The sequence below is a fragment of the Acidaminobacter hydrogenoformans DSM 2784 genome, assembly GCF_900103005.1.
GTDB classification, from domain to species: Bacteria; Bacillota; Clostridia; order Peptostreptococcales; family Acidaminobacteraceae; genus Acidaminobacter; species Acidaminobacter hydrogenoformans.
In genome coordinates this window covers 230,687-346,029 of record NZ_FMWL01000002.1, presented here as the reverse complement: position 1 = coordinate 346,029, position 115,343 = coordinate 230,687, and the positions used below count along the sequence as shown (strand labels likewise).

The following is a 115,343-nucleotide window of genomic DNA, read 5'->3' as shown; positions in this document are numbered from 1 at the left end:
TGTTAATATTGGTGATGCAGAGCGGTGCGCTATATCCAGCGTGAAGGCATCCAGCTGCTTGATGAAGTGAAAGTCTATCATTGAGAACAGCTCCTATCATTGAACTTATTGAGTCCGGCTCTTATCGAGCAGAAAGTTGACGCTGAACATGGCAGCTATGCCTATAGTCAGAGAAATGACCAGCAGCAGGTTGGCCGCTGTGTGGTCGCCATTCTCTGCGGCGAAGTAAAGGGCGGTTGGAATCGTTTGGGTCTTGCCCGGAATGTTTCCCGCTACCATGAGTGTCGCCCCAAATTCACCAATAGCCCTGGCAAATGACAACGCAAGCCCTGTCAGAAGCTTGGGTCTTGCAAGGGGGAGCGTCACTTCGATGAAAATGCGCCATTCATGTGCGCCCAGGGTTCTTGCCGCATTTTCAAGTCGGTGGTCCACCCCCTGGAAGCCGGCCCGGGCGCTTTGATACATCAAGGGCAGGGAAACGATCACTGCTGCGATCACCGCGGCGGTCCAGCTGAAGAGGAGGGTTTCGCCGGTGGCGAGATAAATGAGGCTGCCAAGCCAGCTGTTCTTGCCAAGGGAAATCAGCAGCAAATACCCCACAATGGAGGGCGGCAAGACCATCGGCAAAACCACCAGGGTCTCTATGACCCTAAAAGAAGTTTTCTTCGAGCGGGACAATGATCTGGCCAGCAGGGTGCCAAGAAGGCCCGTCAGCAGCGTTGAGACTGCAGCAATTCTAAGGGAGAGAAGGACCGCACTGATAATTTGAGCTTGGGACATGGTCATCACTCCTGTTCGGCAAGGTTATAGGCGACACGGAATATCACTGTGGCAGGGAAAAGCCGTAGGACTCGAAAATGGCAGAAGCCTCTGGGCTGCCCAGGAAGTCAAGGAAATCTGCCGCGGCTTCTGCCTGAGGGCTGCTGGCGCTGACTGCCGCAGGGTAAAGAATTGGCCGATGGCTTTCCGCCGGCAACATGACAACAAAAAAGTCGCCTTCCAATAAACCGGCATCTGTGGAAAAGACAAAGCCAGCGTCAACGGCGCCTGAATTCAAATACTGAACGACTTGACGCGCGTCCTTGGCAAAGAGCTGCTTGCCCTCGATCAGGCCATTCAAGCCTAAAGCCACCAGAGACTCCATGGCATACTGACCAACGGGAACACTTGAGGGATCCCCAAGGGTTATGCGCTCAGCCTGAGTCATGTTCACAGGGAGGGTTTCCAGGGTCACGGCTGATTTAGAGACATAGCAGATTTGATTGCTCAGAAGATCTCGAATGGTGTGGTCCAGGAGCTGGCCGGATTCAGAAAGGGTGTTCATATCCTTGGAGGAAGCCAAAAAAACCAGATCGAAAGGTGCGCCTTCTTCCAGCTGCTTTCGGAGGGTGCCCGAGGAGGCGTAGGAAATTTTTAGAACAACACCTTTTTGTGCATTATACAGGGCTGAAATTTCATCCAGGGGCTTTGTCAGGGAAGAAGCTGCACCAACGACCAGTTCCTGCCCAGAAGTTTGGGCAGAGCCTCCACAGCCAGATAAGCCAAAAAGCAGGACAGACAGGAGTACAAATAGTGAAGCTGTGCGTCTTGAATCAGGTCCTTCTATTGGTTTTGGGCTGAATAAACAACTGTTAAGGGCAGATCTTATATCCCTGATACCGTGTAACAAATTGAGAAAGCTCATATAGTTGTCCCCTTCGTTATGTATTTTAAAGTATAACGCTGTTCTAAAGAAATCGACACAGAATTAATGTGTCGAATTCTATGGCCATTATAGCACAAATTAATAGACCCTGACAGAGAAAAAAGTCTTGCAATGAAGTGAACTGAAAGTTATTATAAAAAAGACGAATTGAATACAAAAGGTGTATATATTATTAAAAACAACTAAAAAATAGTTCGCGCACACCACAAACGCGCTAAAATTGATTGCGCAATAAAACGAAGTTTCTTGTGCGTGCAAATAATGGACGAAGGGAAGTGAAGGTGTAAGCTGTGTTTCGTAATTGTGCCATAGCTGCAGCCGCTAAAATGCATGACTATTTGAATCAATTAGTTGAAGCTTACGCACCGGCTGCGAGGCAGGGGAGAGTTGCAACATATATTCCCGAGCTCGCAAAAGTTGATCCTGACGGAATTGGCATTTGTGTCAGAACGGCAGAAGGCCTCTATTGCGCTGGAGATGCGGAAACGAAATTCACCATTCAGAGTGTGTCAAAGCCAATGGCACTTATTCTGGCGCTAATGGACTGGGGTCCTGACAAAATTTTCGAAAAGGTGGGCAAAGAGCCTACAGGTGATCCCTTTAATTCAATGATCCGGCTTGAAACTCACGAAAAGCACAAGCCTTTCAATCCCATGATCAATGCGGGAGCTATTTCTATAGCTGCAATGATCAAAGGGGATTCCACAGCGCATAAAATTGAAAGACTTCTGGGATTTGTCCGGAAGATTGCCCACAATCCCAATATTGAAATTGACCAGCGCGTTTATCTCAGTGAAAAGGAAACTGGACACAGGAATCGTTCAATTGCCCATTTTTTGAGGGCTATGAAAAACTTTGATCAGGATCCGGATGAGGTGCTTGAAGTTTATTTCAGCCAATGCTCCATCAGCCTGAACTGCTCGGATTTGTCCAACATGGCTATGGTTCTGGCGCTGGATGGAAAGTGCTACGTTACAGGCGAGCAGCTGTTTCCGGTGGAATACGCGAAGATTGCCAAAGCTTATATGGTGACGTGTGGTATGTATGATGGCTCAGGCGAATTTGCGATTCACGTTGGTCTGCCTGCGAAATCAGGCGTCGGCGGCGGCATCATGGCGGTTTCGCCGGGACAAATGGGGATTGGGGTTTATGGACCTGCACTGGACCCTAAAGGGAATTCTGTTGTTGGCATCAAGATGCTCAAGGCTTTGTCTGATACATATAACTTGAATATTTTTTAAAATGTTTTGTTTCGCAGAAATTCTTCACCATGATTAAAAAATAACGCAAATCCATGGAAAAAATTTTAATATAGGTTTATAATGATAATAAGTCTTAAACATGGAGCGTGCGTATGCCAAACAATATCGGTGATAAAATCAAAGATTTGCGTTTGTCAAAAAAAATGACCTTAAAAGAGCTCAGTGAAATGACAGAATTGTCCATTGGCTTTCTTTCACAGGTCGAACGCGGTCTGACTGCGCTGGCGATCACGTCTCTTGAAAAAATTGCCAGAGCGCTGGATGTGGACCTTTCTTACTTCTTTCCTCTCAAAAAGAGAAGCAATGACGTGATTATGCGGTCCTATGAGCGAGAGGTCGCGAGGGTGGACAGCGCGCATTTTATTCATTATCACTTGAGCAATGATTTGGACAACCGTGATATATTGCCGCGTATGATTGAAATATTGCCTAAGTCAGAGGATGAGATGCTGTCACCTTATCAGCACGAAGGCGAAGAGTTCATCTATGTATTGGAAGGCATCTTCACTTTGTATCTGAACAATGAGCGTTTTGAGCTTTACCCTGGTGACTGCGCCCATTTTGAATCGAGTACGGTACACAATTGGGCCAACTACACGAGCAGAATGGTGAAGATCCTGCTTATCAACGTACCGAATGGGTTTAAGCATTCGGATGTCGTCGAACCAATGCTGTAAACTTGCCTCCATATTCCTTGGAGTGCAGAGGCCTTAAGTCTCTATTTGACTAAAGGCCTTTCTTGCATTATAATGGCTGTAATTCAGCAGATCAGCTGTGATGGGAAGAGTAACGCGACTGGCAAACTGCAGCGAAGCGGGGAGGGTGTAAGCCCGCTGTTATGTAGACGTGTGAAAAACGCCCCGGAGCTCCTGACCGAACGCTAAGTCCCTTGAATGAGCATTATTCGGGAATAGCTGGTAGATTCAGGCGAGTGACCTTCGTTAAAAGGTCTTTGAGAGGCCATAGCTGTTTTATGGCAATCAGGGTGGTACCGCGAATTACCTTTCGTCCCTTGTCTTTGAGAAGGAATGGAAGGTTTTTTGTATGTTTGAAGTCACCAAAAGACTACTCATAAATCAAAGAATAATTGGAGGAATCTGCATGCAATTGATGAAGGATTTAATACTCAGCTACAATGAGCTGGCAGGAAAGTCAGTTACTGTAGGGGGCTGGATCAGGACGGTCCGTGACAGCAAGAACTTTGGTTTTATTGAATTGAATGATGGCACGACTTTTAAGAATGTACAGATCGTCTTTGATGAGTCCCTCAGCAATTTTAAAGAAGTAGCCAAATATCCTATTTCGACCTCCCTGATCATCACTGGAGAACTGGTTTTAACGCCTCAAGCCAAGCAGCCGTTTGAAATCAAGGCGACAGAAATTGTCATTGAGGGGACTTCGGATGCGGATTATCCGCTTCAGAAAAAGCGTCATACCCTCGAATATCTGAGAACGATCGCTCACCTCAGACCGCGGAGCAATACTTTTTCAGCGGCTTTCAGAGTCAGATCCGTGGCGGCATTCGCCATTCACCGCTTTTTCCAGGAAAAGGGATTTGTTTATGCGCACACGCCAATTATTACAGGCAGTGACGCGGAAGGTGCCGGTGAAATGTTCCGGGTGACGACTTTAGAGCTGGGGAACCCGCCCAGAACAGAGTCAGGCGCTATTGACTTTTCTGAAGACTTCTTTGGCAAAGAAACCAACCTCACAGTCAGCGGTCAGCTGGAAGCGGAAATTTTTGCGCAAGCCTTCAGAAACACCTATACCTTTGGTCCTACCTTCCGTGCTGAAAACTCAAACACGGCACGCCATGCCGCTGAATTCTGGATGATTGAGCCTGAAATGGCATTCACGGATATTAACGGCAATATGGAAATTGCGGAAGAGATGATCAAGTACATCATCCAGTACGTCATGGAGCAATGCCCTGAGGAAATAGCATTCTTTAACGAGCGTATTGATACTGGTCTTCTGGAGCGGCTGACCAATGTCGTCAACTCTGATTTCGCGAGGGTCACTTATACTGAGGCTGTCGAGCTGCTCGAGAAAGCTGACGTTAAATTTGAGTTTCCAGTCAGCTGGGGACTGGACCTTCAAACGGAGCACGAACGTTATCTTACTGAGAAAATCTTCAAGAAGCCTGTCTTTGTCGTCAATTATCCTAAGGAAATCAAAGCGTTTTATATGAGACTGAATGAAGACGGAAAAACTGTCGCAGCTATGGATCTTCTGGTTCCGGGCGTTGGCGAAATCATAGGCGGTTCTCAGCGTGAAGAACGCTTTGACAACCTGGTTCAGCGCATTAAAGATATGAATCTTAACGTTGAGGATTATTGGTGGTACCTTGAGCTCAGAAAGTATGGCACCACACGCCATGCGGGCTATGGCCTTGGCTTTGAGAGAATCCTCATGTATTTGACGGGGATCACGAATATTCGTGACGTTATACCGTTCCCGAGAACCGTAAAGACAGCGGAATTTTAACATCCCAATCCCAATAAAAAAGAGACCGAAAGGCCTCTTTTTTTTACAAATTATTAGAAATCCACTGTTCTCTGGTATAGCGGCGTCACCTGTTCTACAGAATGTAAACCGCTGAGGGAGGACAGGTCATCCATCAGTCCGGCGAGATCAAAGCCCTTTTGAAATTTCAAGGCTATGGTTATGACTGCCGTACGATCACTTTGATGATCCAAGTCAATGTCTTGAATAAGACACTTATGAAACCCGGTGACATCCCCAATTTTTCCAATTTGTCCAGGGGTATTTTCTGAAACAATGCGCAGGATCAGCTGCCTGCGTTTTCTAAGAATGCTTTTTTCCATTCGGGCGAATACCTCAAGAATGATAAAAACGGTCAGTGTGGTTATGGCGCTTATGGCATAATAACCGGCGCCAATGGCAAGACCTATGCAAGCGACGGTCCAGAGACTGGCGGCAGTGGTCAATCCTTTGACAGAATTGCCTTCTTTAATGATTGTTCCTGCGCCTAAAAAGCCAATGCCGCTTATGACCGCAGCGCCAAATCTGCCTGGATCCAAGTTGACAGTGTCCCCGTAGCCACTGATCATCACGCTGTTGATCATCATGACCAGTGTGGCGCCAACGCTGACGAGCATGTGCGTTCGAAAACCGGCAGGCCGGTTGACCCTTTCACGCTCAAGTCCAATCAGGCCACCGAGCACACAGGACAGCAGAAGCTTGATCAGCATATCCGAACTAACCATAATTTGCGGCATTTTAATCCCTCCAGACTTAATGGCTGCATTTCCTTATTCATAAGTTTATCATTCGTTGCGCTCGAGAGCGATGATTTTTTAGAATTTCGGGTACAATCAGAGTGAAAGAAGACTTTTTGAATGAAAGTTGTGTTGTTGTTTGACGCTTTTTTGACAGTCGGGGCCTACTATAATCATAGCCTCGCGATCCAGGGAGAGTGTATGAATTGAAAAAAATTCTGATCACGGGCGCGGCAGGACAAATTGGCACTGAGCTCACGACCTATCTTCAATCCATTTATGGAGATGATCAGGTCATTGCCTCAGGCAGGCACGAAGAGCTTCATTTTAACGCAATTTATGAAAAACTGGATGTGCTGAACGCGGGTCAGCTTGTTGAAGTCATAAGAAGGCACCGGGTGGACAGTGTGATTCATTTGGCGGCTATTCTGTCTGCCAAAGGAGAATCTGATCCGGAAGCCCTCTGGCAGATCAACATGAACGGACTTTACAATGTGCTTGAGGCGGCTAAAGCCACTTCAGTCTCAGTATTTACGCCCAGCTCTATAGCGGCGTTTGGTCCGGAAACACCCCTTGACCGTACACCCCAGGTGACCATTCAGCGGCCAAGAACGATCTATGGCATTTCCAAAGTCGCAGGTGAACTCTTGTGCGATTATTACTACCATCATTTCGACGTTGACACCAGAGGTGTACGATTTCCAGGTTTGATTTCACACGAAGCACTTCCTGGAGGCGGCACGACAGATTACGCCGTGCACATCTTTTATAAAGCCATTGAAACAGGCGGGTTTATCTGTGATTTGGAACCAAAAACTTTTCTGGACATGATGTACATGCCTGACGCCCTCAGGGCCATTGTTGAACTGATGGAGGCATCACCAACGAAACTGGCGCATCGCAATGCTTACAACATTACGGCTATGAGTTTTTCACCCGAGATTTTGGCTAAGGAAATTCAGAAACACCTTCCAAACTTCAAAATGGCGTATGATATCAATCCGGTAAAGCAAGCCATAGCGGACGCGTGGCCCAATTCTCTGGATGACGGCTGCGCAAGGACGGATTGGGGCTGGAAACCCGAATACGATCTTCCTGCCATGACAACCCACATGCTTAAAGTGCTCGGCGCCAAGCTGAGGCCGGCGTCGACACCGTAAACATAAACCAAAATATGCGAATGGAGGAAATTTAAATGGCGTTCAACAAAATTGTTCAATGTGTTCCAAACTTCAGTGAAGGTAGAGATCTCGCAAAAATTGATAAAATTGTCGAGGCGTTCAGAGGCAAGGAAGGCGTCAAACTTCTCGATTACAGCAACGACGAGGATCACAACCGCGTGGTCGTCACCGTTGTCGGTGAGCCTGAGCCGCTGAAGCAAGCTGTTGTCGAGGCAATGGGCACTGCTTCACAGCTGATCGATATGACAACCCACCGGGGCCAGCATCCAAGAATGGGCGCTACAGACGTCGTTCCTTTCATTCCGATTCAAAACATCACTATGGAAGAGTGTGTCGCACTGGCTAAGGAAACGGCAGCCCTTGCATTTGAAAAGCATGGCGTGCCTTCTTTCCTATATGAAAAAGCCGCATCAGCCTCTCACCGTGAAAACCTTGCAGAGGTCAGAAAAGGCCAATTTGAAGGCATGGCTGAGAAGGTCAAAGAAGAAAAGTGGCAGCCGGACTTTGGCACAGACATTCATCCGACAGCTGGCATTACGGCCATTGGCGCAAGAATGCCGCTTGTGGCTTTCAACATCAACCTTGACACCAACAATCTTGAAATCGCGAACAAGATCGCGAAGAACGTTCGTTTCCTTTCTGGCGGTCTGAGATATTGCAAAGCGATAGGGATAGACCTTGCTGATCGCGGTCAGGTACAAGTTTCCATGAACATGACGGATTTCACAAAAACGCCGCTTTACCGTGTATTCGAGCTCGTCAAAATTGAAGCGAAACGCTATGGCGTCAACGTCGTTGGAAGCGAAGTCATAGGACTTGTGCCTATGGAGGCATTGATCAGCACAGCGGAATATTACCTTGGCATAGAGGTTTTCTCAATGGATCAGATTCTCGAAAAAAGAATTATGGAGTAAGCTTATGACTAAAAAAAAGGCAGAGGATAACCGCATCCTACTACTCGAAAACGCGTCTCAAATCGTCACCGTCAGTGGTTTTGAGGCAAAAAAAGGTGAACAGATGCAAGATATTGGGGTCATTGAAGGTGGCTCAATTCTTGTAAAAGGGGATCGCATTGAGAAGATTCTGATGCCCGGGGAGTCTACAAGGGATCTGGTTCCTGACGAGGTGATCGATTGCAGGGGGAAGACCATTTTGCCTGGTTTCGTAGATTCTCACACGCACCTGGTCTTTGGCGGATATAGGGAGAATGAATACAATTGGCGTCTTCGCGGAGACTCCTATGTGGACATTATGAATCGTGGCGGTGGAATTATCAATTCCGTCCGCGGCACACGAGAAGCTTCTTTTGAGATCCTTTTTGAAACGGGTATGAAACGACTTGACAGCATGACCCGCTTTGGCGTCACAACAGTGGAGGCCAAAAGCGGTTATGGACTTGATAAGGAAACTGAGCTCAAACAGTTGGAGGTCATGAAGGCGCTTCAGGATAACCATTCACTTGATCTCATAACCACTTTTATGGGTGCCCACAGCATCCCTACGGAGTACAAAGGCAGAGGCGCTGAATTTATAGAGTACCTCATAGAAGAGGTTATGCCCGTTGTCAAGGAACGAAGCCTTGCTGAATTCTGTGATATTTTCTGCGAAAAGAATGTGTTTTCTGTCGAAGAATCCAGGCGGCTGCTCAACGCCGCAAAGGCTATGGGCTTCAAGCTTAAGCTCCACGCAGATGAGATCGTCCAGCTGGGCGGTTCTGAGCTGGCGGCGGAGGTGGGCGCGGTTTCCGCGGATCACTTGCTTCAAGCATCAGATGAGGGCATTAATGCCATGGCAGAAGCAGGCGTTGTGGCAACGGTGCTGCCGTGTACGGCGTTTAGTCTGAAGGAGCATTACGCTCGGGCACGATACATGATTGAGCGGGGCTGTGCCGTCGCGGTCGCAACAGATTTCAATCCGGGCAGCTGCTTCACAGAGTCTATACCGCTTGCGATTGCCCTGACAACTCTGCAGATGGACATGCGGATTGAAGAAGTTATCACGGGCCTGACTTTGAATGGGGCCGCAGCAGTTGGCCGGGCTCATGAAATTGGCAGCATTGATCCTGGCAAGAAGGCAGATCTCGTCATTCACGAGTTCCCATCTTATCAGTACATTCCTTATCATATAGGCGTCTCCACAGTTGAAAAAGTCATCAAGAATGGTCGGATGATTTTTGATGCTTCTAAAATTGAGATTTTGTGATATCTTTATATAGTCAATTTGATGAAGTTGAAGTATACTGATATCATAATTGTTTAAGGAGGAGTAAATTCATGTTATCCAATATGAAAATTACCGAATTTTTGGCGGCCACCTCTTCAGATGCTCCAGTTCCTGGTGGCGGCAGTGTCGCTGCGCTTTCTGCAGCAATCGCGTCTTCCCTTACGGAAATGGTCGCTAACTTAACTATCGGCAAAAAAGGTTACGAAGAAGTTCAAGATGAAATGAAGGCAATTTCTGAAAAAATGAGCGCCTACACGCCAAAATTCGTCGATTTCATTGATAAGGATGCCAGCTCCTTCGACGACGTCATGAAAGCGTTCAAGCTCCCTAAAGAGACGGATGAAGAGAAGGCGGCAAGAACGGCTGCGATTCAGAATGGCATGAAGCTTGCTGCCAACGTGCCTCTTGAAACGGCTCAGGCTGCTATGGAGATTCTTGGAATGATAGAAGCGGTTGTCGTGAAGGGCAACAGCAACGCAGTTACTGATGGCGCTGTCGCTGCCATGATGACGCGTACGGCTGTCCTCTCCGCGCTTTACAATGTCAAGATCAACCTCGGCTCCATCAAGGATGCGGAGTACGTTGAGAAGGCTGCGGCTGAAGTCGCCCGCATAGAGAAGGAAGTCGTTGAGATCGAAGCAAGAATTCTTTCACAAGTTAAGCTTTAATTTATAAAACATTCGAAAAGCCCTGTGGCCACTTCACACTGAAGTGGCCACAGGGCTTTCGTTGTCTTGTCAATTGTCACCAAATACCATATAATAAAGTAAAGTCATTGAATGAGGTGATTGGTATGGGTTTCAAGATTATTGCGGACAGTTCCAATGATATGACACCTGAATTGCAATCGAAATATCCAGTTGAGATAATTCCGTTTAAGCTGACGCTGGACGGCAGGGAATATGTGGATGATGCACAGCTTGATCCCATTCAGTTTATCACCGACATGAGTGCGGCGAAGGATGTACCGCGCTCGGCCTGCCCTTCTCCAAATGATTTTTTGGAAGCGTTTGAAGGGGATGAGGACTGCTTTGTCGTCACAATCTCTTCAAAGCTGAGCGGCACTTACAACAGCGCTCAAATTGCCAAGGAAATGTATCTGGAAAGCCATCCAGATAAAAAAATTCACCTGGTGGATTCCAAAGCGGCGTCGATCGCTGAAACCCTGATCTCCATGAAGCTCCACGAGCTGATTGAAAAAGGGCTCGACTTTAATGAGATCATTGAGGTCATCACGGGCTATGTCAATGAAATGAAGACTTTCTTCGTTTCGGAGTCGCTGGATAACTTAATTAAGAATGGTCGGATTTCAAAACTGAAAGGTGTGCTCGCCACTGCCCTGAGCATTAAGCCAATCATGGGCGCTGAGGACGGAGAGATCCGGATGTTTGACAAAGCCCGGGGCTCAAACAAAGCTTTTGACCGCTTGGTGGAAATGATCATGGATAACGCCAAATCTGTGGAAGATAAGATCTTAGCGATTTCTCATGTCAACAATCCAACCCGGGCGGCACATCTCAAGGCAGAACTTCAAAAGCGCTGTGGCTTCAAGGATATCATTGTTGTTCAAACCCGCGGTCTCAGCAGTTTGTATTGCGATCGTCAGGGCATTATTGTGTCGTTTTAAAATTCAAAAAAAAGAAGAGAAGGCGCTGGGCGCCTTCTCTTTGTGTTTGTCAACGACTTTGAATTTGTAGTATCATGTCTGGTTAAGTTTGGTGACGCGATTACTCTTCGAAAGAAATCAGGTTGTGGCGATATTCAGTGTAAATTGATTTCAAAGTAGCCATCTTAACCATCATTTCGACCTGCAGCTCGCTTGCGAGATCAAAATCTTCTTTATGGATGGCTTGCTTTATTTTTGCAAATAAGGACTGTTTGTCGAGGCTGTTTTTCATGAGTTCATTGCGAAGAGAACGTATTTTTTCCCAATTGACGACATCCAGATCTGTTATGTCATCAAGGCCGTGCAACTTGACATAGTGCCTGATCAAGTCTTCGTTAATTGGTATGACGCGGTTCGTGAGCTCTGTGATCCACTGACTCAAAATAGTCGCTTGATAGGATTCAATAATCTTTTCAGGGAAGACATCTCCTCTCGTCAAAATAGAAACCTTCTCTTTATAGGATTCGAAGCCTTTTAGATTTTCCCAAACGGTACGGGGCGGTACGCCGAAGAGTTGGTTGCGCTCTTCGCTGGTATAGTGTTCAAAGACATCTTCTTCACTACGATATTCTCTGAATTTTTCAAGGTATGCAGCTTCCTCGCCATATTTTTTCGACAATTCATTTTCCAGTTCCGCTTCAGTAGACTTGTGCTCCAGGACAAAGGAGATTCCGTCAAGCATGGCCTGATAGACAGCAGCTGTCGTCAGATATGAATTGGACGTAGGGTTCGGAGAACGCAGTTCGAAACGTGTCGCAAAAGGATTGTCCATATCCCTGATCAAACCGATTAGGACAGTTCTGTTCCGCGCTGGAACCTCAACGGTATGTCCCAAACAGGAAACGATACAAACCGGCGCCTCAAAGCCGGGTTTCAATCTGTTGAAAGCGTCGTTGGAAGAAGTGACGAAAGGATTGATCACCTCATAGTTTTTAAGAATGCCCATAAGGGCGCCCCAACCCAAAGGGTTTAGATAAGAGTCTTTCATATTTTTTGGAGAGAACAGGTTCAGCTTTCGTCCGCTGCTCAGCTTGACTGCGACGCCAACATGATGGTGCTCGCCGTTTCCGGCAACACCTTCTATAGGTTTCGCGCGGAAGGTAACCTTCAATCCCTGACGGGCAAAAGTCTCACTGATAATTTCCCGTGCGAAGAGCTCGTGGTCAGCAGATTGAAGTGCTTCGTCATATTTCCAATCAATTTCCAGTTGCTCCATGATGTGCGTAAACTGACTCATACCAGACAGTTTGGAAGGGACGCCACCGACTTCCTTATGTCCCATTTCAGCATGGTAACCGTAGTTGTCAAGGTTGATTAAAGCTTGCTCCATGGCAGTTCTCACTGGTCCTACCGTGCGTTTCCAGTATTGCTCTTTCAGGACTTGGGAAGCGCTCAGTTTTTCGGTATCTGTTCTGTAGTCAGGAGTTTTGACCCAAAACTCCACTTCAGTAGCCATAGTCATGTAGACTTCTTCCACGGTTTCATCTGAAGCAAAACCCAAGAATTCTCTGGCGTAATCGTTTTCTGCCAACCACGCTTTTAGAGTTGAAGTAAAATATTCTGTGGAGCGTTTTAGCACGGACCTTGAGCAAACCGCTTTACCATTATGATAAAGGAAGGCAGGAATGATTAATGTGCCGACAGGGCGTCCTGTAGCGTTATCCCTGTTAGCCAGATTGTAGTCGACCATCCATTTCACATTGCGGTCTGGTATGAGGTCGACCTTAGCGTTATTGATCTGGGCAATTTTAGGCAAGTAAACGCTTGAACCATCCGTCTGGACGCCATGATGTAGAAAATTTTCAATATCCTCGAGAAAAATTTTAACTGGAATTTTTTCATCCGTGCTGTTGTTGCCGAGATCTACAGCAGTAAGGGATACAAATTTAATTTGCGGATGATCTGCCAGCAGTTGTTTTATCGATGCTTCGTCGTGATGCGAGACGGGAATAAAATATAGAAGATCGTTCACAATACACCTCCGGACTTTTATTTGCGCTATCAAAATTATTATAGTGAGATAAATTGTAGATGTAAAGTAAAAAACATCAAATTTGCTAATGAAAACAAAAAAAAATCATTAAACAGACGAAATAGTGCGCATGATAAATAAAATTATTTGTTTAATGTTCGTCAATTTGGTTTTTTGAGAACTTTTTGTAATAGGCGATCACAGTGATGGCGGTGAGTGGGCCCAGGATCAAACCTGAGAATCCCAAAAAGCGAATGCCAAGGTAGAGCGACAGCAGTGTAATCAACGGGTGGATGCCAATGTGATGACCAACGATTTTGGGCTCAAGCATTTGACGCGTCACCGTGACGACGGCATATAAAATCAACAGTTGGACTGCGGCGGAAACGTCAGAAAGAATCAGTTTGGAAACAGCCCACGGGACATAGACAGCTGCGGGTCCAAGCGCCGGCACCACGTCCACCAGACCAATTCCCACCGCAATTGGCAATGCGTTTGGAACTCTGAGAATTAAAAGTCCCACGAGAGAAACAGAAAAAGTTATGGTCATCAGGGTGAGCTGTGCTTTGAAATAGCCAGTTGCAACTCTCCAAACATCCTGTTTGAAGGTCTGAATATAAGGGTTATCGTGGACCCAGCGCTGAATCCAGGGTTTAAACTGCCTTTGGATCCGTATTCTGTCCGCGGTGAAAAAGAACGTCGAAATTAAAATGACAAAGATCGAAACGACAATGCGCGGCAGGGATTTCAGCATGCCAAAAGAAGATTGCGCCGCTTCGGAAAGAAGCGTCGCCAAGGCTTCTGCCATTCTGGACCATGCCGTAGCCAAAAAACCCTCATATTCCTGCGGCAGGTTCAGGTAGACCTTTTCTATTACATTCAAGACACGGGTGTTATAACTGCTCAGGCTATCAATCCATCCCGGAATCTCCGGCAGCATATCCTGGAAAGCCACGACGCCCATAACCCCCAATTTAAACAGCAGGAAACCTCCCAAACTTATGGTTAAAGCCATAAGCACCAGGACAATCAACGCATCTGGCAGCTTGATCCAGATTTTGATACGATCCACGAGCTTGCTTAGCGGACGAGACAGCAGATATCCCAGCCAGAAGGGCAGGAAAATGAGCAGCAGTGGAATAAGCTTTGTATAGAAAAGAAAAAGAAAGAAAAGTCCCAGCGCAATCAGACTAAGTTTGGACAATACGATTGAATTCACCAGGATCACCTCCAAGTCATTACAACTGATACCCATTTCGCGCTTATAGTCCACTCTTGATTTTCTGCGGTCAATCCATTATAATGATAAATGATTATGATCTGATACTAATAACTAATTATAAACGGAGGTTATCATGAGCTTGTTGAATCAAAAAAAGATTCTGGTGATGGGAGTTGCCAATAAATGGAGCATTGCATGGGGCATCAGCAGAAAGCTGATTGAGTCAGGTGCACAGCTCATCTTTACTTATTATGGGGAAAAAAGCCTCAGGGGCCTTGAAAAGCTCGTTGAAGAAGAAGGGATCACGGGTGTTCGCATGATCGAGTGTGATGTGACTCAGGATGCCAGTATAGAACAAGCTTTTGGAGAGATCGCTGCCAAAGAAGGCAAGATTTTTGGCGTCGTCCACAGCATAGCGCACGCGGATAAAAATGAGCTGGATGGAGATTATTTCAACACTTCCAGAGAAGGTTACAGCATGGCTCAGGACATCAGCGCGTTTTCACTGGTGGCCGTCACCAAGCACGCGCTCCCAATACTGGAAGAGGGCGGCTCTATTGTAACCCTTACTTATCTTGGAGGAGAGCGTGTCGTCAAGAACTACAACGTCATGGGCGTCGCGAAAGCGGCGCTTGAGATGAGCGTGCGATATCTGGCCCATGACCTTGGTCCTATGGGCTTCAGGATCAATGCGATCTCTGCGGGGCCGGTCAAAACTTTGGCGGCGAAAGGGATCAGCGGATTCAGTACGCTATCTTCCAACTTCGTCGATAGAGCCCCAATGCGCAGAATGGTAACGACCGAGGAGATAGGCGGCGCAGCCGTATTCCTGCTCAGCAATCTTGGCAGTGGCGTTACGGGCGAAGTGCTGCACGTAGACTGTGGCTACTCTATTCTTGGGTATTAGCGTTTGGCTGTTGAAAAAAATGAAATAATTGTATAGGATCGCGATTGACTCGACAAAATTTGAAGGAAGATGACTGGGCTTGGGTTTGCCCGGCTCATCTTCCTTTTCCTTATACTTCCTAAAGTCCGTTGCAGGTAAGCGCATTTTTGATATAATGGTAAAGTTAATAGCCTATGGAGGTGACCTCATATGCACCTGAAAACCAATCAACTTAATAACATGCTCGTCGACCTCGACAGGGCGCTGACTCGGGGTGAAACTGAAAATGTTGTGGAAGCGATTCAAAGAATCCGCTTGATTTGCGATGATATAGAGCTTTCCATTCAGGATGAGATCGACTATGCCAAACGCCGGGAGGAAGCGCTGCGTTTAAAATACAAGCACGAGCTGATCAACGAGGTTGCGTTTCTGATGAAGCCCGTTACCATAGAAAACGTTTATGACGGTGATTATCTCGACCACTTTGTGGAAACCCGCGCCCGGCAGTTGTCTGAAGGTGGGGCGGAGGAAGCACACAATACCTTTTGGACAGAGTATTTGACGCTGCATGGCAATGTATTTGGCTCAGTACCTGTTGATCTCTTAAAGCCGGCGTCAGTGGCTTATCTGGAAAAGTCCGGCTGGAAACCTGTGCAAGTCAATGTCTATGATTTTGGAGAGAACCTGGAGGTCACTATGGCCTTTTATGAATATTGTGACGAAAAATTTGGCCGCTATATTGTCGTTCAGGAATCCAGAACAAATGCCTATCTGGTGCTCTCATTTGGGGCGTAGTGCGCTGCAGTGCGTTAGTGAAACAAAAACTGGGACTATCACTGGGAGAGCGTTGTGTATTGCTCCGGGAAAGGCGGAAAGCAGATCATGTTTGAACATCTTGGGCACGACCGGTTGGACTTCAGGGTTGAACCGGCACAAGCAGGCTTAAAGGTCATTGACGTCATGGTTCAGTGGATGGACTTGTCTGTACGGCAGGTGAAAAACGGAAAGAATCGAAAGGCTGTGCTTCTGAACGGAAGGCCGGTATCCGTGAATGGCTTTGTGAGAGCCGGAGACCTTTTGACCTATTCTATGGAGATTGAAGAGAATTATTTTGAGCCAGAAGAGATTCCCATTTCGGTGGTGTTTGAAAATGAAGACTTGGTCCTCATCAATAAGCAGCCTTTCGTTGTGGTGCACCCTACTAAAAGTTATCCGGCAGGGACTATAGGCAATGGTCTTGCCATGCGCTTCAAAAAGAAAGGGATCAACCCCAAAATCCGGTTCATCAACAGACTGGACCGCGACACGTCCGGGCTGCTGTTGATCGCGAAAAATCCGTATGCCCAGCATGTGGTCACGGAACAAATGAAACGGGACGAGGTGGAGAAAAGGTATCTTGCGCTCGTGCATGGTGACCTAAAAGCGGACGAAGGCACCATTGACGCGCCAATTGGCAGGCCGGATGAAGAACGGGTAGAGCGCATGGTGATGGCTGCTGGCCAGCCGTCCACCACCCATTACTGGGTCAGGGAGCGCTTTGGCAGCGCGACGCTGGTGGAGGTACGCCTGGAAACCGGCAGAACCCATCAGATCCGGGTCCATTTCAACCATTTGGGCCATCCGCTGGTGGGAGATACACTTTATCACGAGGCGTCAGAGGGGATCGATCGTCAGGCGCTTCACGCTTTCAAGCTGTGCTTCCGGCTGCCAAGAACTAAGGAATACCGGTGTTTCGAAGCGCCTTTGCCTGAGGATTTTGAGCGTCTCCTCAGCGGGCTGAGATCCAAAAGTTCAATCAGGATTTGATATTATTGCGATCCTGTATTATAATGTAATCAGTACTCTGGGGTGTGCGTTATACGGATTAAATTCAACCACTGGCATATTATCGGGAGCACGCGTTTTTCGAGCGATGGCAAGCCGGCCCGACCGGAAGTCAGGACTCGGGAACAGTACACCCACTTAGGTGGAGTGTGGTGCTGAATTTCATCCTCGACGGCACTCTGGAGACATCTTCATTTTTTGAAATGGAGATTTTTTTTGCGGACAGGGAGGTGGCGCATGCAGCCTTACTATGGAATAAGTATTGATAAACAGGACGCTGAACATTTGTACATTCAGGTGTACAAGCATCTGCGGACCCTGATCTTCAACAATTCCATCAAGCCCCATGAGAAGCTGCCGCCAATTCGAAAGCTGGCAGTGATCCTGGGTGTCAACAACGTGACGGTTGTCAATGCCTATAAGCTCCTTGAGGAAGACGCATTAGTTTATAAAAAAATAGGCAGCGGCACTTATGTCGCGCCAGTAGAAGAGGAAACAGACAGCGAACGGGACTTCGAAGCACGGCATCATGCGGTCCCTTATGATTTTTCCATTTCATCCCCTACGGCAGACCTCTTTCCGGTCAAGGACTTTAAGACCGTTATAGATGAGGTGCTGGAGCGGGATAAGGGCTATGCCTTTGGCTACCACGAGAGCCAGGGCTTTTTTCCGTTTCGGCAGTCTTTGTCAGCAATGTTTGGGGGATCCAGCGTCGCTTTGGACCCTGATCAGATTCAGATCATTTCAGGGGCGCAGCAGGGCATTGATCTCGTGGCCAAATCCGTTCTGGATTATGGCGACTATGTCTTCGTCGAGGCCCCTACTTATACCGGCGCGCTGGCAAGCTTCAAGCTCAAAGGTGCGCTCATAGTCGAAATCCCCATCCAGGAGGATGGGATCGATCTTGAGCTCCTCAGCCTTCAAGCAAAGAAGCTGCGCCCAAAGCTCATTTACGTTATGCCAAACTTTCAGAATCCCACTGGCTATTGTTATAGCGACGAGAAAAAGCGGGGACTGATTGAGATCGCGAAGTCCTGTGGGGCATGGATCCTCGAGGATGACTACGCTGCAGACCTCAACGTGGGAAACGAGCCTGCAGTGCCTCTCAGTGCCTATGACCCCTATGACAGGATCATTTACATCAAAAGCTTTTCAAAGGTTTTGATGCCGGGACTCAGACTTGGCTACATGGTCGTGCCGGAAGCGCTTCAGGACGAAATTGCCATGGCAAAACACGCCACGGATATTTCTACTTCTGGTCTGTTGCAGCGTGCGTTTGACCTTTATATAAGAAAAGGACTCTGGGACAGGCAGATCATTCAAATGAAAAGAATCTACGACAAGAGGCACGCAGTCATGGCCCGTTTTCTAAAGACTCACGAAGTGCCCTGGGTACATTATCATTTGCCTCAGGGTGGCTACAATTACTGGATTACCATGGATCCGGGGCTTAATGCGGATGAACTGATGTGGCGGCTGAATAAGAAGGGCGTGGCAATTTTATCTGGAAGCACCTTTTATCATCTCCAGCTGAAAAGCGCTTCGTTTCGCATCAGTATTGCAGCTGTAGGCGAAAATGAAATTGAAGCCGGGATGAAACTTGTTTTTGAAGAAATTGAAGAAATGTACCGCGAAATGTCCGGCAATAAGCCGGGGCTGATGAAGTCACAGATGCTGTAATCCTCGTTTTGAAAATCCTGACGTTATAAGAGCAGGATTCACCTTAATCGGTAAGAAAGATAGGAGTTTTTTATGTCAAATCAGGGATTTATGCCCGTCAATCAAGAAGATTTAAAGGCGCTCGGCTGGGAGCGTCCAGACTTTGTGCTGGTGACAGGGGATGCTTATATTGACCATCCAACCTTTGGGGCGGCGGTCATAGGCCGTGTTCTCATGGATGCGGGATTTAAGGTCGGCATTCTGTCACAGCCGGACTGGAAAACTACAGATGCTTTTAAGACCTTTGGCCGCCCGCGTCTTGGATTTCTGGTGACCGCCGGAAACATTGACTCCATGGTCAACCATTATTCTGTCAGCAAGCGGCGAAGAGATAAAGACGCGTATTCGCCGGGTGGGAAAATGGGTATGCGTCCTGACCGGGCGACGCTTGTTTATACCCAAAAAATTCGGGAAGCTTATTCTAAAATGCCCATCATCCTTGGGGGGATAGAGGCAAGCCTCAGGCGCTTTGCCCATTACGATTATTGGGATGACAAGGTCAGAAGATCCATGCTGGTAGATTCAGAGGCGGATCTATTGGTTTACGGCATGGGTGAGCATCAGATCGTTGAAATTGCCAATCTGATGAATGAAGGCTTCGAGCCTAAATATATCCGTCATATTCCAGGGACGTGTTATGTAGCGGCTTCAAGGGATGAAATTTTTGAAGGGATCGAGATTCCTTCTTTTGAAGCGGTCTCGGCTGACAAAGTGGCCTATGCCAAGGCATTTATGACCCAGTATGACGAGCAGGATCCCATCCGTGGAAAAACGCTGATCCAGGCTCATGGCACGCGCTGGCTGGTCCAGAACCCGCCGGCAATGCCCCTTGACCGCAGTGAGCTCGACCGCGTTTACGCGCTGGACTACAGGCGCGAAATTCATCCGGCCTATCAGAGCTTGGGTGGCGTCCCAGGTATAGAGGAAGTCAAATTTTCCATCATTTCTGAACGGGGCTGTTTTGGCTCCTGCTCTTTCTGCGCCCTGACCTACCATCAAGGCAGGATAGTACAGAGCCGCTCGCATGAGTCCATTGTGGAAGAAGCGAAGCGCATTGTTCAGGACCGTGAGTTTAAAGGCTATATTCATGATGTGGGTGGCCCTACTGCCAATTTCAGGGCCCCATCCTGCAAAAAGCAGCTGAGGCTGGGCACCTGCAAGCACAAGCAATGCCTTTATCCAGAGCCGTGCAAAGATCTCGAGATCGATCATGAGGATCTCAGGCTGCTTCTCGGTAAGCTGCGGGAGGTGGAAGGCGTCAAAAAGGTATTCCTGCGCTCGGGTCTCAGATATGATTATCTGATGGCAGATCCAAACCCGGCGTTTTTCAAAGATTTGGTGAAGCATCATGTCAGCGGACAGCTTAAAGTTGCCCCTGAGCATGTTGCCACAGAGGTGCTGGACAAGATGCAAAAGCCAGCCGGTAAAATTTACGGAAAGTTCGTGGACCGCTTTTTTGAACTCAGCAAGCAGTGCGGGCTTGAGCAGTATCTGGTGCCTTATCTGATGAGCTCTCATCCGGGAAGTACACTGCACAGCGCCATTGAGCTGGCCCTTTATCTGAAGAAGATTGGCTATCAGCCAGAGCAAGTCCAGGACTTTTATCCAACGCCGGGAACCCTCTCAACGACCATGTTTTATACTGGCCTTGATCCAAGAGACATGACGCCGGTTTATGTGCCAAAGAGCAAGGAAGAGAAGCAAATGCAGCGTGCGCTGCTTCAATTTGGAAGACCTCAGAATTATGAGCTGGTTCACAAAGCCCTGGTTCAGTCTGGCAGAACGGATTTGATAGGGTTTGGACCCAATTGTCTCATCCGTCCAAGGGATCAGTCAAAAAATGAACCTTTAAAAAGAGGCAAAGCAAAAGGCACTTCTTCAAAAGCTTCGCAGCCAAAGCCAGCTTCTGAAGGAAAAAGAAAAACGGGATCTCAAAGTTCCCGTGCCAATAAACGGTCTGACAGACCAGTCCACAAGAAGAAATAAAAACGCAGCGCGTTATAGACGCTGCAGAATGATAGAATTTTGGAGCTGATTTTATGTTATCTAAAGAAAAACTGGAACGCATCAATATTTTAGCGAATAAAGCAAAAAACGAATCTTTGACGGAATCTGAGAAAATTGAGCAAAAACTTTTGAGAGAAGAGTATCTGGAAGCGTTTAGGGAGAACTTCAAGCGCCAGCTGGACAATATTGAGGTCCGGTATGTGGATGAAGACGGAAATCCTGTAGAGGATCAGAAAGCGGGTCACTCGGTGAAGTCAGACGGGCTGAGTGGAAAGCTTAGTTAGGCGTGGGCGGCTGTCACTATCGGCAGGCTTCCAGGCCTTTTAACTGGAAATGATATTTAATTTTAATTAAATGAGGTGACGGCATGACAATATCAAATGAGAACACTGGGAACAGCATAGACGCAAAGGACCGGCTGAGCCACAGCTTCCCGCTGGTGTGGGAGCAGCTGGATGAAAAAGAAACGGCTGCGGTGTTCGAAGTAGCGGAGCGCTACAAAGCTTTTATCACAGCGAGCAAGACGGAGCGCCTTTGTGCGGCTGAAATCCTTCGAGCGGCTGAGAAAAACGGCTACCGGGACATGGATCAGCTTCCGGAGGGCTATGTGCCGAAGGCAGGGGACAAGCTCTACAGGGTTAACCGTGGAAAAGCGCTTGTTATGATGGTTCTGGGGCGCTCGCCCCTTGAAACGGGCATGCATATTGTGGGCAGCCATATTGACGCGCCGCGTCTTGACCTGAAGCCCGTCCCACTTTACGAAGATACTGACATGGCCTTCTTCAAGACGCATTACTATGGTGGTGTCAAGAAATACCAGTGGACATCCATACCGCTGGCGCTCTATGGCACGGCCAGGAAGGAAAATGGTGAGCTCGTCGATATCCGCATAGGGGATGATGCCGGGGATCCGGTACTGTTCATTACGGACCTTTTGCCCCATCTTGCCAAGGATCAGGTGACGAAGCCCCTGGGCGAAGCTATTACCGGGGAGGGCCTCAATGTCCTCGCAGGCAGCATTCCGCGGCGACAGAAGCCACAGGAGACTCCTGAGGGTGCGAAGGGCACTGAACCGGATGCTGGCTCAAACGGCAAAGATAAGGTGAAAAGCCATCTTCTTGAGCTTCTCGAAGCCCGCTATGGCATCACTGAGCGGGAACTGATCACGGCAGAGCTTGAAATTGTACCGGCAGGTGGGGCCAGGGATGTTGGGCTCGACCGGGGCATGATTTCTTCCTATGGCCATGACGACCGTGTCTGCGCGTTTGCCAGCCTTGAAGCCATTCTGGGGATAGAGGCACCTGATAAGACTGCTGTGGCCTATTTCACAGACAAGGAAGAGGTCGGCAGCATGGGCAACACTGGCGCGGAATCCGCATTTTTCGAGACCACCATAGCGGAGCTGCTGCTGCTTGAGCAGGGAAGTTATCACGACCTGATGCTGCGTCGCGCGCTGGCGAGGACGGAGGTTCTGTCTGCAGACGTCAGTGCCGGCTTTGACCCGAACTATGCGGAAGCTTATGACAAGCGCAATTCCGGCATGATGGGCCGGGGCCTTGAAATCATGAAATACACGGGCGTCAGGGGAAAATCCGGGAGCAGTGATGCCAACGGGGAGTTCTTCGATAAAGTGGCACGGCTCTTTGAAGCCAACGCAGTCTGCTGGCAGGTTGGAGAGCTGGGCAAAGTCGACCAGGGCGGCGGCGGTACCATTGCATACATCCTTGCCAATAAAGGCGCTGAGGTCATAGACTGCGGTGTGCCCGTCCTGAGCATGCATGCGCCGTTTGAAGTCATCAGCAAAGCGGATCTCTATATGGCCGCCAAAGGCTACAGGGCGTTTCTCAACAGATAAAAAAACAGGCGGACCACCTGGAAGTTAAGACTATGTCTCTTCCGGTGGACGCCTGTTTCTTTCTCTTAAGATTCAATGCTTTTGCCGATGGTCTCGGCACACCAGCTTTGCACTACTTCCCCTCACCCTTTTTGTACTTCATTTCGTCTTGAATAAAATTCTTAAAGGTATCTGACAACGGGGACAGCACTCTTTTTTTATGGAACACGAAATAAAATGAGCGCAGGATGCAGAGTGCCTCATGGGCGATCAGCTTAAGTCTGCCATCCTCCAGTTCCTTCTTGATGGACTGAAGCGAGAAAAAGCTATAGCCCATGCCAAGCTCGACCATCCTTTTTATAGTCTCATTGCTTTCGACTTCAGCGATAATTTTAAGTGTTTCCGGGTCGAGGCCGGCAGATCCCTTTAGAAATTTCATGGCAGCCGTTCGGGTGCCAGACCCTTGCTCCCTTAAAATCAGGGGCAAATCCTGAATCTGTTCAGTTTTTATAGAGTTCAGTCCGTTGGCAGGTCCGGCCAAAACGATTTCATCCGCCATGATATCAATACAGTCCAGCTGGGCCGATTCTGGCTTCGCGCCCACGATCCCAAAGTCAATTTCACCGGACAGGATTTTCTCAAGTACCTGGGAAGTGTCATGCTTCATCAAATTGTACCTGACATCCGGATAAATCAGGCTGAAACGTTTAAGGGCGTCCGCTAAATAATATTGTTCAGGGATGGAGCTCGAGGCAATTTCGAGAACGCCTTCAATCTTCCCCTTATATTCTTCAAGTGAAAAGAATGCGTGCTCCTTTTTGTTGAGAATACTGATGGCGTGCTCATAAAAGATTTCACCGGCTTGGGTCATGGAGATTTGTTTGTTGGTCCTGTTGAATAAAATGGTTCCCAGTTCTTTTTCCAGTGTATGTATGTGGTTGCTTATGGTAGGCTGTGTCAGATAGAGCTTCTCTGCTGCCCTTGAGAAGCTTTTGAGCTTCGCGATCATGACGAAGCTTTCCAGTTGTTTAAAATCCATGGATTCACTCCTAACGATATTTATCTTTCTTATTCTATCATACACAAGGGATTATGACAGTGAAAAAGAGGTATGTATGTAACGAAATCCTCTGCAGTTTGCAGACGAATTGCGAAAGACAGGCGGGGATACTGCATGAAGAAAAAAATTATGGTGGTAGATGATGATCCTTATATCCTGAATTTAATGAAGATCTATCTGGAACATGAAAGCTATGTGGTACTGCCTGTCAGTGACAGTACCAAAGCCATGGAAACATTCAAGTCAGAAATGCCTGAAGCTGTGCTTCTGGATATCATGATGCCCGTTGTGAATGGGTTCGATCTGTTGCGGGCACTGAGACGGATCAGCAATGTTCCCGTCATAATGCTTTCTGCAAAAGGTGAGACATTTGATAAGGTGACGGGTCTTGAGCTTGGCGCTGATGATTATCTTGTCAAGCCTGTGGATCCCACGGAGCTCATGGCAAGAATCAGGGCCGTTTTCCGGCGATATAATGCCCGGACTGAGGACAGCAGAGTCCTGGAACAGCCTGGCCTTCAAATCGATCTGGACCGTTTTACGGTCACCTGTCAGGGTGAGGCAGTTGTTATGCCGCCCAAAGAACTCGAGCTTTTATATCTTCTAGCGTCCCATCCCAATCAGGTTTTTACCCGGGAACAGCTCCTGGATAAAGTTTGGGGGTTTGATTACGCAGGCGAGAGCCGGACGGTGGATGTCCATATCAAACGCCTCAGGGAAAAACTGCCCGGGAATGATATCTGGGAAATTAAAACTGTTTGGGGTGTAGGGTATAAGTTTTCAGTATAATCTTCAGGTTGATCAGGCGGTGATGATTTGCGGACCATTTATTTAAGACTTTCTATGCTCTATGTCGTCATACTCTTGATTTCCTATGCCTTCATTGTCATAGGCGTCAATATTGCCATAAACAGCTTAATGGTCAGCCAGAAACAAACTATTTTGCTGGAAAAAGCCATGGTCTTTCAGCAGATCTATTCGGATTCTGCGGCTAATGGCATTCTGGATGTGAATCGGCTCGAAATTGAGGTGCAGTCACTCGAAAATTATTTGGGTGCCCAAGTGTTGCTGGTTGACCGTCAAGGCCGGGTGTTCATGTCGGATGCCAATGTCACAGACCTTATTGAAGAGGCGGAAATCAGCAGTCAAGACCTAAACCAGCTTTACTCAGGAGAAATCATACAAAAGCGGACGTCGCTGAATCAGTTTGGTCAAGACCAATATCTGCTGATAGGGTATCCAATCATTATTAAGGCTGAGGTAGAGTATGTGCTGTTTCTCATAGCCTCCATCCCGGAAATCAGTATGACAGCCAGAGATGTCAATATTGCGGTTGCCATTGGACTGGCCCTAAGCGCAATTGTAGCGCTGTTTATGCTCTTTTCATTTTCAAGGGCAATGAGCCGTGAGATCAAGGACCTCAATGAGATCGCAAAGCATGTGACCAGCGGAAATTTTGACATGCGGATTCAAACCAGGCGCCAGGATGAAATAGGTGAATTGGCGGTAAGTTTGAATACCATGGCTGAAGCGCTTATGAAACTGGAGGAAACAAAGCAGAACTTTATTGCGAACCTCAGCCATGATCTCAGGTCGCCGCTTCAGTCCATCATAGGGTACACAAAAGCCCTTTTGGATGGCACCTCGGAGCCAGATAAACAAGAGAAGTATCTGTTGATTGTTTTAAACGAAAGTGAACGGCTGACGAAGCTGGTCAATGATATCTTGGATCTTTCAAAGATTCAGAGCGGCCATCTGGTGCTGAAGAAGATGAACTTTGACCTTCACGCTTTGATTCTCAATGAACTGGATAAGTTTGAGGGCAGAATTGAACAAAAAGCGCTTAAAGTCGTTGTAGACTTTATGGATGAAGGCTGTCAAACCTATGCGGATTACGCGAGCATTCAGAGAGTGTTTCAAAATTTGATCGATAATGCGGTCAAATTTGTGGATCAAGGCGGTAAGATTGAAATCAAAACTGAGCTTCATGACCAGAAGGTGCTCATAAGTCTCAGGAATACAGGTACAGTGCTTTTGCCTGAGGAGCTTCAGGAAATATGGCAGCGCTTTTCAAAGCTCGACAAATCCAGAAGTCAGCATAGAGCGTCGCCTGGTCTTGGTCTTGCAATTGTCCGTGAAATCATTAAGGCGCATGATGAGCGCATTGAGGTGCTCAGCACGCCTGAAGTTGGCGTTCTGTTCCAGTTGACGCTGCCTTTTGTGAGCTGGCAGGGATAGGTCTGTGGCCTCTTTATTAACCATTTTGAAAAAGTTTTTTTAGAAACTGTTCACAAAATCTTCACATTTTTTTTATAAACTGAATATGAACTTCGAAGTAAGCTTCAAACACGCAGCATATTAATCTTATAGTTGAAGGATGGTGAAATCATGGATCAGCAAAATTTCAATCAAAGTTCTGAGTCTGATGGAAATATTGGGGTTGAGAGACTACAGGCGAAGAAGCGTTCAAGTTTTGCCAAATTGCTGGTCATTGTATTGATTCTGGCAGTTGTGGGTGGTTTTTCCGCTGGCGCAGGCGCCATGTTTGTCAAGAATTACCTCAATTCGGATGAACCGGCTGAAGCGCCGGTCCTGACGACGCAGCCGGCGGTTCAGACGAATACCGTCATTACTGGAGAGGGCAGCGCGGATATTGCCAATATTGTAGAATCAGTCGGGCCAAGCGTCATCAGTATCACGAGTACGGTGTCCTACAGGGATTTCTTCAATATGGAACGCACGGCGCAGTCATCCGGATCAGGTGTTATTTATGCAGTTAACGCCGAAGCAGTGGACATTTTAACTAACGAACACGTGGTTGCTGACGCGAAAGAAGTTATGGTTCAGCTAAAACCAGATCAGTACTTCAAAGCTGAAATCGTAGGCAAGGACAAATCCACAGACTTAGCGATTATAAGAATTCCGGCATCGGAAATTCCGACAGAGGTCCTGAGTACAGTGAAAGCAGCGCCTTTTGGTGACTCTGACCAGTTAAGGGTAGGGGAGCCGGCAATTGCTATAGGCAACCCGTTGGGATACAACAGCACAGTAACGGTTGGCGTGATCAGTGCTGTGGACCGGGAAATAAGGGACAAGAACTCCCTCAAGCTCATTCAGACGGATGCCGCCATCAATCCGGGCAACAGCGGCGGCGCACTCGTCAATGCACGTGGTGAAGTTATTGGCATAAACACTATCAAAATCGCGAGTGCGGAGGTAGAAGGCATAGGCTTCGCTATTCCGAGCAATTCAGCAGTACCTATAGTCAACGAGCTCGCGTCCAAGGGCTTTGTTTCCAGACCATACCTGGGGATTTATGGCATGGAAATCAACGCGGAAACCGCGGAAGCCTATGACATGCCTGTGGGGATTTACGTTCGCGGGGTCATAGAGGGCTCCGGCGCGGAAGCAGGCGGCATTGAGGCGGAAGATGTCATCATTTCAGTGGATGATACGAGAGTTGAGACTATGACGCAATTGTCAGATTTTCTGAATCAGAAGCAGATTGGGGACACCGTCAATGTCAGATTGGTCCGGGGAGGCCGCACTTTAGAGCTGGAAGTGGTTTTGACGGATGCCAATTCGTGATTTGAGTCAAGATCAAAGGTATTAGTGATGTCGTGGCGCGCTACTGAAGGGTGGCGCGTCATTATTTGTTTTTGTGATTTCATGAGTTCAATTGGGTATGATAATCCAAAGATAAAGTTACAAAGATTTGTTTATGGATGGGAGTGAGTTCCATTTGAAGCTGACTTTACTTGTGGACAATCAGACGCTGGTTGATCGCTATTTTTTAGCGGAGCCTGCTTTTTCTGCGTGGATCGAGTCGGGAGAGGTGAAGCTTTTGTTCGACACGGGTTACTCAGAGGTCTTTCTTGAAAACGCCAGGCGTTTAAAGCTGGAAATCTCTGAAATGGATGTGCTGGTGCTCTCCCACGGGCACAGCGACCATACCTGGGGTCTCCCCGCTCTCGCGGCGCATCTGAGGCAGAACAGGCGGCGGGAAGATCGTGTAAAACTGGTTGCCCATCCGGATGTCTTTGAAGAAAAAGGCATGGATGGTGAGATTTACGGAGTCGACTTTAACATCAGTGATTTTGAGGATATTTTTGAATGTCAATTAAGTAAGACGCCGGTGGACTTGGGGGGTGGTTTGACCTATTTGGGCGAAATACCAAGGGTCAATGATTTTGAAGCCAAGAAGTCCATAGGTCTGAGACGGGTAGATGGAAATTGGCTGGAGGACTTTATTCTGGACGACAGTGCGATTTCCTATCTGGGAACAGCAGGTCTCGTCGTCATATCCGGATGCTCACACAGTGGTATAGTCAACATTGTCAGACATGCCATGACACTCAGTGGAACAGATCAAGTCGTTGATATTTTAGGAGGCTTTCACTTACAAAAGCCAACTTTTGAGCAGTTGGAAGGGACAGCGGTTTTTCTTGAGGGCCTTGGACTCAAGCAACTGCATGCCAGTCATTGTACGGATCTGCCCTCGAAATGCAGATTGATGCGTACGCTGCCTTTGAAGGAAATTGGTTCCGGAAGTGTCTTGGAGTACAGGTAGTTATTCGGGGAAAAGGGGGAAAATTTGTTATGAAAGGGTATCGATACCGTTTTAATGGGCATGGTTTTAATCTGATAAAGGTGATCTCCAGAATCATTGGTTCAAATTTTGAACCTGTGTTTTTTGAAGACCGCGTTGAATTTGTTAATAAAGATGGCGCTGTTTTCATGACCCTGTTTAATGACCCTGACAACATAAAGCTGGTATTCCGGGTTTCTGTCCCTAAGCTGGAAGGCGTCACGGAAGCGCACATAGAAACGCCTGACGGGCATGTCAACCTCTGGACTTATCTGGGGGATAAAGTGGAAGACGCTGTATTCCTTTCTGAGATTGCCCTTGCAAACTACAACAGCCATCATGAGACAGAGGCTTGAGGCTGCATTTGTGATTTAAACGTGAAAAAAATCCCCTGAAGCCAAAGCTTCAGGGGATTTTTTCCTTTTGGTGCCCGAAGGCGGATTCGAACCGCCACGCCTCTCGGCGGCTGATTTTGAGTCAGCTATGTCTGCCGTTCCATCACTCGGGCGTACGCTGCAGGCTATTGTGACCTGCAAGAAGTATAATAGCACAAACCGAGGTCAGAGTTCAAGCGTTAATTTTGCTTTTCATAAATATCAGGCGGCATCATCAGCTGAAATTATAAAAATATCCTTAAAATTCTGTAGCCTATGGCACTGTCCGGCAAGTTTGTAATATAATCAACGGGTAGAAAGGAACAGGTGAAGGTCTTTGAAGAAAATTTTTCTGATGCTGGTCGCCCTTGTGGCGCTAATGAGTATGAAGTGGCATTTTTATTACGAAATGGTTCAGCTTTCGGAAGGCAGCCTGATGGCGGTCATTCTGACTGTGATCATCAGTTTGTGGGTGTTTTTTGCCCTTGAGAAGGCAGGAAAACATAAGGGTGCCTGGCTGTTTGTCATTTTTTACGGACTGGTTTCTTTAATATTTTTGGTGGATGTAGTTTATTTCAAACAGTTCAATGCAAGAGCAACGGTTCGCATTCTACAAAATGCAGGTGTCATAGGGGATATTGGAGACAGTATTCTCGCCATTTTATCACCCAAGCATTTTATTGCTTTGATTGACATGCCATTTTGGATAGGCTTAACAGCGCTGCTCCACAAGCAAGGTGAACGTTTCTCCATTCGCTGGAGAATTTTAGTGCTTTTGCCTGCGCTTATGGGAATTTTGTTTTCTGTACCTCAACTTAGAATTGCCTATACTGAAAAAATTGGCGCACGTGAGTTTTTCGGCTTCCATGTTGAAGATTTGGTGTCCAGTGTCAACGGTCGTTTTTCGGAGCTGATGGTAGATCAGTTTGAAATTTTGGGGAATGTCAGCATAAAAAATAAAATCTATCAGGATCCTGAGGCGCTGAAAGCTCAGAAGTACTGGGGCATTGCAGAAGGCAGAAATTTGATTGTCATCCAGATTGAGTCGTTTCAAGACTTTGTAGTGAACCGCAGTTATGAGGGGCAGGTGTTAACGCCATTTTTGAATGAATTGATTGCTGGGGAATCGCTTTATTTTGACAGTTATTATCAGCAGCTTGGGATGGGAAATACCTCGGACGCTGAATTTGCGACAAACAATGCGATCTATCCTACGGTCTATGGCCAGTCCTATGCTTTGTATCAGGAAAATGACTTTAGAGGACTCCCGTGGCAGCTTAGAGATCAAGGCTATACGGCTTTAGCTTTTCATGGTTATAAAGGAGATTTCTGGAGCCGTGACATCGCTTATCCAGGGCAAGGCTTTGAACGGTTCTATAGTGAAAAGGACTTTGTCATTAATGAGCCCATTGGTTTTGGCTTGAATGATTTCGAATTCTTTGAGCAGTCCGTTGAAATACTGAAGACTTACAAACAGCCGTTTTATGGTTTCCTGATCACTTTGAGCAATCACCATCCCTATCAGCTGCCGTCTGAACTGCAGGAAATTGAGCTGAATCCGGAACATCAGGGGACACTTTTTGGCGACTATTTACAATCCGTCCGTTATACGGACAATGCACTCAGATTCTTTTTTGAAAAGTTGAAGGATGCTGGCTATTATGAAAACTCTGTGATAGCACTTTATGGCGACCATCACGGCTTAGTAATAACGGATCTTGAATCCAAGTCAATTTTGGAGGATTATTTGGATAAACCCTACGAGTTTGACGAAATGCTTCACATTCCTCTCATTGTGCACACACCAGGCTCTGGTGTCGGCGAGACCATAAGCACTATTGGGACTCAGGTAGATTTTATGCCAACAATCATGAATCTCATGGGCATTCCAAATGATAATTTTTTGATCTTTGGGCAGGATCTGGTCAACGCGACAGAGGGCCTTGCAGCCTTTCAAGCTTACACCGCCTTTGGGTCCTTCATAAGTGAAGACTTTGTCTTCGAAATGTCACGGGAATACATTTTCAATAAATCAAGGGCCTGGAATCGCAAGACAGGAGAGCCAGTGGATGTCAATCTTTGCTATAGCCAGTATAATGAGGTCAAAGAAGAATTCGCCGCATCCAAATATATTTTGGATCACAATCTGTTGGCGGATGCAAAGACCTACTATGGAGAATTCGCGAGTGAGGATGGCACGGGAATTCTTGGCCAGCGGGAAAATATCACGCAAGACGTTGTCTTTGTTGGGGGTCATCCAGTCAATGGCATGACGGGAACAAATTCCAAGGAGGCCATGGACTTGGCCTTCAAAGCAGGGGACAGGCTATTGGCGCTAAATTTTTCCTGGACAGAGGATGGGGAGATTGTGGCTATGGAGAATCCCGCCAAGTTTTCTTCACTGTTGGAAGCGCCGTTTCAAGTGGAGGATGCGGAGGCCTTTCGAGCAGCACAGCTGATTGGGGACTTGACGCAGCTCGACCTTAGAGGCTCGCTGACATGGCTCAGCCGTCATAAGGATGTTTTGGTTATGGCTTTTACAAATGGCGGCAGTATAGAATTTTCAAAATATCTTTATGATAACTTCCGCGACGCTTTGTCGCGCTTTGTCATAGTCGTGGACTCCTTTGAAAAGTACAATCGCTTAGGGTTTCTAAACGTTGATAGGATAGCGATTGATGCGGATGCCCTGAAGAATTCAAATGAGGATTTAAAGCAGTTTGTAGAAAACAACTCAGTTTACATGGTGATCACAAGTCAATCCCGAATGGATGAAGACCTGATGCAGACGATTGCGGCGTCAACCAATCTTTATGTAAAAGAGGGCGGTGAGCTCTTACGCTTTGAGCCCTAAGGCCGGGTGAAGTGATGAAAATATTTCTGTAATTTGGCGGGTCAGGCGCAAAGCGCCACTGTTTAAAAATTCCATTCTCCTTGCGGTAGGTGGAGATCTGTGTTATTATGTAAACATAATGTTATGAGGAGCGGTGAAATGGATCCAATAACCCATGGTGTCATAGGTCTCGCGATTTCTACCTTTTCGGGGACTACACCCAGTTTGGACAATCCTGTTGCAATTGGCGCTGCCATTGGTGCCATGATTCCTGACTCAGACGTCGTCATTCGTTTGTTTTCGAATGAAATGACTTATTTGAAACATCACAGAGGCTGGTCACATTCCTTGCCCGCGCTGACGTTGTTTTCAGCGGCAATTACTTTAGGGCTCTCGGTATTGATGCCGGGCTCACTGTCTTTCGAAGTATTCTTTTGGACGTTGATGGGCGCTTTGTCACATACCGTCTTTGATATCCTGAATTCCTACGGCGCTATGCTCTTTAAGAAAAAGCGGAAATTAAATCTGTTGACTCTATATGATCCCTTTATAACCTTGATGGCGGTTTATTTGATTTTCTCCGGTGAGAAGTCCATTCTCGAGTATGGCTCTGTGGTGCTCTTATTCGCAGCCTATCTGGCGCTCCGCTGGAAGATGAAGCAAACTGCGCAGACCCATGTTTCAACAGCCATTGCTCAGCAATATGAGTTTAAGCGCGTCACAATTTTGCCGTCGCTTAAGGCATTCTACAAATGGGACTTCGTGGCGGACACGAGAAGCCATCACATTGTTGGAAAGTATAATCTTTTTACGAGAAAGCTTCAGATTATTGCGAGGTATTACAAAAAAGATTCCCAGCACTTAGGGGCCTTTGACAATTCGAATTTGGGCCGGTATTTCAGACGGTTCAGTCCGAACATCCACCTTGAGGTTCTGGAGCATGACAACCACATTGAGCTAAGGGCTATTGACCTACGGTATTATATGAAGGATACTTTTCTTCATCATGGGACGTTGTTCCTGGACCGAAATGGCGAGATCATGGAGTCATATTTCCATCCTTACAAACAAAATAAATGGATTCCGGTACTTGAGGGATAAATGACTATTAAGACCGTGGCTGTGGCTGCGGTCTTATTTTTAATTCTAAATTAGCCGCTGGTTGTGAATTTTTTGCTGACATGGGTATGTATGCTTGGAACCAATTGAGGAACAGTGGCGTCTAAAGCACTGAAAGCCTCGATCGAGGGAGGGATTCAAATTGACATCCAATAATGATACGCTTTTGATCCAGAAGAGTAAGCAGGGCGACGTGCACAGCTTTGAGCTGCTCATATCCAAATATCAGGTCTATGCCTACAACATTGCCTGGAGAATGCTTGGCAATGAAGAAGACGCCAAAGATGCGACACAGGAAACGTTGATTAAGGTCTTTAAAGGACTGGATAAATTCAAGGAGAATTCTGAGTTCTCCACATGGCTATATACCATTACAGTAAATACCTGCCGTGATTTGTTGAGAAAACGAAAAAAATCTATGGCCATATCAGTAGATGATACAGAGGACAAGATCCCAATCCAGCTGGTGGCTGATGATGCTGCTGGTCCCGAAGCGCAGCTTGAACAGAAAGAAGTGGCAGGTCAGCTGTTGACGGCACTTGGCAAAATACCGGAATTTCAAAAGACGGCTGTTTTGTTGAGGGATGTTTACGGATTTTCTTATGAAGAGATTGGTGCCATTGAAAATTGCTCTGTTGGCACCGTCAAATCGAGGATCAGCCGTGGACGGCACGGATTAAGGACTTTGATCCTCAATGAACGAAGCAAAAACCTTCAGGAAGGGGGGACGATCTGATGCGTGACACTTGTTTGACAGACCGACTTCACGACTACATGGAAAAAGAAAATTATGAGATGGATCCCCGGGAGCTTGCTGCCACAGAAGCGCATTTGGAACAGTGTCCTGATTGTCGCGCCTATCTTGAAGATATGACGCTTCTGAAGGGGGAGCTGGCGGCTATGCCACTCAAAGCACTGCCTGAGACATTTGAAGAAGAACTGCATGCCAGACTGGTGGAAGCAGCTGAAGAGAAAAAAGCCTCTGGGCGTTCAAAAATTTTGGAGTTCGCGCATTCCAAGCATTTTAAAGTATTGAGCGGCATAGCTGCGGTATTGGTTATTGGAATTGTTGCAGTTGCAGCGGCGGGTGGACCGCTTATGAATTTGATTGGGATGGGCAAGAGCGCAGAGTCCGTGTCGGATATGGCAATGGGAGAGGCGCCACAAGCCCCAGCTCCAAGCCGCGCTAATGTTGAGATGGAATGGGCGGAAGCGGGTGCTGTGGCGAAAGATGGTTATGGCGAAGCCGGCACTGTCCCTATGGAGCCTATGGCGCCAGCCGGTTCAGCGGACAGCTTTGATCCGGCAATCTACGGCAAAATGATCATTCGCAATGGTGCCATTGACCTTGAGGTCGAGGACTTCGACGTCACCTACAGCCGTATTGAGGAAATTGTGAGTGCGCTGGAAGGGTATATTGAAAGCGCGGATACCTATTCGACGCCTGTCTATGACAGCAATGGCCGAAGAGGGGATCTCCAGGGCGGAAATGTAAGCTTAAGGATTCCAAGTACGCGGTTTGACGCTGCTATGCAACAGATTAAAACGCTGGGAACAGTGACGCGTTCGAATATTTCTTCCTACGATGTTACGGAAAGCTATGTGGACACACAAAGCAGAATCAAGAATCTTGAAGCGAGAGAGCTCAGGCTCAGGGAGCTCCTGCAGCGTGCTGAAGATATCAAGGACATCATGGAGATTGACCTTCAACTGGCGAATGTCCGAACAGAGATTGACAGTTTGAATGCCATTCTGAAGAGCTACGACAAATCGCTTCAAATGTCTTCAATCCAGATTAGTCTTCGTGAAAAAGATTTGAGCGAAAGTACAATTACAACCTTGGATGACAACCTGTTTGAAAGAATGCGAGCAAATTTCATCCGCAGTATCAATGCAGTCCTGCAGTCCTTGCAGGCAATTCTGATAGGGTTGGTCGCTATACTGCCATTCCTGGTCGTCTTTGGATTCGTCTTCTATGTGATTTTAAGAATTGTAAGAAGGCTTATTAGAAATCGCAAACAAAATCTATAATCTGAAATGCTAAAACTGCCCTGCCGATGGATGCTCGCGAAGAGTGTTTTGTCAGCAGGGCTTTTTCTGTTACAATGTTTAGGTAGACATTGAAAATCTATCTAAAGCATAGAATAAACTGCCTATAGAGGAGTGGGAACAATTTGGAAAAAATTATGATTATAGACGGCAACAGCTTGATGAACCGCGCTTTCTTCGCGCTGCCGCCGCTCACGAACAAGGATGGGGTCCCGACCAACGCCATCCATGGCTTCCTGTCAATGATTTATAAGATGATTGAGACTTACGAACCGGAGTATATGAGCGTTGCCTTTGATCTGAAGGGGCCAACCTTCAGACATGTGGCCTATGATCAGTATAAAGGCACCCGCAAGGGGATGCCGGAGGAGCTCAGGGTTCAAGTCCCAATCCTCAAGGAGATCCTTGACGCGCTGAATATACACCGGATGGAGCTTGAGGGCTTTGAAGCGGACGACCTGATTGGAACTATATCCAAGCGGTGCGGTGAACGGGGACTTAAGGTGTTCATCGTTACTGGGGATAAGGACGCCCTTCAGCTTGTGGATGATCAGATTGAAGTGCTTTTTACAAAAAAAGGGATCAGTCTGATTGAAAAATATGATGCGGCGGCGATTTTTGAAGAATATCATTTGACGCCGCTTCAGTTGATTGATTATAAAGGACTTAGCGGTGATGCTTCAGACAACATCCCTGGTATTCCGGGCGTTGGGCCAAAAACGGCGATCAAGCTGCTTGAGACATTTAAAAGCGTAGAAGCGGTGATCGAAAATCTCGAAGAAATTGACAACAAGCGCCTGCGCGGATTGGTGGAGACCCACGCAAACCAGGCGCTTATGAGTAAATCTCTCGCGCGAATTGAGACAGGGGTCCCGGTAGAATTTGAGCTCAGTGAGTTTGCTGTGGAGGAACCCAAACTTGAGGAAGCCAGAGCGCTGTTCTCGCTTTATGAACTGAAGTCACTGATGGGGCGGTTGAAGTCAGAGGTTACCATAGCAGAGTCAGAAATGCCTGTCACAGCTGAAGAGGCCATCACGTGGATCGTGGATGAAAAGGGATTGAACGCGCTCCTTAAGACAGTGCGGGCATCCAAGCAATTGGCGGTTTACAGCTTGATCGAAAAGATTCATGTCAGGGATATTCGACTGGCGGGTGTGGGTGTTGCGCTGAAAGACAGGGCCTGCTTCATTCCTGAATCAGCAGATTTGTCGCTGGCTTCTGAGTTTTTAAAGGCCATTGGACCTGAAACCGAGATTGAAAAATGGAGCTACGACTTAAAAAGGGAGTACCTCTTGTCTTATCAGCTCGGCTACAAGCTCGAAAATGGGTGCTTTGACATTGCTATAGCCCGTTATTTGATTGATCCTTCGAGATCCAGTGAGAAGCTCTCAGCCATGGCCTTTGAAAGGCTGAATATGAACCTTGCGGAAGAGGAAGCTGTCTTTGGAAAAGGCGCCAAAGCCGTTTCTGTGTTTGAAGCAGACCAGCAGTCAGCAGCGATGTACGCACAAAACTGTGCCAGGGCAATTTTTGATCTCACAATCCAGATGAAGGGCGAAATTGAAAGTGAGAACATGGCACAGCTCTTCAATGAAGTTGAAATGCCATTGGTAGAAGTTTTAGCCAATATGGAGTTCGAGGGGTTCAACGTGGACCTGAAGGAACTGGATGACATGGATGTCATATTGACGGAAAAACTGGGCACCCTTGAAACTGAGATTTACGAGCTGGCGGGAGGGACTTTCAACATTCAATCCCCCAAGCAGTTGGGCGAAATTTTGTTTGATAAATTAGGTCTGCCTGCCCAAAAAAAGACAAAAACCGGTTATTCCACCAGTCATGATGTTCTTGAGAAGCTTGAAAAGCATCATCCAATCATTGCTTTGATCATGGAATACAGGATCTACAGCAAACTGAAAAGCACCTATATTGATGGCCTCCGCCAGGTTGTCAATCCCGTCACCGGGAAGATTCATTCCAGCTTGAATCAGACGGTGGCAGTAACGGGAAGGCTCAGCTCCACAGAGCCTAATTTGCAGAATATTCCAGTCCGCCTGCCTCTTGGCAGACGCCTCAGAAAGGTCTTTATCCCGAGTCCTGAGCACACTTTGCTGGATGCGGACTATTCGCAGATTGAGCTTAGAATATTGGCGCATTTTGCCAAGGATGAACGTTTGATTCATGCCTTCAGAAACAAACTTGATATTCATACACAGACAGCGGCGCAAGTCTTTGACCTTGACCCCAAGGATGTTACCAGCCTTGAAAGAAGCCGTGCCAAAGAGGTTAATTTTGGAATCGTTTACGGCATGAGCGACTATGGCTTGTCTGAAAACCTTGGGATCTCCAGAAAGGAAGCCAGACTTTATATTGACCAATACTTCGCTAAGTATCCCAGTGTTAAAAAGTATTTGGATGATACCATTGAAGAGTGCAGAACCCATGGATACGTGACGACAATCCTCAATCGAAAGCGTTATGTGCCGGATATTCACTCAAAAAACTTTAACCTCCGTTCTTTCGCTGAAAGGACCGCCATGAATACGCCTATCCAGGGAAGTGCAGCAGATATCATCAAGATTGCCATGGTAAAGGTGTATCAAGATTTGAAGAAGGGCGGCCACAAGTCAAAGCTGATCCTTCAAGTGCATGACGAGCTGCTGATTGACTGCGTGCCAGAGGAGCTTGAGGCTGTAGAACGACTGCTGAAAGGCGACATGGAAAGTGCTGTTAGTCTCGAAGTGCCCATTGAAGTCGATATGAAGTCTGGCTCAAACTGGTATGAAACCAAGTAGTCTATATAAAATAGTTGAGACATGACTTGGATCTGGAGGTGGCCAAAGTGAAAGTATTCGCGATAACGGGGGGAATCGCCAGCGGCAAATCAACAGTGACTCTTTGGCTGCGGTCAAGAGGCTACATGGTGATTGATGCTGATGAAATAGTAAAAGACTTGTATGGTAAAGGGGATCCCATCTACAACGCTATAGTGAAGGTCTTTGGTACTGAGGTCCTTAAACCGGATGGAGAAATTGACCGGCAGAAGCTTGGCGGAATTGTTTTCGGTGATGAAGCCTCAAGGCTACGGCTCAATAATGCGACCCATCCCATTGTAGAGGCTCAGATCGCAGATAAGATTGAGGCTGCAAAAGCAAAGGGCATTTCCGTGATTTTTGTGGATTCTCCGCTTCTTCTTGAAAAGGGGCCGGATCCAAGATATGATGCTGTTATTTTGGTCTACGTGGATCCTGAGGTTCAATTAAGCCGGCTGATGGAAAGAAACCATTTGAGCGTTGAGGATGCTGGAAGGCGTATTAAAAGCCAAATGCCCCTTGGTGAGAAAAGGTCACATTCAGACTTTATCATTGACAACAACGGTACGCTGGAGGCGCTGGAGCTTCAACTGGAAACATTGATAGAGAAGCTGGAGGTGCTGGGACAGCGTTAAGCAGGGCCATACAAGCCGGTGCTTTACTGAATGAAAAACCTGTCCAAAGTAATATTTCAGGTATATTTTAGACAATAATGTTGTCAATTTTGTTGACTTAATAGCTTGGGAGAGGTATAATGAATTTCGTCGGGTTAACCGGCGAATACATGCGAGAGTGGCGAAACTGGCAGACGCACTATCTTGAGGGGGTAGCGGGCTAATGCTCGTGCGGGTTCAAATCCCGCCTCTCGCACCAGAAAGGACGATTTTATATCGTCCTTTTTTTTACCTTTTTTTACTTCTCTTGTTACTCAAGCAACAGTAAATGGAGGGCTGCAGATGACAAAATACGCCAGGCTGCTGGGAATAACCGTGTTTATAAGTGTGGTGCTGTTAGCGACGGGCTGTTTTAACCAAACCAGTGAAGTCCCTGCTGAGCAAGAGCTGAGTTCAGTTGATGAAAAGCAATCTGAGACGGATGCTGCCGCGGAGGCAGAGCCTGCCGCGGAGGCGGAGCCTGAAGCAGCTGAAGAGGTTCATGACGATCTCGAGGACTTCAATGCTTTCAGCACGCTTTATGCCAAGTCCTCAGGGATACAGAACCTTTATTATGAATTTGAACTGCGCGTTGAAGGGGTGTCCAGGGAGTATTATTCCGCCTGGGTCAGTGAAGATCACATACGGTTGGATCCCTTTGATCAAAAGCACAGCATTTTCGCAGACAAAAAAGAGAAAACAGTTCAGGTATTGGATCGAACGACCGGGGTTCTGTCACCAGCAGACTATGATGAGGCCTTTTTCAATGGGATGATGTCACCGGCCGCTTTTGATGAGTCTCTTGACCAAGATATGTTTGAACATGTACATTTCGAAGGGTCTGCACTTGTAGACGGGTTGCCTTGTGATGTTTTTGAAGTGCATTCTTCGGACTTGAACGTGACCTATTACTTGTGGAAGGACACTGGCTTGTCGGCCAAAGTGATTGCGCAAATAACAGGTTTCCCTGAATATGAATACTATTTCAGGAGCTTAAAGCCAGATGGTGCGACCGTAGAGGCTCTGAATCCACCGGCAGATACTGATGTCTCTCAGGAAATGGTTATACTGCCTTCTATAAAAGTCGGACAATAAAAGTTTACGTCACAGTAGGGGAAAATGGCTTGAGTGCTATTTTCCCTCTTTCTGTTTTTGTGCCAATAAGGTGGGCATGCGATAAAAGTTGCTGACCTTTGACGCACGATATAGTTATTTTTATCTGTCGTAACCGTTATTATTTTGTCAATAAGCACTTTGTTTTTGAAAAATATTTCAGAAAAAAACCTTGGAATCCCCATTTTTATTGGAACGCTTCTGTTAATCAAATAACGCTCGAAGCCTTATAAATATTTAATTGACGGCACTTTCAGTTGACAGTGGGCCAAGATGTAGTAAAATTGTTAAGAGCACTAATTTTATTGATTGTATACTGTATAATTTACTCAAGGGGTGAAACCATGGGCATTTTTTCTTTCAAAGGTGGGATCCATCCGCCGCATGCAAAGAAATTCACAGAACACAAGGCTGTAGAATTGGCTGTTGAACCATCAACAGTAGCAATTCCTTTGAGGCAGCATATTGGCGCGCCTTGTGACGCGCTTGTGCAGAAGGGGGATTATGTTAAGGTTGGCCAAAAAATTGGCGAACCGGCGTCCTTTGTATCTGCTGCTGTGCACTCGAGCGTTTCAGGGACTGTCAAAGAGCTGAAAGTCATGGACACGCTCGGAGGGAAAGATCTATGCGTCGTCATAGAATCAGACGGTCAAAATGTCGTTGACGAAAGTATCAAACCGCATCCGCCGCTTGAGACGCTTGAACCAAAGCAGATTCTTGACATCATTAAAAGCGCGGGTATTGTGGGTATGGGCGGCGCTGGATTTCCAACGCATGTTAAGCTTTCGCCGCCAAAAGAAAAGACCATTGACTTTGTCATTCTAAATGGCGCGGAATGTGAACCGTTTCTTACAGCGGATCACCGGCTGATGCTGGAAGCGCCGGAAAAAGTCGTACTGGGTTTGAAAGCGCTGATGAAGGTTCTTGGCGTACCAAAGGGTTACATAGGCATTGAGGACAACAAGCCGGATGCCATCGAGTCTGTAAAAAAAGCAGCATCAGCATCTCCTGAGATCGAGATCGCGTCTCTTAAAACGAAATACCCACAGGGGGCTGAAAAACAGCTGATCTTAGCTGTTACTGGTCGAGAAGTGCCTTCTGGCGGACTTCCTATGGACGCGGGCGCTGTTGTGAACAACGTGGCGACTGCGGCAGCGATCGCTGAGGTTCTGACGACAGGCATGCCTCTCATTGACAGAATTTGTACAGTAACAGGCTCCTGCATCAAAGAACCAAAGAACCTTCGTATAAAAGTTGGGACTATGCTGACAGAGATTGTCGAACAGTGCGGCGGTTTTAATGAAACACCTGGAAAAATCGTTTTGGGCGGCCCTATGATGGGAATCGCGACGTCCACTTTATCCATTCCGTCGACAAAGACAACTTCGGGGATATTGACATTTAATGAAGCGGACTCCAAGACGCCTGAGGCGCTGGCCTGCATGAAGTGCGGCAAATGTGTCACCACTTGCCCGGCTTATCTTGAGCCGGTCTATATCAGCGCCTATGCGCTTATTGACCAATTTGACATGGCGGAGAAGTATTCTGCGCTCGATTGCATTGAGTGTGGGTCCTGCTCGTTCATTTGTCCGTCCAAAAGACCACTTCTCCAGTCCATCCGTTTGGCAAAACGTGAGATACTGGCTCGAAGAAGAAAAGCATAGGGGGATCGGCAGATGGAACAACAACAATATAGAGTATCATCGTCGCCGCATTTCAGAAGCACTGAGTCTGTCAGTGGCATAATGCGGGACGTCGTTATTGCACTATTGCCTGCAACAGCAGCAGGGATCTATTTCTTTGGATTCAGCGCTCTGATTACAGTGCTCCTTTCTGTGGGCGCGGCGGTAGCTACAGAGTACTTTATTCAGCGCTATATGAGAAAAATACCTTCGACCATTGGGGATTTCAGCGCTGTCGTCACTGGCCTTTTACTTGCCTTGAATTTGCCGGCATCTGTGCCTTGGTTCATTCCGGTGATTGGCTCTGTATTCGCCATTGCCATTGTAAAACAGGCTTTTGGAGGACTTGGCTTCAACTTCATGAACCCTGCCCTTGCAGCCCGCGCGTTTTTGATGGCCAGCTGGCCTACGGATATGACGACTTGGGCAGTTCCAAGAGCGGTTGATGGCATTACCGGACCAACGGCTCTCGGTATTTTGAAAGAAGGGTTGCCGGACAAGCTGCCATCGGCAATGGACGCTTTGATTGGCAATGTTGGAGGCTGTATTGGCGAGACTTCGGCACTGCTCTTGATTTTAGGCGGACTCTACCTGGTATGGCGCGGCGTCATTGATATCAGGATTCCAGCGGTCTACATAGCAACGACTTTTGTTATTTTATTCGTCTTTAACGGCTTCGACATTCAAGTTGCCTTCCTCCATGTTTTGATAGGCGGCCTTATGCTCGGCGCGTTTTTCATGGCGACAGACTATTCCTCAACGCCAGTCAATTTCCGCGGTCAGATTATTTTCGCCTTTGGCGCAGGATTGCTGACGGCGATCATACGGCAGTTCGGAGGCTATCCTGAGGGCGTTTCCTATTCAATCCTTCTGATGAACGTCGCGACGCCGCTGATCGAGAAGTATTCGAAATCACGTGTGTTCGGAGGTGGCAAGAAATGAAGGAGATCATTAAATTAGGCTCAACGCTTCTGTTGATTTGTCTGGTGGCTGCGGCGGCCCTTGGGGTGACGAACGAAGTAACCATCGGCAAAATCCTTGAACAGCGGGAGACGGCAAACCAGCTCGCCCGTCAGGCGGTCTTGCCTGACGCTGCAGAGTTTGAACCAGTTGATGAAGCAAAGCTTGCGGATATTCAAGGCAAAGAGCCACTGGTGAAAGAAGTTTATGCAGGCGTCAAGGACGGCGCGGTGATTGGCTACGTCATCAAGACGGGCCCAAATGGCTTCAGCGGCGCGGTAGAGGTTACGACTGGCATCACGGTGGACGGCGTCCTTTCGGGGGTAAGAATTGGCAACCATGCTGAAACACCGGGTCTGGGCGCGAACGCGACTTTGCCGCTGTTCTATGAGCAGTACAACGGCATGTCCGCGGCTCAGGAGCTCGGCGTTTCCAAGACTGCAAAAAGTGACACGGAAATTCTTGCAATCACCGGTGCAACCATCACTTCTCGTGCTGTGACAGATGGCGTCAATACTTCCATCCGAGTTGCGCAGACGCTGGATCGGTAGAGGGGGGCGCAAACTATGAATATAAAGCATTTAACAAATGGCTTAGTCAAGGAAAATCCAATTTTCTTCCAGCTGCTTGGCATGTGTCCGACTTTGGCGGTCACGACCAGCGCTCAGAACGGTTTGGGTATGGGACTCGCGACCACGGCGGTTTTGGTTGGTTCCAACGCCATGATTTCGCTGCTTAAATCCATTATTCCGAATAAGATCCGTATACCGGCATTTATTGTAGTTATCGCTTCCTTTGTAACTATAGTCGGGATGGTCATGGAAGGCTACGTGCCGGCGCTTTTCAAGTCTCTGGGCTTGTTTATCCCGCTGATCGTTGTTAACTGTATCATCCTGGCACGCGCGGAGTCCTTTGCCTTCAAGAATGGCGTTGGCGCTTCGGCACTTGATGGCATAGGCATGGGCCTTGGCTTCACTTGGGCGCTGGTGCTGCTTGGCGCGATCCGGGAGCTGATTGGTTCCGGGCAAATCTTTGGAATCACGGTGCTTGGCGCGGCATATAAACCTGCTATTGTCATGATCCTGCCTCCGGGCGGCTTCCTGACACTGGGGCTGGTCCTTGCGGTTTACAACGTCATTAAAAACAAGAAAGCGGCCGCTGGCCAATAGGAGGTGAAACGACATGGAAAACGCTAGTTTGTTTGTCATTCTCGTCAGTTCAATTCTCGTCAACAACTTCGTCCTGTCTCGCTTCCTGGGCATCTGCCCATTCCTTGGCGTTTCAAAGCAGGTCGACACGGCAATTGGTATGGGTCTTGCCGTCACCTTCGTCATGACGTTGGCGGGCATTTTGACCTACTTCATCCAGTATTTCGTACTGGTACCGCTGCATCTGGAATATCTTCAGACGATTTCCTTCATCCTCGTCATAGCTTCCCTGGTACAGTTTGTTGAGATTGTGCTTCAGAAGACGAGCCCAACGCTTTACCAAGCACTTGGCGTGTTCCTTCCTTTGATCACGACGAACTGCGCGGTACTCGGTCTTGCTTTGCTCAACATCCAATACAAATTTAACCTGATTCAGACTATAGTCCACTCCGTGGGCGCAGCGCTTGGTTTTTCTCTGGCGATTGTGCTCTTTGCCGGTATTCGTGAAAAACAGGTTATTGCAGATGTCCCACTGCCTTTTAAGGGATTCCCGATCGCTTTGATCACTGCAAGCTTGATGTCAATCGCTTTCCTCGGCTTCACGGGTCTGGTATAGAAAGGGGTGTAGACTTTGAACGTAACCAATATCATTACTTCCGGCGCGACGCTGGGTGCTATGGGCTTAGCCTTTGGCGCGGCGCTTGCGTTCGCTTCACAAAAATTCGCGGTTGAAGTTGACCCTAAGGCTGTCCTCGTCCGCGAGGCACTGCCTGGCGCAAACTGCGGCGGCTGTGGCTTTCCAGGCTGTGATCAGTTTGCTAACGCCGTCGCTTCAGGCAATGCACCGGTCAATGGCTGTCCTGTGGGTGGCGCGGATTGCGCTTCGGCACTGGCTGAGATTATGGGCGTCAACGCAGAAGTCGGTGTCAAGAAGGTTGCGCATGTCATATGCAAAGGCGGCGACGAGAAGTGTCGCACAACCTTTAAATACGAAGGTATTACGGACTGCCGTGCTGCGGCTATGGTCGCTGGGGGCGGGAAAGCCTGCACTTTTGGTTGCCTTGGCTACGGAACTTGTGAAAGGGTTTGTCCATTTGACGCGATTCACGTTATGGAAGACGGTTTAGCAGTCGTTGATCCGGAAAAGTGCACTGCATGCGGAAAATGCATAGAGGCGTGTCCCAAAACAGTCATTACTTATGTCCCTTACGGTCAGCAGGTTATTGTCAACTGCAACAACAAAGAAAAAGGTCCACAGGTCAAGAAGAATTGTGATGTTTCTTGTATTGCCTGTGGAATCTGTGAAAAGAATTGCCCGTTTGATGCGATCCATGTCAACAATAATCTCGCATCCATTGATTACGATAAGTGCACAAGCTGCATGATTTGCGTGGAAAAGTGTCCGACCAAATGTATTGCGGGAGACCTTAGCACACGCAAGAAAGCACTCATCGATCCGGAGAAGTGCATTGGCTGTACGCTCTGTAAACGCGTATGCCCAACAGAAGCCATTACGGGTGAACTGAAGGAGACACACGTCGTCGATCCAGAAAAATGTATTGGCTGCGGTGAATGTGTAAAAAAATGTCCGAAGGATGCCATTACTATGGTATAATCCATCGACGGGTCAAGCGGTAGCGCATGGGGCGAGCTCCATGCGCTTTGCTTATTTTGAAGAATCATTTGTCCCGGTTGTTGCGGCGTTTTCTCAGTGATAACATAATGGTTTTTGTCATCTTCAGCGCCTTGAATGGCAGTGGATTAAATGCTAAACTGTAAAAAGTACCTACGCTTTAAAGCTGTGGGTTTGTGATGGTAAAATATGTAAATCTGTGTTATGCTATTTATGAGAGAATGTCGGAGGGCGTTACCTTGAAAAAAAATACACCCCTGCTCCTGATTTTTATTTTAGTTGGCATCATTGCAGGTGGACTTATTGGTGATGTTTTTGGAAAAAGCTTGCCAATTCTGTCTTATGGCAGGTCCATAGGCTTTGATTCTTTTACGGTTGACCTCGCGATACTGCAGTGGACTATGGGTCTTAAGCTTCAGTTAAATGTCGCTGGAATAATTGGGCTGCTGATTTCAATGTTCCTATTTAAGAGGTTTTGAGTATGAGAAAATTATTGTTGGCTTCAGAATCACCGAGAAGGCGAGAGCTGATTGGACTATTGGGGCGTGATGTGACCTGTACCAGTGTTTCTCTCGTTGAGCCTATGGACGATTTGGAAACGCCAGAGGAAATTGTCATGGCACTGTCTTTTGAAAAGGCCTGGAAAGCAGCTCAGGATCCAAAATGGGAAGATTACGTCATCATAGGCTCAGACACTATTGTCTGCCTGGAGGGTAAAAAGCTCGGGAAGCCTGAAAACGAAACCGAAGCCCATAAGATGCTGATGCTCCTCAGCGGCAGAAAGCATCAGGTCTATACCGGCCTCTGCATCTTATGTCCAGCGCTTAATTTGAAGCTCGTGGACTATTCTGTCACGAATGTGGAAATGGGTCCTTACAGCGCTCAAAGAGCGTTGAGTTATGTTCAGACCGGCGAGGTTTTTGGAAAAGCTGGCGCCTATGCTATACAGGGTCTTGGCGCAACCCTTGTCAAAGCTATTGATGGTGATTTTTTTACAGTGGTCGGATTGCCAGTTTATCTTTTGGGGCAGCTTCTCGAACAGCATTCTCTCTAAATACTTGGGAGAGGAGCCGGTCTATATGGCTATCAAAATGACCATGAAGTCCATGCCAGAAGGAGAGCGTCCAAGGGAAAAAATGATCAAAACTGGTGCAAGCGCGCTATCAAACGCGGAGCTGATTGCGACAGTTATTGGCAGCGGCAGCAGTCAGGAATCTGCGCTGACCCTTGCTCACAGAGTTTTGTCTCTGGATCCCAAAGGCCTTAGCCACCTGGCGGGGGCTAACATTGAAGAACTCAGTTCAATACGGGGTATTGGTGTTTCTAAAGCATGCCAGATTATGGCTGTGGCTGAACTTGGAAGGAGAATTTGTTCGGAGCAAACGTCTGTGAAGGTAAAGGTTGCAGGTCCTGCAGAAATCGCTGAAATCATGATAGTTGAAATGCGTCATCTGGTTAAAGAGGTTTTCAAGGTCGTCTTGCTTGATACAAAAAATCAAATTATTTCAATTGAGGACATCTCAGTGGGAAGTCTCAATGCGTCCATTGTTCACCCCAGGGAGGTTTTTCAGCCCGCTATTCGAAGGAGCGCCAATGCTGTGGTATTGATCCACAATCATCCAAGCGGACATCCGGAACCGAGCACGGAAGACAAGCGTGTCACTGAGCGTCTGGTGGAAGCCGGTCAGCTGATGGGTATCCAGGTTTTGGATCACATTGTCATTGGAGATCTCAAGTATTACAGCTTCAAAGAGCATGATATGATGTAGCTGCTGGAAACAGCTGCATAGCTATAGGAAAAGATCATAAGGATGCTTTGTGAAGTTCGCACAGCGCCACATTACTGACAGAACAGGAGGAAGATCTGGGAGGACTTGTACCGTAATCCAGACGGAGGCACCCGGATTCAAAGATTATGAAGTGGTTTGGATTTATGACTAAAGATATTGGGATCGATTTGGGTACCGCGAATACACTTGTTTATGTGAAAGGGAAGGGGATTGTTCTCAGAGAGCCTTCTGTCGTCGCTATTCATTTGGATACTGGTGAAGTACTCAGTGTTGGCCTTGAAGCCAAACAGATGATTGGCCGTACACCCGGCAGGATTGTAGCGATCAGGCCCTTGAGAGACGGCGTCATTGCTGATTTTGAAGTGACTCAGAAAATGATACGGTACTTTATACAACAGGCCTATCCAAACAAATCCATGCTGGCAGCGCCAAGAATTATCATAGGGGTTCCAAGTGATGTCACCGAAGTTGAAAAGCGTGCGGTTATTGAAGCGGCTTTAGCTGCTGGGGCAAAGGATGCCTTGATTATTGAAGAACCAATGGCTGCGGCCATTGGGGCAGGTATGCCTGTTTCTGAAGCTACCGGCAGCATGGTGGTCGACATAGGCGGCGGCACGACGGAAATTGCTGTTATTTCGCTGGGTGGTATTGTTACAAGCCGCTCAATCCGAATGGCTGGCGATTCTATGGATGAAGCCATAGTACAGTATATCCGCAAACATTACTCTTTGATGATTGGCGAGAGAAGCGCCGAAGAGATCAAAATGGCTATTGGTTCCGTAGAGCCAGTGGATGAAGAAGCCGTTTTCGAAGTTACGGGAAGAAATCTGATGACGGGTCTGCCTCGCAGCATTTTTGTCAAAGGCGCTGAGATCAGAGAAGCCCTCAGAGAGCCTGCCAATGCAATTATGGACGCTGTAAAGTCTACGCTGGAAAAGACACCGCCAGAGTTGTCTTCAGACATCATGCTTCAAGGGATCATGGTCACCGGGGGCGGTGCGCTTCTTAAAGGGATGGCTCAGAGGATCAGACGGGAGACAGGCATGCCGGTTCATATTGCTGAGGAACCGCTGGATTGTGTCGCCATAGGCACGGGAATGGCGCTGGATAATTTTGATGAATTGAAATCTGTTATGGTACACGCCAAGAAATATCGCTGAATGGGTGACGCGGATGCATGCTTATCCAAAATGGAAGAAAATATTAATCGTAGGTGCCTCAATTTTGCTCCTGACCTTCATGGGGATCTCGGCAGGCGGACGCTCGAGCGTAACGGGTGTTGAGAATCTGGTTGCTGAAGTGGTCTATCCCATTCAAAAGTTTTTTTATGGGATCAACCAATCGATTGGCGCGCGCATTGAGCCTATAGCGGCGCTTTATGAAAACGCCCGCGAAAACGAGGCTCTGAAAATAGAGGTTGATGCGCTCAGGGCTCAGGTTGTGTCGCTTACTTTGGAGCAGAGAGAATTGATAGAACTGAGAGAATTGAAATCTGCCCTGAATTATGTGGAGGCAGCCTCTATTGATAATTATGTATCTGCTTCAGTATTGTCCAAGGATCCTGGAAACTGGTATGAGAATTTTGTCATAGACGCGGGATCCAGAGATGGCGTAACAAAAAATAGCGCAGTCATTAACGGAAGCGGCCTCGTGGGTATGGTCTATGATGTTGGAACAGACTGGGCCAAGGTTGTGACGCTTATTGACAAGCGCAGCACGATCAGCTTTTCGTCGCTTGGCATTTTGTCGCCTTATGATGGCCAGATTATTGGGAGTACGGATTATGTGCTTAGAGGTCAGATCTTTGATCCGACAGCACGGATCAGCGAGGGTGATCTCCTTGTTACCTCGGGTTTGGGGCTGTTCCCGAAAGGTATTGTCATTGGAGAAATAAAAGAGCGGATTGAAAACAGAGATGCGCTTCTTCCTGAAGTTGTCGTGCAACCCTTTGTGGATTTTCAGTCCATAAAGAAAGTTACTGTGATTCCGGCGGGTGCCGTTGGTGTTGACACAGAAGCTGAGCTTGAAACTGAAGGCGAGGCGGAGAGCGAATGAAGCTATTGTCATTGGTGCTTTCCTCGCTGCTCGTCTATCTGATTCAGACGACCTTTGTCCTGAATTTCAGGTTTTACGGCGTGGCTGCCAACTTGCCGCTGATTTATGTTGTCATGGTTGCACTGCTCTTTGGCAACCGGGTAGGTCTCGCTGCCGCGTTTCTCTCAGGACTTCTTTTGGATGTCCTTTATTCTCAAGCAGTGGGCATAAACATCTTCATTTTCTGTGCAATTGCGATCCTCATAGACCTGTTTGACGAAGCACTGTTTAAGGACAACTCCCTGACGCCGCTTATTCTGATCGTTGCTGGAACGGCAGTGTATCATGGTCTTTTTCTGGCTCATGCTTATTTTTTCAACCTGCCTATTATTTCGGGCAAGGTCGTCGCTGTCATTGCCATTGAATCAGTACTCAACGCGCTGATTGGACTTCTGCTTTACAAATATGTCGTTCGCCGGTGGTTTGGGTACGAACTGAGATAAGGAGCTTTACATCATGTTTAAACGCCTGGCTGACAGAAAAAATCACATAGGGTTATTCTTTTTGATCGTTTTCGGACTGATGCTGTTCAGGCTGGCCACAATTACGATTGTGGAAGGCGACAGCTACCTTGAGAAATCCGTTAACAATCGGCTGAAAAAAATTGCGGTCTATGCGAAGCGGGGCGAAATTTACGACAGAAATGGCGTACTTCTGGCCGGTAACATTCCTGCGTTTACGCTGGACATCATGGCGAGCAGCCTTGAAAAAACTGACCTTAACCGTGTGAGTGTCGACTTGATGACCATGCTGGACTCAAAGGGAGAGGGTCATCTTGAATTCCCTATTCGAATTGAAGACGGCAACTATACTTTCCGGTATGATGACGACAGAATCAAGTGGCTCCTCGACCGGGGCTATCCGGACTATTTCACCGCGAAAGCGGTGCTTGACGACTACAGGGCCAAAGAACAGCTTTCAGAAACACTGAACGACCAGGAAGCCTATTCTATTATGATTCAAAAGGGCATAATTTTACCAATTTCCATCAGCAAGTTAAAATTTTGGAATGAAATTGAGAAAGAGAACTTTCTGAAGATGTATGGTCTTGAACAGGATGTAACGGCTAAGGATGCTTTTGATTTAATCAGATCCAGGCGGGAGTTCGCCATAGATGATAAGTACAGTGATGAGGAAGCCTACAAGATTCTGATCGTCAGCCATGCGCTGAAGGAAAAGGGCTATCTAAAGTACGAACCTATCAAAATCGCTTCAAACATTTCCAAGGAATCCGCGATTCAAATCAGCGAGCGCGCAATGGATTTGCCAGGTGTCAATGTGGGTGTTGAGCCTATCCGGTCTTATCCATTTAAGAATGTCGCGTCGCATATCCTCGGCTATATTGGTAAAATTTCGAGTGAGGCTGAGATTTCAAAGTATGTCAATGACAATGGCTATGACAAAAACCAGCTCATTGGCAAGGTCGGAATTGAAGGCCATTTTGAGCTTGACCTCCATGGCGAGAACGGGTATCGATATATTGAGGTAGACGCCCTTGGCAAAATGGTTCGGGAGCTGGATGATGGTTACTATGGCCTCAATGCAGAGAATTCAAGCGCGGGGGAAGATATACGACTGACGACGGACATAGAGCTCCAGCAGACCCTTGAGGCCGCGCTGAAGCATGGGATTGAACAAATCAATATAGGCGGTACATTTACAAGCCAGTATGGCAACTACAACTACAGCGAAGCGTATCCCAACGCCAGGACGGGGGCCGCGATCGCCGTTGATGTAAAAACTGGGGAAGTGCTCGCAATGGCCAGTTACCCGGATTATGACCTCAATCTGTTTTCTACGGGAATCACCTATAAGGATTGGGATAAGCTTTCTCCTGAAAATCCAAATGACCCGCTGGCCCCGAGGCCGCTGTTCAACATTGCGACCATGACCGGCGTTCAGCCTGGTTCTGTATACAAGATGTCAACGGGCTTCGCGGCAATGGAACATGGGTTGAATCCTTATCAGAAGCTCTACAGTGACGGATATATCGAAATTGGCGGCACGAGCTTTGGCTGCTGGTATTGGAACGGGTATAGAGGAAAACACGGGTTGACTGATTTTTTCAGGGGGCTTGAAACCTCTTGCAACTACTATTTCTTCAATATCTCAAGCGGCTATGACCACAGAAACCAAAGGCCGCTGAACTACACCATGTCCACTTCGGATTTTCTTGAAAAATCAAAGCTGCTTGGTTTTGATGAAAAAACCGGTATGGAAATTGAGGAAGTCAGCTATGGCATTCCAAATCCTGAGCAAAAGCGCATTGGTCTCGAAAGATCTCTTAAATCAAGGCTGGGGATGCTTCTTCCGGATTATTTTCCTGCAGCTTTGATCAATACAGAGGAAAAAGAGGAAGCCGTGCTGACGACAATTATTGGCTGGTCAGAAGAAAATCCAAGCCGTGGCACAATCATCAACCGGTTGAAAGAGCTTGGCGTTGATGGGAGTCTGGGCACACCGGACAGGCTTGCTGATATTGTGAAATTTGACTATTTCAATCAGATGATGTGGCATCAGGGAGACACTTTTAACCTTTCCATAGGTCAGGGTGACCATAAGTATACCGTTGCACAGTTGGCCAGGTATATTATGATCATAGCTAATGACGGCTATCCCTACGAACTGACGCTTGTGCAAAGTGTAGGCAGCGAAGCTGTCAATAAAAACGCCGGTGTCGAAAGGATTGCCCTGAACAACACGAAGACCTTTGAACACCTCAGGACCGCTATGCTTCAGGTGACGCAAGGCGCTAACGGCACTGCGAAATCAGTGTTCCGAGGTTTTCCGGTAGGCGTGGGCGCCAAGACGGGGACTGCGCAAAATCAGGGAAAAATTCCACCAGCGGATGAGGTCGCTTATTTTAAAACTTATCTTAAGCGCATAGACTCGGCTTTGTCTCAATCTAAAGTAGATGAGGAAACTGCGGCAATTTTGATAGACCGGAATGAAGAAGTGGCACAGATCAGAAAACAAATGACGGGCGCTTCAAAAGAGGCTTTGCCAGCTCTTGAGAGCAAACTGAGCAGTCTGATCAGCCAAGGGTATCTTACGGAAGCCAGCGCTATGCGGGCTGCCATCAAATCTCTGAGTTCAAGAGGTTTAACGGATGCCAAGATCAATGAGTTCCGCAAGGACTATGACAACTTTGCCTGGTTTGTTTCTTTCGCGCCCTATGAAGATCCGCAAATTGCGGTGGTCGTCATGGTGCCTCAAGGCGGACACGGCGGTTATGCAGGGCCTATAGCCCGTGAAATTATAGGAAAGTATTTGGGTATCGGCGAGCTGAATGTTGGAACTTCCTCAGCAACAGGCGCGGAATTGAATTCAAACTAATTGGTCATGACGCAGGGACACAGTTTTTTGAAAGAGAGTGATTCAGTGAAAACTAAGGTAGAATTTAAAGGCACCAAAGACGGGATTATCCTACAAATGGATCCTGAGTGTGAATTTGAAGAGCTCTTGGAAGGCTTGCATGAGAAAATCATACAGGGGAAGAACTTTTTTTCCGGAGCGACGGTGCTCGGTGTTGAAGGTCGAACCTTAAACCGAAGGGAAAAAGAGGAAATTGAAAAGCTTTTCAGTGCATCCGGGATCAAAGCCTCGCGGCTTGACTTTATAGAGCGATTGGGACATAATTCAAGTAGTGAAAAAATCAAGACAGAAAAAACAAACCCTGAAAAGCGTGAAATAATTCCAGCTGAGGCAGTTCCGAAAAAGGACGTGATCAACGCTTCAGGGGCTGTGCAGACAAACGCTGAAGCCGTTGGCCAAAGGCGTGAGGATCAAGCCAAAATTGTGTTTGGTACGCTCAGGTCCGGAAGGAGCATCACTTACGCAGGGCATGTCATTGTAGTGGGAGACGTCAATCCTGGCGCCGAGATTGTGGCTGAAGGGCACATTGTGGTAATGGGAATTCTGAGAGGTGTGGCGCATGCCGGCTCTGCAGGAGACACCACAGCAACCATTACGGCATTTAAGCTCAACCCAACACAGCTTAGGATTGGCGCGTTGATCACCAGACCGCCGGAAGGCGGCCAAGCGCCGGACATTCCGGAAATCGCAAGAATCAGAGACGGCAATATTATGATTGAGCCGTATCTTTAAAATTAGGGGGACTGTTGAGATGGGTGAGTGCATTGTAGTAACATCCGGTAAGGGCGGCGTCGGTAAAACAACGACTACGGCCAATTTGGGTGCCGGATTATCATTAAGGGGAAAAAAAGTCGCGGTTATTGACGCGGATATTGGTCTCAGGAATCTCGACGTCGTCCTTGGACTTGAGAACAGAATTGTGTATGATTTGGTGGATGTCGTCACAGGCAATTGCAAATCCCGTCAGGCTCTGATCAAGGATAAGCGATTTGAAAATCTTTTTCTGCTGCCTGCGGCACAGACTAAAGATAAGGATGCCGTGTCCCAAGCTCAAATGAAGACCCTTTGCGAAGAACTCAAGCTTGAATTTGATTATGTCCTCGTCGACTGCCCGGCCGGTATTGAGCAAGGGTTTAAAAATGCTATAGCTGGCGCTGACAGAGCAGTAGTTGTAACGACGCCGGAGGTTTCCGCAGTTCGCGACGCAGACAGAATCATAGGGCTGCTTGAAGCGGCTGAACTGAGAAATCCCAAACTGATTGTCAACCGTGTGCGCCATGATATGGTCAGACGTGGGGATATGATGAACATTGAGGATATTACAGACATTCTCGCTATTGACATTATTGGTGTTGTACCAGATGATGAGAAAATCATAATCAGCACAAACCGCGGTGAGCCTGCCGTGGCGACGCAATCACTCTCTGGTCAGGCATTCAGAAACATTGCCGCAAGAATTGACGGCGAAGAGACGCCTTTTATTGATTTTGACCAGGGTAACGGATTTTTTGACAAGTTGATCAAGTTGTTCAACTTCAGCAAGTAGAGGAGGGCTACTATGTTTGATCTTTTAAAATTCCTCAGTCGGCAGGAGTCGAGCAAAAACGTTGCAAAAGAGAGACTTAGGCTTGTTCTGGTCCATGACCGCGCAAACTGCTCGCCGGAGCTGCTTGATTTAATCAAAGAGGATTTGATTGTCGCATTGTCAAAGCATATAGAAATTGATCAGGACGGCTTTGACATTCAGATTACCAAGACAGATGCCAGCAATAATGGTTTGCCTGCGCTGGTCGCCAATATTCCAATAAGGAATATGAAACGCAGCTGATTTTGAGACTGCGGCAGCTGGTAATCTCGCTTCGCGGCAGTAAAAGTTGAGAAGGAACTCTGACGGGCTGTATCTTAGGTTATGCTTAAGACTCAGCCTTTCTTTGTGAGGTGCGGTATGTTCAATTTAAAGCTTTTTAAAAACATTGACTTCGGACTTCTTGCGGTGGTGATCCTGATCTTTGGAATTGGACTGGTTATGGTGGCCAGCGCTACGGATTTTCAAGTGGATGGGTTAAACCGCAAAGTTGTGATTCAAAGCATTGCTTTTGTGATTGGTTTGGTTTTAGCTATCTTGGTGATGATGATTGATTACAGAATTATGGGGGATTTGCAGCGGGTCTTTTATGTTTTGTCCATCCTGATCATGCTGACGGTCTATATACCGGGGCTTGGTGTAAGGCAGTACGGGGCGCTGAGCTGGATTGACCTCAAAATAATGTACTTTCAACCTGCTGAAATAGCAAAGCTGGGCTTTATCATTTCCTTTGCAAAATTTCTGGAAAAGCGGGGCGGCAGGATTTCGAGCTTTAAGGACATCCTTGGCATTATCTTGTTTGTACTGCCATTTCTGGGCATATTGCTAATTCAGCCGGATTTGGGGATGGCGTTGGTGTTTGTTTTTATTACCATCGGCATGGTCTATGTGGCGGGAATCGATTTTAAGCTGGTTCTTGCAGGGCTCGCAGCCATGGTAGTTGGTGCGCCTCTGGCTTATCAGGTCATGCAGCCTCATCAGCGCATCAGAATTGACGCGTACCTGCACCCGGAGGATCTGTCGCTGCCTGGCAATTATCATGTCATGCAGTCAAAAATTACAATTGGATCTGGGCAGATGTTTGGAAAGGGCTTGTTCGAAGGCGTCTATCATCGTTCGGACTATCTGCCCGTCAAGGAATCTGATTTTATATTTGCGGTTTTAGGGGAAGAGCTTGGCTTTGTCGGTGGCGGCATAGTCATTTTTCTCTACTTTTTGTTCCTCAATCGCCTGATGAATATGGCGAAAAAATCAAAGGATTTTTACGGTGAGCTGGTTATTGTGGGCATTGCGTTTATGTTCGCGTTCCAGATCATTGAAAATATTGGCATGACCATAGGGCTCATGCCGGTGACGGGGATTACGCTTCCATTTCTCAGCTACGGCGGCAGCTCAGTCATGACGTCCATGATCGCTGTGGGCCTTGCGCTCAACGTTTATATTCGCAGAAAGCGCAGCAGCTTCAGTCAATAACATCTCTCAATCGGAGGAATTATGATCAAAGAAAAATTGAATTCAATTCTTGACCTCGTGGAAAAACCTGCAAGATATATTGGCATGGAAATGCATAGTATCCAAAAGGCTGACGAAGAGGTCAACGTACGCTTTGCTTTTGCTTTTCCAGACACCTATGAGGTGGGCATGTCTCATCTTGGGCTTCACATCCTCTATCAAATGATCAATCGTGAGAAGGGGCTCCAGTGCGAGCGGGTTTTCGCGCCATGGACGGACATGGAAGCCGTTATGAGATCGGCTGAAATTCCGCTTTATACCCTTGAAAGCTACAAGCCGCTTTCAGAAATGGATGTGGTTGGTTTTACGCTGCAATATGAGCTGTCTTATACCAACATACTCAACATGCTAAATCTTGGTGGCATTCCCATGCTGAGCAAAGACAGGGGGGCCGAGGATCCAATAGTGATCGCCGGTGGTCCTTGTGCTTTTAACCCGGAGCCCTTGGCTGAGATCATGGATCTGTTCGTCATAGGTGAGGGTGAGGCGGTGACACTTGAGCTGCTTCGACTTCTGGAAGCTATGAAGCTGGCGCCAAATTTTGAGCGCGCTGCATTTCTCAAGGCCGCTTCGCAGCTGGAAGGCATTTATGTGCCGTCGTTTTATGACGTGAAATACAATGAAGACGGTACACTGGCTGCCTTTAAAGCTCTTGAGCCAGAGGCGCCTTCGAAAATCAGAAAACGCCTCATGAAGGACCTGAATCAAACCTATTTTCCAGACAAGTTCATTGTTCCTTTTATTGACACGGTCCATGACCGAGCTATGGTCGAGCTGTTTCGAGGCTGTACAAGGGGCTGCAGGTTCTGTCAGGCGGGTATGATTTACAGACCAATCCGCGAGCGATCTTCTGAGGAAGTCGTCCGTCTTTCAGAGGCGCTTCTTGCCTCCACAGGCTATGAGGAGCTCTCGCTGACCTCTCTCAGCACCCTTGACCACAGTGAGATCAGACCGACTATTGAGGCGCTGTCAAAATTGAATGAGGACGCTAAAATTGGGCTTTCCCTACCGTCCTTAAGACTGGATTCTTTCTCTGTCGAGGTGCTGAAAGAAATCCAAAAAGTTCGCAAGACAGGCCTGACCTTTGCGCCGGAAGCAGGTACACAGCGCATGAGGGATATTATCAATAAAAATGTGGACGAGCAGGATCTGACCGAGACCATGCGTCAGATCTTCGAGCTGGGATGGGACAAAGTCAAGCTGTACTTCATGATTGGCCTTCCCTATGAGACTATGGAAGATGTGGATGGAATCAATGACTTGGGGAATCTTGTGACAGGTATACACAAGCACGTCGCTTCACCCCTTAAGAGTAAAGGCTTGTCTGTGACTATTTCCGCGTCCTGTTTTGTGCCAAAGCCCTTTACGCCATTCCAATGGGAGCCACAGGACAGTCTTGAGCAATTTGAGGAAAAACAACGTCATTTGAAGCAGCGAATCACCAACAAGAAGATCAAATTCAGTTATCATGACGCCAGGACCTCAAGGGTTGAGGCGGTTTTCGCCAGAGGTGACAGAAGAGTTGGGAAAGCTCTGATTGAGGCTTGGAAAAGCGGGGCCCGATTTGATGGCTGGGGCGATTATTTCAGCTACGAGCGCTGGGTGGAGGCTTTCGAAAAAACCGGTTTGAACATGGATTTTTTCGCCACAAGAAAACGCAGCTATTCTGAACTTTTGCCATGGGATCATATAGACGCAGGGGTAGACAAGCACTTCCTCGTGATTGAAAACGAAAATGCTAAAACCGGCAAAGTAACCCAGGATTGCCGGGATGGCTGCATAGGCTGCGGCGTCAACGTCTGCTGGGGAGGACTTTGCTGATGACTTTATTAAGGATTGAATATACAAAAACAGGTCTTCTCAGATATCTTGGTCATTTGGATATGGTCCGTCTTTTTGAACGCGGCTTCAGGCGCGGTCAGGTGCCGCTTTTGTTCTCTCAGGGCTTTAACCCTCATCCCAAAATTGCCTTCGCTGCGCCTCTTTCAGTAGGTTACAGCAGTGAAGCCGAGCTCGTTGAAATTGAAGTTGAGGCGGGGTGGGAGGATCAACAGCTTAGCCGGATTTTTTCAGAATGCTTTCCATCAGAGATCGCTTACCGAAGACACAGAATTCTTGGATCCTCCAAATCACTTATGAGTATGATGAGATCTTCAGATTACCAGCTCGTCTGGTCTTTGCCAAAAGCTTTCTGTGAGGATGCTGTGAAGGTCGTTGAGGGCTTTGAGGCGTTAAGCAGCTTAACGGCCGTTAAGAAATCCAAAGGCAAAAAAGACAAGGAAGTGGCACTTAAGCCAATGGTTCACACCCTCAAACTGATCAAAACCGGGGAGCCTGTGACACGTAAGGTCGTGACACCTGCTGAAGTTCTGGAAATTGAACAGTGTGATTTAACTATTGTGGCCACTTTGAATGCCGGTTCAGAATCCAACCTCAAGCCTGACCTTCTTATGGATGCCCTTGCAAAGCTCGCCGGTATGGAGGGTGGAACCCCGGGTACTGCCCTGCAAGTCCATAGAACAGCCCTTTATGGAGAAGGCGGCAAGGCGCTTTTTGACATGGAATAGGAGTCTGTAATGAGAGAAATTTTTATAGATTCTCACTTTCTTTTTAAGAGAACTGCGTTGGTTGAATCAGGAAAGCTTAGCGCGTTGACCATTGAGCCCCTTATTTCAGAGCCACTTGATGGCGCAATATTCTTGGGGCGTGTAACAGCTATTGTAGAATCTCTCGAGGCGGCATTTGTCGATATAGGCCTTGACCAGGATGCCTTTTTGCCTTTTCAGGATCTTCCTGACAGGTTAAACAAAAATAGTCTAAAAAATGGATCTGAGCTTTTGGTTCAGCTAAAAACAGAGGGGAATCGATTTAAGGGACCTAAAGTAACGGGCAGACTTGAGCTTCAGGGACGGTATCTCGTCTTGATGCCGGAAACCCATCAAAAATCAATCTCTAGAAAGCTCAGAGACAATGAGAAGCGCACTGCGCTGATGACACTTGTAGATGAAGCAGTTGGTGCGCTTGGGTATATTGTTCGCACAGAAGGGACGCTGGCGGAGCCTTCCAGTGTGGCAGAAGAGGCACAGCGGCTGAAAAAGGTCTGGGAAGGTCTCTCGAGGGCTTATGTGACGGTCAAAGCACCAAAGTGTGTTGAGCCAGGTCTCAGCGCCTCGCAAAGACTTCTTCTGACCCATCTTGTCCAGCCAGGGACTTCTCTGGTATTGGCGGATCCGGGAGATGCGGCGGATTTGGATAATTTTTTTAGGGACTATGGCCTTGAAGCCAGCGCCAAAGATGCCGTTAAAGGAAAGAAGAGGAATCCTCTCTTGTTTGAGCAGTTCTACCATCTCGAGAAACAAATGCAAGACTTGCTTGACAAAAAAGCAGAGTTTGATGGCGCTTATCTCTTGATTGAGCCTACGGAGGCTTTTTTGGCAGTCGACGTCAATGCAGGGAGCGCGGCATACAACAGCCGTAAATCCGCTGTGATGAAACGACAGATCAATGAGAAAGCGATCCTTGAATGTCTGCGGCAGCTGGAGCTTCGAAACACAGGCGGCATGGTCATGATGGATTTGATTGACGCTGAAGGTGAGCGCGAGCGCGAACACTACAACCTTTTCTTGAAAAAGACTCTGCGAAATGTGTTTTCTGGAATTTTTGGCGCTGAAGTCAACAGGCTGGGTGTTCTCAGCTTGACCCGGAGAAGGATGGGGAAGTCTTTATCTGAAATCATGCTGTCACCTTGCGGCTGCTGCGGTTCCGGCTGGGTGCTGTCTGCTGCAGCTCAAATGGACAGACTGCTGAGGGATGCTGTAAGAGACGGCCGCGGGGTTCAGTGCTTTCGCGTCAGCAGCGGTATTTTTGAACTGACAGTCACGCTTGCGCCTTTGATTTCTAAAATTGAGCAGGCGTTTGACCTGCAGCTGAAATGGGAGAAAGATGAGCAACTTAATTTTTTGCCCATTCAATACAAAAAAACCTTGTGAAATAAGTTGAGGTCGTATATAATTAGAACGATGTTCAGACAGCTATCTTTGATTGTCTGAAAACCGCACGGGAAAGGCTTTGAAATGCAGCGGAAGGGTCTTCAGAGTAAGACAGGCCGCAGCTGCCCGGTCCGGCGAGTTCTCTAAGAGGAGGTGCAAGTTCATGTACGCAATTATTGTAACTGGTGGTAAGCAATACAAAGTTCAGGAAGGTGATGTTTTCAACATCGAAAAACTGAACGTGGAGGCAGGCGAAACTGTTGAATTCAACGAAGTTCTCGCGGTTTCCGGAGATGAAGGTGTCACAGTTGGCAACCCGGTTGTCGCTGGCGCAACAGTCAAAGCTTCTGTCGTTGGAAATGGCAAAGGTAAAAAAGTGACTATTTTCAAGTACAAGCGCAAGAAAGACTACCGTAAAAAGCAAGGACACAGACAGCCATATACGCGCGTAATGATCGAAAAGATCAGCTTATAGGCCATTACAATGGTCAAAGCGCGTGTCGTTTGGTCAGGCAGCGTCCCAATTTTATTTGAGATTGAAGGCCACGCCGGACAGGCGGATTATGGACAAGATGTGGTTTGCGCCGCAGTTTCTGTTTTAGGTCAGACAGCCCTTGTCTCACTGGATGAAATTGCTGGTATTCATAATTTGGATTTTACAGTGGAAGAAGGGTATTTATTGTGCCGCTTACCTATGGATTTGTCAAAGGTTCAGCGAGAAACAGCCCGTATTCTGGTTGAAAGTATGGTTCTGGGGCTTCGCGGCGTCGCGGAAAGCGCTCCAGATTTCGTTAAGTTATTCACTGAGGAGGTGGAATCTGATGCTTATTAAGTTTAATTTGCAATTGTTCGCGAGTAAAAAGGGTGTTGGTAGCTCAAAAAACGGTCGTGACAGTGCATCCAAAAGACTCGGCGTTAAAAGAGCAGACGGTCAGGTCGTTACGGCTGGCAGCATTCTTGTTCGTCAGCGCGGCACAAAAATTCATCCGGGCAACAATGTTGGCCGAGGTGGGGATGACACACTTTTCGCGAAAGTTGAAGGTGTCGTTAGATTCGAAAGAAAAGGCAAAGACAAAAAGCAAGTCAGCGTCTACGAGGCGTAAAACATTAAGCGCATGTTCAATGTCCATCTCACTTCTGTAGATGGACATTTTTCATCTAAATGGTTGATTGTGAAAGCAGGGGTTTTAAAATGTTTGTAGATAAGGCGGAAATATTCGTCAAAGCCGGTAAAGGCGGAGACGGGAGAGTCAGTTTCAGAAAAGAGAAGTATGTGCCAGCGGGTGGGCCTGACGGTGGAGACGGCGGACGCGGAGGCAGTGTGATCGCCATTGTGGATGAAGGCATGCGCACCTTGATGGATTTTCGTTATTTGAAAAAATATATTGCGGAAAATGGCGAAAATGGCATGAAGAAAAAGATGTTTGGCAAGGATGCCAAAGATCTTGTGTTTAAAGTACCGCCTGGAACTGTCATACGTGACGCCGAAACAGGCAAAGTCCTCGCGGATCTCCTAAAGGCTGGGGATTCGGCAGTCATTGCCCGTGCGGGCAAAGGCGGACGGGGAAATGTTCATTTCAAAACGGCGACGCGGCAGGCGCCAACCTTTGCAGAGCAGGGGACTTATGGTGAAGAGCGAAACATCATTCTTGAGCTCAAGATGCTTGCGGATGTTGGCCTGGTTGGTTATCCCAACGTGGGCAAGTCGACGTTCCTGTCCGCTACGACTATGGCAAAGCCAAAAATAGCGAATTATCATTTTACGACTTTGACGCCTAATCTTGGTGTCGTTGAAGTCATTAAAGGAAAAAGCTTTGTACTGGCAGATATTCCGGGCTTGATTGAAGGCGCCAGCGAAGGCGTTGGTCTTGGCCATGAGTTTTTGCGCCATGTCGAGCGCACACGTCTCATCATCCATGTGGTAGACGTTTCGGGGACAGAAGGGCGCGATCCGTCAGAGGATTTCGTCAAGATCAATCAAGAGCTGGAGCGATATAGCCAAGCGCTGACAGAACGCCCTCAAGTCATTGCCGCCAACAAAATTGATCTTTTATATGACCGGGAAGGTCTGGATGCTTTTGTTGAGGAGATGACCGCCAAGGGTTATAAAGTGTTTCCAATCTCAGCGGCGACCGGTGAGGGTATTGACGCTCTAATGTATTATGTTACGGAGTGTCTCGATACTATAGAACCGCCTGTCATACACGAAGTCGTGGAGGCTTTCGAGGACAGCGCGGATCTGGATCAAACCATCAGATACAAGAAAATTCATAACCTCTATGTGGTTGAAGGTTTGCCCATGGAGCGGCTTGTTTATTCTACAGACTTTACAGATGTAGAATCCCTGAGGCGCTTCCAGGAAATTCTCAGAAAATCCGGCGTCATTGATGAACTCAGGAAGATGGGGGTTCAGGATGGAGATAGTGTACGCGTTGAATCTGTTGAGTTTGAATTCTACGACTAAGCAGAAGGGTTAACTTCTGATATACACTAATAGAGCTATGGAAAAGAGGAAAATCATGTTAAAACCAAAACAGCGAAGCTACCTAAAGGGCTTGGCTAATCCCTTGAAGCCTTTGGTCCATATTGGAAAAGAAGGACTTTCTGAGAACTTGCTGGCTCAACTTGACGAGTGCCTGACCTCTCATGAGCTCGTCAAGGTGTCTGTGCTTGAAAACAGCCAGTTAAGCGCTAAGGAAATCGCTTCTGAGGTCTGTGAGAAGACGCGGTCTGAATTTGTCCAAGCCATTGGCAATCGGTTTACCCTATACAGAAAGAACCACGAAGAACCGAAAATACAGCTGCCTAAGTAAGGAGGCTGCCTGTCATGAAAACTGAGGGCAAACGCATAGGACTGATGGGTGGGAGCTTTGATCCCATACATTATGGCCATTTGGTGCTCGCCGAAGAAATGAGATCCAAACTTTCCCTGGATAAAGTGATCTTTATACCTGTAGGCAGGGCGCCACACAAGCGTGCCGAACAAATGACAAAGCCAAGACAGCGATATGATATGGTGATGTTGGCAACTCTGGATCATCCAAATTTTGAGGTGTCTGCCATTGAGATTGAACGCGAGGAAGTCACCTATTCTTTCGAGACTGTGGCGCACATTGCCAAAAACAGCGCACCAGGGGACGAATTTTACTTTATTGCCGGGGCGGATGCCCTCATGGAACTGGAAACCTGGAGATCTGTGGAGGTCCTTTTAAAAATGGTCACCTTTGTAGGCGCAGCCAGGCCAGGAACGGATCAGCAGGAGTTGATCCAAAAAATGGAGCAGCTGAGACAGAGGTACGGTGCAAGCATCAAACTTGTCGAGCTGCCGGAGCTGGATATCTCTTCGACAGATCTCAGGCGCAGAGTCCGCCTTGGGCTCAGTGTCAAATATCTCATGCCTGAGTCAGTATCGCTTTATATTGGCAAGCATAAGCTGTATTTGAAGGAGCTTTCCCATGAAAGATTGTCAGATTGAAAACCTGAGTCTTTGGTTTCCAATTCTACAAGAGGACTATGATAGAATTTCAGGACGGATCAAGCAAAAAAGGCTAAAGCACACTTTGGGTGTTTTGGAATCGGCCTGTGTGCTTTCTGAGCGTTATGGCGGCGATCTTGTCTCCATCTGCAGGGCTGCGCTTTATCATGACCTTTTTAAAGGTGTCGAGAAAAGCGAGCTCTTAACTATAGGGGGGTCACTGGGTTACATCATCTCAGGGGCTGTAGACGAGCGTCCGGAAATTGCTCACGGCCCAATTGCGGCCCTTTGGCTGGAACATGAAGGCATAGTCAAGGATTCACTCGTCCTGAATGCAATTCGTTATCATACCATTGGGCGAAGGGACATGTCGCTCGAAGAGAAAATTGTCTATCTGGCGGATGCCATTGAACCGGGTCGTGATTATCCAGGGGTGGAAACGGTTCGGCTTCTGGCTGAAACGTCGCTGGATCAGGCACTGCTCTGTTCGGTCAGCCAAACCCTTGAGTTTGTCTTAGCCTCTGACAGTCCAATTCACCCTGAAAGTGTAGAGATGAGAAACGCTTTATTGGAAACAATAGAAAAGTGAGGTCATGTTATGGAATCCAACCAGAACTTGGCGGAGGAAATCGGCAGGCTGATCGATTCCAAAAAAGGCGATGATATCGTAATTTTGGACCTTCGCGGGATCTCTTCCGTTGCGGATTATTTTGTTATAGCGAGTGGCAATTCGGATCGTCAGGTGGTCGCTATCGCGGATCATGTTGAAGATGAGCTCGCCAAGCACGGGATTTATTCCAAATATAAAGATGGCATGAAAACGGGACGTTGGGTGGTCATAGATTACCATGACATTCTGGTTCATATTTTCCATAAAGAAGAGAGAGATTACTACAATCTCGAACGTTTGTGGAACGATGCCAAAAAAATTGTATTGACAGTTGACAGCAAAGGGTCAATTCATTACAATTAATCGTAATAACATATAGGAAGCTGTCAAAATCAGTAGGCAGAGCCACTTTTACAGAGAGCCGGTGGAAGGTGTGAACCGGTATAGTGTACGCTGAACTCGTTTGACGTGAATTGCTTCGGGCTGATCTGCCAAATATGGATCGTTGAGTGGACATGTATGTCAATTAGGGTGGTACCGCGGGCTTTGGCCCGTCCCTAAAGATCATAATAATGTCCATTTTTTATTTTATCCTAAGGGAGGGTTTTTGTTGAAATATCAGTATGCTGAGATCGAAGAAAAATGGCAGCGTCAATGGGAGCAGGATGAAGCTTTTAAAGTGGTTGACAATCCCGAGGCAAAGAAGTACTACGCGCTTGAAATGTTCCCATACCCATCTGGCAAGCTCCACATGGGTCATGTTCGCAACTATTCCATTGGAGATGTGGTGGCGCGTTTCAAAAAAATGCAGGGGTATAATGTCCTTCACCCAATTGGGTGGGACGCATTTGGACTGCCGGCTGAAAATGCAGCTATCGCAAACCAAATCCATCCGGATATCTGGACGAAAAGCAATATTGCTGAAATGAAGAAGCAGCTTAAGCGCCTTGGCCTCAGCTATGACTGGGACCGTGAAGTGACGACTTGCATGGAGGACTATTACAAGTGGACTCAGTGGCTTTTCGTCAAGTTTTATGAAAAGGACCTGGTTTACAAGAAAAAATCTCCGGTAAACTGGTGTACCTCTTGTGAGACAGTCCTTGCCAATGAGCAGGTTGTAAGCGGGTTATGCGAGCGCTGCGACAGTCCTGTCGTCAAGAAAAACCTGTCCCAGTGGTTCTATAGGATCACAAACTACGCGGATCGCCTGCTGGAAGATATTGAAACCCTTCATGGCTGGCCGGATAAAGTTAAGACCATGCAAAAAAACTGGATTGGCAAGAGTATAGGTGCTGAGATCGACTTTGGCATTGATGGCTTTGACCAAAAGCTTAAAGTGTTCACAACCAGACCAGATACATTATATGGGTGTACCTATATGGTGCTTGCGCCAGAGCATCCTTATGTGGCAGAGTTAACTCAGGGCACTGAGTTCGAGACACCAATCCGGGAGTTTACTGAGCGACTGGCACGACTTTCAGAGATCGAAAGAACGTCAACAGAAGCAGTCAAGGAAGGTCTGTTTACGGGACGCTATTCGGTTCATCCTCTTACGGGCGCTTTAATTCCAATTTATGTGGCGAATTATGTCCTTATGGAATACGGTACTGGGGCTATTATGGCGGTCCCTGCCCACGACGAGCGGGATTACGATTTTGCGAAGAAGTATGGACTGGATATTGTTGAGGTCATAAGACCATCGGCAGACAGCCCTGAGGCGCCGGACGCGCTGTATACCGGCAAGGGGTTCCTGGTCAATTCTGAGACCTACAACGGCATGACCAGTGAGGACGCGAGCCAAAAAATCATTGAAAAACTTAATGCTGAAGGCATTGGGAACGCAACGACCAACTTCAGGATTCGCGACTGGCTGGTTTCACGTCAGCGTTACTGGGGATGTCCAATTCCTATGGTCAACTGCCCGACTTGCGGCATAGTGCCGGTTCCGGTGGAAGAGCTTCCTGTAGTGCTTCCAAGGGACGTCAAGTTTTCCGGAAAGGGCGAATCACCGCTGCTGACCAGCGAAACGTTCATGAATGCAGTCTGTCCGACTTGTGGCGGACATGCGACCCGGGAAACGGACACCATGGATACTTTCGTTGACTCTTCCTGGTATTTCTTGAGATACACAGACCCACACAATGAAGAGCTGCCTTTCTCCATGAAAGCGGCCAGCTACTGGATGGATGTAGATCAATATATTGGCGGCGTCGAGCACGCTATTCTCCACCTGCTGTATTCACGATTCTTTACAAAAGTTATGTATGATCTTGGCCTGTCGCCGGTTGGGGAGCCTTTCAAAAACCTTTTGACACAAGGTATGGTCCTCAAGGATGGGGCTAAAATGTCGAAATCCAAAGGCAACGTTGTCAGCCCGGATGAAATTATTGCAAAGTACGGGGCAGACACAGCACGCCTGTTCATTCTTTTCGCTTCACCGCCTGAGAAGGATCTCGAGTGGTCGGATGATGGCGTGGACGGTGCGCACCGTTTCCTCAACAGGGTCTTCAGGGCGGTCACAGATGAGGACGCAGTTAAAGGCAGCGGCGAGGTTGTGTTGACATACGAGGACGAAAAGGCCCTCAACTATGTCATGAACCGTACGATCAAAAAAGTGACAGAGGACATTGAAGACCGTTTCAACTTTAATACAGCGATCAGTGCCGTCATGGAGCTGGTCAATGAGATGTACCGTTACCGGGAAAGTGGAAAAGACCGCTGGAATGGACCGCTTTATGGCGCTGCCTCTGAGGCGCTGGTCAAACTGCTTGCACCGTTTGCGCCGCATCTCATGGAGGAGCTGTGGCATGGGCTTGGTAAAGAAGGCAGCGTCCATGAGGTGGCATGGCCTGCTTATGACGCAAAAGCCCTGATTCTGGACGAAATTGAGTTTGCCGTTCAGATTAATGGCAAGGTTCGAGACCATCTGGTCGTCTCCAAAGACGCGACCCAGGAAGAAATAAAGAATGCGGCTCTGGCGCTGGATAAAATTTCAGATGCCGTCAGCGGCAAAGAAATCGCCAAGGTCGTTGTCGTTCCTAAGAAGCTTGTAAATATTGTAGTGCGGTGATGAAGATGACAACAAAATTGAATCCGATCATTCAATCCTACATTCCGCTTGTTAAAGGGATCGCGGCAACCTTTGGAAGCCGCTGTGAAGTGGTGCTTCACGATTTTACGGATCTGCAGCATTCCATAGTCGCCATAGAAAACGGCCATGTGACAGGGAGAAGCTCCGGCAGCCCAATGACAGAGTCGTCTTTAAAGCTCGTTCAAAACGGAAAAGTGGATGAGGATATCGTCAACTATACTGGAAAGAGTGCGGATGGCCGCGTGCTGAAATCGACAACGGTGTTTATTAAAGATGAGCATCAGAAGGTGATTGGGTGTTTCTGCATCAATTTTGACATCACAGAGCTCGTGGGCGCGAGATCTGTACTTAATGACATCATGAAGATTTCCGAGGATTTCCAGGAGCGACCAAATGACGCGAAAAATCTTAATGTCGTCAGTGTGGTCTTGACAGACCTTGTCAAGGAAACTTTGGATGAGGTCGGAAAGCCTATCATTTATCTTTCTAAGGATGATAAGGTCATGATGGTGGATCGACTCGATCAGAAGGGCGCGTTTTTAATTAAGGGCGCAATAGATTATGTCGCCAATGTCTTGTGCGTCTCAAGATACACAATCTATAATTACCTGGATGAAATCAGGGAAACCAAATAGGAGGAGATTTTATGAACGGCGTTATGAAACCCAAGGTCATTGCAACAGAGAAAGCACCTGGTGCTGTAGGCCCTTACTCGCAAGGTATGAACGCAGGCCCTTTCATTTATGTTTCAGGGCAGCTGCCAATCAATTCGGCAACCGGCGAACACTACACGGAAATTGAGCAAGCGGCTAAGCAGTCACTTTCCAATTGTCTGGCCATTGTTGAGGCTGGCGGTGGTACGCTTGAGACTATTGTGAAGGTTGAGATTTTTATCCGCGATATGTCGCTTTTCTCCAGAATGAACGCCGTTTACGCTGAGTTCTTTGGGGATCACAAACCAGCCAGAGCGGCTGTCGAAGTCTCCAAACTTCCGCTTGACGCTGTAATTGAAATTCAAATGATTGCTTTTACGGGAACACATTCTTAGCAGCAATCTGACAAAGATAAAAAAGGCAGGTGCCGGGTTTTAAACCGACACCTGCCTTTTTAACTTAAGTTTACCTTTTCGCCGGGTTCTGTGTTGAAGTTGGTCGCCTTGCCCTGGTCGTCCGGGCGGCCTGCTGCCGTCCGGAAGGGTTTGGAGACTGAGCGCGCTTGGATTTTCCATTCAGTTTAGACATGATCAATCGCCAGAGAAGCAATGAAAGGAGTATTTTGATTCCAAGGATCACAAGCGCTCGTGGAGAGGTGTCTATGCTCAGCCATGTGCGGTTGAACAGTGTCGTTTCTCCCAGGGCAGATTTGTCATTAATATCCGTTAAAGTGATGAGAGGGGCTTCGGTGATCAGTGCGCCGCCTGCAGAATAACGGATAGTGCCTATTTGCTCGCCCTCTTTTACAGGGAGATCGAAACCGGGGCGCATTTCAACTTCAAAGGTAATGTCCTCAGGGGAAATGGCGGCGGGAATCAGTGCTTTGATCTCATCCTGAGAATAGAGTGGGATCTTGACTTTTTTATTGCCTTCGAAATCAAAATAGCTGATAAGCGCATGCTTTTCCGCAAAGGTGTGAGAGGAATAATTTTCAAGCCCAAAATCAATCAGTGTTCTGGTGTCGAGATACAAAAAATTCCCCTGTGCTTTCAAAATCACTGAAATTAAATTCTTGCCGTCTTTGCTGGCGCTGCTGACGAAGCACTGCTGAGCGGCATTTGTGTATCCGGTCTTTAACCCTGTGATGGCATCATATTTTATATCTACAGTTTTACCTCTATAGTCGATTTTGTTGCCCGATCCCGTGCCGTATAAAAATCTGTTGCTATTGATCAGATGCCGTTTCTCTGGTTGTTTGTCTGTTGGCGGAAGGTCGTAGCTCACGGTTTTGACTATTTCGCGAAGTTTGTCGTTCTTTATGGCTTCCAGCGCGATCCTGGAAAGATCATACGCTGTTGTCACGTGCTCGGGATCCGGAAGGCCGTTTGGATTGGTGAAATGTGTATTCAAGGCGCCGAGCTCGGCGGCTCTCTGATTCATTTTTTCAGCGAATGCTTCTATGCTGCCGGCGTCGTAAATGGCCAAGGCTTCGGCAACATCATTTGCCGAGGCCAGTAGCAGCGCATACAGCATTTGCTCAACAGTAAAGGTTTCTCCTTCAATGATATATATTCTGCTCCCTGTGGCAAAGGGGGATTTGGCGTCCACTGTCACGATTTCATTCAGCTCATGATTCTCGAGGATGAGTAAGGCCGTCATCATTTTAGTAGTACTGGCCGGGTACATCAGATCATGGCTGTTTTTTTCAAATAGGATTTGGCCGCTGTCGCTGTCAACGAGAATGGCAGCGTGGGCGTTGAGATCGCCTGGCGCCAGCGCGAAGGCGGCGCTGCCACAGAAAAGCGTTATGCCGCAAAGCAGTGTCATTATAGTCGTCTTGAGTTTCTTTATGATCATGGGCCATCTCCCTTGAGTTTTCTTAAAAAATATTATAACATGGATTTATCAATTGAAAAATAACAATATATAACAAATATGACAAAAGGAGGTATATATGAAGCCGTTTTCTGGATTATTCCTTCTGGCAGTGATCGCGGTGCCCGCGGCGGTCTATCAAATTCAAGAAGTTAATACTTTTCAACTTCAGACAGCCCTTGAAAAAGATCCGGTCCTTGTCTCCCAGAATAACAAAAGTTTTAGGTTCGAAGATGAAGAGATAAAATCACCTTCTCCTGATTTGTCCCAAGATCAAGTTCTTGCCGGGAAATTGACGCAGACAAGTATGGATCAAGATTTCAAGCGTGAAAAAGCAGTGGTCAGGGGACTCGTAGATCAAAATGGCACAAAGGGGGAGCGCTTGACGCCGCTTCAACAAATCAATCTCATGAAAGCTTCAGATTGGATGGAGGTTAAAGGGATTGGTGAGGTGACCTCCCAGCGTATAGTGCATCTCAGGGAAGAAAAGGGGGGCTTTGATTCGCTGGAAAACCTCCTGGAAGTCAAGGGCATTGGGCCAGCCAAATATGATGCCATCCTGGCTTGGCTGAAAATTGAGTGACTGCCTTAATACGCGATTATTGAACCAAGAAAATGGTTTATGTATGCCTCAGGACGCTTTATTGATAAATTCAATGTGTAATGTCTATTTTAGTTTGATATAATCATAAGGATACAACGCTTAAAATTATTGTATACGACAGGAGGTGGCTGCTAATGGAAGCCAAACGTTTGACACAACTCAGCAACAGCTCTGGCTGAGCGGCCAAAATAGGGCCTGAGACCCTGGCACAAGTGTTGTGCCATTTACCCAAATTTGAAAGTGACCGGCTTCTGGTTGGTCTTGATACCTCAGACGACGCTGCAGTTTACAAGCTTAACGAGGAAACCGCACTGATCCAGACGCTGGACTTCTTTACGCCTATAGTGGATGATCCTTATATGTTTGGGCAGATCGCCGCAGCAAATGCGCTTAGTGACGTCTACGCTATGGGCGGTACGCCGCTTATCGCGCTCAATATTGTGGCTTTTCCAAACTGTTTGCCAATTGAAGTTCTTGGTGAGATCCTTCGTGGCGGCGCTGATAAAGTTAAAGAAGCCGGGGCCCTTTTAGTGGGCGGGCACTCCATCGAAGACAACGAGCCAAAGTATGGCTTGTCAGTTACCGGGACGGTGCATCCGGACCGCGTTCTTGCCAACGCGACGGCAAAGCCCGGAGATGTTTTGATACTGACTAAACCTGTAGGTGTGGGTATATTGAATACGTGCATCAAAGAGGAGCTTCTTGAGCAGGGGCTGGTAGATGAGGCCATCAGGGTCATGGCGACACTTAACAAGGTCGCTGGGGAGCTGATGATGGAAGTTGGCGCAAACTCGTGCACAGATATAACGGGCTTTGGCTTGATTGGTCATGCCCTTGAAATGGCGGAAGGCAGTAAGGTCAGCATTGAGCTTGAGAGCCATGTGGTTCCGGTTATGGAAGGTGCTTTGGAAAATGCCGAAATGGGCCTTGTTCCAGCAGGTGCTTATAAAAACAGGGACTACGCGGGCGAACGGGTCTGGATAGACACGTCCATCACAGAAGCTATGGTCGACGTGCTGTATGATCCGCAGACCTCCGGAGGACTGCTCATATCCCTGGAGCCAGATAAAGCTGAGATTCTTGAAGGTTTGTACAGCAGTTATCTGTCTACACCGTTCGCGAGAGTGGGAAGGGTCACGCAGCGGCGTGAGAAAGCCCTTTATGTGCTGCCATAGGCAGCGACTTTCTTCGGATAGCTTTATAAAATAGACTGTAAACGAGGTGTCTTTTGTGAGAAAAAATTTGCTTCGCGCGATCCCAAAGGTAGATGACTTAATCGCTGAGGAACGCATTGCAGGACTGCTCGAAAGCGCGCCCAGGAGCCTGGTCCTGGAAGTCGTCCGGGAGGCGCTGTCGTCTCTCAGGCAGGAGCTGGTCGCTTGTGAGGAATCTGAGCTGCCTGAAAGTCTGGACCTCAGCGCCTTGTTCAAAAAGATATCAGATGAAGTCAAGCGGCGCAATGGCTTTCATTTAAAACGTGTTATCAACGCCACCGGTGTCGTGATCCATACAAATTTGGGACGCTCTCTGATAGCGCCCTCCATAGCGCAGCACCTGACGGAAGTCAGCTGTTATTATTCCACACTGGAGTATGATTTGGAAACAGGAAAGCGCGGGACGCGTTATTCCCATGTCGAAGATCTGCTGTGTGAGCTGACAGGGGCTGAGGCAGCGCTGGTCGTCAACAATAACGCGGCGGCGGTGATGCTGGTTTTGTCGACTATAGGCAATGGAAAAGAAGTGGTGGTTTCAAGAGGGCAGCTCGTCGAGATAGGCGGCGCCTTCAGGGTGCCTGACGTCATGCGTGCCAGCGGTGCTGAGCTCGTCGAGGTTGGCACTACCAATAAAACACATCTCAGGGATTACGCGGCGGCTATCAACGAACAGACGGCTGCTGTCCTGAAGGTGCATACCAGCAATTACAGGATTCTTGGCTTCACCAGTGAAGTGGAGATCGAGGCGTTGGCAGGTCTTTGTAAAGAGAAAGGCATACCGTTGATCGAGGATCTGGGGAGCGGCTCGCTGATCGATTTTTCTCAGTTTGGGCTGATGAAGGAGCCTACCGTCATTGAGAGCATGAAAGGCGGTGCGGATGTGGTGACCTTCAGCGGAGATAAAATGCTGGGGGGGCCACAAGCCGGGATTATCCTTGGAAGAAAGCACTGGATTGACGCCATGAAAAAGAATCAATTGACAAGGGCTTTGAGAGTCGACAAGATGACCCTTTGCACGCTTGAAGCGACCCTTAAGCTCTACAGGGACCCTGAGGCGGTTCGCAGAGAGATACCGACACTGCGCATGCTGACAGAGCAGCAAGAGACCATCCTGCCGCGGGCTGTGGCGCTGCAGTCGCGCCTCGAAGCTCTTGGCGAGGCCTATGAGACAGCACTTTATGAAACTTCAAGCGAAGTTGGCGGCGGCTCGTTGCCTCTGGAAAAACTGCCAACTTGGGCAGTGGCTGTGAAGCCTTCTCATTCATCTACCCAGCGACTGGCTGAAGCCCTCCGGGCGAGGATTTTGCCGATAGTCGCCCGTGTGGTCGAAGATCGTCTGATCTTTGATCTCAGGACCATACAGGAGGGCGAGTCGGATGAAATCGTCCTCGCGCTGAAAGCACTGATATAAAGGAGACTCGTTATGGCACATGTCATTATAGGAACCGCCGGTCACATAGATCATGGCAAAACGAGCCTGATCCGGGCGCTGACTGGCATTGAAACGGATCGTTTTGAAGAGGAAAAGAAAAGGGGCATCACCATTGATTTGGGATTTGCTTACTTTGATCTGCCCAGTGGACGCAGAGCGGGCATTGTTGACGTTCCCGGACACGAGCGTTTTATCCGCAATATGCTGGCTGGCGCCAGCGGTGTAGACCTCGTGCTTCTGGTCATTTCCGCGGAAGAAGGGGTCATGCCTCAGACTCAGGAGCATTTGGATATTTTGTCCCTGCTGGATGTCAAAAAGGGCATAGTCGTTTTGACAAAAGCGGATCTGGTGGATCCGGACTGGCTGGATATGGTGCAGGAAGAGGTTCGCGAAAAACTGAAGGGAAGCTTCCTGGAAAATGCCCCTATGCAAAGTGTGTCTTCAGTAACTGGACAGGGACTTACTGAACTTGTAGCACTCATCGATCATATGCTCGAAGAAGTGGCGCCAAAAAAAATTCAAGAAACCCTCAGACTGCCTATAGACCGGGTATTCACCATGACAGGTCATGGGACTGTGGTCACAGGTACTTTAGTTGAAGGCATTCTTAAAGAGGGTGATCCCGTTGAAATTTATCCTAATGAAAAAATGAGCCGGGTCAGGATGATTCAGGTTCACGGCGCGTCAGTCAAAGAGGCTTTTGCAGGACAAAGGGTCGCCGTAAATCTGGCGGGACTCACCAAGTCAGAGCTTCATAGAGGGGATGTGCTCGCGAAGCCGGGCAGTCTCCGTACGACACATATCATTGACGCCACTATGAAACTTCTGGAATCGACGACACGCACCGTGCATCACTGGATGCGGGTGCGGATGTATCAGGGCACCAAAGAGGTTTTGTGCCGTGTTGCCCTGCTCGACAGAGAAGTTCTGAATCCAGGGGAGTCGTGTTTTGTGCAGCTGCATCTTGAAGAAGAGGTTGCGTTCAAGTATGGCGACCATGTGGTCATCAGATTCTATTCGCCTCTTGAGACCATAGGGGGAGGCATTATCCTGGACCCCAACGCGCACAGACATAAGCGTTTCAAGGAAGAGGTCCTCGACCAGCTGGCTCTCAGGAGTTTGGGAGACAGCAGGCAAATCATCTCAGACCTCATTTTTAGGGAGAGCGCTCAGTGCCCTGACGTTTCAGGACTCACGGTTACTTCTGGACTTCCGCCGGTCGAAGTGGCGTCTATTGTGGCCACAATGATAGAAGAGGGCGAGGCCTTCCAGGTTGGCGACTCGAAGCTTGTGCATGCGGCATTCATAGAAGAGCGCGGTGAAACCCTCCTTCGTCTGCTGAACGACTTTCATCAGAAAAATCCTTTGCGGGCAGGCATTTCCAAGGAAGAGATTCGCAGTAAACTCTTTTCAGGCATGAAAGGACGATTGTTTGATGATGTCTTGAATCTCTATCTCCAAAAAGATTTGATCAAGATTAATGGAAGCACTGTGATGATGACGGGTTTTGAAGTCACGTTGTCACCAGCTCAGAAAGCCAAGCTGGAGGCGCTGGTGAAGCTTTACAAAGAAAATGGATTTAATGTTCCTAATCTCCCGGATGCCCTTGCCAGCTGCCAGTTCAGCAATAAGGACAAGGATCTGGTGGATTTGATCTTTGATCAGGGTCTGCTTGTCAGAATCAATGAAGCTATTGCACTGGAACGTCAGTGGTTTGAAGAGGCAAAAAGGCGTCTGTTAACCCATTTTGAAGGGAGTGCGGTGCTTAATCTCGGAGATTTCAGAGATTTGCTCGAGACCTCCAGAAAAGTCGCAGTGCCGCTTTTGGAGTATTTTGACGCTAATAAAGTGACCGTTCGGGAAGGAGACGCCCGCCGTCTTCGCAAATCAAACGGTTAAGCGCTTATTTATTACGGGGATGGTGAAGCATGGACGAAAAATTGTTGGTGGTTGATGATGAGCCAATTTTGCTGAAAGGCTTAAAGTTCAGTCTTGAGCAGGATGGCTATTTGGTTGAAGTGGCATCAGACGGCAATGAAGCCTATGAAAAAATTATGGGTAATGAGTATGATTTAATTGTCCTCGACCTGATGCTGCCGGGCATGGATGGCCTTGAGGTCTGCAGGCGTGTCAGAGAGTCTTCCATGGTGCCCATCATCATGTTGACTGCGAAAGGCGAAGATTCGAGCAAGGTTCTTGGCCTGGAATACGGTGCGGATGATTATTTGACCAAGCCCTTCAACATCCTTGAACTCAAGGCGAGAATCCGTGCCATTTTGCGACGCGCAAGCGTCCCGGATCAAAATGTTGCGACGAGTCAGTTGAATGTTGGAGATTTCAGTATCAATACACTGGGGCGGAAGGTTGCCATTCAGGGCAGGGAAATCAATCTGACAGCGAAGGAATTTGATTTGCTTCTGCTTCTGATTATGGAGCGGGACAAGATTTTTTCCCGCGAGGCGCTGCTTGAGAAGATCTGGGGTTATGAATACTTTGGGGATGTGAGAACGGTGGATGTCCACATACGCAGACTCAGGGAAAAGATTGAAGACAACTCTTCTGCGCCGCGTTATATCATGACGAAATGGGGCGTCGGCTATTATTTTAAAGAAAACTAAACGCTTTGTCAGCATTCGTTGGAAGCTTGTTTCCACCTATCTGATCCTGATGTTTATAACCATGCTCTTGGCCATCTCGTTTTTAGGCAGTACTATGAGGACCTCCTATATACGAGACCGCAATTTGAGTCTCCTGACCCAGGTCAATATTCTGTCCAACCAGATTACGCCCAATTATTATGGTATTGAGATGGAAAATACCAGAACTTATCTGCAGGATTTAATCAAAAATTACAGTCTCGACATCAATGCGAGAATCTTGCTTTTAGACAACACAGGAAAAGTCCTGATTGATTCCTATGACGCAATGGCAGACAGGGATTTCAGCACCTTGACTGAGGTCCAGTCAGCGATCCAGGGCTACGATTCAAATCAAGTTTATAAGCTTCCAAGTGGTGAGAATGTCATGTATGTTGGCGTGCCCATTTCGGACAGAAACGAGGTCATGGGGGTTCTCCTGGCATCGTCTTCTATAGATGAACTGCTGGAAAACGTCTCGTTGATGCTGAGGCGGGTGGCCCTGCTTTCAGGGCTTGGTCTTCTCTTTACAGGTATGGTGGCCTTTCTCTTTGCTCAGGTTATCGCGTCACCTATTGAAAAGATGATTCAACTGGTACGGTCTTTTTCAAGGGGAGATTTTGGCGTTACCATTAAAATTGGGGCTAATGACGAAATTGGACAGCTGGCAGAATCTTTTAACGATATGGCTGCGAAAATCAGCCAAGTGGATGAGCAGCGCAAAAAATTTGTTTCGAACGTTTCCCATGAGCTCAGGACGCCGCTGACTTCCATGAAGATCATTTCTGAAACTTTGCTTCATGAGCCTTCCTGGGACGAAGGTGTTTACAGAGAGTTTCTTCAGGATATTGATGGGGAAGTGACCAGACTCAACCACATTGTCGAAAGTTTGCTGTATCTGGTTGACCTTGAGCGGGAAGAGCTGGTTCTCGAGACCCAGATCACTTACTTGAATTATGTGGTCCATAACGTCGTCAGGCGTTTAAAGCCAATTGCGGATCAGAAGTCTATACGCATTGAGGTTCATGAGCGCGACAAAATCCAGTTTTATCTGGATCAGGGGAAAATTCAGCAGTGTCTGATTAACTTAGTGAGCAATGCGATAAAATATACGCCGGAGCATGGCGAAGTTGTGATTTCCATATACAGAGAGCTTGGTGATGCTTGCGTGGCTATTATGGACACGGGGATTGGCATTCCAGAAAAGGATCTTACGCAAATATTTGACCGGTTTTACAGAGTTGACAGGGCTCGGGCGAGAGCCACCGGCGGAAGCGGTCTGGGCCTTTCAATCGCAAGGCAGATTGTGACTCTTCATGGCGGGGACATCCAAGTCAGCAGCACGCTCAATAAAGGTTCAACGTTCATTGTACGCCTCCCTATTCGACAGCAGGGGGTGGGTGGATGAAGAGAATCTTGATTTTGATGCTGGTCAGCTTCGCGTTTCTTGCGACGGTTTTCAGCCTTTATCAATATTTTTCGAGCACGGCCCTGAAGCAGGCTGTCCTGCCCCCAGAGCTCGCTATTGAGCCTAAACCTACTGATATGAAAGTCAGGGTCAATTTGTATTTTCCGCACGAGAATAAGCTTCGCATTGAAGAGCGTATTGTGACAGTCACTCAGGAACGTCTGGAGGAGGCGATTGCGCAGGAGCTGCAAAAAGGACCCAAAAATTTAGCTTACACGGATCTGTTCAGCGGGGATGTCAGTATTCTGGATGTAAGAGTCAGCAATAATGTGGCCTATGTTAATTTATCAGAAGCTTTTCTGGATCAAAGCTATGTGGCGAATGAAAAGAGTGAACTGTTCGTTTGGTCTATTGTAAATTCCTTTACAGAAATTGACGACGTCTACAGGGTTCAGATTTTGATTGAAGGCAGGCGCAGGGACGTACAAATTGGAAATTCCAACCTCTATGAGCTATTAACCAGGAACAGATCTTTTATCTATGAGGAACGGAGATACCCTTCAAGCAGCGTTATTGAGTTCGTTGAAGCCGTGTCAGACCGGCGTTATGACTTAGCCTATACGTATTTGACAGCTGAGAGCCAGGAAAATTATCCGTATGAAGAGTTTAAAGTCGCTGCAGACAGGCATTTTGAAAGCTTTAACGGCTACAGGAGAACCATCCACTTTACTCAAGGGTTTACAGACTCCTGGATTGTGTATATTAAATACGACAGTGCTGACCGGACAGACCAAGAAGTTGCCACGAGTCGCTTTGATTTGTGGGAAGTCGTTCAGGTGGACGAGGACTGGAAAATAGTGTTCAACAAGTAGGATAGAATCCAGGCAAAAAAAAGAAGGGGAAATGGACGCCGCGTAAGCTTTTCAGCTTTTTGACGCGAATCATTTCCCCTTCAAAATTTTAAATTGGCGGGAGTACGTGGGAATCGAACCCACCCAAGAAGCTCTGAACTCCTCATACTGGTTTTGAAGACCAGAGGACACACCAGCACCCATCTACTCCCGTGATAAGGCACATTTGAAAGTATACCATAAGATAACAGCGCCGGCAAGGTCTAAAAGTTCTGTTTAATTTAACCTATGCCTTGTTCTTCTTGCTGCCCATTTTGGATTCTTCGCCTTTTAAGAGCTTACGGATGTTGGAATGATGCCGGAAGATTACCAGCAGGCCCATTAGGATCGAAGCGATCTGGTAAACCGGCGAAGGATCTGAAAAGTAGACGAGGATAGGGAAAAGCACCGCCGAAATGATGGAAGCCAGTGACATGTACTTCGTTACAAAGAGGATTGCGAATTGAAGGACAATGAGGATGACGCCAATGAGCGGCGCAGTGCCAAAAATCATCCCGGCCGAAGTGGCGACACCTTTTCCGCCTCTAAACTTAAGTGTCACAGGGTAACAGTGACCAATAACCGCGAACAGCGCCGCGATCGCGCCAGCCTCCTGGCCTGCAATGGCGTTCCCAATCAGTGCCGGCAGCAGGCCTTTGAGAAAATCTCCAATAAACGCAATGATGCCCGCTTTTTTTCCGAGAACCCTATAGACATTTGTGGCACCGGTGTTGCCGCTGCCGTAGTTTCTGATGTCAATCTGGCCAAGCATCCTGCTGGCAAGATACGAGCATGGGATACAACCGAATGCGTAACCCAGTAAAGCAAACCCCGCGAGTGAAATTCCCGACAGGGCGAACAGACTTTCTGAAGCCATAGGACACCTCCTGACTCCGTCAATTTTAACACATTCGGAGGCCGTACTCCAGATGAAAATGCTATGTCGGCGGGTGAAAATTTGACGAAAAAATTTTGGCGGGGAAGACGTGACCATCGGCAGAAGCCTTAACGCTGAATGAGGCGGCAGGAATGGGGTATCAGTGGTTTGAGCCTGTACTTTCGGCTTATTCCCCACGGGAATTTTACTTCAGCAAATTTAGAGACAGAGGTGACCCTATGGACTTTACCATGGAACGAAAACTGAGAGTGGGTATCAGTGCCTGTATGTACGGTTCAAAAGTGCGTTACAACAACAAAGGCTGGGATATGCTGGAACCTCTTGGCCGCGAGCGGAACGATTTCATATGGCATCCGGTTTGTCCGGAAGTTTTGGCGGGGCTGGGTGTACCCAGGGACTCCATACGGATTACGGGTCCAAGCGGCAGCGACGTCTGGAAGGGCGAAGCAAAAGTAATGTCTTCAGGCGGCCGGGAAGTTACCAAGTCGCTGATGAACAGCAGTGAATTTTGCATCAAGCTGTTGAAAGAGGCCAGAATTGACGCGTTTATCTACATGGAGGGCAGTCCTTCCTGTGGCGTTTACAGAACGACCCTCAGGGACAAACGCCTTGGGAAACCGCCAGGAGTCTTTGGCCACAAGCTCCTTGAGGAGGCATTTTTTCTGATCCCGGCGGCGGACCTTCAGAGCCCCCTGAGGTGGTGGGATTGGCGCAGGCGGCTGTATGCCTTTGCCTGGCTCAAGGATGCGCCACTTGAGAACAAGGCGGACCTGTATGCCATTTGGCACAGGATGAAGTTTGTCTGTCAGGAGGTGGACCAGGTCAATGCCAGGGCTTTTGGCCACCGCATCGCGAACCTGGAGGATCCTATGACGTCTGGACAGCTCGAAGCGCTGCGCTTTGAGATTCTCATGATGCTGAGAAAGCCGTCGACGCCGGCCAGGATCAAGAATATGCTTTGGAAAAACTACACCCACGTCCGCAAAAAACTTGGGCAAGATGTTGAAGGCATTAACAAACCTGAGGATGAGCGCGGGATCACGAAGATTGCGGAGGAGCTGATCCTCATGGAACGCGTCGCCTTTGAAAATGATATCCTTATGGGAACGACGCCAATCAGCAACCGGGGGCGAAGGGGCAGGTAGAGCCTATTCACCTGAATTATTCAGCCTTTTGCCGGCGCCTGGAATTTCTGCGGGTGCCGGTGATTCTTATGCCAGGAAATTGGAAGGGGGGGAGGCCGGCGCCAAGGCAGGGCGTTTTTTGCCGATGGTTCCGGTACACAGCTTTGAAAGGATTATTGCTGGTTTACAGAGATTTGCGCCTGGAAGACCAGACCGCGCTGAACGAGGCACTTCGTGAAGCTGACGAGCTGGCGGTGCTTTGGATTTATGACGAAAAGGCAGAGGGGATCCCCTGGGATCAACGAGTCCGCAGCCACGGCCTCAGGGCTCGGCTGACGGCTTTTAAACACTTCAACGGGCGCCTGAAAACAATAGGCCACCAGGCAACGCTGCTGACAGGGGACTATACAGAGACGCTTATTGCCTTGAAGTCGGAAATCTATGATTTTGACAAACTTTACTACAACCGGTTTTACGACCGGGTGGGAAACGCCATGACCCTGGCGGCGGAGGTGCTGGCAGAGAAGTACGGGGTTGGCGTTTCTGTTTCAGAGGATATTATGCTGTTCGAACCGACCAGGATTCTGAAAAAGGATGGCACGCCGTATCAGATGTTTACACCATATTACAGACAGTGGCTGGAGCGCTTTCGTTCAGCGGCGCCAATGGGTATGACATCTCTGCCTGAGATTCAGGCGCGTTCTGTGGCGGTAAAAGGATTGGATTTGACTGTCTTCAATTCGGTGGCGGATAGGGATAAAGATAGGGATAAGGATAGGGATATGGCTGTGGTTGTGATGCCCCATCCGGCTTTGGATGGCGGCTACGAGGCAATGGCAGCACAGTGGAAGGCGTTTCTCGAGAGTCCTTTATCACGCTTTTCGGAGGACCGGGATTATCCCGCCAAACAGGCGACCTCGGGGATGTCGGTTTATCTCAATTCTGGGATGCTGTCGCCCCGTCAGTTTGTAAGTGAGCTAGTCAAAGTGGCAGATCACGAGGCAGTACTCCGTCAATATGTCTGGAGGGAATTCTATCTGCAGCTGCTGCACCATCAGCCCCACGTCCTTGACGGCGCCATGAGGCCGGAATACGCTGGCGTCCGCTGGGAAGAAAATCCGGCTTATTTTGAAGCCTGGTGTGAGGGAAAGACGGGTGTTCCAATTGTGGATGCAGCCATGCGCTGCCTCAAGTCAGAGGGGCGGATGCACAACCGTCTCAGAATGATTGCAGCGAGCTATCTCGTCAAGGACCTTCATGTCAACTGGCAGCTGGGGGAACGTTATTTTTGTGAAATGCTGGTGGATTACGAACCAGCGCTGAATAATGGCGGCTGGCAATGGAGCGCTTCAACGGGGACGGATGCCCAGCCGTATTTCAGGGTGTTTAATCCGTGGCAGCAGTCCCTTCGCTATGACGCTGAGGCGGCTTTCATGAAAAAGTGGCTGCCAGAGGTTGAGAAGGCGTCAGCCGAGCTGTTTCACAAGCCTGGCGGACTGATTGCCTATGGCTATCCGCAGGTCATTGTGGACCACGCCGCCGCGGTGAGGATGACGAAGGCGCTGTATCAAGAGGCCAGACAGGCTTACGCGCGCCAGGATGGGGAAAACTGAAGTGTTTGAGGCGCAAACTACCCGCCGCGGCGGGTAGTTTGTTTTTGGTTGGGGACAGTCCCCAACCAGACTTTGCTGACTTTTCTGGCTTTGGTGAGGCTGGTGACAACCATCCCGTTTTTTTTTTGCACATCTCTACAAAAGCCATGTTCACAAATTGTTTACATTTCAGCAGTTGCAACACTTTCACGGAAGGGTTATAATGCATCTGAAGTGTTACCAATTTGAGGTGGATTATATGAAGGCAATTTGGATCGCGGGTCTCGACGTTGGATCAACAACCTGTAAAATGGTTGTCATGGATCAAGCTGGCGAACTCCGCTACAATCAATATAGACGGCACATGTCAGACATCAAGGGCACAGTCAGGGCCATGATGACGGAGGTTTATGAGACCTTTGGGGACACTCAGCTAAAGTTCAAGGTCACGGGTTCCAGCGGCTTATTAATCAGTGACCTTCTTGGCATTCCTTTCGTTCAGGAAGTCATAGCCGGGACTAAGGCCATAGAGACTTTGTACCCTCAGACGGACGTGGCCATTGAGCTGGGCGGGGAAGACGCGAAGATTACTTATTTTGGGACCTCCCTGGAGCAGCGCATGAATGGCGTCTGCGCCGGCGGAACAGGCGCGTTTATTGATCAGATGGCGTCACTCCTCAGTACAGATGCCTCTGGCCTGAACGAAATGGCTATGCGCTATAAAGTCATTTATCCTATTGCATCCCGCTGCGGCGTTTTCGCTAAAACTGATATCCAGCCGCTTTTGAATGAGGGGACGCCCAAAAACGATATTGCTGTATCCGTACTTCAGGCGGTGGTCAATCAGACGATCAGTGGCTTGGCATGCGGAAAACCTATCCGGGGCAATGTCGCCTTTCTGGGTGGTCCGCTGTATTTCTTGTCGGAGCTCCGGCGCAGGTTCGTGGAGACACTGGACCTTAAACCGGGTGAGATTATATTTCCTGACCACGCGCATTTCATGGTAGCCATAGGCGCGGCATATGAAGCTAAGGATTCGGAACAGCTGCTTTCACTGAAGACTTTGGTTGAGCGGCTGCCAGATTTTGACATTAAGGATGCTGAGCAGATTCCTGAACTGGAACCACTGTTTAGGGATGAGAGCGAACTTACAAACTTCAGGAACAGACACAGACAGGCAACGGTGGACCGGGCGGATTTAAGCGCGGCGCGAGGCCCAATTTTCCTTGGCATTGACGCCGGCTCCACGACCACCAAGGTCGTGGCCGTGGATGACGACCTGCGCCTCCTGTTTACGCATTATGGCTCCAACGGTGGCAGTCCTCTGAAATCTACCATAAGCGCCATCAGACAGCTCTATGAAAAAATGCCTGAGGCGGCTTATATTGGCGCCGCCACGGTTACGGGCTATGGTGAGCATTTGATCCGGGAAGCCATCCAGGTCGACCATGGCGAGATCGAAACCGTTGCCCACTACAAGGCGGCAGACCATTTTCTTCCAGGTGTTCAGTTTGTCATTGACATAGGTGGACAGGACATGAAGAGTATGCGAATCAAGGATGGTTTCATTGAGAGTATCATGCTTAACGAAGCCTGTTCTTCAGGCTGCGGTTCTTTCATTGAGACTTTTGCCGGCTCTCTGGGCTACCCAGTCACAGAGTTTTCAAAAGCGGGCATGCAGGCGTCCCATCCCGTAGACCTCGGAACCCGCTGTACGGTTTTTATGAATTCAAGAGTTAAGCAAGCCCAAAAGGAAGGGGCCGGTGTTGGTGACATTTCCGCGGGCATTTCCTATTCCGTGGTCAAGAATGCCCTTTACAAAGTGATCCGCCTCAGAAATCCTGAGGAAATGGGGGAGAAGGTTGTCGTTCAGGGCGGAACCTTTTACAACGAAGCTGTCCTGAGAGCCTTTGAAAAAACAGTTGGCAGAGAAGTTGTGAGACCAGACATCAGCGGCCTTATGGGTGCCTTTGGCGCTGCGCTGATCAGTGCCCAGAATTACATTCCAGGGACGTCTTCCGCGATCCTGCCGCTGAACAAGCTGGAGAGCTTTACCTATAAGACCTCTACGGCACGCTGCCAGACCTGCGGCAACCATTGCCTGCTCACTATCAACCAATTTGAGGGCGGCAACCGTTTTGTTTCCGGCAACCGGTGTGAGAGAGGCCTTGGAGAGCATAAAAAGCTTCAGGCGCCACCTAATATTTACCAATATAAATATGACAGGGTCTTTGATTACAAGCCGCTTCCAGTAGGGGCGGCGGTTCGTGGGACAATTGGCATCCCAAGGGTTCTGAACCTGTATGAGGACTACCCGTTCTGGCATACCTTCTTCACGACGCTCGGCTTTAGGGTTGTCATTTCTGGGCGTTCAAGCCATGACCTGTTCCAAAAGGGCATGGAGACCATTCCTTCCGAGTCCGTTTGCTACCCGGCAAAGCTGGTCCACGGGCACATCGCGGATTTGATTGAGAAGGGCGTCGAACATATTTTCTATCCTTCGATTCCTTATGACATCAAGGAAGTGGACTCCGCGGAAAATCACTTCAATTGTCCTATCGTCACCTCTTATCCGGAGACGATCCGGGTTAACATGGATGATGTGCGTCAAAATAAAGTACATTACATGAATCCTTTTCTGCCTCTTAACGACGAAACGAGGCTAAAAAAGATCCTGACGCCGTATATAGCGAAGCAGTTTTCCTTGAAAAACAATGACATCCATAATGCCATCAGCGCAGCCTATCAAGCGCTGGAGGCTTACAAGGCTGACGTGCGCGCAAAAGGCGAGGAAATTCTGGCGTACCTGTCTGCAACGGGAACAAAGGGCATAGTCCTGGCGGGCCGTCCATATCACATTGACCCGGAGGTCAATCACGGCATCCCTAATGTATTCGCCAACTATGGCCTCGCGGTGCTTTCCGAAGACGCGATTGCCCACCTTCACGAGGGTGACAGAACCCTCCGGGTACTCGACCAGTGGCGTTATCACAGCCGGCTCTACAATGCCGCGCATTTCGTGGCAAGGAACAAAAATCTCGAGCTGGTCCAGCTCAATTCCTTTGGCTGCGGCCTTGACGCCGTGACCTCTGACCAGGTTCAGGAGATCCTGAAGCGACATGACAAGCTCTATACTTTAATCAAAATTGATGAGATCAACAATCTGGGGGCGGCACGCATCCGGATCCGCTCACTCCTTGCGGTCATGAAGGAGCGGGACAAAGTTGACTACGAGCCACAGCTGCTGTACCCTGCGGATCAAAAAGTCAAGTTCACCAAGGAAATGAAGACGACTCATACCATCCTGGCGCCTCAGATGTCGCCCATTCATTTTGACATGATGGAGCACGCCTTTGCCCGCCATGGTTACAAGCTTGAGATCCTGCCGTCCGTGGACACAGAGGCTATCAACGAAGGCTTGAAATACGTTCACAACGACGCCTGCTACCCCTCCATACTGACCATAGGTCAGATCATGGCTGCGCTTAAATCCGGCCGCTATGACCTGTCGAAGACGGCAGTCATCATTTCCCAAACCGGTGGCGGCTGCAGGGCCTCGAATTATATTGGCTTCATCCGCAAGGCTTTGAAGGATGCGGATATGTCGCACATACCGGTCATTTCCCTCAACGCGGGTGGCCTTGAAAAATCTGAAGGCTTTAAGCTGACGCTGCCGCTGCTCAGGCGGCTGATCATAGGCATGCTCTACGGCGACGTCCTTAGCCGCGTGCTTTACAGAGTCCGGCCGTACGAAAAGGTCAAAGGCTCCGCAAATGCGCTCTATCAGAAATGGTCGGAAATCTGCAGCAAAAATGTGGAGGACGGCCGCCTCACGACCTTCAAGAAAAACATTACTCAGCTCGTCAAGGAATTTGATACCCTGGAAATCCATGACATACCAAAACCCAAAGTAGGTATTGTCGGAGAAATCCTCGTCAAATACCACCCTACCGCCAATAACAATATTATTGAATTCCTTGAAACGGAAGGCGCTGAAGTCGTCGTTCCGGATCTCGCGGACTTTTTCCTGTACAGCAGCTACAACAGCGTCATCAAGCACAACTTGCTGGCAGCGTCTTACTTCAAGAAACTGGCGGGCAACATGGTCGTCCAGTATATTGAGTCTTTCAGAGGCGTCATCAAGGACGCCCTCCACACCAGCAAGCGCTTTGAAGCGCCAAAGTCCATAATGGACAAGGCCAAGGGCGCTTCGAGGATCCTGTCCCTGGGTCACCAAACCGGTGAGGGCTGGTTCCTGACAGCCGAAATGGTCGAGCTGCTGGAGTCGGACGTACCTAACATTGCTTGCCTGCAGCCCTTTGCCTGCCTTCCGAACCATATCACCGGCAAAGGCATGATCCGCGAGCTCAAGCTCAACTTCCCGAACGCGAACATTGCCGCCATAGATTACGATCCTGGTGCCAGCGAAGTCAACCAAATCAACCGCCTTAAGCTGATGCTCGCAAACGCGAAGAAAAACCTCGAGGCAGCGGCAAAAGGCACCCCTAAAGTCTGATCTGTTCTAATCAAAGACTAAAGGAAATTTTTTTGCCGATGGTCACAGTGCCCACACCCGAAAAAAATTGCTTAACACCTTTACTTTACGGGTAACAGAAAAACGCCGGTCAACGCACCACGACTGTAGGCGCTAATTCCGCTGACCAATTAAAAAGCCCGGACGGGATCGCCTGTCCGGGCTTTGTCATAACGAAAATTTCTCAATATAAAAAATGAAATTGGAGGTACATCATGAGCTTTAGGCAACTCACTGAGCAAACGGGAATATTTGAAAGCGCTGTCAGCATAGGCGTACTGAAGCTGGCGTCCGGCTTTGCCCTGATCGATTCCGGCGTCGAGGACAGCGCTGTCAAAAAAGCGCTGCAAGGCGTTGGTGACACCTGGGGTACGTTCAAAGCGATTTTGAACACCCATGCCCACGCGGATCACATTGGGGGAAACGCCTGGTCCGCCCGAAACCGGGGTGTTAAGATTTACGCCACAGAAGGTGAGAGCCACTATATTGAGCACCCGGATCTTGAGCCCCACTTTCTCTTTGGCTGCGCGCCAATTTCGGAGTTGCTGAACAAATTCTACTGCGCCAAGCCGTCCCTGGTGGATGTCAAACTACGCCCCGGGGTATTTGAGCTGGAGGACCGCAGGCTGACACTGGTGGATTTAAAAGGGCATAGCCCGGCTATGCTGGGCGTGATCACAGAAGAGGGACTGTTCCACGTGGCAGACGCAGTGATGCCGGAAGCTTTGGTCACCAAGCATAAGCTGATGTTCGTCCACGACCTGGGGCAGCATCTTGAAACGCTGGACAGGGTTTCCAAGCTTCCAGCCAGTGGTTATTTGCTGTCCCACGGCGGCTACAGGTCAGAGATCCATGCGCTTATTGACCTTAACCGGTCAGTGCTTCTGGAAATCAATGACCTCATTTTCAGTCTCGCCTCAGAAGGCGCGGAGGATACGACCATTCACGCGGCGCTCTGCCAGCAACTTGATATGGTGGAAACCCCGGGTCAGTATTATCTCAACCATACTGCTGTCAGGGCACACCTCAAATATTTGAAGGATCAAAAAAAACTCAAGCTGCAATGGGAACAAGGGAGGCTGCTTTGGGTGCCTGAAGGGGCTTAAGTGAAGCCTGTTTTACCGGTTATATCAGCACCTGGAGCGCCTCTTCAGCGGCGGCCAGCGCCTCAGCCAGCTTTTCAGCCTTTGGTCCGCCCCCCTGAGCAGTGGTCGCGTTTCCGCCGCCACGTCCCTCGAGGACGGCAATAGCGGGCTTAAAGACTTCTCGGATATCCAGCTGTCCAAGGGCTTCACCTCTGGCGCACAGCAGCTGAGCCTGAGCGCCGTCGCTGCTCTTGCTCGCAAGGATGAGGACGCCTGAAGGCACGCTTTTCAGGGCTGATGCAGCCAGAACGCGCAGCTCTCCCATCTCCTTCGCTTCCAGGATGCGGATCAGCTGATTTCTTTCAGCTTTATTCAGCGCGTCTGCAAGGCCCTGGGCTTCGAAGTCCAGCAGCGCAGTTTTAGCGAGACGCAGCTCTTTTTCGAGTCTCGCTTGACTATTTAAAAGCTTCTCAACACCAGCGACAATTTCTGAAACGGGTGTCGCCAAAGTCTGACTCAGCACTGTCAAATCTGCGTTTTTATTAAGCGTGTCCCGGATTGCTCTCTCTCCGGCAAGAAATTCAATTCTGGTGCCTGCTTTGTAGTTTTCAGACCGGGTCACAATGACACAGCCTATGCCGGCGGTGCTTCCGGGGTGGGTACCACCACAGGGCGAGTAGTCCAGGTCGCCAATTTTTATGACGCGGATGTTGTCCTCGACTTTAGGCCTTTTCCTGAGCGGCAAGGCCTGAAGCGCTGCCTCATCTGGATATAGCGCCTCAATAGGCAGCGCCTCACGGACCGCTTCATTAGCCATGAGGACTGCGCGTTCCAGCATTGCCTTTTCAATTTTCTGATCCAGGTCAATGGAGGTGTAAGCTTCGCTCATGTGAAAGCCTATGGTTTTGGCATTACACAGTTCCAAGAGGCAGGCGGACAGCAGGTGCTGGGCGGCGTGCTGCTGGGTATGGTCAAGACGTCGGTCGCGGTCGACCCTGGCAACTTGTGTTCCAAGGGGCACTGGCCTATCGACAATATGAAGCACTTCTTTTTCGCCATTCGTCATAACCATGGTTACGGCCGCGCTGCCTATATAACCAGTATCGCTGGGCTGTCCACCGCCCTCCGGATAAAAGGGCGTCTGGTCCAGGGATAGAACTGCGCCTTCTGGATGGGGCTCGCAGCTGAGAACCTGGACCTCACATTCCAGAAGCTCTGGTGTTTCGAGATAAATAAGACGTGTCATTTGGGTGTTCACTCCTTTAGAATTTTTCAATAACGTTCAGGGCAGCGTAAGCGCAGTCCCATTAGGCGTACAGCATGGACAATTTTCCTGTTAAAGTCTATAATATCATAGAATCCGCCGTTTACGGCAACCTGAAAGTGAGGACAAAAAATGCAGCGTACTACAACTATTTGGCAGGATTGGCGTGAGGCTACTGAGGATCTGTTGTTTTTCAGCATGGAACCCCGCTTCGCGCAGATCATAGAGCAAGCTGACTCGACTTACCGCGGAGAAGAAACCGCTGAAGTGCATCCCGCCCTGTTCGAGGATTATCTTCTTTATGTCTACAGGCAGCAGGGGCTTAGCTTTGCTGACCGCTACGGCCAGGAAGCCCGTACGTATTCAGAATTTTATCAGGCTGCCAGACGCAGTTATTTCAGCGGTTTTGAGGTCATGCGCCACGGTGATCATAGCTTTTTAAAGGATGTGTTCACCAAACGTGATTATGCGCTGCTCAATCCTGAAATTTTAGAAGGGGTCGATTTCCTGGCCGGCAGAATTTTTTTCTTTGAAAATGGTCACGTGATTGCCCCCAACTTTGAAAGTTATCAAAAGGAATCCATGGAAGCCTTCAAGCGCGCGATCCTTGAACGGCACGCTGAGGAGCGGGCGGCGGAAGACCTCGGAGAATTCCTTTCAAAAAACGCACTTCTCATGATGCGGTACCTCGACATTCTGGACACCATTTTGGAAGAAGAGCTTACTGAAGAAGAGGCGTTTTTCGTCCATCAGGCCACTTATCTTCATCAAAGCCTTGAAGACATAAAAGTGGTGTTGGACGCGGCCGCAGAATGCGAGATTGCTTTGGATGAGCCGGAGGACCTGATTTACAGGCTTATGCATGAGGGTGATATCCTTTCGGAAATTGTTCTGATGAAGAATAAAGTTGTTCTCGAGTGTGTCGAAGCAGAGGCATTGACAGCCGCAAAGCGCTGGTTTGAAACACTGCTGGGCGGCCGTGCAGTTCATTTCGCGGATGAGGTACTTTCCATGGAGGATCTGTTGGAATCCTGAAGCCATTAAAAGACGGGAGTTGACACGACTTGGAAAGAACGCTGAAAGCCTGCTATGAAGCCTGGGGCGGCCTCGACAGGGAGATGCACCAGCAGCACCGGGACCAGACCGGCAGCTTCTACACACCCTTTGACGTGGCTTACGAGACTGTAAAAACCGCGGCCGTTCGCAGGCTGTCTTATGTGGCAAAGGTAAAGCCTGATGAGGTACAGCGCCTCTTCGATCAGCCGGAATCAAGCCCGGAGACTGCCAGTCAATGGTTAAAGCGCATGGTGAAGTGGCACGTGGTCGACCCGGCGGGGGGTGACGGCGTCTTTGCCGTGGCGTGGCTCAGTTTTCTTGAGCAGCTGCTCGTGACACTCGACATGGATCACGGACTCCTGACCGAAGCTGCAATCCGGACACATCTCTTTGACCTGCAGCCTGAGCCTGTCGCCCAATACAAAGATAGGATGTCAGCTTACTTTGAGCTGCCGCCGGACGCTCTGAGCAGCTATACAGGGAATGTGCTGGATACGGACAGGTTGTTTCAAAGCCACCCGGCAGCTGACGTCCTGGCTGGTGGCGGCTATGACCTGGTCGTGGGCAATCCGCCGTATATAGGCGAGAAAAATCATAAGGCCCTTTTTGACGAGGCGAAAAGCTATCCCTTTGGCGCAGCCCATTACGAAAAGAATATGGATTTTTTCTATTACTTTATTCACCTTGGCATTGCCCTTCTCGCTGAGGGTGGCGTCATGGGGCTGATCACCACGGGTTATTTTTTTACTGCGGACGGCGGGGCCGGCCTCAGGAAGGCCATGTCAAGCCAGGGCAGCTTCACGGATATGGCTCGTTTTGGAGGCGGATCCCTTTTCAAGGATGCTGCGGGTCAGGACAACGTCATTTTTCATTACAGACGGGGAACCAAAGAAAATTGCCGTTATGTAGAGGTTCCAGCAAAGCCAAAAGCTTTACAGGCTTCAGAGCGCTGGCGGCAGGCTGGTGATATTTTGACCTTAACACCTGGTCAGATTGTAAGCCGGTTCGGAAATTTTTATTTTTCCCTTCATCCAGGTGAGCCCATGGCAATTGAGGAAATAGAAGCGTCCTGTAATCGAACTTTCGGAGAGTGCTTTGAGGTTCGCCAAGGCATAGTCAGCGGCTATGACAGGGCCCCGGAGGTGGGCGTTTTTGTCTTAACGCCGGAAGAGGCTGAGCGACTTGCGCTTGAAACCTCACTCTTGGTACCATTTTACAAGAACAGTCAGGTCAAGCGCGGTAAAGTCGACGTGGAAGCACGCTTCCAACTCCTTTATATACCAGGGGAAATCCAAGAATTTGAGACGCGGTTCCCGGGGGCTTTCAGGCATTTGAGCCGGTTCAGGGAAAAGCTTTCAAGGCGCAGGGAAGTTAAGAATGGGGTCAGACCCTGGTATGCGCTGCAGTGGCCAAGGACGGAAGCCATGTTTGAAGGACCGAAAATTGTAGTTCCCCACCGGGCGCTCAATAATGCGTTTGCCTATACTGATCAGCCTTATTATGGCAGTGCGGACCTGTATTACCTGACGCCAAAGGAATACAGCGAAACGTTTGAGCCTTGCGGAGATTCCAGCAGAGAGACGGTTGGACAAATGACGTTTTGGGAAGGCGTTTCAGAAGCTGCAGCGTTAATGATTACAAACGAAGTCAAGGCTTCAGGGACACTGACGCTAAGCCGTGAAGATCTCATAGCAACAGCGCTCCTTCTTTCGACTGATCTCTATGCTTTCTGGCTCAGTGTCAGGGGGAAAAGAAAGGGTGACGTCCTTGAGCTGTACGCGACACCGCTTCGCCAGATGCCGCTGCCGGATTATAAGTCGGCCGCGCACTGGTATGATCCTCTGAAAGCTATGGCGGTGGATCATTACAGCCGCTATGGGGAGCTTTGCGACGAAGTGATCAGGCGTAAGGCGAACGACCTTGCCTGTGAAGGGCTGAGGCTGTCAGAGGCCACAATTAAGACTATAGAGACGTTTGTCGCCAGTAAAAACAAGTGACGGACAACGTCATAACTGATAGAAAACAATACAAAATGGAGGTAACCTTATGAATAGAGCCGTTGGCATTTTTGCGCATCCGGATGATGAGGCGATCATTATAGGTGGAACTTTGATTCAACTTGCGGAAATGGGCTGGGAGACCCACCTGATTTGCGCCACTAAAGGGGAGGCCAGCACGGCCTACGACAGAGAGTATGTCAAAAAAGAGGATCTTGGTCCGGTAAGAGAGCAAGAGCTGCTGAAGGCCGCAGAGATTTTAGGCGTTAAAGAAGTTCAGTTCCTGGATTATTTAGATGCCACTCTGGTGAATCAAGACGAGGCTGAAGCAGTCGCCAAGCTGTCTGAGCGCCTGAATGCCCTTCAGCCGGAGCTGATCTATACCTTTGAAGTCAATGGCATCTCTCACCATCCGGACCATAAAACCATTCACCAGTGGGTGATGAAGCTTCTGAAAGAAGGCAGGCTCAATTATGAGCCTCAGGCGGTTTATCTGGCTACGGTGGATAACCGTGCAGGCCGGTTGAAAAACGGTAAACTTATGGGCAGCCCAATTGAAGAAATTACCACGATCATAGAGATTGAGCGGGTGGCGGCGCAAAAGGCAAAGGCAATTCTGGCCCACCGCACCCAATTGAATATGCTTGTCAATAACGGGCTCATTGTGGATGGGGCGCTTCAGAGAAATCACAGGCACGAGTATTTTATCAAGCTGGATGGAAAGGGTCAGGCGGTTCAGTTGGCGGAGAAAGAGACGCAGCTGCCTGAAGTCCATAAGCCGTAAGCGAAAGTGTATGGGTCAGTGATGCCTTCTGCAGGTTTTTTAACCTCCTTTGCAAGCTGCTGCGCTATAGTGTTGCGATACAATTCGCTGTAATTGGTGTTGATGCGCCGCAGGGATCAGTGTATAATCCACTGCAGAGGTTATCCAGCAGTTAGACAGAGGGAGGAACGACACCTTGAAAAAACTTACGACAAAGACTGTGGTCCTGATTGGACTTTTGGCTGCGCTTGTGGCGATTGGAACAACCATGATCCAGATTCCAATACCAAAAGGCTATATTCATATAGGTGACAGCCTGGTCTATATTAGCGGGATTGTCCTTGGACCGTTTTATGGGGCTTTTGCTGCGGGGATTGGATCCATGATCGCTGATTTTCTCACAGGCTATACCATTTACGCGCCAGCGACACTGGTCATCAAGGCGCTGGACGCGTTTCTCGCCGGTTGGATTTTCAAAGCGTTTTACCACAACGGGCAGACAATGGCGCGTCTTACGGGGGCTTATATTGTAGCTTTCATTGCCGGCGGGGTCGCCATGATCGCAGGCTATTTAGCCTACGAAATCGTGTTGTATGGCTTTGCCCAAGCGGTAGCAGGCGTGCCTTACAACCTTACCCAAGCTATAGGCGGGGGAATTGTGGGTTATCCGCTCTTGATCGCGTTTAAGAAGGCCAATTTACTGAAGCGGATGAATCCAAATGAGCTGGATTCGTTTGCGGATCGAGACAGAAAGTAAATTTGATAGTTTGTACTTAATTGAACAGCAAGTGGAAGGAAGGGACGCTTTTATTCAGCGCGCCCTTTCTTTTTTTATTTTTTGTTTTATGACACATTATAAAATTGACATATAATTACATTAAATGCAATAATAGCTATACAGAGGTTGTGCTATCCACATTGACGCTTCAGCCCTGAACCAATCAAAACACGAAGGGGAAATGCCTGTGCGGCGACCAGCGCTCAATCTCTGGGTAGGCCTTGCTTTTGGAATAATGGCAGCTGCAGACCGCATAGTGTTGTGGTTGGCTCTGAGTATAGCTGTGGGCATTTCATGGGTAATGACGGAGCCCTGGACGGGCCTGAGCGAAGCTTTGGGGAGGCGAGAGCCGGCCGCGTCCCGCGGGACAGCGCTTTTTCTGGTTTTGATATCTTTCTGGGCAGGCTCTTGGCTCATGACCAGGCAGGAACAAGCTTTCAGGACAGAAAACCCAGTGGTCGTGACAGCCGTAGGTTATGTGGACCGCTACAGTGCTTTGAGTGAGGAAAAACTGATCTACTGCGTATCCGTCCATGACGGGGAAGACATAGGCTTGCCTGAGACCTTCAGGGCTGTTATCAAACCTGAAGTGCATCTTGAAGTGGGGCGGTATTACAAGATGACCTTAAGCCTTCAATCGGCAGCCCTGCCCAGGAATCCAGGGATGTTTAATTACAGACAATATTTGGATTCGAGAGGGATTGGGTTTCAGGGCACGATCGACCGAGTTGAGCGTTTGGATCGTGGGGGTCACTGGAGAATCTTCCTCAGAGAACAAGTCCGGCAGGAAATTTTGAAGCGGCTATTGGCAGGAATGGGGGAGGACGCTGGGCAGCTGGCGGCAGCCATGATCCTGGGCGACACCGCGGACCTGGATCCGGAGCTCCTGGCCGTCTACAGACAGACGGGTACGGCTCACATCCTTGCAGTGTCCGGTCTGCATTTTGGAATTTTGTTTTCAGGTGTGGAGATCGCCTTAGACCGTTTAAAGCTGCCCTATAAGATCAAAAAAATCTGTCTGCTGGTGATGGTGCTGTCGTTTCTTGGATTAGTGGGGTTGAAAAGCTCAGCTATGCGCGCTGCAGGGATGCTGATTTTGGCGGTGGCCCTTCAAGCTTCGGGCAGGCCCTATGACCGTCTGAATGTCCTTGGGCTGGTGGGGGCGGGGCTTCTTGCTTTCAGGCCAGTCCTACTGTTTGACGTGGGTTATCAAATGTCCATGGCGGCGGTTTATGGCATTGCTGCCATTCTGCCTGCATTGATTAAACCAAGTCCAGCCTATAATAATGAGGAGGGGCGCCGGGGCTTGAAACTTCTCCATGGACCGGCGCTCAGCCTGTCTGTTCTGGCTGCTGCGGCACTGCCCGCGGCAGTGCACTTCAATACATTGACGCTGATTTCCATCCTGGTCAATCTTCCCGTGGTTTTTCTCACTGGCATAGCGCTCCCTCTGGCGTTTATCACTGTTTTAACGTCGCCGCTGCCTGGTATTCCGGCGCTGACCGGGTGGTGCTCTTCCCAGATCTTACAGCTGATTGAGGTGACGGTTCGCTTTGCTGAGAACGCGGTCCAGCAACCATCTATGGTCGTGGCAACGCCGGGGCTTTTTACCGCAGGTGGAACTGCAGGGGCTCTTGGACTTTTTGCCCTGAGGCGCCAGCGAGCCCAGGTCTTTGAAGCTGGACGGCTTCAGCTTACAGCTGCAGCTTTGCTCCTCACGGTGATTGTTTTTTCTCTGCCCGTTGAAGCTTGGCTGCAGCCCATGGACCGGGTGAGATATTTTGATGTGGGTCAGGGGGACGCGGCTTTGCTTCAGACCCGCGGCGGCGAGAATATCCTCATTGACACTGGAGATGGACGCACGTTTCGCGAAATGGATCAGCTGCTGCTCAAAACAGGTGTCTCGCGTCTCGATCTGATGGTACTGACACATCCCCACCTGGACCACACAGGCGGCGCGGAGGCGGTTCTGAAGCGCCTGAGGGTGGGCGCACTTGTCATTTCCGCCGCTGTTTCCCCTGAAGCCTATGGCAGTCTGATCCCTTTAGCCCAAAGTGTGGGCACTGAGCTTCTTGCAGCAAGTGCCGGCGATCAGATTCAACTCAAAAATAGCCGTCTCCAGGTACTCAGTCCTTTTGCCCATAATCGAGCGACAGATCCCAACCAAGCTTCCATAGTCCTTCTTTTTGTCTCCGGAGAGATTGCGTTTCTCTTCACCGGTGATATCACAGCGCGGCAGGAGTATGCTATAATAGACGGGATTCCCGACTTGAAAACCATCCTGAAGGTCGCCCATCACGGCTCGAAGACTTCCAGTGACGAAGCCTTCATTGCCGCTCTGAATCCAGGCCTCGCTGTGATCTCAGTGGGACGAAACAGCTTTGGTCATCCTGGAGCTAAGACACTTGAAACACTTGAGCGCAGCGGATTTTTGACTTTTCGCACGGATGAAAGCGGTTGTGTGGAGATCAAAACTGATGGAACTGCGGTCTATTTAAAACGTATGACAGAGTAATTTCATGGCCGGGACAGGGACTGTCTGGTGTCTGCGGAATCATGGCCCGTGTAATATTTTTATGGAACTGGAGTGGTTATCTTTGGCCTATAAAGAGTTTTATGACGATTTCAAAAGCAATGCCCTAAAGCCGCTATATCTTTTCTGGGGGCCTGAAACTTTTTTGATGGACAGTATGCTTGCCCATGCGAAAAAAGCCCTGATTGAAGAAGCCACAGAGCCCTTCAACTATCAGGTTGAAAACACTGAGCAGCTCAGTGCTGAAGCTATGGTGGAAAAAATGGAGACGCTGCCTTTTTTATCAGAGCGCAGATTGATCGTTTTCAAAAATGCCGGGTTCTTTGCCAAGAAGGCAGCCTTCAGTCCAGCTGGAGAAGCTGCGTTAAAGGCATGCTTTGAGAATCCGCCCCTCTCTACTGTGGCAATTTTTATCTGTGGGCCTAAGCCGGATAACCGCTTGAAATGGAGTGAACGACTTGGAAAAAGCGGCCGAGTCGTATCCTTTGACCGCCTGGATGCGGCTGAATTTAACAAGTGGATTGCCCAGCGCCTGAAAAGGAGCGGCATTGAATCTGATGACAGGACGCGCCAATTTCTGGTGGACCGACTGGCTTACCTCGATTACCGCGCAGAGGTTTCCCTTCAGGAAATAGACAAGCATCTTGAAGTGCTGATCTCTCTATGTTCGGGAAAGGGGCCTCTGACCAAGGCGGAGATCCTCAAAGTCGTCCCGCAGAATCTCGAGGCCAGCAGCTTTAAATTAGTGGATGCTGCGGTGGCCCAAGACTTGCCAAAGGCTCTGGCTATGGTCGAATTTCTCCGTGCTGAAGGTGAATCCGAAGTCCTGCTTCTCGGCACCTTATATAAAGCCCTGACGCAGCTCCATCTCGTGCGGCTGATGTCAGATACGGGGTACAGTGACGCGGACATAGCCAAGCGCCTGTCCATACACAGTTACCGTGCCAAGCTGCTTGCGAAGCAAGCCAGATCGATCGATACCACGTTGTTAAATGATTACATTATTGAGGCGGCCCGACTGGATCACTGGATCAAGTCAGGCAGGGCAAACGCCTGGATTTCACTGGATACTCTGCTGACAGCCATATCTGTCAGGCGCCCGCTCAGACCACTTAACCTTACGCGGTAATGGACAGGGTGAAGGCACTTACAAAGCTTGAAATCCATTATAAACACACAAAAAATTGGTTGGGGACAGTCACCAACCAATTTCCTTTTAAATAAAAAAGCGTATGACACCCAAAGGGATCATACGCTTATTTGTCAAGTTGATTTCTCAACGGCTCAACTTATTTGAAAGTGAACACTTTCTTGGGGAACGTGACGGCGTTTAAGAAAGTTTATTCAGCGATCATGTCTTTGAGACGCTTATTGAGACGGGAAATCTTTCTGGAAGCCGCGTTCTTATGAATAGTACCTTTGCCGGCTGCCTGCGAAAGCTTTTTCTCAACGAAAGTCAATTTTTCCTGAGCGAGCGCTTTGTTACCAGCTGCGATTGCCTCGAGGAAACGCTTTTCTGCAGTTTTGAGAGCAGATTTGCGAGACTTGTTTAAAAGCGTCTTCTTTTTGATGACTGAAATTCTTTTCTCGGCAGATTTGATATTTGCCATTTACTTTCACCTCCCACTTAGATCTTCAACAAAAGTATTCTATCACGACGAAATACAAAATGCAACGATAATTAGAAGGTAATTAATTGAACCTTCTACATAAACGTTGTTAAGGTTTTGCGGCTGTGTTATAATTGTTAAGATTTTAGAGTAGAAAATTACTCTGAACTGCAATGATTGGGAGGAATACTTTAATGTCGAAACCGTTGAATCGACAGGATAAAATAAGGAACTTCAGCATCATCGCGCATATTGACCATGGAAAGTCGACTTTGGCGGATCGCTTGATCCAGTCCACCGGACTTTTGACGCAGCGTGAAATGAAGGAACAAATCCTGGATACCATGGACCTTGAGCGGGAGCGGGGCATCACCATCAAGCTTCAGACCACGCGCCTCGTCTATAAAGCCAAAGATGGGGATGAATACATCCTCAACCTGATAGATACCCCGGGTCACGTGGACTTTACTTATGAGGTTTCCAGAAGCCTGGCAGCCTGTGAGGGCGCTGTGCTGGTGGTGGACGCGTCACAGGGCGTCGAGGCCCAGACCTTGGCCAACGTTCACTTGGCGGATGTCCAGGGCCTTGAAATCGTTCCGGTACTCAATAAAATTGATCTGCCAAGCGCAAGGCCGGATGAGATCAAGCATGAAATTGAGGAAGTCATAGGCATCCTCGCGGAAGACGCGCCTTTGATCTCAGCCAAGGATGGCCTGAATATCGAAGACGTGCTGGAAGCCGTAGTGAAGAAAGTGCCGGCGCCGAGCGGAGATGAAAATGGGCCTCTTAAAGCGCTGATCTTTGACTCTTATTATGATTCCTATCGCGGCGCTGTCGCTATGGTCCGAATAAAAGAGGGCCAGGTCAGGAAAGGTACCAAGATCATGATGATGGCCGCGAAGAAAGTTTTCGAAGTCGCCGAGGTGGGGATCTTTATACCATCGGCAACGCCTGTAGAGGTTCTTAAGGCTGGAGATGTCGGTTATATTACCGCCAGCATCAAAAACGTTAAAGACTGCAGAGTCGGCGACACTATAACAGACGCGGACCGGCCGGCGGCTGAGCCACTTCCGGGCTACAAAAAGGCGCAGCCTATGGTTTATTGCGGGATCTATCCGGCGGAAGGGGAAAGCTATGACGTCATCAGGGATGCCCTTGAAAAGCTTCAGCTGAATGACGCGGCGCTGACCTTTGAGCCTGAAACCTCCGTTGCGCTGGGCTTTGGCTTCCGCTGCGGATTTTTGGGCTTGCTGCACCTCGAGATTATCCAGCAGAGACTCGAGCGCGAGTTTGATCTCGATTTGATCGCCACGTCCCCAAGTGTTATCTACAGGGTGACGAAAACGGACGGCGAAGTCATTATGGTTCAGAACCCTACAAATCTCCCTGAGCGCCAGTCTATCCTGACCATGGAAGAGCCTATAGTGGATGCCCATATTTTCTGCCCTACGGATTATGTTGGAAATATCATGGAGCTCTGTCAGAACCGAAGAGGGGTCATGCTCTCCATGGACTATCTGGATGCAAAGCGTGTCAGGCTCCATTATGAGCTTCCATTGAATGAAGTCATCTATGATTTCTTTGACGCGCTCAAGTCGAAAACCCGCGGCTACGGTTCTCTGGACTATGAATTTAAGGAGTACCGTGAATCAGATCTTGTCAAGCTCGACGTGCTGCTGAACAAGGACCTTATTGACGCGTTTTCAATGATCGTTCACTCGACGAAGGCCGTATCAAGGGGCAGGGTAATCTGTGAAAAGCTGAAGGAAGTCATCCCGCGTCACCAGTTCGCGGTGCCTATTCAAGCCTCTATTGGCGGCAATATCATTGCCAGGGAGACCATCAGCGCCCTTCGCAAAGACGTGCTTGCCAAGTGCTATGGCGGCGACATCTCCCGTAAGAAAAAGCTGCTTGAAAAGCAAAAAGAGGGCAAGAAGAAAATGCGACAGCTCGGTTCGGTTGAAGTGCCGCAGCAGGCGTTCCTCGAGGTGCTCAAGTACGACGACAACAAGTAATCCGTTCCGTAAGCCTGTGAACGGGGACGCTCAAAAATTTCGCAAGCAGCGGCTTCGCTCCTTATTGTAACGGGGCGAAGCTGCTTTTTTGTGGTGGTTGGTGGTGGGGGACAGGGACAGACCACGCGGGACAGACTGTTTGGTTGGGCCCAGTCCCCCACCAAACAGCAGAGCTTTGGTAGGGGACTGGGCCCAACCAAAAAAATGGAGGAAAAGTAATGGGTCTTGGATTATACGTACACATCCCGTTCTGCAAGAGCAAATGCTACTACTGTGATTTTTGCTCCATGCCGGATTTGAGCCGGGCAGAGGATTATCTGGACGCTCTGGAGATCGAAGCGACGCTGCTGATGCAGCACTATGGGAAGCTGAAGCCTGAGACCCTCTTTATTGGAGGTGGAACGCCAACACTCCTCGAAGAAAAGGCATGGTACAGGCTCGCCAAATTGTTCAACCAGACCTTTGACCTCTCAGCGCTGACAGAATGGAGCGTTGAAGGCAATCCCGAGTCTGTGTCGCCGTACCTGGCTCAGACCCTGAAAACCATTGGGGTCAACCGGTTCAGTATGGGCGTTCAGAGCATGGACGCCGGACTCCTGAAAACAATAGGCCGCATTCACGGGCCTGAACATGTTGAAAAGGCCTTTGAGGCGCTTAGGCGCGCGGGTTTTGACAACCTCAACCTGGATTTAATGACAGGCCTCCCGGGACAGACCCTTTCAGCCATAGAGGACGTCCTGTCCTGGGTCAACCATTTTAAACCGGAGCATGTATCAGCCTATGGTCTCAAGATAGAAGAAGGCACACCCTTTGACCTCATGGAACGCCGGGGCCAGCTTAACCTTCCGGACGAAGCGCTTGAGCGCGAAATGGACCACCGCATACGGGCGGTTTTGGGCGCGCAGGGTTATGAACACTACGAAATCTCAAACTACGCGAAACCGGGAAAAGCCTGCCGTCACAATCTCAATTACTGGAACTGCGGTTCTTATGCAGCCCTTGGCCTCTCTGCCCATGGCTACCTGAATGGCGAGCGCTATGAAAACACCTCTGATCTTGATGCCTATTTCTCGCGGCTCAATGAAAAGCAGCTGCCTGTGATCTCCAGGGAAACCATAACCGCTCAGGAGGATGAAAAAGAATGGCTGATGCTGCGGTTAAGGCTCTCCGACGGGATTCCCCTAAGCATTTACGAGAGCCGCTATGGAAAAGTACTGCTGGAAGAAAAGACAGGCGCGGTTAATAAGCTGATCCGGCAAGGCTGGATCGTGATTGAGGAAAATCACCTCAAGCTGACAGAGGAAGGTATGGACTTTGCCAATGCCGTCATAGTGGAACTCTTTTAAGAAAGCCGTCATGAAGTTCATAAAGTTGACGGAGCTCATGCAATGCTATGAAAAGTAACCAGCCAAGTCCGGGATGTCACTGGTTTTTTCTGTAGAAACTCTTGACAGCAAAGGAGAGCGGTGGTATTCTAAATTTGATCGAGTTAGCACTCAATCAACATGAGTGCTAACAACAAGGATGTGAAGCCATGCAAATCAACGATCGAAAGCTGAGAATATTAAAGCTCATTATCGATGATTTTATCGATACCGCTCAGCCTGTGGGTTCAAGAACCATTGCGAAAAAATTTCCAGTGGGCATCAGCTCCGCAACTATCCGAAATGAAATGGCGGACCTCGAGGAGCTGGGTTATCTCCTGCAGCCCCATACTTCTGCCGGTCGCATTCCCTCTGAAGAAGGGTACAGGCTTTACGTCGACCGGCTGTTGACGGACGGTCCCATTGACAAGGATCAGATCGACCTCATCAAAGGCCTTCTCCATGGCAACCTGATCGAGGTTGAGGACGTAGTGCGGCAAGCCGCGCAGCTGCTCAGCCAACTGACCGGCATGGTCTCTGTAATCTCTTTGCCGCAGTTCAAGAAAAGCCGGCTCTCAAACTTCAGGCTGGTCAAAATCATACACTCAAAGGTGCTTATGATTCTGGTGGCGGATTCAGGCGTTTTCAAGTCCATTCCCATTGATTTCGTAGATGTCGAGCAGAGCGTATTGGATACCCTTTCGGATCTCATTCGTCAGCGTTTCCACCAACGCCACATTGAAGAGATCGAAATCAGGAAAATGGGCGCGCTTATGGTAGAATTCCCTGAGTACCGCCGTGTGCTGGAGTACCTCCTGCCTATTATCAGGGAGACCTTCAGGGAATTTGACAGAATGGAATACGTGATTGAAGGCAAGGACAAGATTTACGCCATGCAGGACTTTGACGAGCGTCAAAAAGCCAAGGCCCTTTCAGAAGCCCTCGAGCAGCACAAAATTATCGAGCAGCTGATTGGGACTATAGAGCTCGAAGGCATTACGGTCAAGATTGGCTCAGAAATTGGACTTGAATCATTTGCGAGCTGCAGTGTCATTACGACGCCCTACCGTGTCAACAACGAAGCGGTTGGGAAAATAGCGCTCCTTGGACCTACGCGCATGGATTATGGCCACGCCATGACCATGGTGAACTACATCAAAGAAACTTTGTCGGAGCTCTTCTCTGGCATCCATTTATAAGACAGGCAGGTGTAAAGGTTGAAAAAACAAACACATAAGGAACATGAAGCTGCAGAGCCTACACAGGACTCCACGCAAAACAGGCCTGAGGCAGCAGACACGAACCAAAGCAATACGGTGGCCGATGGTTTTGAGAACAACATCAAAGCCGAAGAGACCGCTTCGCCGGTGGACGAAGAAAAACTCGCCACTGACAAAGAACTCAAACGTCTGACGGATGAAATCGCCGCAAAAAGCGACGCGTTTCTTCGCTTGACAGCCGAATATCAAAACTACAGAAGGCGCGTCGAAAAGGAAAAGCAAGAACTGATCAAGTTTGGCAACGAAAAGCTGGTCGTGGACCTTCTGAAGGTGCTGGACAATTTCGACAGAGCGCTCAGTACAGTGGACTATGACTGCGAAGAGAATAAAAACCTCGTCAGCGGCATTGAAATGATTAGAAAAAGTCTCAGTGACCTTCTGAAAGATTACGGTGTCTCCCCAATAGAAGCTGTGGGACAAACTTTCGACCCTGAGCTGCACCACGCTGTTATGACCGAAGCCGCGGAGGGCGTCGCGCCTGACACGGTTTTGGATGAATTTCAAAAGGGCTACACGCTGCATCAAAAAGTCGTTCGTCATAGCATGGTAAAGGTTTCGGCGCACGGATAGACATCAATAAAAAATGATAATCCTTCAGCAACGCCCAAGTAAGGACAGCACGGACTTAAGTGACAAATGATTATTTAATTATAGGAGGAAATTACAATGGCAAAAGTAATCGGTATTGACCTTGGCACCACCAATTCCTGCGTCTCTGTTCTCGAAGGCGGAGAGCCAGTTGTCATCCCTAACGCGGAAGGTAACAGAACGACACCTTCGGTCGTGGCGTTTTCAAAGAGCGGAGAGAGATTGGTCGGCGAAACCGCAAAGCGTCAGGCAATTACCAACCCAGATAGAACCATAGCTTCCATCAAGAGAAATATGGGCAGAGACTTCCATGTCGAAATTGATGGCAAAAACTACACACCTCAGGATATCTCCGCTATGATTCTCCAGAAGCTCAAAGCAGACGCTGAGGCTTACCTTGGAGAGAAAGTCACAGAAGCTGTCATCACTGTTCCGGCATATTTCTCTGACGCTCAGCGCCAGGCGACAAAAGACGCTGGCAGAATTGCCGGTCTTGATGTCAAGCGGATCATCAATGAGCCAACGGCGGCGTCCCTTTCTTATGGCCTCGACAAGACTGAAAAACAGCAAAAAATCCTCGTTTTCGACCTTGGCGGCGGTACCTTTGACGTCTCCATCCTCGAAATTGGCGACGGCGTTTTCGAAGTTCTCGCGACCAACGGCAACAATCACCTTGGCGGTGACGATTTTGATGAAATCGTCGTCGATTTCCTGGCTGAAAGCTTCAAGAAAGAAAACGGCATTGACCTCCGAAAAGACAGAATGGCGCACCAACGTCTGAAAGAAGCTGCGGAAAAAGCCAAAAAAGAGCTTTCCTCCGTTCAAACGACCAACATCAATCTCCCGTTCATTACGGCTACGGCGGATGGCCCTCTCCATCTCAATATGGACCTGACCCGAGCCAAATTCGATCAATTGACTGAGAAGCTTGTAAACATGACCATTGATCCACTCAAGAAGGCGCTCGCGGACTCAAACCTTCAGGCAGGAGACCTGGATCAGGTCATCCTCGTAGGCGGATCGACGAGAATTCCAGCAGTTCAGGCTGTCGTCAAGAAGTATACCAATAAAGAGCCTCACAAAGGCATCAACCCGGATGAATGTGTCGCCCTCGGCGCTGCGATCCAGGCCGGTGTTCTCTCCGGTGAAGTGCACGACGTCCTGCTCCTTGACGTAACGCCGCTTTCACTTGGCATTGAGACCCTCGGCGGCGTCTTTACAAAGCTGATCGAGAGAAATACAACGATCCCTACCAAGAAGAGCCAAATCTTCTCAACGGCAGCGGACAATCAGACGGCCGTTGACATTCACGTGCTCCAGGGCGAGCGTCCAATGTCCAAGGACAACACGACCCTTGGCCGCTTCCAGCTGGATGGCATTCCGCCAGCGCGCCGCGGCGTTCCTCAAGTTGAGGTTACCTTTGATATTGATGCCAATGGCATTGTCCACGTTGGCGCAAAGGATCTCGGCACAGGTAAAACTCAGCACATCACCATTACAGCGACGACGAACCTGACGGACGAAGAAATTGAGAAGAAAGTCAGAGAAGCAGAGATGTTTGCTGAAGAGGACCTCAAGATCAAAGAGCTCGCGGAAGTCAGAAACAACGCGGACAACCTGATCTATGAATCTGAGAAGGCCCTCGGCGAAATTGGCGATGGCGCGACAGAGGCTGAAAAAGAAGACCTCAAGGAAAAAATTGAAGCTGCCAAGAAATCGCTGGAAGGTAACGACGCAGACGCCATCAAAGCGGCTGTTGAAGCACTGACCAACGCGTTCCATCCAATCGCTCAAAAAATGTACGAAAAAGCTTCAGCAGAAGCTCAGGCTAACGCCGGTGCAAGTGACTCGACATCCCATCCATCCGGAGACGACACTGTCGTTGACGCCGATTACGAAGTCGTGGATTAACGGACTCTCAAGACGCCTAGCGCATAGAAGACAATCTGCATAGGCGTCTTCTCCATCCAACGAAAGAAAGGCGGTAGGGATTTTGGATAAAAGGGATTATTATGAGGTTCTAGGCGTCGCCAGGGGTGCCTCTGAGGATGAGATCAAAAAAGCGTTTCGAAAGCTGGCGATGAAGTACCATCCCGACAAAAACCCGGATGATAAAGAAGCTGAAGCTAAATTCAAAGAAATCAACGAGGCTTATGAAGTCCTCAGTGATACAGAAAAACGCAATCTTTATGATCAGTTCGGGCATGCCGGCGTCAATCAAAACTCAGGCGGTTATGGCGGCGCAGGCGGCTTTGGTGACTTTGGCGGTTTTGAGGACATCCTCAATGAGATGTTCGGAGGCGGCTTTGGCGGCTTCCGCTCCAGCGGCCGCAGATCCGGTCCGGCAAAAGGCGCGGATCTGAGAGTCGACTTGACTTTGACGTTCGTTGAAGCGGCGTTTGGTGTCGAGAAGAAGATTGAGTTTTACCGTACGGAAGATTGTCATACCTGCGGTGGGACTGGCGCTGAAGAAGGCTCGAAAGTCAATACCTGTTCCCAGTGCGGCGGCAGCGGTGAAGTGAAATACGCCCAGCGAAGCCTGTTTGGGGAAACTATTTCTGTGCGTCCATGTCAAGCCTGCGGCGGAACTGGCAAGACCATAGAGAAACCATGCCATACCTGCAAGGGCAAGGGCAAGGTCAAAAAGAAGCGCACGATAGACATCAAAATACCAGCAGGTGTTTCAACCGGCAATCAGATGACCCTCAGAGATGAAGGGGACCTTGGGTCCAAAGGCGGACCAAGGGGGGACGTCTATGTCGTTCTCAAAGTGCTCGGTCACGAGATTTTCAAACGGGATGGCAATGATATCTTCTGCGACATAGAAATTTCTTATGCCCAGGCAGTGCTTGGCGACGAAGTCATTGTGCCAACCCTCGACGGCAAAGTGTCCTATAAAATTCCGGAGGGGACACCAAGCGGCAAGACCTTCCGGCTCAAAGGCAAGGGCGTACCTGTGCTCAATGGCTATGGCCGGGGTGATCAGTACGTCCGTGTGATCGTCAAGATTCCGACAAAGCTGAGCGAAAAGCAAAAAGAAGCGCTTAAAGCTTACTCTGAGGCCATGGGAGAAAAAGTTGGCGCAGAAAAGCCGGATCAGTCCAAAGGCGAAAAGAAGTTTTTTGAGAAGGTCAAGGACGCCTTCAACAACTGATAGAGGCTATTCAGCTAAAAGCAGATTTGTGCGCTGCCCCTGTGGAAAAGGGCCCGCGCTCAGGTCTGCTTTGCTGTGTTTTATACCTTGAGATATGATATAATTTCGAGGGGTGCCCCATTGCAAAGTTGAGGCGCTATGCTGCAGGACTGACCAAGTATTGGAGGAGAAACCATGAAATGGTTTGAGGTAAAGGTTAAGACGACGTCAATTGCCGTTGACGCTGTCACAAATATATTGTATGAGCTTGACGCTCAGGGCATTGTCGTTGAGGATCCCAATGACCCTATTTTCAATGAAGGGTATGAAGGTGATTGGGATTACTTTGACAAGAGCGAAATCAAATTTGAATTTGAAGGCGCCCTGGTCAAGGCATATGTTGAATCAGACGCGCCCGAAGCCCTTGTACCGGTAATTCGGGCGCAGGTAGAAGGACTAAAAAGCTTTGGCCTCGATCCCGGACTCGCGGAGGTTGAGATTAAAGAGATCCGCGAATCAGACTGGGCGAACGAATGGAAAAAATATTATCATCCTGTCCGGATTGGTAGACACCTGATCATTAAGCCTTCCTGGGAAAGTTTTGAGCAGGAACCCCTCGATCTGGTCATAGAACTGGATCCGGGCGGCGCTTTTGGCTCCGGGACACATGAAACCACGACGATGTGTGCTGAGTTTCTGGAGGAAAATGTGGAGCCTGGGGACAAGGTTTACGACATAGGCTGCGGCAGCGGTATTCTGGCCATTGCTGCGGCTAAACTTGGCGCGGGGGAAGTCGTTGCTGCGGACATTGATCCGGCGGCAGTGGCTGTGACCCGGGAAAATATTGAAGCCAATCAGGTCACAGAGGTGGTTCAAGTGTACGAAGGGGATCTGATGCAGGTCGTCAGTTCACCAGCGGACTTCGTCGTCACCAACATCATTGCAGATGTCGTGGCGCACCTTGCAGGCAGCATGAAGGCCTATCTGCGTCCTGGCGCGGTCTGGATCAGCTCTGGCATCCTCGACAAGAAATTGCCCATGGTTCTTGAAGCCATGAATGACGGCGGATTCGAAATCCTTGAAGTCCGTGAGAGAGGAGAATGGCGCGCGCTGATGGTGCGGGCCGCAGACCATGCATAGAATTTTTATAGAACAAAAAATTGTGGCGTGCCCAAGCCAAGTCAGAATTGTGTCCCAGGAAGAAGTCCATCACGCTCTCAGAGTCCTCAGGCTGACTGAAGGCGACCGGATAGAGCTGACAGATGCTGACGGCCAGGAGTTCATTGCGCAGATAAAGGCTGCGCATGCAGGCCAAACTCAGGACAGTTTCATAGATGTACTGTGTCTTGAAAAAGTGGAAATCACGAGAGAATCTCCCGTACAAATAACGCTTTTTCAGGGGCTTCCAAAGCAGGATAAGCTTGAGCTCATCATCCAAAAGGCAGTCGAGCTGGGTGCGGTTCGGATCGTGCCTGTTGAATGCGACCGTTCGGTCGCTAAAATAAAAGATGCTAAAGACGCGGCAAAAAAAACGGAGCGCTGGCAGCGGATCGCCCATGAGGCGGCAAAGCAGTCAAAAAGGGCCGTGACCCCAGTGGTTACTGAGCCCATCAAGCTGAAGGCTGTTGAAGCTGAGCTGGATCCAGAGAGCCTTAAACTGCTGGCCTATGAAGGGGCGGCCCTTGAGCCGCTTTCAGCGCAGCTGTCAGGCCCCTTCAGAAAAGTTGCTATAGTGATAGGGCCGGAAGGTGGCTTGACGGAGAAGGAAGTGGCGTATCTTGAAGTGCTTGGTTTTAAGACCATCGGCCTCGGTCCCAGGATCCTTAGGACAGAGACAGCCGGTCTTGCGCTGATCAGCATCATTCAATACGCGCTTGGAGATATGGGAGGAAGATAGAAAGGTGTCAAGAACAGTAGCTTTTTCAACCTTGGGGTGCAAAGTCAACCAATATGAGTCAGACGCCATGGCAAAGCTTTTCAGGGACAAGGGGTATGAAATCGTTCAGGAAAACGCGCCGGCAGATGTTTATGTCATCAATACCTGCACCGTCACGAACTTGGGAGACCGGAAATCCCGGTCCATTGCCAGACGTGCGCGGCGGCAAAATCCCATGGCGGTGATCGCCGTTGTGGGCTGCTATGCTCAAGTTGCCTCAGCCGAAGTCATGGGGATAGAGGGCGTCAATTTAGTGCTGGGGACCAACGAGCGGATGAAAATTGTAGATTATGTAGAGGATTTGGGCCCTTGGGATAAGGTCAGCGCTGTGGGGGATATCATGGAAGTCGCTGAGTTTGAAGAGCTTCAGATTGACGAACACGGCGACCGCACCAGGGCTTTTATCAAGATTCAAGAGGGCTGCAACCAGTACTGCAGCTATTGCATTATTCCTTATGCCAGAGGGCGGATCAGAAGTCGGAAAATCGACCATATAGAATCCGAGGTGGCGCGGTTGGTTGGACACGGCTTCCGTGAGTTTGTCCTGACGGGGATTCATATTGCTTCTTATGGGAAAGAGCTGGAGAACAGTCCACCCGAGGCAGAGGCGCTTAGCCTGATCGATGTCATTGAGCGGGTGGACGCCATTCCGGGGGTGAAACGGCTGAGGCTTGGCTCCATAGAGCCCATGCTGATGACTCAAGCCTTTGTCGAGCGGCTGAGCCAGCTAAAGTCCATATGCCCCCATTTTCACCTGTCCCTGCAGAGTGGGTCTGACCGGATCCTCAAGCGCATGAATCGAAAATACACAGCCGCGGAGTTTCTGGAGGTGGTGGACCGGCTGAACCGGCATTTTGACAGGCCTTCTTTAACCACGGACATCATAGTGGGATTCCCAGGAGAGACGGAGGATATGTTCGAGGAAACCATGACGCTGGCTGCTAAGGTGGGCTTTGCGAAAATTCACGTCTTCCAGTATTCCGCCAAGACAGGAACGCCTGCCGCCGCCATGAAGGACCAAGTGGAGCCTTCTGTTCGCCACGACCGCAGTGAGCGGTTGATTGCGCTCCAGAACGTGCTGGAGTCAGCTTACAACGAAAAGTGGCTCGGCAGTATCAAAGAAGTGTTGTTTGAAGGTGTCCCGGAGCTGGGTATAAAAGAAATCGAAGGCCTGACGCCGGATTATTTGAGAGTCAAGGTTGAGGCAGGCCCGGGCTGTATTGGAAAAATTGCGAAGGTCAGGCTCGAAGCATTGACAGAGCATGGCTTTAAAGGCACGCTTATCGAGGAGGCTTAGTATGAAGGATTGTTTGTTCTGTAAAATAGTGAATGGGGAAATTCCATCCAACAAAGCGTTTGAAGATCAAAAGCTGGTCGTTTTTCATGACATTTCGCCCGTCGCACCGGTTCACGTATTGATTGTGCCAAAAAAACACTTGAAGTCACTCAATGAAGTCGGGCCGGAGGATGCTGATCTGATCGCCCACGTTTTCAAGGTGGCCGCCCAAGTCGCAGCAGAACTTGGCGTCTCGGAAAATGGATACAGAGTCGTTAACAACTGTGGGAAGGATGGGGGACAAACTGTAGATCATCTCCATTTTCATCTCCTCGGCGGGCGTTATTTGGATTGGCCTCCAGGTTGAAGCAAAGGGCCTTGGCCCTTCTTAAACCTTCAATACTGGATGGCGCGACTGTGAAAACAAAATGAAATAAGCTGATTTCAAACCTTTAGCGCCAATTTGCGCGCTCAAGTACGAAATACAGTTGCTTTTTGAATACCCCTAATGTATAATATTTTAGTATTCTGTTATTATTCCTCTGTAACGACAGCGGTGCTGTCACCAGAATGCAAGTTTGACACGGGGGGAGGGAATAGCTGTGGCAGGAGTTAAAGTTGGAGCTACCGAATCAATAGATAGTGCACTTAGACGTTTTAAAAAAGAGACGTCAAAAGCTGGCGTCCTTGCGGAAGTCAAAAAAAGGAAACATTACGAAAAGCCAAGCGTACAACGCAAGAAGAAGTCCGAGGCTGCGAGAAGAAAGAGCAAGAGCAAATCTTTCTAGTCGCTCTCCTTGGGTACAGGGGTGAGTGGAATGAGTTTGAAAGATTTGTTGATGCAAGACCTCAAGGCTGCCATGCAGGAGAAGGACGTCCTTAAAAAGACGACCGTCACAATGCTGCGCGCCGCTGTTAAACAGGTTGAGGTCGATCAGCGCATAGAACTTCAGGATCAAGATATTGTGGAAATCGTAGCCAAGCAAATCAAGCAGAAACGGGCGGCCATTGAAGAATTTTCAAAAGGCGGCCGTCAAGATCTGGTAGACGAGGCATTGGCCGAGATCCATATCTTAGAAGCCTACCTTCCGGAACAGCTTACAGAGGAGCAAATCAAAACTATGATTTTGGAGGCGATCGCTGAAACAGGCGCTTCTACTCCAAAAGACATGGGTAAAGTCATGGGAATCATGACACCCAAGACAAAAGGGTTGGCAGACGGGAAGCTGGTTGCCACACTCGTCAAGGAACATTTAAACCAGTAATTGAGAGGCCGCTGATTCAGCGGTCTTTTTTTTATTTTTGATTTGGATTTTTCAGTGCTTTTGAAGTCTAATACAGCGGATTGTGATAAAATCAGTAATAGAACGGATTAACGCATCAGAAAGGGTGGATCAATCGATTGGAGACGCACGAACGAAGAATCACTGTAGATAATTTGGAAATCTTATATAAATTATTTGGTAACCTGGACGAAAATTTAATGCGCATTGAAAATGCGTTTAAGGTTAAGCTTGCTTCCAGAGACGGCGAGATCATTATCATTGGAGAGGATCAGACCGTACATGTCGTTGAAAAATTGATTGAGGTTCTGATGGGGGCTATTAAAGCGGGTGAGGTCCTGGATGCGCAGAAGCTCGATTATTTTATAACCATGTTCAGGGAAGGTGAGGGCGACAAGCTCCCAGGGCTTTCAGACGCGATCCTTGTAGTGACCTCCAAAGGGAAATTTGTTAAGCCCAAGACGCTGGGACAGCAGAAATATGTTAAGGCTATCCAAAAGTATGACGTGACGTTTGGCATAGGACCAGCAGGTACCGGCAAGACCTATCTGGCTGTCGCCATGGCAGTGAAGGCTTTCAAAAACGACGAGGTTTCCAGGATTGTGATTACCCGGCCGGCGGTTGAAGCGGGGGAGAGTCTGGGCTTTCTGCCCGGGGACCTTCAGATGAAGGTGGATCCTTACTTGCGGCCGCTCTATGACGCGCTGTATGATATCCTTGGGACAGAAACCTATTTGAAATATAAGGAGCGCGGGCTGATTGAGGTCGCGCCTCTGGCCTATATGCGGGGCAGAACTTTAGACAACAGCTTCATTATCCTCGACGAAGCCCAGAACACTACGATTGAGCAGATGAAAATGTTTTTAACGCGCTTTGGCTTTGGCTCAAAAGTCGTCGTCAATGGAGACGTGACTCAGATCGATTTGCCGTTCGGAAAAAAATCCGGCCTGGTTCATGCGGCTGAGGTTCTCAGATCCGTAGAAGAAATCTCTATGGTAGAATTTACAGATCGTGACGTCGTGCGGCATTCCCTTGTACGTCGTATCATTCAGGAATATGATAAATTTGAGAAGCGTCAGCAGTATAAAGAAATTGCAAAACAGGAAGACAAGCTGGAGTCAAAAGCCAAAAAAAACCGTCAGAAGCAGGACGGGCATAATACAGGACGCAGATAAATTTCATCAGGGAGGGCTTAGAGATGGTGCATATCAATTTTCAGGATCGACAGGAGCGCAGGTCGGTGCCGGAATCGCTGATTTCGAAATTGACGGAGGTCATAGAAATGGCCCTTGAGTATGAAAATCTTGAGGACTACGAGTGTGAGGTCGACCTGACTTTGGTGGATGACGCTGAAATTCATCAGCTCAATCTGGAACACAGAAGGATCGATAAAACCACAGATGTACTGTCCTTCCCCCAATATGACGCTATCAAGGACATGGAGGACCTGCCGGATCCCATTTATCTTGGTGACATTGTCATCAGTGTAGAAAGGGCGATTGAACAGGCAAAAGAATTCAATCACAGCTTCGAACGGGAATTGTGTTTTTTGACGGCCCACAGTATGCTGCACCTGTTTGGGTATGACCATGAGACTGATGAAGCGCAAAAAGAGATGCGGGCCCTGGAGGAATCAATCCTGGAAGAGCTTGGCGTCACCAGAGAGGTGTGAGGATGAGGTGGCTTAAAGGTCTGCCGGGGACTCACAGTCTTTTCGACGACGCATCTGCGAATAAATGCACCTTTACCTTTAATAGAATGACCTTGTGCCTCACTCTTGTAATTTTGGTGGCTGCTGCTGCGGTGGGGTGTACCGCGAAGGGGGCGGCTACGGAACCATCGGCAGAAGCACCGGCCGTGGAAGAGGTGCCCGTACCTTTGCCGGAACCTGAACCAGAGCCTGAGCCAGAGCCTGCGCCGCAGTCAGAGGAAAGCCAGGCATGGACGGCGCGCTGGCTTGAGGAGCGACCTATTTTTGTCATGATGGACAACCATTCGGGGGCCAGACCCCAGTCGGGATTAAAGGAAGCGCTCTTTGTCTATGAGATGCTGGCGGAGGGCAACATTACCCGTTATATGGCGGTGTTCACCGGTACAGAGGATTATGAGGTAGGGCCCATAAGAAGCGCGAGGCCTTATTTCATCAACAGGGCCCTGGAATATGACGGGATCTATGTCCATGTCGGCGGTTCGCCTCAGGCTTTTGCGGATCTGGTCAATTTAAAGGTAGCGGATGTCGACGGGCTTTCGGCGGGGAAAAATGTCTTCTGGAGGCGAAGTCACAAAAAGATACCGCACAACATGTACTCAACCCTGGAGGCGATCAGAAGGGACGCGAACAGGCGAAAATACAGAACAGAGGCGAGCTTTGAGGTCCCTGTCTACGCGAGTGCGCCTCTCCAGTTGGAAGGGGAGGCTGCGGCTTCTGTAAGGTTCGTCTACCGTGAAGGCAGCAGCGGCTACGCGTCAGGGTATAAGTACGACGAAGCTTCAGGGCTCTATCAGCGTTATGTCAATGGAAAAATTCACGTGGATGAGCTTGATGATGTGCCAATACAGGCGGCGAATGTGATTGTTCAGACGGTTAGGGCTAAAACCGTTGATAATGAGGGCCGACTGGTTATGGAGGATGTGGGCTCGGGAAAAGGCTGGCTGATCAGTATGGGCACGCGAATCCCTGTCAAGTGGGAGAAGGCGGACAGACGGGCGCAAACGGTTTACAAAATGGAAGACGGCACACCCATTGAATTGATGCCTGGGGTGACGTGGATTCAAGTTATCCCGCAGTGGCTTGAGCCTGTTTGGAATGAGGAGGCGTAATTATGGAGACCACCTACAAAAATTTGATAGATAAGGCCTATGAGGCCATGCGTTATGCTTATACACCTTATTCGAAATTCAAAGTGGGTGCGGCCCTATTAACGGACACGGATGAGGTTTATACCGGGTGTAATATTGAAAGTGCTTCTTATGGGGCGACAAATTGTGCGGAACGCACAGCGCTTTTCAAAGCAGTATCGGAGGGGCACAGAGCCTTTAAAGCCATTGCTGTGGTGGGTGAAGCAAAGGTTCCAACCTATCCATGCGGTATTTGCAGACAAATGCTAATGGAATTTGGCGACATGGATGTCCTGCTTGATCAAAACGGGACTTTGGTGATTCACAGACTGTCTGAGCTTCTGCCACATTCCTTCACCGCGTCAGATCTATTTCAGCTTTAACCTATGACCAACGCGTTTTGCGTTGTATCATTTTACATTTAAGTCAGGAGGAAAACAGTTGCCATTCAAATCAGGTTTTGTATCCATCATTGGAAGGCCCAATGTTGGAAAATCAACACTTCTCAACGCGATTACAGGAGAAAAAATCGCCATTATGTCGGATAAGCCACAGACGACTCGAAACAGAATTCAGGCGATTTATACCACTAAAGAAAGTCAGATTATCTTCGTCGATACGCCGGGGATGACAAAAGCTAAAAATAAACTTGGGGACTTTATGATCCGAACAGCCCTGGATACCCTTAAGGAAGTGGATGCCATCATTTTTGTGGTGGATGACTCTTTGTCCCTGGGACCGGCGGATAAATTCATCCTCCAGCATCTCGAGGGCATCAAGACGCCCGTCATTTTGGCGATCAATAAGGTAGATAAGATCATGCCGGACCAATATGCAATCATTACCAAGCTCTACAGCGACTATGATTTTATAAAAGAGATCATCAGCATCTCAGCGCTGCAGGGCGCGAACATAGGCCCTCTGGTCGAAAAAGTCATAGGGTTTTTACCGGAAGGGCCTATGTATTACCCTGGAGACATGATTACTGACCAGCCTGAGCGGGCTATTGTAGCGGAGATCATTCGGGAAAAGCTGCTGCACTATCTGGATCAGGAAGTGCCCCATGGCGTGGCGGTCGAAATTGAGGCCATGAAAGAGCGTGAGAACAGCAACATGTTTGACATCCGGGCGGTGATTGTCTGTGAGCGTGAAAGCCACAAAGGGATCATCATAGGCAAGGGTGGAAGGAAGCTCAAAGGTGTCGGCAAAAGTGCCAGGGAAGAGATTGAGCGCCTGTTGGGTGCCAAGGTCTTTTTGGAGCTCTGGGTTAAAGTACGGCCAGGATGGCGGGACAACGACCTTATGCTCAAGAATTTTGGATACAAGGAATAATCCTCAGGGGTTGAAAGCAGCCTCGTTGAGGAAAGGCTGAATAATCTGCTCGGGGGTGACCTATGGCAAATCTGCAGGAGCTGGAACAGGAAGAACTGATAAAGCAGTTGATAGAGCTGCTCGAGATTGGAGCTTATGAAGCAGTCCGGGCACTTGATGAAAAGCTGCATTATGCCGACCGCGCAGAAATTATGGAAGAGCTAAGTGAAGAGCTCAGACAGACGTATTTTGAGCTTCTGGATTTTGAAGAGGCTTCTGAAGTCTTGGAAGAAGTAGGCTCGGAGCTGTTCTCCGAATTGATCGAGGGCATGGATGAGGAGAAGCGCTCTAAAGTCATAGACAATATGTCCCAGGATGATATTGTCGACAAGCTCTCAGGCTTAACTGAGGAGAAGCAGGAGGAACTCCTCTCCTACATGGACGAGGATACGGCATCTGAAGTCGAAACTCTCCTTGAGTATGAAGAAGACTCTGCCGGCGGTCGGATGACAAAGGATTATGTCACACTGACGACGGAAATGACCATTGATATAGCCATTGAATATTTGAGGCAAAACGCGCCAGGCGCGGAAACCATTTACTATGTTTTTGTGACGGATGAAGCTGGGATCTTAACTGGGGTCATTTCTCTGCGGCAGTTGATTGTCGCTTCACCAGAGACAAAGATCAGTGAAATCATGAATGAAAACGTCATTTCGGTCTATGATGATGAGGACCAGGAAGAAGTCGCAAGGCTCTTCTCCAAATACGACTTTATGGTTATGCCGGTCGTTGACAAAGAGGAGAAGCTCAAAGGGATCATCACCGTTGACGACATTCTCGACGTCATTGAAGAAGAAGCGACGGAGGATATTTATAAATTTGCGGGCTCCTCAGATTTGGAAATCTATGAGGAAGATGACGCTTCCTGGCTTCGCGTCGTGAGATCTGTTCGTTCGCGGCTGCCTTGGCTGATTATCACAATTTTTGGTGGCCTTTTGTCCGGAAGCGTGGTCGCACGTTATCAAGGAACTCTGGATGCGAATGCTGCTCTCGCAATGTTCATGCCGCTTTTGGCCGGCATGGGGGGGAATGTTGGTACCCAGTCTTCGACCATTACAGTCAGAAGTATTGCCGTAGGCTATGTTGAAGGAAAAGAAGCTGTCAGGACGTTTTTCCTTGAAGTGGCGACGGGATTCGCAGTGGGTCTGGTGTGCAGCGTGATAGTCGGTTTGGCGGCCATGCTGACAAACAGCAGTACCGTTATCAGCCTGATCGTTGGAATTGCCATGTTTTCCAATATTGTCACCGCAGCGGCCATTGGTACGCTGGTCCCTATGATCTTCAAGAAGCTGGGCGTTGATCCGGCCGTAGCGTCTGCGCCATTTATATCCACTACTGTTGACATAACTGGCCTCACTATTTATTTTTCGCTGGCGACAGTACTTATTGGAAAGTGGATGATATGATATGCTGCTGACGACTAAAGCCATTGTCTTGTCCAAGCGCAGGCTTGAGGACAACGACGCGCTCGTGACGCTTCTAACGGAGCGCTCCGGCAAGCTGAAGGCCATAGCGAAAGGTGCGAAGTCTTCAAGATCCATGGTCGCGGCGACCACACAACCGTTTACCCTTGGGGAATTTGTCCTGGATGTGGGCGCTTCCTGGAACAGGGTTCGCAGTGTGGATGTTCTGGAGTCTTTCAGACATATTCAGGAGGATTTATTGCTGATGGGCTATGGCGCTTATTTCCTGGAGACTGCCGCGCAGCTGCTTCAGGAGGGCGAGGAAAACCGGGGGATGTTTAAGCTGCTTTCTGAGGTTTTGAGAGGGATGAATGGCTACGACCATCGGCAAAAAACAGAAGGAGAAAAGGCTGCGGATTCCGGGGCTCTCGACCTTTCCTGGGTCAAAGTGGTCTACGAGCTGAAGCTGCTGTCGGTACTGGGTTTTGATATTCAGCTGAAGCGCTGCGTGCGGTGTGGCGCAGAGGGTGCGCATGAGGCTTTCAATGTGGTGGAAGGCGGGGCGGTTTGCCAGGCCTGCGCGCTGGAAAGTGACGACAGGATTGGACGCATGCTGTT

Annotated in this window: 105 protein-coding genes, 3 tRNA genes, 1 other RNA gene and 1 other annotated feature (2 of these 110 running past the window's edge); of the genes, 96 read left to right on the top strand and 13 right to left on the bottom strand. The window is 48.7% G+C overall.

The window, feature by feature from the left end:
* The 3 genes in view from BLP63_RS03495 to modA are tightly spaced (at most 43 nt apart) and all read right to left on the bottom strand, a layout consistent with a single transcriptional unit that may run on beyond the window.
* Nucleotides 1-81, bottom strand: the start of a protein-coding gene (locus BLP63_RS03495) for an ATP-binding cassette domain-containing protein (RefSeq protein ID WP_092589485.1). 633 nt of this gene lie to the left of the window's left edge; the window shows 81 of its 714 coding nt (coding positions 1-81); its start codon is at nt 79-81; the stop codon falls past the left edge of the window.
* Between the two features lie 24 nt (nt 82-105).
* Nucleotides 106-780 (bottom strand): molybdate ABC transporter permease subunit, encoded by a 675-nt coding sequence (modB, locus tag BLP63_RS03490; protein ID WP_170829265.1) that lies wholly within the window; start codon nt 778-780, stop codon nt 106-108.
* Nucleotides 781-823: 43 nt separating this feature from the next.
* On the bottom strand, nt 824-1,684 hold the full coding sequence (modA, locus tag BLP63_RS03485) for a molybdate ABC transporter substrate-binding protein (protein WP_092589483.1): 861 nt from the start codon (nt 1,682-1,684) through the stop codon (nt 824-826).
* Between the two features lie 311 nt (nt 1,685-1,995).
* Between modA and glsA the strand changes: the two genes are divergently transcribed.
* From glsA to asnS, 3 genes are all read left to right on the top strand, one after another.
* Nucleotides 1,996-2,946 carry a glutaminase A gene (gene glsA, locus BLP63_RS03480; RefSeq protein ID WP_330387079.1) on the top strand — a complete coding sequence of 317 codons (951 nt, stop codon included), beginning with the start codon at nt 1,996-1,998 and terminating at the stop codon, nt 2,944-2,946.
* A 113-nt stretch (nt 2,947-3,059) separates the two neighbouring features.
* A complete protein-coding gene (locus BLP63_RS03475) occupies nt 3,060-3,644 on the top strand; it encodes a helix-turn-helix domain-containing protein (RefSeq protein WP_092589481.1) in 585 nt (194 codons plus the stop codon).
* An 88-nt stretch (nt 3,645-3,732) separates the two neighbouring features.
* Nucleotides 3,733-3,983 (top strand) — a binding site (T-box leader).
* 85 nt (nt 3,984-4,068) lie between these two features.
* On the top strand, nt 4,069-5,454 hold the full coding sequence (asnS, locus tag BLP63_RS03470) for an asparagine--tRNA ligase (RefSeq protein WP_170829264.1): 1,386 nt from the start codon (nt 4,069-4,071) through the stop codon (nt 5,452-5,454).
* A 53-nt stretch (nt 5,455-5,507) separates the two neighbouring features.
* Here asnS and BLP63_RS03465 read toward each other — a convergent pair whose 3' ends face one another.
* Complete coding sequence (locus tag BLP63_RS03465) at nt 5,508-6,209, bottom strand: MgtC/SapB family protein (RefSeq protein ID WP_092589480.1); 702 nt, start codon at nt 6,207-6,209, stop codon at nt 5,508-5,510.
* A gap of 206 nt (nt 6,210-6,415) precedes the next feature.
* On the opposite strand from BLP63_RS03465, the gene BLP63_RS03460 reads away from it, so the two are divergent.
* The 5 genes from BLP63_RS03460 (at nt 6,416) to BLP63_RS03440 (ending at nt 11,240) form a co-directional block, all read left to right on the top strand.
* Nucleotides 6,416-7,369, top strand: coding sequence for an NAD-dependent epimerase/dehydratase family protein (locus tag BLP63_RS03460; RefSeq protein WP_092589479.1), 954 nt, complete (start codon nt 6,416-6,418; stop codon nt 7,367-7,369).
* A gap of 35 nt (nt 7,370-7,404) precedes the next feature.
* Complete coding sequence (gene ftcD / locus BLP63_RS03455; protein WP_092589478.1) at nt 7,405-8,304, top strand: glutamate formimidoyltransferase; 900 nt, start codon at nt 7,405-7,407, stop codon at nt 8,302-8,304.
* A 4-nt stretch (nt 8,305-8,308) separates the two neighbouring features.
* Complete coding sequence (gene hutI, locus BLP63_RS03450; protein WP_092589477.1) at nt 8,309-9,592, top strand: imidazolonepropionase; 1,284 nt, start codon at nt 8,309-8,311, stop codon at nt 9,590-9,592.
* Between the two features lie 71 nt (nt 9,593-9,663).
* Nucleotides 9,664-10,281: a cyclodeaminase/cyclohydrolase family protein gene (locus BLP63_RS03445; RefSeq protein ID WP_092589476.1), complete on the top strand. Its 618-nt coding sequence runs from the start codon at nt 9,664-9,666 to the stop codon at nt 10,279-10,281.
* 125 nt (nt 10,282-10,406) lie between these two features.
* The gene (locus BLP63_RS03440) at nt 10,407-11,240 is read left to right on the top strand and encodes a DegV family protein (RefSeq protein WP_092589475.1); all 834 of its coding nucleotides are present in this window, start codon (nt 10,407-10,409) and stop codon (nt 11,238-11,240) included.
* 100 nt (nt 11,241-11,340) lie between these two features.
* On the opposite strand, the gene BLP63_RS03435 is transcribed toward BLP63_RS03440, so the two are convergent.
* Together BLP63_RS03435 and ytvI are read right to left on the bottom strand one after the other, a co-directional pair.
* Complete coding sequence (locus BLP63_RS03435; protein WP_330387078.1) at nt 11,341-13,251, bottom strand: type I glutamate--ammonia ligase; 1,911 nt, start codon at nt 13,249-13,251, stop codon at nt 11,341-11,343.
* 151 nt (nt 13,252-13,402) lie between these two features.
* Nucleotides 13,403-14,470: a sporulation integral membrane protein YtvI gene (gene ytvI, locus BLP63_RS03430; protein ID WP_170829263.1), complete on the bottom strand. Its 1,068-nt coding sequence runs from the start codon at nt 14,468-14,470 to the stop codon at nt 13,403-13,405.
* A 136-nt stretch (nt 14,471-14,606) separates the two neighbouring features.
* Between ytvI and BLP63_RS03425 the strand changes: the two genes are divergently transcribed.
* The 8 genes from BLP63_RS03425 (at nt 14,607) to BLP63_RS03390 (ending at nt 22,764) form a co-directional block, all read left to right on the top strand.
* Nucleotides 14,607-15,380 carry an enoyl-ACP reductase FabI gene (locus BLP63_RS03425; protein WP_139159765.1) on the top strand — a complete coding sequence of 258 codons (774 nt, stop codon included), beginning with the start codon at nt 14,607-14,609 and terminating at the stop codon, nt 15,378-15,380.
* Nucleotides 15,381-15,569: 189 nt separating this feature from the next.
* On the top strand, nt 15,570-16,154 hold the full coding sequence (locus BLP63_RS03420) for a hypothetical protein (RefSeq protein ID WP_092589472.1): 585 nt from the start codon (nt 15,570-15,572) through the stop codon (nt 16,152-16,154).
* Nucleotides 16,155-16,241: 87 nt separating this feature from the next.
* Nucleotides 16,242-17,165 carry an RluA family pseudouridine synthase gene (locus tag BLP63_RS03415; protein ID WP_139159764.1) on the top strand — a complete coding sequence of 308 codons (924 nt, stop codon included), beginning with the start codon at nt 16,242-16,244 and terminating at the stop codon, nt 17,163-17,165.
* Nucleotides 17,166-17,196: 31 nt separating this feature from the next.
* Nucleotides 17,197-17,373, top strand: a non-coding RNA gene (ssrS, locus tag BLP63_RS03410) — 6S RNA.
* A gap of 47 nt (nt 17,374-17,420) precedes the next feature.
* Complete coding sequence (gene pdxR / locus BLP63_RS03405; RefSeq protein WP_092589470.1) at nt 17,421-18,863, top strand: MocR-like pyridoxine biosynthesis transcription factor PdxR; 1,443 nt, start codon at nt 17,421-17,423, stop codon at nt 18,861-18,863.
* Nucleotides 18,864-18,935: 72 nt separating this feature from the next.
* Entirely contained in the window at nt 18,936-20,888 is a 1,953-nt protein-coding gene (locus BLP63_RS03400; RefSeq protein WP_092589469.1) for a YgiQ family radical SAM protein, read from the top strand.
* Between the two features lie 53 nt (nt 20,889-20,941).
* Nucleotides 20,942-21,193 carry a DUF896 domain-containing protein gene (locus tag BLP63_RS03395; protein WP_092589468.1) on the top strand — a complete coding sequence of 84 codons (252 nt, stop codon included), beginning with the start codon at nt 20,942-20,944 and terminating at the stop codon, nt 21,191-21,193.
* Between the two features lie 83 nt (nt 21,194-21,276).
* The gene (locus tag BLP63_RS03390) at nt 21,277-22,764 is read left to right on the top strand and encodes an aminopeptidase (protein ID WP_092589467.1); all 1,488 of its coding nucleotides are present in this window, start codon (nt 21,277-21,279) and stop codon (nt 22,762-22,764) included.
* A gap of 112 nt (nt 22,765-22,876) precedes the next feature.
* On the opposite strand, the gene BLP63_RS03385 is transcribed toward BLP63_RS03390, so the two are convergent.
* Nucleotides 22,877-23,782 carry a selenium metabolism-associated LysR family transcriptional regulator gene (locus tag BLP63_RS03385; RefSeq protein ID WP_092589466.1) on the bottom strand — a complete coding sequence of 302 codons (906 nt, stop codon included), beginning with the start codon at nt 23,780-23,782 and terminating at the stop codon, nt 22,877-22,879.
* Nucleotides 23,783-23,917: 135 nt separating this feature from the next.
* On the opposite strand from BLP63_RS03385, the gene BLP63_RS03380 reads away from it, so the two are divergent.
* The 5 genes from BLP63_RS03380 to BLP63_RS03360 all read left to right on the top strand — a co-directional run bounded on the left by BLP63_RS03380 (nt 23,918) and on the right by BLP63_RS03360 (nt 28,747).
* Nucleotides 23,918-24,592, top strand: a complete 675-nt coding sequence (locus tag BLP63_RS03380) for a response regulator transcription factor (protein WP_092589465.1) — start codon at nt 23,918-23,920, stop codon at nt 24,590-24,592.
* Nucleotides 24,593-24,619: 27 nt separating this feature from the next.
* A complete protein-coding gene (locus BLP63_RS03375; RefSeq protein WP_092589464.1) occupies nt 24,620-26,041 on the top strand; it encodes a sensor histidine kinase in 1,422 nt (473 codons plus the stop codon).
* A 150-nt stretch (nt 26,042-26,191) separates the two neighbouring features.
* Entirely contained in the window at nt 26,192-27,391 is a 1,200-nt protein-coding gene (locus tag BLP63_RS03370) for a S1C family serine protease (RefSeq protein ID WP_092589463.1), read from the top strand.
* A 154-nt stretch (nt 27,392-27,545) separates the two neighbouring features.
* Entirely contained in the window at nt 27,546-28,373 is an 828-nt protein-coding gene (locus tag BLP63_RS03365; RefSeq protein ID WP_092589462.1) for an MBL fold metallo-hydrolase, read from the top strand.
* A gap of 29 nt (nt 28,374-28,402) precedes the next feature.
* Complete coding sequence (locus BLP63_RS03360) at nt 28,403-28,747, top strand: hypothetical protein (protein ID WP_092589461.1); 345 nt, start codon at nt 28,403-28,405, stop codon at nt 28,745-28,747.
* 68 nt (nt 28,748-28,815) lie between these two features.
* Here the strand turns inward: BLP63_RS03360 and BLP63_RS03355 are convergent.
* Nucleotides 28,816-28,899, bottom strand: a tRNA-Leu gene (locus BLP63_RS03355).
* Nucleotides 28,900-29,102: 203 nt separating this feature from the next.
* Here BLP63_RS03355 and BLP63_RS03350 point away from each other — a divergent pair.
* From BLP63_RS03350 to BLP63_RS03160, 39 genes are all read left to right on the top strand, one after another.
* Entirely contained in the window at nt 29,103-31,619 is a 2,517-nt protein-coding gene (locus BLP63_RS03350; protein WP_092589460.1) for a sulfatase-like hydrolase/transferase, read from the top strand.
* Between the two features lie 138 nt (nt 31,620-31,757).
* Nucleotides 31,758-32,699, top strand: coding sequence for a metal-dependent hydrolase (locus BLP63_RS03345; RefSeq protein ID WP_170829262.1), 942 nt, complete (start codon nt 31,758-31,760; stop codon nt 32,697-32,699).
* A 160-nt stretch (nt 32,700-32,859) separates the two neighbouring features.
* Entirely contained in the window at nt 32,860-33,453 is a 594-nt protein-coding gene (locus tag BLP63_RS03340) for an RNA polymerase sigma factor (protein WP_092589458.1), read from the top strand.
* Nucleotides 33,453-34,748 carry a DUF4349 domain-containing protein gene (locus BLP63_RS03335; protein WP_092589457.1) on the top strand — a complete coding sequence of 432 codons (1,296 nt, stop codon included), beginning with the start codon at nt 33,453-33,455 and terminating at the stop codon, nt 34,746-34,748. Before BLP63_RS03340 ends, BLP63_RS03335 begins: the two co-directional genes overlap by 1 nt.
* A 143-nt stretch (nt 34,749-34,891) precedes the next feature.
* The gene (gene polA / locus BLP63_RS03330; RefSeq protein WP_242870768.1) at nt 34,892-37,561 is read left to right on the top strand and encodes a DNA polymerase I; all 2,670 of its coding nucleotides are present in this window, start codon (nt 34,892-34,894) and stop codon (nt 37,559-37,561) included.
* 47 nt (nt 37,562-37,608) lie between these two features.
* Entirely contained in the window at nt 37,609-38,214 is a 606-nt protein-coding gene (gene coaE, locus BLP63_RS03325; protein WP_170829261.1) for a dephospho-CoA kinase, read from the top strand.
* Nucleotides 38,215-38,365: 151 nt separating this feature from the next.
* Nucleotides 38,366-38,452 (top strand) — tRNA-Leu (locus BLP63_RS03320).
* An 83-nt stretch (nt 38,453-38,535) separates the two neighbouring features.
* The gene (locus tag BLP63_RS03315) at nt 38,536-39,327 is read left to right on the top strand and encodes a hypothetical protein (RefSeq protein WP_092589455.1); all 792 of its coding nucleotides are present in this window, start codon (nt 38,536-38,538) and stop codon (nt 39,325-39,327) included.
* Nucleotides 39,328-39,689: 362 nt separating this feature from the next.
* Entirely contained in the window at nt 39,690-41,009 is a 1,320-nt protein-coding gene (rsxC, locus tag BLP63_RS03310) for an electron transport complex subunit RsxC (RefSeq protein ID WP_092589454.1), read from the top strand.
* 12 nt (nt 41,010-41,021) lie between these two features.
* Nucleotides 41,022-41,969: an RnfABCDGE type electron transport complex subunit D gene (locus BLP63_RS03305; protein ID WP_092589453.1), complete on the top strand. Its 948-nt coding sequence runs from the start codon at nt 41,022-41,024 to the stop codon at nt 41,967-41,969.
* Complete coding sequence (locus BLP63_RS03300; protein ID WP_092589452.1) at nt 41,966-42,538, top strand: RnfABCDGE type electron transport complex subunit G; 573 nt, start codon at nt 41,966-41,968, stop codon at nt 42,536-42,538. The genes BLP63_RS03305 and BLP63_RS03300 overlap by 4 nt, the downstream gene beginning before the upstream one ends.
* 15 nt (nt 42,539-42,553) lie before the next feature.
* The gene (rsxE, locus tag BLP63_RS03295) at nt 42,554-43,156 is read left to right on the top strand and encodes an electron transport complex subunit RsxE (protein WP_092589451.1); all 603 of its coding nucleotides are present in this window, start codon (nt 42,554-42,556) and stop codon (nt 43,154-43,156) included.
* Nucleotides 43,157-43,169: 13 nt separating this feature from the next.
* Complete coding sequence (gene rsxA / locus BLP63_RS03290) at nt 43,170-43,751, top strand: electron transport complex subunit RsxA (protein WP_092589450.1); 582 nt, start codon at nt 43,170-43,172, stop codon at nt 43,749-43,751.
* A 15-nt stretch (nt 43,752-43,766) separates the two neighbouring features.
* The gene (locus tag BLP63_RS03285) at nt 43,767-44,750 is read left to right on the top strand and encodes an RnfABCDGE type electron transport complex subunit B (protein WP_092589449.1); all 984 of its coding nucleotides are present in this window, start codon (nt 43,767-43,769) and stop codon (nt 44,748-44,750) included.
* Between the two features lie 257 nt (nt 44,751-45,007).
* Nucleotides 45,008-45,247 carry a DUF4321 domain-containing protein gene (locus tag BLP63_RS03280; protein WP_170829260.1) on the top strand — a complete coding sequence of 80 codons (240 nt, stop codon included), beginning with the start codon at nt 45,008-45,010 and terminating at the stop codon, nt 45,245-45,247.
* Between the two features lie 2 nt (nt 45,248-45,249).
* The gene (locus BLP63_RS03275) at nt 45,250-45,822 is read left to right on the top strand and encodes a Maf family protein (protein WP_092589447.1); all 573 of its coding nucleotides are present in this window, start codon (nt 45,250-45,252) and stop codon (nt 45,820-45,822) included.
* 25 nt (nt 45,823-45,847) lie between these two features.
* Nucleotides 45,848-46,537, top strand: coding sequence for a RadC family protein (gene radC, locus BLP63_RS03270; protein ID WP_092589446.1), 690 nt, complete (start codon nt 45,848-45,850; stop codon nt 46,535-46,537).
* 164 nt (nt 46,538-46,701) lie between these two features.
* Nucleotides 46,702-47,718 carry a rod shape-determining protein gene (locus BLP63_RS03265; RefSeq protein ID WP_278278115.1) on the top strand — a complete coding sequence of 339 codons (1,017 nt, stop codon included), beginning with the start codon at nt 46,702-46,704 and terminating at the stop codon, nt 47,716-47,718.
* A gap of 13 nt (nt 47,719-47,731) precedes the next feature.
* A complete protein-coding gene (gene mreC, locus BLP63_RS03260; RefSeq protein ID WP_092589444.1) occupies nt 47,732-48,613 on the top strand; it encodes a rod shape-determining protein MreC in 882 nt (293 codons plus the stop codon).
* On the top strand, nt 48,610-49,095 hold the full coding sequence (mreD, locus tag BLP63_RS03255; protein ID WP_092589443.1) for a rod shape-determining protein MreD: 486 nt from the start codon (nt 48,610-48,612) through the stop codon (nt 49,093-49,095). Before mreC ends, mreD begins: the two co-directional genes overlap by 4 nt.
* Before the next feature lie 13 nt (nt 49,096-49,108).
* On the top strand, nt 49,109-51,988 hold the full coding sequence (locus BLP63_RS03250) for a penicillin-binding transpeptidase domain-containing protein (RefSeq protein ID WP_092589442.1): 2,880 nt from the start codon (nt 49,109-49,111) through the stop codon (nt 51,986-51,988).
* 45 nt (nt 51,989-52,033) lie between these two features.
* Nucleotides 52,034-52,759: a septum site-determining protein MinC gene (gene minC, locus BLP63_RS03245; protein WP_170829259.1), complete on the top strand. Its 726-nt coding sequence runs from the start codon at nt 52,034-52,036 to the stop codon at nt 52,757-52,759.
* 19 nt (nt 52,760-52,778) lie between these two features.
* Nucleotides 52,779-53,573 carry a septum site-determining protein MinD gene (gene minD, locus BLP63_RS03240; protein ID WP_092589441.1) on the top strand — a complete coding sequence of 265 codons (795 nt, stop codon included), beginning with the start codon at nt 52,779-52,781 and terminating at the stop codon, nt 53,571-53,573.
* 12 nt (nt 53,574-53,585) lie between these two features.
* A complete protein-coding gene (minE, locus tag BLP63_RS03235) occupies nt 53,586-53,855 on the top strand; it encodes a cell division topological specificity factor MinE (protein WP_092589440.1) in 270 nt (89 codons plus the stop codon).
* A gap of 117 nt (nt 53,856-53,972) precedes the next feature.
* A complete protein-coding gene (gene rodA / locus BLP63_RS03230) occupies nt 53,973-55,085 on the top strand; it encodes a rod shape-determining protein RodA (protein WP_170829258.1) in 1,113 nt (370 codons plus the stop codon).
* Nucleotides 55,086-55,106: 21 nt separating this feature from the next.
* On the top strand, nt 55,107-56,945 hold the full coding sequence (locus tag BLP63_RS03225; RefSeq protein ID WP_092589438.1) for a TIGR03960 family B12-binding radical SAM protein: 1,839 nt from the start codon (nt 55,107-55,109) through the stop codon (nt 56,943-56,945).
* Nucleotides 56,945-57,691 (top strand): TIGR03936 family radical SAM-associated protein, encoded by a 747-nt coding sequence (locus tag BLP63_RS03220; protein ID WP_092589437.1) that lies wholly within the window; start codon nt 56,945-56,947, stop codon nt 57,689-57,691. Before BLP63_RS03225 ends, BLP63_RS03220 begins: the two co-directional genes overlap by 1 nt.
* Before the next feature lie 9 nt (nt 57,692-57,700).
* Nucleotides 57,701-59,113 carry a ribonuclease E/G gene (locus BLP63_RS03215; protein WP_092589436.1) on the top strand — a complete coding sequence of 471 codons (1,413 nt, stop codon included), beginning with the start codon at nt 57,701-57,703 and terminating at the stop codon, nt 59,111-59,113.
* 163 nt (nt 59,114-59,276) lie between these two features.
* A complete protein-coding gene (gene rplU / locus BLP63_RS03210; RefSeq protein ID WP_092589435.1) occupies nt 59,277-59,588 on the top strand; it encodes a 50S ribosomal protein L21 in 312 nt (103 codons plus the stop codon).
* Between the two features lie 9 nt (nt 59,589-59,597).
* The gene (locus BLP63_RS03205; RefSeq protein WP_092589434.1) at nt 59,598-59,945 is read left to right on the top strand and encodes a ribosomal-processing cysteine protease Prp; all 348 of its coding nucleotides are present in this window, start codon (nt 59,598-59,600) and stop codon (nt 59,943-59,945) included.
* Nucleotides 59,935-60,216, top strand: coding sequence for a 50S ribosomal protein L27 (rpmA, locus tag BLP63_RS03200; RefSeq protein WP_092589433.1), 282 nt, complete (start codon nt 59,935-59,937; stop codon nt 60,214-60,216). Before BLP63_RS03205 ends, rpmA begins: the two co-directional genes overlap by 11 nt.
* Before the next feature lie 89 nt (nt 60,217-60,305).
* Nucleotides 60,306-61,577: a GTPase ObgE gene (gene obgE, locus BLP63_RS03195; RefSeq protein ID WP_092589432.1), complete on the top strand. Its 1,272-nt coding sequence runs from the start codon at nt 60,306-60,308 to the stop codon at nt 61,575-61,577.
* A gap of 55 nt (nt 61,578-61,632) precedes the next feature.
* Entirely contained in the window at nt 61,633-61,926 is a 294-nt protein-coding gene (gene yhbY, locus BLP63_RS03190) for a ribosome assembly RNA-binding protein YhbY (protein ID WP_092589431.1), read from the top strand.
* 14 nt (nt 61,927-61,940) lie between these two features.
* The gene (gene nadD, locus BLP63_RS03185) at nt 61,941-62,588 is read left to right on the top strand and encodes a nicotinate-nucleotide adenylyltransferase (RefSeq protein WP_092589430.1); all 648 of its coding nucleotides are present in this window, start codon (nt 61,941-61,943) and stop codon (nt 62,586-62,588) included.
* A complete protein-coding gene (gene yqeK, locus BLP63_RS03180; protein WP_092589429.1) occupies nt 62,569-63,177 on the top strand; it encodes a bis(5'-nucleosyl)-tetraphosphatase (symmetrical) YqeK in 609 nt (202 codons plus the stop codon). Before nadD ends, yqeK begins: the two co-directional genes overlap by 20 nt.
* A 9-nt stretch (nt 63,178-63,186) precedes the next feature.
* Entirely contained in the window at nt 63,187-63,561 is a 375-nt protein-coding gene (gene rsfS, locus BLP63_RS03175) for a ribosome silencing factor (protein WP_092589428.1), read from the top strand.
* Between the two features lie 244 nt (nt 63,562-63,805).
* Nucleotides 63,806-66,268, top strand: a complete 2,463-nt coding sequence (gene leuS, locus BLP63_RS03170) for a leucine--tRNA ligase (protein WP_334292600.1) — start codon at nt 63,806-63,808, stop codon at nt 66,266-66,268.
* Nucleotides 66,269-66,273: 5 nt separating this feature from the next.
* Nucleotides 66,274-66,924: a helix-turn-helix transcriptional regulator gene (locus tag BLP63_RS03165; protein ID WP_092589563.1), complete on the top strand. Its 651-nt coding sequence runs from the start codon at nt 66,274-66,276 to the stop codon at nt 66,922-66,924.
* Between the two features lie 11 nt (nt 66,925-66,935).
* On the top strand, nt 66,936-67,337 hold the full coding sequence (locus BLP63_RS03160; protein WP_330387076.1) for a Rid family detoxifying hydrolase: 402 nt from the start codon (nt 66,936-66,938) through the stop codon (nt 67,335-67,337).
* Between the two features lie 70 nt (nt 67,338-67,407).
* Here the strand turns inward: BLP63_RS03160 and BLP63_RS03155 are convergent, their stop codons facing one another.
* On the bottom strand, nt 67,408-68,799 hold the full coding sequence (locus BLP63_RS03155) for a D-alanyl-D-alanine carboxypeptidase family protein (RefSeq protein ID WP_092589426.1): 1,392 nt from the start codon (nt 68,797-68,799) through the stop codon (nt 67,408-67,410).
* A 97-nt stretch (nt 68,800-68,896) separates the two neighbouring features.
* On the opposite strand from BLP63_RS03155, the gene BLP63_RS03150 reads away from it, so the two are divergent.
* The 7 genes from BLP63_RS03150 (at nt 68,897) to BLP63_RS03120 (ending at nt 76,983) form a co-directional block, all read left to right on the top strand.
* Complete coding sequence (locus BLP63_RS03150; protein WP_092589425.1) at nt 68,897-69,400, top strand: ComEA family DNA-binding protein; 504 nt, start codon at nt 68,897-68,899, stop codon at nt 69,398-69,400.
* Nucleotides 69,401-69,555: 155 nt separating this feature from the next.
* On the top strand, nt 69,556-70,596 hold the full coding sequence (gene selD / locus BLP63_RS03145) for a selenide, water dikinase SelD (protein ID WP_092589424.1): 1,041 nt from the start codon (nt 69,556-69,558) through the stop codon (nt 70,594-70,596).
* A 55-nt stretch (nt 70,597-70,651) separates the two neighbouring features.
* Entirely contained in the window at nt 70,652-72,046 is a 1,395-nt protein-coding gene (gene selA / locus BLP63_RS03140) for an L-seryl-tRNA(Sec) selenium transferase (protein WP_092589423.1), read from the top strand.
* Nucleotides 72,047-72,058: 12 nt separating this feature from the next.
* Entirely contained in the window at nt 72,059-73,966 is a 1,908-nt protein-coding gene (selB, locus tag BLP63_RS03135; protein WP_092589422.1) for a selenocysteine-specific translation elongation factor, read from the top strand.
* Between the two features lie 29 nt (nt 73,967-73,995).
* Nucleotides 73,996-74,685, top strand: a complete 690-nt coding sequence (locus BLP63_RS03130) for a response regulator transcription factor (RefSeq protein ID WP_092589421.1) — start codon at nt 73,996-73,998, stop codon at nt 74,683-74,685.
* Between the two features lie 124 nt (nt 74,686-74,809).
* Complete coding sequence (locus BLP63_RS03125) at nt 74,810-76,111, top strand: sensor histidine kinase (protein ID WP_170829257.1); 1,302 nt, start codon at nt 74,810-74,812, stop codon at nt 76,109-76,111.
* Nucleotides 76,108-76,983, top strand: a complete 876-nt coding sequence (locus tag BLP63_RS03120) for a GerMN domain-containing protein (protein ID WP_092589419.1) — start codon at nt 76,108-76,110, stop codon at nt 76,981-76,983. Before BLP63_RS03125 ends, BLP63_RS03120 begins: the two co-directional genes overlap by 4 nt.
* A 94-nt stretch (nt 76,984-77,077) precedes the next feature.
* On the opposite strand, the gene BLP63_RS03115 is transcribed toward BLP63_RS03120, so the two are convergent.
* Nucleotides 77,078-77,174: transfer RNA gene (locus tag BLP63_RS03115), tRNA-Sec, on the bottom strand.
* Between the two features lie 74 nt (nt 77,175-77,248).
* Entirely contained in the window at nt 77,249-77,878 is a 630-nt protein-coding gene (gene plsY, locus BLP63_RS03110; RefSeq protein WP_170829256.1) for a glycerol-3-phosphate 1-O-acyltransferase PlsY, read from the bottom strand.
* Between the two features lie 152 nt (nt 77,879-78,030).
* On the opposite strand from plsY, the gene BLP63_RS03105 reads away from it, so the two are divergent.
* The 4 genes from BLP63_RS03105 (at nt 78,031) to BLP63_RS03090 (ending at nt 86,255) form a co-directional block, all read left to right on the top strand.
* A complete protein-coding gene (locus BLP63_RS03105; protein WP_242870767.1) occupies nt 78,031-79,044 on the top strand; it encodes a DUF523 domain-containing protein in 1,014 nt (337 codons plus the stop codon).
* Between the two features lie 68 nt (nt 79,045-79,112).
* The gene (locus BLP63_RS03100; protein ID WP_139159761.1) at nt 79,113-80,636 is read left to right on the top strand and encodes a cryptochrome/photolyase family protein; all 1,524 of its coding nucleotides are present in this window, start codon (nt 79,113-79,115) and stop codon (nt 80,634-80,636) included.
* A 202-nt stretch (nt 80,637-80,838) separates the two neighbouring features.
* On the top strand, nt 80,839-85,131 hold the full coding sequence (locus tag BLP63_RS03095; protein WP_330387075.1) for an acyl-CoA dehydratase activase-related protein: 4,293 nt from the start codon (nt 80,839-80,841) through the stop codon (nt 85,129-85,131).
* A 233-nt stretch (nt 85,132-85,364) separates the two neighbouring features.
* Nucleotides 85,365-86,255, top strand: a complete 891-nt coding sequence (locus BLP63_RS03090; RefSeq protein ID WP_092589416.1) for an MBL fold metallo-hydrolase — start codon at nt 85,365-85,367, stop codon at nt 86,253-86,255.
* Nucleotides 86,256-86,274: 19 nt separating this feature from the next.
* Here BLP63_RS03090 and BLP63_RS03085 read toward each other — a convergent pair whose 3' ends face one another.
* Nucleotides 86,275-87,480 (bottom strand): alanyl-tRNA editing protein, encoded by a 1,206-nt coding sequence (locus BLP63_RS03085; RefSeq protein ID WP_092589415.1) that lies wholly within the window; start codon nt 87,478-87,480, stop codon nt 86,275-86,277.
* A gap of 150 nt (nt 87,481-87,630) precedes the next feature.
* On the opposite strand from BLP63_RS03085, the gene BLP63_RS03080 reads away from it, so the two are divergent.
* The 6 genes from BLP63_RS03080 to holA all read left to right on the top strand — a co-directional run bounded on the left by BLP63_RS03080 (nt 87,631) and on the right by holA (nt 95,754).
* Entirely contained in the window at nt 87,631-88,533 is a 903-nt protein-coding gene (locus BLP63_RS03080) for a hypothetical protein (protein ID WP_092589414.1), read from the top strand.
* Nucleotides 88,534-88,562: 29 nt separating this feature from the next.
* Complete coding sequence (locus BLP63_RS03075) at nt 88,563-90,551, top strand: Eco57I restriction-modification methylase domain-containing protein (protein ID WP_092589413.1); 1,989 nt, start codon at nt 88,563-88,565, stop codon at nt 90,549-90,551.
* 49 nt (nt 90,552-90,600) lie between these two features.
* Nucleotides 90,601-91,335, top strand: coding sequence for a PIG-L deacetylase family protein (locus tag BLP63_RS03070; protein ID WP_092589412.1), 735 nt, complete (start codon nt 90,601-90,603; stop codon nt 91,333-91,335).
* A 175-nt stretch (nt 91,336-91,510) separates the two neighbouring features.
* Entirely contained in the window at nt 91,511-92,071 is a 561-nt protein-coding gene (locus BLP63_RS03065) for an ECF transporter S component (RefSeq protein WP_170829255.1), read from the top strand.
* A gap of 208 nt (nt 92,072-92,279) precedes the next feature.
* Nucleotides 92,280-94,607, top strand: a complete 2,328-nt coding sequence (locus BLP63_RS03060) for a DNA internalization-related competence protein ComEC/Rec2 (protein WP_170829254.1) — start codon at nt 92,280-92,282, stop codon at nt 94,605-94,607.
* Between the two features lie 82 nt (nt 94,608-94,689).
* Nucleotides 94,690-95,754 carry a DNA polymerase III subunit delta gene (holA, locus tag BLP63_RS03055; protein WP_170829253.1) on the top strand — a complete coding sequence of 355 codons (1,065 nt, stop codon included), beginning with the start codon at nt 94,690-94,692 and terminating at the stop codon, nt 95,752-95,754.
* 211 nt (nt 95,755-95,965) lie between these two features.
* Here the strand turns inward: holA and rpsT are convergent, their stop codons facing one another.
* Nucleotides 95,966-96,235, bottom strand: coding sequence for a 30S ribosomal protein S20 (gene rpsT / locus BLP63_RS03050; protein ID WP_092589408.1), 270 nt, complete (start codon nt 96,233-96,235; stop codon nt 95,966-95,968).
* Between the two features lie 194 nt (nt 96,236-96,429).
* Between rpsT and lepA the strand changes: the two genes are divergently transcribed.
* The 19 genes from lepA to recO form a co-directional block, all read left to right on the top strand.
* Nucleotides 96,430-98,250, top strand: coding sequence for a translation elongation factor 4 (gene lepA, locus BLP63_RS03045; protein ID WP_092589407.1), 1,821 nt, complete (start codon nt 96,430-96,432; stop codon nt 98,248-98,250).
* Between the two features lie 218 nt (nt 98,251-98,468).
* The gene (gene hemW, locus BLP63_RS03040; protein WP_092589406.1) at nt 98,469-99,596 is read left to right on the top strand and encodes a radical SAM family heme chaperone HemW; all 1,128 of its coding nucleotides are present in this window, start codon (nt 98,469-98,471) and stop codon (nt 99,594-99,596) included.
* 188 nt (nt 99,597-99,784) lie between these two features.
* Complete coding sequence (gene hrcA / locus BLP63_RS03035) at nt 99,785-100,813, top strand: heat-inducible transcriptional repressor HrcA (RefSeq protein ID WP_092589405.1); 1,029 nt, start codon at nt 99,785-99,787, stop codon at nt 100,811-100,813.
* A gap of 18 nt (nt 100,814-100,831) precedes the next feature.
* Complete coding sequence (gene grpE, locus BLP63_RS03030; RefSeq protein ID WP_092589404.1) at nt 100,832-101,464, top strand: nucleotide exchange factor GrpE; 633 nt, start codon at nt 100,832-100,834, stop codon at nt 101,462-101,464.
* Nucleotides 101,465-101,560: 96 nt separating this feature from the next.
* A complete protein-coding gene (dnaK, locus tag BLP63_RS03025; RefSeq protein ID WP_092589403.1) occupies nt 101,561-103,393 on the top strand; it encodes a molecular chaperone DnaK in 1,833 nt (610 codons plus the stop codon).
* Between the two features lie 79 nt (nt 103,394-103,472).
* Nucleotides 103,473-104,636, top strand: coding sequence for a molecular chaperone DnaJ (gene dnaJ / locus BLP63_RS03020; protein ID WP_408605855.1), 1,164 nt, complete (start codon nt 103,473-103,475; stop codon nt 104,634-104,636).
* A gap of 174 nt (nt 104,637-104,810) precedes the next feature.
* Complete coding sequence (prmA, locus tag BLP63_RS03015; protein ID WP_092589401.1) at nt 104,811-105,755, top strand: 50S ribosomal protein L11 methyltransferase; 945 nt, start codon at nt 104,811-104,813, stop codon at nt 105,753-105,755.
* Nucleotides 105,748-106,512 carry a 16S rRNA (uracil(1498)-N(3))-methyltransferase gene (locus BLP63_RS03010; RefSeq protein ID WP_092589400.1) on the top strand — a complete coding sequence of 255 codons (765 nt, stop codon included), beginning with the start codon at nt 105,748-105,750 and terminating at the stop codon, nt 106,510-106,512. Before prmA ends, BLP63_RS03010 begins: the two co-directional genes overlap by 8 nt.
* 4 nt (nt 106,513-106,516) lie before the next feature.
* Nucleotides 106,517-107,848, top strand: coding sequence for a tRNA (N(6)-L-threonylcarbamoyladenosine(37)-C(2))-methylthiotransferase MtaB (mtaB, locus tag BLP63_RS03005; RefSeq protein ID WP_092589399.1), 1,332 nt, complete (start codon nt 106,517-106,519; stop codon nt 107,846-107,848).
* Nucleotide 107,849: 1 nt separating this feature from the next.
* On the top strand, nt 107,850-108,194 hold the full coding sequence (locus BLP63_RS03000; protein ID WP_092589398.1) for a histidine triad nucleotide-binding protein: 345 nt from the start codon (nt 107,850-107,852) through the stop codon (nt 108,192-108,194).
* 235 nt (nt 108,195-108,429) lie between these two features.
* Nucleotides 108,430-108,615: a 30S ribosomal protein S21 gene (rpsU, locus tag BLP63_RS02995; RefSeq protein WP_092589397.1), complete on the top strand. Its 186-nt coding sequence runs from the start codon at nt 108,430-108,432 to the stop codon at nt 108,613-108,615.
* Between the two features lie 30 nt (nt 108,616-108,645).
* Entirely contained in the window at nt 108,646-109,092 is a 447-nt protein-coding gene (locus tag BLP63_RS02990; RefSeq protein ID WP_092589396.1) for a GatB/YqeY domain-containing protein, read from the top strand.
* A gap of 137 nt (nt 109,093-109,229) precedes the next feature.
* Nucleotides 109,230-110,285, top strand: coding sequence for a PhoH family protein (locus BLP63_RS02985; protein WP_242870766.1), 1,056 nt, complete (start codon nt 109,230-109,232; stop codon nt 110,283-110,285).
* Between the two features lie 23 nt (nt 110,286-110,308).
* Nucleotides 110,309-110,782: an rRNA maturation RNase YbeY gene (gene ybeY / locus BLP63_RS02980; protein WP_092589395.1), complete on the top strand. Its 474-nt coding sequence runs from the start codon at nt 110,309-110,311 to the stop codon at nt 110,780-110,782.
* A 2-nt stretch (nt 110,783-110,784) separates the two neighbouring features.
* On the top strand, nt 110,785-111,930 hold the full coding sequence (locus tag BLP63_RS02975) for a DUF3048 domain-containing protein (protein ID WP_092589394.1): 1,146 nt from the start codon (nt 110,785-110,787) through the stop codon (nt 111,928-111,930).
* Nucleotides 111,931-111,932: 2 nt separating this feature from the next.
* Nucleotides 111,933-112,331 carry a cytidine deaminase gene (locus BLP63_RS02970; RefSeq protein ID WP_092589393.1) on the top strand — a complete coding sequence of 133 codons (399 nt, stop codon included), beginning with the start codon at nt 111,933-111,935 and terminating at the stop codon, nt 112,329-112,331.
* 58 nt (nt 112,332-112,389) lie between these two features.
* Nucleotides 112,390-113,280: a GTPase Era gene (era, locus tag BLP63_RS02965; RefSeq protein WP_092589392.1), complete on the top strand. Its 891-nt coding sequence runs from the start codon at nt 112,390-112,392 to the stop codon at nt 113,278-113,280.
* Between the two features lie 62 nt (nt 113,281-113,342).
* Complete coding sequence (gene mgtE / locus BLP63_RS02960) at nt 113,343-114,728, top strand: magnesium transporter (RefSeq protein ID WP_092589391.1); 1,386 nt, start codon at nt 113,343-113,345, stop codon at nt 114,726-114,728.
* Nucleotide 114,729: 1 nt separating this feature from the next.
* On the top strand, nt 114,730-115,343 hold the 5' portion of the coding sequence (recO, locus tag BLP63_RS02955; RefSeq protein WP_092589390.1) for a DNA repair protein RecO. 172 nt of this gene lie beyond the right edge of the window; the window shows 614 of its 786 coding nt (coding positions 1-614); its start codon is at nt 114,730-114,732; its stop codon lies beyond the right edge, outside the window.

What these genes read in the sequence shown, in the direction of transcription:
- BLP63_RS03090 (WP_092589416.1), top strand. Translation starts at nt 85,365, where the DNA reads ATGAGCTTTAGGCAACTCACTGAGCAAACGGGAATATTTGAAAGCGCT.
- hrcA (WP_092589405.1), top strand. Translation starts at nt 99,785, where the DNA reads ATGCAAATCAACGATCGAAAGCTGAGAATATTAAAGCTCATTATCGAT.
- BLP63_RS03265 (WP_278278115.1), top strand. Translation starts at nt 46,702, where the DNA reads ATGACTAAAGATATTGGGATCGATTTGGGTACCGCGAATACACTTGTT.
- minD (WP_092589441.1), top strand. Translation starts at nt 52,779, where the DNA reads ATGGGTGAGTGCATTGTAGTAACATCCGGTAAGGGCGGCGTCGGTAAA.
- BLP63_RS03380 (WP_092589465.1), top strand. Translation starts at nt 23,918, where the DNA reads ATGAAGAAAAAAATTATGGTGGTAGATGATGATCCTTATATCCTGAAT.
- BLP63_RS03395 (WP_092589468.1), top strand. Translation starts at nt 20,942, where the DNA reads ATGTTATCTAAAGAAAAACTGGAACGCATCAATATTTTAGCGAATAAA.
- BLP63_RS03225 (WP_092589438.1), top strand. Translation starts at nt 55,107, where the DNA reads ATGATCAAAGAAAAATTGAATTCAATTCTTGACCTCGTGGAAAAACCT.
- modA (WP_092589483.1), bottom strand. Translation starts at nt 1,684, where the DNA reads ATGAGCTTTCTCAATTTGTTACACGGTATCAGGGATATAAGATCTGCC.
- BLP63_RS03385 (WP_092589466.1), bottom strand. Translation starts at nt 23,782, where the DNA reads ATGGATTTTAAACAACTGGAAAGCTTCGTCATGATCGCGAAGCTCAAA.
- rsxE (WP_092589451.1), top strand. Translation starts at nt 42,554, where the DNA reads ATGAATATAAAGCATTTAACAAATGGCTTAGTCAAGGAAAATCCAATT.
- hutI (WP_092589477.1), top strand. Translation starts at nt 8,309, where the DNA reads ATGACTAAAAAAAAGGCAGAGGATAACCGCATCCTACTACTCGAAAAC.
- BLP63_RS03095 (WP_330387075.1), top strand. Translation starts at nt 80,839, where the DNA reads ATGCATCTGAAGTGTTACCAATTTGAGGTGGATTATATGAAGGCAATT.
- nadD (WP_092589430.1), top strand. Translation starts at nt 61,941, where the DNA reads ATGAAAACTGAGGGCAAACGCATAGGACTGATGGGTGGGAGCTTTGAT.
- BLP63_RS03215 (WP_092589436.1), top strand. Translation starts at nt 57,701, where the DNA reads ATGAGAGAAATTTTTATAGATTCTCACTTTCTTTTTAAGAGAACTGCG.
- BLP63_RS03165 (WP_092589563.1), top strand. Translation starts at nt 66,274, where the DNA reads ATGACAACAAAATTGAATCCGATCATTCAATCCTACATTCCGCTTGTT.
- rsfS (WP_092589428.1), top strand. Translation starts at nt 63,187, where the DNA reads ATGGAATCCAACCAGAACTTGGCGGAGGAAATCGGCAGGCTGATCGAT.
- BLP63_RS03420 (WP_092589472.1), top strand. Translation starts at nt 15,570, where the DNA reads ATGCACCTGAAAACCAATCAACTTAATAACATGCTCGTCGACCTCGAC.
- yhbY (WP_092589431.1), top strand. Translation starts at nt 61,633, where the DNA reads ATGTTAAAACCAAAACAGCGAAGCTACCTAAAGGGCTTGGCTAATCCC.
- BLP63_RS03070 (WP_092589412.1), top strand. Translation starts at nt 90,601, where the DNA reads ATGAATAGAGCCGTTGGCATTTTTGCGCATCCGGATGATGAGGCGATC.
- mreD (WP_092589443.1), top strand. Translation starts at nt 48,610, where the DNA reads ATGAAGCTATTGTCATTGGTGCTTTCCTCGCTGCTCGTCTATCTGATT.
- BLP63_RS03130 (WP_092589421.1), top strand. Translation starts at nt 73,996, where the DNA reads ATGGACGAAAAATTGTTGGTGGTTGATGATGAGCCAATTTTGCTGAAA.
- selB (WP_092589422.1), top strand. Translation starts at nt 72,059, where the DNA reads ATGGCACATGTCATTATAGGAACCGCCGGTCACATAGATCATGGCAAA.
- rodA (WP_170829258.1), top strand. Translation starts at nt 53,973, where the DNA reads ATGTTCAATTTAAAGCTTTTTAAAAACATTGACTTCGGACTTCTTGCG.
- mgtE (WP_092589391.1), top strand. Translation starts at nt 113,343, where the DNA reads ATGGCAAATCTGCAGGAGCTGGAACAGGAAGAACTGATAAAGCAGTTG.
- minE (WP_092589440.1), top strand. Translation starts at nt 53,586, where the DNA reads ATGTTTGATCTTTTAAAATTCCTCAGTCGGCAGGAGTCGAGCAAAAAC.
- BLP63_RS02990 (WP_092589396.1), top strand. Translation starts at nt 108,646, where the DNA reads ATGAGTTTGAAAGATTTGTTGATGCAAGACCTCAAGGCTGCCATGCAG.
- yqeK (WP_092589429.1), top strand. Translation starts at nt 62,569, where the DNA reads ATGAAAGATTGTCAGATTGAAAACCTGAGTCTTTGGTTTCCAATTCTA.
- obgE (WP_092589432.1), top strand. Translation starts at nt 60,306, where the DNA reads ATGTTTGTAGATAAGGCGGAAATATTCGTCAAAGCCGGTAAAGGCGGA.
- BLP63_RS03300 (WP_092589452.1), top strand. Translation starts at nt 41,966, where the DNA reads ATGAAGGAGATCATTAAATTAGGCTCAACGCTTCTGTTGATTTGTCTG.
- modB (WP_170829265.1), bottom strand. Translation starts at nt 780, where the DNA reads ATGTCCCAAGCTCAAATTATCAGTGCGGTCCTTCTCTCCCTTAGAATT.
- BLP63_RS03335 (WP_092589457.1), top strand. Translation starts at nt 33,453, where the DNA reads ATGCGTGACACTTGTTTGACAGACCGACTTCACGACTACATGGAAAAA.
- BLP63_RS03275 (WP_092589447.1), top strand. Translation starts at nt 45,250, where the DNA reads ATGAGAAAATTATTGTTGGCTTCAGAATCACCGAGAAGGCGAGAGCTG.
- mreC (WP_092589444.1), top strand. Translation starts at nt 47,732, where the DNA reads ATGCATGCTTATCCAAAATGGAAGAAAATATTAATCGTAGGTGCCTCA.
- lepA (WP_092589407.1), top strand. Translation starts at nt 96,430, where the DNA reads ATGTCGAAACCGTTGAATCGACAGGATAAAATAAGGAACTTCAGCATC.
- asnS (WP_170829264.1), top strand. Translation starts at nt 4,069, where the DNA reads ATGCAATTGATGAAGGATTTAATACTCAGCTACAATGAGCTGGCAGGA.
- BLP63_RS03345 (WP_170829262.1), top strand. Translation starts at nt 31,758, where the DNA reads ATGGATCCAATAACCCATGGTGTCATAGGTCTCGCGATTTCTACCTTT.
- BLP63_RS03370 (WP_092589463.1), top strand. Translation starts at nt 26,192, where the DNA reads ATGGATCAGCAAAATTTCAATCAAAGTTCTGAGTCTGATGGAAATATT.
- BLP63_RS03475 (WP_092589481.1), top strand. Translation starts at nt 3,060, where the DNA reads ATGCCAAACAATATCGGTGATAAAATCAAAGATTTGCGTTTGTCAAAA.
- rplU (WP_092589435.1), top strand. Translation starts at nt 59,277, where the DNA reads ATGTACGCAATTATTGTAACTGGTGGTAAGCAATACAAAGTTCAGGAA.
- BLP63_RS03360 (WP_092589461.1), top strand. Translation starts at nt 28,403, where the DNA reads ATGAAAGGGTATCGATACCGTTTTAATGGGCATGGTTTTAATCTGATA.
- BLP63_RS03315 (WP_092589455.1), top strand. Translation starts at nt 38,536, where the DNA reads ATGACAAAATACGCCAGGCTGCTGGGAATAACCGTGTTTATAAGTGTG.
- BLP63_RS03220 (WP_092589437.1), top strand. Translation starts at nt 56,945, where the DNA reads ATGACTTTATTAAGGATTGAATATACAAAAACAGGTCTTCTCAGATAT.
- BLP63_RS03305 (WP_092589453.1), top strand. Translation starts at nt 41,022, where the DNA reads ATGGAACAACAACAATATAGAGTATCATCGTCGCCGCATTTCAGAAGC.
- rpsT (WP_092589408.1), bottom strand. Translation starts at nt 96,235, where the DNA reads ATGGCAAATATCAAATCTGCCGAGAAAAGAATTTCAGTCATCAAAAAG.
- BLP63_RS03000 (WP_092589398.1), top strand. Translation starts at nt 107,850, where the DNA reads ATGAAGGATTGTTTGTTCTGTAAAATAGTGAATGGGGAAATTCCATCC.
- BLP63_RS03400 (WP_092589469.1), top strand. Translation starts at nt 18,936, where the DNA reads ATGTCAAATCAGGGATTTATGCCCGTCAATCAAGAAGATTTAAAGGCG.
- dnaK (WP_092589403.1), top strand. Translation starts at nt 101,561, where the DNA reads ATGGCAAAAGTAATCGGTATTGACCTTGGCACCACCAATTCCTGCGTC.
- BLP63_RS03390 (WP_092589467.1), top strand. Translation starts at nt 21,277, where the DNA reads ATGACAATATCAAATGAGAACACTGGGAACAGCATAGACGCAAAGGAC.
- ybeY (WP_092589395.1), top strand. Translation starts at nt 110,309, where the DNA reads ATGGTGCATATCAATTTTCAGGATCGACAGGAGCGCAGGTCGGTGCCG.
- BLP63_RS03440 (WP_092589475.1), top strand. Translation starts at nt 10,407, where the DNA reads ATGGGTTTCAAGATTATTGCGGACAGTTCCAATGATATGACACCTGAA.
- rsxC (WP_092589454.1), top strand. Translation starts at nt 39,690, where the DNA reads ATGGGCATTTTTTCTTTCAAAGGTGGGATCCATCCGCCGCATGCAAAG.
- BLP63_RS03085 (WP_092589415.1), bottom strand. Translation starts at nt 87,480, where the DNA reads ATGACACGTCTTATTTATCTCGAAACACCAGAGCTTCTGGAATGTGAG.
- BLP63_RS03155 (WP_092589426.1), bottom strand. Translation starts at nt 68,799, where the DNA reads ATGATCATAAAGAAACTCAAGACGACTATAATGACACTGCTTTGCGGC.
- BLP63_RS03080 (WP_092589414.1), top strand. Translation starts at nt 87,631, where the DNA reads ATGCAGCGTACTACAACTATTTGGCAGGATTGGCGTGAGGCTACTGAG.
- BLP63_RS03105 (WP_242870767.1), top strand. Translation starts at nt 78,031, where the DNA reads ATGGGGTATCAGTGGTTTGAGCCTGTACTTTCGGCTTATTCCCCACGG.
- prmA (WP_092589401.1), top strand. Translation starts at nt 104,811, where the DNA reads ATGAAATGGTTTGAGGTAAAGGTTAAGACGACGTCAATTGCCGTTGAC.
- rsxA (WP_092589450.1), top strand. Translation starts at nt 43,170, where the DNA reads ATGGAAAACGCTAGTTTGTTTGTCATTCTCGTCAGTTCAATTCTCGTC.
- BLP63_RS03120 (WP_092589419.1), top strand. Translation starts at nt 76,108, where the DNA reads ATGAAGAGAATCTTGATTTTGATGCTGGTCAGCTTCGCGTTTCTTGCG.
- BLP63_RS02970 (WP_092589393.1), top strand. Translation starts at nt 111,933, where the DNA reads ATGGAGACCACCTACAAAAATTTGATAGATAAGGCCTATGAGGCCATG.
- BLP63_RS03465 (WP_092589480.1), bottom strand. Translation starts at nt 6,209, where the DNA reads ATGCCGCAAATTATGGTTAGTTCGGATATGCTGATCAAGCTTCTGCTG.
- plsY (WP_170829256.1), bottom strand. Translation starts at nt 77,878, where the DNA reads ATGGCTTCAGAAAGTCTGTTCGCCCTGTCGGGAATTTCACTCGCGGGG.
- ftcD (WP_092589478.1), top strand. Translation starts at nt 7,405, where the DNA reads ATGGCGTTCAACAAAATTGTTCAATGTGTTCCAAACTTCAGTGAAGGT.
- BLP63_RS02975 (WP_092589394.1), top strand. Translation starts at nt 110,785, where the DNA reads ATGAGGTGGCTTAAAGGTCTGCCGGGGACTCACAGTCTTTTCGACGAC.
- hemW (WP_092589406.1), top strand. Translation starts at nt 98,469, where the DNA reads ATGGGTCTTGGATTATACGTACACATCCCGTTCTGCAAGAGCAAATGC.
- BLP63_RS03160 (WP_330387076.1), top strand. Translation starts at nt 66,936, where the DNA reads ATGAACGGCGTTATGAAACCCAAGGTCATTGCAACAGAGAAAGCACCT.
- rpmA (WP_092589433.1), top strand. Translation starts at nt 59,935, where the DNA reads ATGCTTATTAAGTTTAATTTGCAATTGTTCGCGAGTAAAAAGGGTGTT.
- BLP63_RS03415 (WP_139159764.1), top strand. Translation starts at nt 16,242, where the DNA reads ATGTTTGAACATCTTGGGCACGACCGGTTGGACTTCAGGGTTGAACCG.
- BLP63_RS03445 (WP_092589476.1), top strand. Translation starts at nt 9,664, where the DNA reads ATGTTATCCAATATGAAAATTACCGAATTTTTGGCGGCCACCTCTTCA.
- pdxR (WP_092589470.1), top strand. Translation starts at nt 17,421, where the DNA reads ATGCAGCCTTACTATGGAATAAGTATTGATAAACAGGACGCTGAACAT.
- BLP63_RS03425 (WP_139159765.1), top strand. Translation starts at nt 14,607, where the DNA reads ATGAGCTTGTTGAATCAAAAAAAGATTCTGGTGATGGGAGTTGCCAAT.
- BLP63_RS03150 (WP_092589425.1), top strand. Translation starts at nt 68,897, where the DNA reads ATGAAGCCGTTTTCTGGATTATTCCTTCTGGCAGTGATCGCGGTGCCC.
- BLP63_RS03010 (WP_092589400.1), top strand. Translation starts at nt 105,748, where the DNA reads ATGCATAGAATTTTTATAGAACAAAAAATTGTGGCGTGCCCAAGCCAA.
- BLP63_RS03100 (WP_139159761.1), top strand. Translation starts at nt 79,113, where the DNA reads ATGCCAGGAAATTGGAAGGGGGGGAGGCCGGCGCCAAGGCAGGGCGTT.
- BLP63_RS03205 (WP_092589434.1), top strand. Translation starts at nt 59,598, where the DNA reads ATGGTCAAAGCGCGTGTCGTTTGGTCAGGCAGCGTCCCAATTTTATTT.
- BLP63_RS03250 (WP_092589442.1), top strand. Translation starts at nt 49,109, where the DNA reads ATGTTTAAACGCCTGGCTGACAGAAAAAATCACATAGGGTTATTCTTT.
- radC (WP_092589446.1), top strand. Translation starts at nt 45,848, where the DNA reads ATGGCTATCAAAATGACCATGAAGTCCATGCCAGAAGGAGAGCGTCCA.